This window comes from uncultured Psychroserpens sp. (genome assembly GCF_947492715.1).
Classification (GTDB): domain Bacteria; phylum Bacteroidota; class Bacteroidia; order Flavobacteriales; family Flavobacteriaceae; genus Psychroserpens.
Genome location: NZ_CANLNS010000001.1, coordinates 922742 through 1038084, shown reverse-complemented (window position 1 = coordinate 1038084; position 115343 = coordinate 922742). Strand labels below are relative to the sequence as shown.

Genomic DNA, 115343 nt, shown 5'->3' with positions numbered 1-115343 from the left:
GCATTGCATAATATATGCAAGCGATTTTAGTTATAGTATTTACAAAAAACTAAACCACTTGAATACATCTTTAAAATTCTTTATATCACTGTTTTGCGTGACGCTTATTGTTACAAGTTGTTCGCGTAAAAAAGACACGTTTATCAATAGAAATTTTCATGCTTTAGGCACGAAATATAACATTCTTTATAACGGAAATATTGCGTTAGAAAAAGGAAGAGAAACTGTTGATAATGCGGCAACTGATAACTATTGGGAACTCTTACCAATAGAACGCATGCAACTTTCAGAAGAAATCGTATTGCCAGGTCAATCTAAAAATCAAGATTTCGAGCGTGCGGAAGAAAAGGCTATTAAGGCGGTACAAAAGCATGGAATGAATATAAAAGGGAAAGAGTATAACCCTCAAATTGACGAAGCTTATCTTTTACTGGGTCAGGCACGTTATTTTGACCAGCGATTTGTTCCTGCATTGGAAGCGTTCAACTATATTTTATACAAATACCCAGCTAGTGATAAAATTAACACCGCAAAAGTTTGGAGGGAAAAGGCTAATATTAGATTAGAAAATAATCAGTTGGCTATAAAAAACCTAAAACGCCTTTTAGATCAAGAAGAACTTGAAGATCAAGATTTAGCCGATGCCACTTCAATGCTAGCTCAAGCCTATATTAATATAAAATCTAAAGATAGTGCTTTAGTTGAATTAGCTACAGCAGCAGAATTTACCAAAAAGAATAAGGAAAAAGCACGATTCAATTATATCATCGGGCAATTGTATAACGAGTTTGGTGAAAAAGACAGTGCCAATATCGCTTTTGATAAAGTGATAGACATGCATCGTAAAATTCCTAGACCATATTATATTAATGCGCATTTAGCCAAATCGTATAATTTTGATATGGAAACTGGCAACCAAACTGAGTTTTTAGACTATTTAACAGACCTCGAAGAAGACCGAGAGAATCGTCCGTTTTTAGATAAAATTTATTACCGAATTGCAGAGTTTCACAGAGCTAATAAAAGTGATTCATTGGCAGTCGCTTATTACAATAAATCATTGCGTACAAATCTTGGAGATAAAGAATTGATGTCTAGAGATTATGCAACGTTGGGTGATATGAGCTTCGATGAAGCTAAATACAAAAGGGCAGGTGCTTATTACGACAGTACTATGACCAATATGAAACTTAATTCAAGACCTTATCGCATAATTAAGCGAAAGCGAGAGAACTTAGAAGATGTTATCTACTATGAGGATATTGCACAGGCTAATGATAGCATTCTAAGATTAGTTAATATGTCTGATGATGAGCGATTGGCCTATTTTACAGATTATACGAACAAACAAAAAGCCATTGCTGAAGCTGAAAAAGAAAAGGCTGAAATAGCCGAACGTCTTAAATCGGCAAATTCAGGATTGGCAACAAATAATAATAGTGTCAATAAATCAGGAAAATCTGTAAGAGTAGACCCAACGGCCAGTAAAGGACAAAAGCAAGAGTTTTATTTTTACAATTCAACAACAGTTGCTTTTGGAAAAAATGAGTTTGTAAAAATTTGGGGAGATAGAGCGCTAAAAGACAACTGGAGACTTTCAGATTCTAAATCTCGACCTGGAGGAGCTGCTGCAGGCACTAATGATATTGTAGCAAGCGCTTCTGAAAATGAAAAATTTGACCCAGAATTTTATATTTCTAAGATTCCTACAGATCAAAAGGTTATTGATAGCTTAGCCAAAGACCGAAATTATGCCTACTATCAATTAGGTGTGATTTACAAAGAGAAATTCAAAGAGTATGAGTTAGCTATGAATAAGCTCGAAACACTTTTACAAAATAACCCAGAAGATCGACTTATATTACCTTCTAAATACAATTTACAAAAGATATATACTGAATTGGGCCTAAGCAGTAAAGCTAATGCTATGAAATCAGATATCGTTAGTAATTACCCAGATTCGCGATATGCAAAAATACTATTAAACCCGCGTTCAGAATTTGCCAAAGATGAAAATAGCCCAGAGAGTCTATATGAAGGCTTATTTAAGAAGTTTGGTGATCAGGAATATGCAGAAGTTATTTCGCAATCCGAAAAATATATTACAGAGTTTGAAGGGGATCCTATGGTGCCAAAATTTGAAATTTTAAAGGCATCCGCTAATGGAAGATTACATGGTTTCGAAGCCTATAAGAACGGCGTAAACTTTATTGCCCTAACCTATCCAAACTCCGATGAAGGAAAGCAGGCTCAGGAGATTATGAAATCTGTGATTCCTATTTTAGCGAAAAAGGAATTTGTGAGTAATGATGCCACAAAACATTTTAATGTATTATACCCTTTCAATAACGATGAGAAAGACCAAATAAAAGACTTTGTAGAACAACTAAACGATGCGATCTCTAAAGTTAACTATTTCGAACTATCTACGTCTATAGACATCTATGACGCCAATACAGTCTTTGTGGTAGTTCATGGATTAACCAGTATTCAAGGAGCAGCAGGTTTTGCCGAGATCCTAGAAGAGAGCAAAAACAAAATTGACCGAAATTTCTATTCAATTTCTTCGCCTAACTACGAAATTGTACAACGACATAAAAACTTAAACGAATACCTAGAATCTCAATAAACTTAGACCTATGTTTTCAGACAAAAAAACAGGACGTATGGCTTCAGAAACAATTTCACAACAGAACACAATTGCTAAAGGCACTGTTATTACAGGAGATATTATTAGCGAAGGCGATTTCAGAATTGAAGGCTCAATTCAAGGAAATATCAAAACACCAGGAAAGGTGGTTATTGGTAAAACAGGAATCATTAATGGAACATTAAAAAGCGCAAATGCCGATATTGAAGGAAAATTTATGGGCAAATTATTGCTTTCAGATACACTATCATTAAAATCTTCAGCGCATGTTGAAGGTGAAGTGATCGTTGGTAAATTAGCAGTAGAACCAGGAGCCACTTTTAACGCCACATGTTCTATGAAAGGCAGCCTAAAAGAAACAAGTCATGGAGCAACCGGACAACAAACCACAATCAAACCACCAACAAGACCAACAGAAAAAGGACAAACCGCTTAAACAAGCTTTAATGCTAACAGGCATAGGTCTAGAAATGGGAGCTATTATTTATGGCTTTGTCATGCTGGGTAAATGGCTTGATGCAACATACAATGATGGCGAAAAAATGTTCATTATATTTTGTACACTTGCAGGTGTTGCCATCTCACTTTTTATTGTTGTTAAACAACTTAATCGAATTCATAAATAAATGAATCAATCGCTACTAAAATTTTCCTTAAAGATTATATTAATTCTTGTCGTTGTATTTGGACTTCATGTACTAACACTTAAGTATTTAGAATATCCATTATTTGACAATAAAATTGTACTTGCTTACATTGTAAATGGCATTTTAGCTATTTTAATCTTTGCATTCTTGCAAAAAATGAAAGACAAATACAAAGAACAACTAGGCTTTTTGTTTATTGCCGGAAGTTTAGTAAAATTTGCTGTGTTTTTTATTTTATTTTATGGTGCCTATAAAGCAGATGGGACCATATCTAAATTAGAGTTTGCCGCCTTTTTTATACCTTACCTTTTGAGTTTAATTATTGAAACATCTAGCTTGGCAAAATGGTTAAATAAATTAGAATAGAACCGCCTTTTTTAACAAACAAAAACACCCTAAGAAATAAAGTTCAAAATAGTTTTTGTTTTTGATATAAAACCATACCTTTGCAGCGATTTTTAAGCCACTATTATTTAAGTGATATGCATAGAAAAATAACTGTTAAGACAATTACCTTATTATTACTTTTAGTATCCTTTACTTCGTTTGCAAGTGAAGGTGAAGGGAAAGGAGATAAAAAATCTGAAATCAAAGAGTATATTCAACACCACTTGAAAGATTCTTATGACTTTAGTTTGTTCTCATATACAACCGACGAAGGCGAACATAAATATATTGGTTTTCCGCTTCCAGTTATTCTTTGGGATGGAGGATTAAAAGTCTTTTCGTCATCAAAATTCCATCATGGAGAAGAATTAGCTGAGGTTGATGGAAACTTCTATAAACTATATCACAATCACATTTATAAAACAGATGCTAACGGAACCATCAATTATGATGAAGACCATAAGCCTACAAATGCAAAACCATTTGATATGTCAATAACAAAAAGTGTTGTGATGATTATCCTTACGGGCTTGTTAATGTTTTTCTTATTTAGAAGTTTAGGGCGTTCATATGGTAAAAATGGAGGTATTGCAAAGGGTGTTGGTCGTTTCTTTGAGCCTATTGTACTTTATATTAGAGATGACATTGCTATTCCAAATATTGGTGAGAAAAAATACATGAAATATATGCCGTTTTTACTAACCGTATTTTTCTTTATATGGTTCTTAAATATTTTTGGTTTAACGCCATTAGGGGTTAATGTTACTGGAAATCTTGCCGTAACAGCATCGTTAGCGATATTAACTTTTTTATTAACGAATTTTACAGGAACGAAAGATTACTGGAAGCATATTTTTGATCCATTAGGGAACTCTATGCCTTGGTACGCTAAAGTAGTTCTGTACATTATATTAATTCCTATTGAAGTTTTAGGAATCTTTATTAAGCCATTCTCATTATTAATACGTTTATATGCAAATATGCAAGCAGGACATATTGTATTAATGAGTTTAATTGGTTTAATGTTTATTTTCAAAAGCGTTATTGGAAGCCCATTATCATTTGGATTGGCCTTTGCAATTTCACTTATTGAAATATTAGTAGCATTGCTACAAGCATATATTTTTACAATGTTATCGGCACTTTACTTTGGTTTTGCTGCTGAAACTCACGAGCATGCCGAAGAACATGAAGGTGAGATACAGCACTTGTAAGAATACTAAATATTGAATGTTTAATTTTTAAATATATTTATTATGGAAATCCCAGTAATGGTAGGTGCAGGTTTAGTTGTAATTGGAGTTGGTATTGGTATTGGTAAAATTGGTGGTTCTGCTATGGAAGCAATCGCTCGTCAACCAGAATCTTACGGAAAGATCCAAACAGCTATGCTTATCGCAGCAGCCTTAATTGAAGGTATTGGATTTGCTGCATTATTTGCGGTATAATTAAAAACCAAAAAGTAACCTTGTAACGGTTGGTTGCAAGGTTGCTTTTATTGAAAATTAAATTGATATAACAATTATATATTATGAAGTTATTAGAAGATTTTTCTTTAGGACTATTTTTCTGGCAAACATTATTGTTTGTACTCCTTTTATTATTGCTTAAAAAATATGCTTGGAAGCCAATTTTAAATGCAGTAAATGAAAGAGAAGAAGGGATTAAAAATGCATTAGACTCTGCTGAAAATGCTAAGAGAGAAATGGAAAACCTTCAAGCAGATAACGAAAAGTTATTACAAGAAGCACGTTTAGAACGTGAAGCAATGCTTAAAGAAGCGAGAGAGCTTAAAAATAAGATGATTGAAGATGCTAAAGGTGAAGCTTCAGCACAAGCTAGCAAAATTATTGAGCAAGCTCAAGCTGCAATTGCAAGTGAAAAGCAAGCCGCAATTTCAGATCTTAAAGCACAAGTAGCTAACTTATCTGTAGAGATCGCAGAAAAAGTTGTAAAAGATGAATTATCTAACAAAGACAAGCAATTAAAATTGGTTGAGACAATGTTAGGTGAAGCAAAATTAAACTAAAGCCATGGCAGGAACAAGAGCAGCAATTCGTTATGCGAAAGCAGTTTTAGACTTAGCTCAAACTCAAAATACAGCGAAAGCCGTTAATGAGGATATGGTGCTAATCGCTAAATCTGTTGCAGACAACAAAGACTTAAACGACATGATTCAAAGTGCTGTAATTAAGTCTACTGATAAGAAAAATGCTTTATTAAAAGTGTTTCCTAAAGCAAACCCAATGTTTTCTGGCTTGTTAGATGTTTTGGTTAAAAATAAACGTATGAACATTTTAGGAGATGTTGCTTCTAAATATGTTGAATTATATGAAAAGTCTCAGAATATTGAAGTAGCAAATGTTACTACAGCTGTGCCTTTAACAGATGATTTAAAAAGCAAAGTACTTGCCAAGGTAAAAGAATTGACAAGTGCTGATAAAATTGAGATTAAAAATACAGTAGATGAAAGCATCTTAGGTGGTTTCATTTTGCGTGTGGGCGATGTCCAGTATAATGCAAGTATTGCTAATCAATTGAATACATTAAAAAGAGAATTTACATTAAATTAAACTTGCCCTAAGCAAAACGAGGGGTCAAAATAGAATAAGATGGCAGAAGTAAAACCAGCTGAGATATCAGCAATCTTAAAACAACAACTTTCAGGTTTTGAAGCGAGTGCTTCATTAGACGAAGTTGGAACAGTATTAACTGTAGGTGACGGTATTGTGCGTGCTTACGGATTAGCTAACGCTCAATACGGAGAATTAGTAGAATTCGATGGTGGATTAGAAGGTATCGTTCTTAACCTTGAAGAAGATAACGTAGGTATTGTATTATTAGGTGCTTCAGTAGGAGTAAGAGAAGGATCTACAGTAAAACGTACTGAACGTATCGCCTCTGTAAACGTAGGTGAAGGTATTGTTGGTCGTGTTGTAGACACTTTAGGTAACCCTATTGATGGTAAAGGACCAATTGCTGGCGAAACTTACCAAATGCCTTTAGAGCGTAAAGCACCAGGTGTTATTTACAGAGAACCAGTAACAGAGCCGTTACAAACAGGAATTAAAGCGATTGATGCTATGATTCCAGTGGGTAGAGGTCAACGTGAGTTGGTAATTGGTGACCGTCAAACAGGTAAAACAACTGTTTGTATCGATGCGATCTTAAATCAAAAAGAATTTTATGATGCAGGTAATCCTGTATATTGTATATATGTTGCAGTTGGACAAAAAGCTTCAACTGTAGCAAACATTGCTAAGACTTTAGAAGAAAAAGGAGCTTTAGCATATACGACAATAGTGGCTGCAAATGCATCAGATCCTGCTGCAATGCAAGTTTATGCACCAATGACAGGAGCTTCTATTGGAGAATATTTTAGAGATACTGGTCGTCCAGCATTAATTGTTTTTGATGATTTGTCAAAGCAAGCCGTTGCATATCGTGAGATATCTTTATTACTACGTCGCCCACCAGGACGTGAGGCGTATCCTGGTGATGTTTTCTACCTTCACTCAAGATTATTAGAGCGTTCTGCAAAAATCATCAATGACGATGCGATTGCAAAAGAAATGAATGATCTTCCTGAGGCATTAAAACCAATGGTAAAAGGTGGTGGTTCTTTAACGGCTTTACCAATCATTGAAACTCAAGCAGGTGACGTTTCTGCATATATTCCAACTAACGTAATTTCTATTACAGATGGACAAATCTTCTTAGATGGAGATTTATTTAACTCTGGTGTACGTCCAGCAATTAATGTAGGTATTTCGGTATCTCGTGTTGGTGGTAATGCACAAATTAAATCAATGAAAAAAGTATCAGGAACATTAAAATTAGATCAGGCTCAGTTCCGTGAACTTGAAGCATTTGCTAAGTTTGGTTCTGATTTAGATGCTGTTACTTTAAACGTAATTGAAAAAGGTAAACGTAACGTTGAAATCTTAAAGCAAGCACAAAACGATCCGTTTACAGTTGAAGATCAGGTTGCAATTATTTATGCAGGATCTAAAAACTTATTAAAAGACGTTCCTGTGAACAAGGTAAAAGAATTCGAAAGAGATTTCATTGAATTCTTAAAGGCTAAGCATTCAGATGTTTTAAGCACTTTAAAAGCAGGAAAATTAACTGATGAGGTTACAGATACATTAACAACTGTAGCGAGCGACTTATCAGCTAAATATAGAGCATAATTAATAATCCTGTGCTCAATTTGAACACAGGATATTTTCATATTTCAAAATATGGCTAATCTAAAAGAAATACGTAATAGAATATCATCAGTATCTTCAACGATGCAGATTACAAGTGCTATGAAAATGGTATCTGCTGCAAAATTGAAGAAAGCTCAAGATGCTATTACGGCAATGCGTCCTTATTCAGATAAATTGACAGAACTTTTACAGAGTTTGAGTGCTACTTTAGATGGAGATTCTGGAAGTAAGTTTGCGACACAGCGTGAAGTTAAAAAAGTACTTATAGTAGCAATTACTTCTAATAGAGGTCTTGCAGGTGCTTTTAATTCAAACATTATTAAAGAGGTTACAAATCTAACAAATGACACTTATGCAAATCAAGAGGTGTCGTATTTAGCTATTGGTAAAAAAGCTAACGATGCTTTCAAGAAAACAGATCGTGTTATCGCTAACAAGAGCGAAGTTTTTGATGAGTTAACTTTTGATAATGTAGCTGAAATTGCTGAAATGTTAATGGATAAATTTGTTGAAGGTGATTTCGATAAGATTGAAATCGTTTACAATAAATTTAAAAATGCAGCAACGCAGATTGTAATGACAGAGCAGTTTTTACCTATTGTACCAATGGAAGGAGAAACTAACACGAATACAGATTATATTTTTGAACCTTCAAAGGTTGAGATCGTAGAACAACTTATTCCTAAGTCATTAAAAACACAATTGTATAAGTCTGTTAGAGATAGTTTTGCTTCAGAACATGGTGCGCGTATGACTGCTATGCATAAAGCAACAGATAACGCTACAGAATTGAGAGATCAATTGAAATTAACTTATAATAAGGCTCGTCAAGCAGCGATTACTAATGAAATCTTAGAGATTGTTGGTGGAGCAGAAGCGCTAAACAACTAATACTTATTAAGTTGTCGTATTGATATAGTTTTGGTACGCACAAACATAAAAAACCCAACTCGTACGAGTTGGGTTTTTTATGTTTTAAATTTAATCTGTAACATTTTCATGGTTTTGTATCTAAAGAGAAAAATCAATTTAAAACAAAACAATATGAAAACATTTAAGAATATCTTATTACTCATAATTTGTACACTTAGCATCGGGCTTCAAGCTCAAACTAAAACCTTTGATGTAAAAGTTCAAGGAAAAGGTAAACCTATACTACTGTTTCCTGGATTTACATGTACAGGAGATGTTTGGAAGGAGATTGTAACAGAATTATCTAAAACAAATGAATGTCATGTGTTCACTTTTGCTGGATTTGGAGATGTACCAGCCATAGAGAAACCATGGCTTTCTAAAATTAGAGAAGGGATAGACCAATATATTACAGAAAACAAACTAGAGAAAGCAACTATAATTGGTCATAGCCTAGGAGGAACTTTAGGTTTATGGTTAGCTATAGATGAGAATGCCAGATATAATAAAATTATTGTTGTAGATGCACTTCCTTCAGCGGGCGCCTTAATGATTCCGAACTTTAATAGTGATACCATTGTTTATGATAACCCTTATAATCAAAGATTACTAGATATGGATGCCAATAACTTTGAGATTATGGCAACACAAATGGCAACAGGGATGTGCTTAAATAAAGAAAAACATGATGTAATCAAAGCATGGATATTAAAAGCAGATAGAAAAACATATGTTTATGGCTATACCGATTTGCTTAAATTAGACTTAAGAGAACCTATAACCAAAATTAGAATTCCTATAACAATTCTTGCCGCTACACAACCTTATGGAGAAGATAATGTAAAGAAAACCTATAAAGAACAGTATAAGAACCTAGAGAAATACTCGATTAAATATGCTAAAGAATCGGCTCATTTCATTATGTTCGATCAACCCAAATGGCTTTTAAAGACTATTAATGAAGAACTACAATAGTAAATGAAATCGTTAGACCACCAATTTAAACACCTTTATGAAGCCAACTATAATAAAGTTCTTCGGTTGTGCTTAGGGTATACTAGTGGAGACACGATGTTATCAAAAGATTTGACACAGGAGGTCTTTATAAAAGTTTGGCAAAACCTAGAATCGTTTAGACAGGAATCTAGTATATCTACATGGATTTATAAAATTGCCGTAAATACATGTCTTTTAGAATTAAGGAAGAAAAAAACGATAGGAATATCAGATCACCTGAATCACTTAGAGCAACCTTTAGAAAATACTTCTGCTAATATGGACATTAAGTTGAAACAGCTGTATTCATGTATAGGTTGTTTAAAACCAGAGAACAAGAGTATAATTCTACTAGAACTTGAAGGATTACCTCAAAAAGAGATTGCAGAAATAACAGGTTTATCTCACGAGGCCATTAGAGTACGAATCCATAGAATTAAAAATGAATTAACTAAATGCGTTAAAAATGACAACATTTAAGGATCTAAAATCCCAATGGGAGAAACAACCAGAACAAAATACACCTAAAGATGGACCTGAATTAATAGTTCAGAAGATGAATATTCTCAAAAGAAAACAAGGAATTGCAAATTTTGTTTTGTTAACTACAGTACTAGTTTTGATAGGCTTTTTCTTCTATATAGAAGCTCATAATAATGCAACTGTTACCCTTGCTTTATTACTAATGATAAGCGCTTTATTAATTAGAGTTATTATTGAGTTTTTTAGTATTAAAAAGCTAAAAGAAATTGATATCACTGAAAACTCATCTGTTTTCAGTTCAAATATGATAAGCTATTATAAAAAGAGAATAAGAACACATTACATTGTAACACCAATAATTATAATACTCTATTGTGCGGGTTTTATTATGTTATTACCTTCTTTTAAGGATAATTTATCAAGTGGGTTTTATATTTATATTAAATCTTCAGCCATAGTTGTCTTATTGTTAATGGTACTTTTTATTAGAAAACAAATCAAAAAAGAACTTATAATATTAAAAGGATTGAGTAATTAATACGGTTAAATCAACGTTAAGGGTAGGTCTTATTAAGTTTTAAGAAAGTGCTAAAATCTTACAAATAATTACAGATAATCGATTAAAAGAATATTTAATCGATTAAACTCAATATATTAATTATATTAACCCTCCAAATCTTAACCGAAATTGACATGAAATTATTTAAGAAGTTGACTTTTGCCATTGCTCTGGTAGCCATTATTTCGACTACTTTTCAATGTGCAAGCCCCAAAATTGCCACGACACAATTTGAAAATCAAGCTCCGTTTAAACTCAAACCTGTTTACTTTCAAGAATGGTATGCAGGAATTAAAGTTGGAACAACAGGTCTGAATGTTTTCCTTCCTTTGACTAACGTAAATCAGAATGTAACTATTGATAGTATTTATTTTAGAAACTTAAAAGGTAAACTAGTTAAGAAAGAAGGAAAGTACGTTGCAGTTCTTGAGAACGCCTTTAAAGGATACACGTTTAAAAAGACCGAACGCCCAGATGATTACCCATTTGAACTATTAGATTATGAGTGCGTAATCAGCTATATTGAAAATGGAGTTGTAAAGTATTATAAAACTAGCCAATTAAATGAAGTGGCAGGAACATATTATGAAAATGGCCCACCATCTTTATATTTAGAAACAGCTTCATCTGGAATGGCAACTCTTGATGACGATGAGAATTAATATCGCATTATAATAACTTTAAAGTCTTGCTTATTCAAGCAAGACTTTTTTTATGGCACTAATTTTGAAATTGTATATTTATAATAGTTAATTATTTTAAAATGAAATTTATAAAACAAGCGTCATTTTTACTAGTAATGTTTATACTTATGGCAAGTTTTTCTCAATGCTCTTCTTCTCAGAAATTACAAAACAAACCGCCTACAGAATTTGGGCAAGTGTATTACCAATATTGGGCAGCAGGGATTAAAGATGGAGGTTCGGGCGTAAATATTTATATTCCTGTTACCGATACCTCTATTGCTTTAGATAGTGTATATTTTAAGGGTAAAATGACTAAACTTGAATTATCATCAGGAAATAAACAACTATATATAGGCTTATTTAGAACACATGCAAACCAGGTTGAAGATGTTATTTTAAGTAGTGACTCAAAAGAAGAATACGCTAATAAAATGCCAATGAATAAGACGTCTATTTCTTTCGATTTAAATGATGATGAATGTGTTGTGAGTTATCAAAAAAGAAATAAAACGCAATACTATAAAATTTCAAATATTAAACAAAAAGCACCAATAAATTTTCCTAGCGCTCCACCAAACGAGCAATAACTATCCTTGGTTCACGTTTGCTAAAAACGTATTTTTAGCAGAACAAATTAAAACTTTTGAGCGTACTAAAAACTTTTTTAAAAGATACTGTTATCTATGGTTTGGCAATTGTGTTGCCACGACTCATTAACTTCTTATTAGTACGATTACATACAGACGTATTGCCTAATGAAGACTATTCTGAAAACACAGAGTTTTATGTAGTTGCTGCTTTTTTCAATGTCATTCTAACCTACGGCATGGAAACTTCTTTTTTTAGATTTTTTAGTAGGAACAAGGATAAAAACAAAGTGTTATCAACGGCAATGATTACGATTGTCTTGAGTACTTTGTTTTTTGGAACCCTCTTGTTTTTGTTTCGAATACCAATTTCAGAAACCTTAAGAATCAATACTGATTTTTATACTTTACTTGTTGGAATTACACTCATTGACACCTTAATTGTGATTCCGTTTGCTTACTTGAGAGTTACTGGTAGACCAATTAGGTTTGCCTTAATTAAGTTAATTAACGTGCTTATAATTGTAGCACTAAATGTGCTTTTACTATCCAAATCTTTCGGATTAAAAGGTCTAAAAAACGTATTTAATGTAAATAATGATGTAGAATATATTTTTATTGCAAACCTTATTGCTAGTGCTGTAGTTTTAATTTTAGTATCGCCTTATTTCTTTAAAACAAAGCTTCAATTTGACACTAGTATATTAAAACAATTGCTCAATTATGGTTGGCCAATAATGGTTGCAGGTCTAGCATTTGTAATCAACGAAAATTTAGATAAATGGTTGTTACCAGAATTAGAAGGAGAATTTATAAATGGGGCTTATAGTGCTTGTTATAAACTAGCCGTGTTTATGACACTCTTTATTCAGGCATTTAGAATGGGAGCTGAACCTTTTTTCTTTAATCATGCGGATAAAGAAAATGCTCAACAGACCTACGCCACAATATTGAAGTATTTTACTATTGTTGGCGCCATTGGTTTAATGATTGTAGTGGTGTATATCGACCTATTGCGACCAATTTTCATAAAAAAAGAAAGCTATTTATTAGCATTAGATATTGTGCCTATTGTATTACTCGCAAACCTTTGTTTAGGGATTTATCACAACCTTTCCATTTGGTACAAACTAACAGATAGAACCCGTTTTGGAATGTATATTTCGTTGATTGGAGCGGCGATTACTATAGCATTTAATCTAATATTTATTCCTAAAATTGGTTTTATGGCCAGTGCTTATGCAACACTTATGGCCTACGGATTGATGATGCTAATATCTTACCTATTGGGTAGAAAGTATTACCCTGTTCCATATGATATTAGCCGCATAGGTATTTACCTCATAATAAGTGCTGGATTAAGTTTTATAACTTATTACTATTTTGATAGAGATATTTTACTAGGAACTGTATTTTTGTTACTTTACTTAGCCTTAATCGTCTTTTTAGAGAGAAAGGAGTTAAAGTTATTACTTAAAAGAAGCTAGAATTTTTTACATCTGAAATATTTGAAAGCATGCACATAAAGATTATTAATAAATCTAATCACGATTTACCACATTACGAAACTATTGCATCGGCCGGAATGGACTTGCGCGCCAATCTATCTGAACCTAGGATATTAAAACCTTTAGAGCGAAGTGTCGTTGGTACAGGGTTATTTATTGAGCTCCCAATTGGTTATGAAGCTCAGGTAAGACCTAGAAGTGGTTTAGCGGCTAAAAAGGGAATAACTGTTCTTAATGCACCTGGAACAGTTGATGCAGATTATAGAGGTGAAATAGGGGTAATCTTGGTAAATTTATCTAGTGAAGATTTTGTTATAAACAATGGAGAACGTATCGCGCAACTAGTAATCGCTAAGCACGAAAGAGCAGATTGGATAGAAGTTGATGAGCTTTCAGAAACCTCTAGAGGCGAAGGCGGATTTGGAAGCACTGGAGTAAAGTAAAAAACAATCAATTAAAAAATAGATGGCCTAAAAAGGCATAATAATATGAAAATAATAGTACCAATGGCAGGTCGAGGCTCTCGACTAAGACCACATAGTTTAACAGTACCAAAACCACTTATCCCTGTTGCAGGTCAGCCAATAGTTCATCGTTTAGTTAAAGACATTGCGAAAGTTCTAAAACAACCTATTGAAGAAATTGCTTTTGTATTAGGAGACCCGGCTTGGTTTGGTGATGATGTTGTTGATAGTTTAAAAGAACTTGCAACAAGTTTGGGAGCAAGACCATCTATTTACCGCCAAGACCAACCTTTGGGAACAGGCCATGCCATTATGTGTGCAAAACCATCACTGTCTGGTCCTGCAGTAGTGGCTTACGCAGATACACTTATTCGTGCCGAATTTGACTTAGATCCAAGTGCAGATAGTGTGATTTGGACTAAAAAAGTAGCCAACCCAGAAGCATATGGGGTAGTTAAACTTAATACCAATGAAGAGATTATTGAACTCGTTGAAAAACCTGAAACTTTTGTTAGCGACCAAGCCGTTATAGGGATATACTATTTCAAAGATGTTGAAGTTTTAAAAGATAAATTACAAGAAGTTCTTGATGAAAACGTTATGAATGGAGGCGAATACCAAATAAACGATGGTATAAAGCGTATGATGGCAGATGGAAGAGTTTTTAAAACAGGAACCGTTGACGAATGGATGGATTGTGGAAATAAGACGGTAACTCTAGAAACCAATGCTAAAATGCTAGGCTTTTTAAAGACCGATGGTGAAGAACAAATGATTGCTAACTCTGTTAAAAATAATAACTCAAACATAATTGAGCCTTGTTATATTGGTGAGAATGTAGTATTAGATAATGCAACGGTTGGACCTAATGTATCTATTGGTAACAATTGCGTGATTTCTGATTCAAGCGTTAAAAATAGCTTAATTCAAAACCATACTAGTATTAAAAACGCTAATTTAGACAATGCTATGATTGGAAATCATGTTGTCTATGATGGTGGCTTTAAGGCTATTAGTATTGGAGATTATTCTATTTTGGAATAATTGTTGAACACTAGTCAACCATAGCGAATACCCTTTAAAATGAAAACTAAATTATATATCCTGCTTCTAGTCTTCGGAATGTTCCTATTTCCTAGGATTACACTTGCGCAAGTTGATTTCAACAAGCGTCCTGACGATGATTTAGGAAATGTAGAAGATAAGTTTCAAGAATATTTCTTTGAAGCTCTAAAACAAAAGGGAATTGAGAACTATCAAAAATCGGCAGATGCTCTTCTTAAATGTATCGAACTTAAAGATAGCGACCCTGTATTATATTTCGAATTAGGAAAAAACTACAAAGCCCTTAAGAATTTTGGAGCAGCAGAAGATGCCTTAAAAAAAGCAGTGTCTAAATCTCCCGATAACGAATGGTTTTTAGACGAATTATATGACGTTTATATCCAACAAAATGAAATGAACAAAGCTTTAAAAACTGTAAAGCAATTAGTGAGATTTCATCCAGATTATAAGCAAGACTTGGCGTCACTCTATATTCGCGTTAAAAAATATAAAGATGCTTTAAAATTGCTCGACGAAATGGACGAGCAATTGGGTTATAGTCAAGATAGAGATTACCTCCGAAATCAAATTTATAACATCACAGGAAATGATGAAGATCGGATTGAAAACTTAGAAGAACGAGTAAAGAGTAATCCTGAAGACGAATCAAATTACTTAAGACTCATTTTTAGATATAGCGAAACGGGTGAAACAAAAAAAGCATTTGATGCAGCAAAACGTTTGCAAAACATTAATCCTGAATCACAATTAGTGCACTTAGCCTTATATAAATTCTACTTAGATGAAGGTGATACTACTAGCGCTATAAACTCTATTAAAGTTGTTTTAACAAGTCCAGATATAAAGGCTGATGCCAAAACAAAAGTGCTTAACGATTTTGTGAAATTTGTAGGTCAAAACCCCGAATATGAATCAGATTTGGTTGAAATCACCACACTTGTAAGCGAAGATAAAAGCGTGAAAACTCTTTTAGAGCTTGGAGCATATTATCTAAAGTCTAACGATAAAGAAAAGGCGCTAGGTTATTACTTAGAAGCATTGAAACAGGAACCTAATGATTTTAAAATTATTAGAGATGTATTACTGCTTCAGGTGGATTTAAATAAAAATGCCGAAGCCGCAAAAAAAAGTATGGAAGCCCTTGATATATTTCCGGCACAACCTGTCCTATATTTAATTAATGGTGTCGCTAATAACAAAATTAACAAACCAGAAAAGGCAATTGAAAGCTTAGAAATGGGAATTGACTACGTTGTAGAAAACCCAAAAATGGAAGCCGATTTCTACAAACAATTAAGTGAAGCGTATAAACAGATTAATAATATTACCCAATCTGAGACGTTTGCTAAAAAGGCTGCAGCCTTATTGAAAGATCAATAATATATGAAGATATTAAAAATCAGTTTACTTTGTTTATTTGTAACGTTTGGAACCTCTTGTAAATCGACACGGAGTGTTGTAGCATCTGGAAAAGTAGATTCTAATCTATCTGCAAAACAACTTATTAAAGAAAATGGAAAGCGTGACGCTAGATTTAAAACGCTTCAAGCTAAGGTTAAAATTGATATTATTCAAGACCTTAAAGAGTCTTCTTATACAGTGAATCTTAGAATGGAAAAAGATAAAACCATTTGGATAAGCGCCACCTTAGGCTTAGCAAGAGCAATGATTACACCTAATAATGTGAAGTTTTATGATAAAATAAACAATCAATATTTTGATGGAGATTATGAGTTGTTAAGCAATCTTTTAGGTATAGAACTCAACTACGATAAAGTTCAAAGTTTATTGATAGGAGAACCACTGTACGATTTAAATGATGATAAGTATATCATCTCTACCAATGAAGCATCGTATATATTACAGCCAAAAAATCAAGACCTATTTTTAGAGTTGTTTTTGTTGTTTAACCCCTCTCATTTTAAAATGGATTCTCAACAACTATTGCAACCATCAAAAAAACGTTTTTTGCAAATTGACTATTTAGGGTATCAGGAAGTAGACAAAGAAATCCTGCCTCAAAATATGAAGATAATAGCTGTTGAAGATACTGAAGAATTGAATATCGTCATGGAATATAAATCGGTTTCGGTAAACGAAGAGGTGAGGTTTCCATTCAAAATCCCTTCAGGTTTTGATGAAATTGTATTAGAAAATGCGAAATAAATCATTATACATATGTGTTGTTTGTTTACTACTCAATTGTTTTTTTGTAGCAGCTCAGAGTGACAAGCAAAAAGCCTTAGAAGCTAAACGTGTTAAATTTCAGAATGAATTAAAACAACTAAATGCTTTATTGTTTTCGAACAAGAAAGAGGAAAAATCTGTGATTTCTTTAGTGGAAGATTTAAATCATAAAGTTAGTGTTAGACGAAATTTGATTAAAGTTACTAATGATCAGGCTAATTTATTAACGCGAGAAATTAATGCCAATCAGAATGAAATTTCTAGTTTAAGAGATCAATTAACAACATTGAAAAAGGAGTATGCCGATATGATTGTAAAATCATACAAAAACAAATCGGAACAGAGTAGGGTGATGTTTTTGTTGTCTTCAGAAAATTTTAGACAAGCCTACAAACGTTTACAGTATATAAAACAATATGCAGATTATCAAAAAGAACAAGGCGACCTAATAAAAGCAAAAACCCAAAAATTACAAGAATTAAATACCGATTTATTACGTCAAAAAAAGGATAAAGATCAACTCGTTGCTGAAAACAGGCTTGCTAAAAAAGAACTTGAAAAAGAGTTAAAAGAACAGGAAAAACTTATGTCGACTATTCGCAAAAGCATGAGTTCTTATACCACTAAAATTAAGAGGAAACAACAGGAAATTAATGAAATAGATAGAGAGATTAACCGCATTATTAGAGAGGAAATCGCTAAGTCGAATAGAAAAGCTGGAAAATCATCATCATCAAAAGGATTTGCTTTAACACCAGAAGCCAAGCTTATTGCTAAAAACTTTGCATCAAACAAAGGGAAATTGCCATGGCCTGTAGAAAGAGGTGTCGTGAATTTGAAATATGGAACACAACGCTCTCCCATAGATCCCACAATAGAAATTAAAAGTACTGGTGTTAGGATTGCCACTGGACGAAATGCTCAAGTAAAAGCAGTTTTTAATGGTGAGGTGTCAAGAATTATTGTGGTTAAAAACGGAAACCCTATTATTATGCTTAGACATGGTAATTACATTACTATTTATAGAAACCTATCAAAGATATATGTTAAGAAGGGAGAAAAGGTAACTACAAACCAAGTCATAGGAGAAGTATTTACAAATGCTGAAGGAGAAACAGTATTAAGTTTTGCCATTTTTAAAGACTCAAAACCTCAAAATCCAGCGCATTGGATTTACAAAATGTAGCCGCATTTTGAAACATAACTTTTAGGATTTACAAAATGTAGTAACATTTTGAAACATAACTTTAGGATTTACAAAATGTAGCCGCATTTTGAAACATAACTTTAGGATTTACAAAATGTAATTTAGAAGTCATTCTAAACGTGTTTAATGTTTCAGTAATACGATTTATACTCTTACAATAACATAACCTCTTCTCGTTTTTTTGTAGTGTTTACCATTCCAGAAGTAGTATCGTTTTCCTTTAACTCTTACTATTTTATAGTGTTTTGGCGGAGTTTTTACAACCGTTACTGTTGCAGGTTTAGCTACAACGCGTGTGGCACAAGATGATAAACTTAAAAGGCAGGCAACCGAAAAAATAAGGACTAAAGTTCTCATAGTATTTAAGATTTGATTCTACTATAAGACCTATACAAGAGTTAAAGGTTTAATTACACAAACAGAGCTTTTAGTTCTGTAGCATCACTAGGTTTCATTTTTCCGGCAACCACTAGACTTAATTGTTTACGACGCAAAGCAGCATCATAGCGTTCTTTTTCTAGCTTAGTTTCGGCAATAAGTTGAGGTACTTTTACTGGTCTGCCTGTCTCGTCAACAGCTACAAAAGTGTAAATAGCTTCATTAGCTTTAATGCATTCACCAGATTCTCTATCTTCAATCCATACATCAAGATACACTTCCATAGAGCTTGTGAATGCTCTAGAGACCTTAGCTTCAATAGTAACGACGCTCCCTAAAGGAATAGACCTGTTAAAAGCAACATGATTTACAGATGCAGTAACCACAATACGTCTACTATGACGACGAGCAGCAATACTGGCAGCACGATCCATACGTGCTAAAAGTTCACCTCCAAAAAGATTATTTATAGGATTGGTTTCACTTGGAAGTACCAAATCGGTCATGATGGTTTTAGACTGAAAAGCTGTTCTTGGCTCCATTAAAATAAACGTTTAATTTCCTGCAAAGGTAAGATGAATTTAAATCTTAACTAAGTGATTTTATGAAATTATAAGGAAATATAAAAGTGTTACCTAAAACGTTGTTTAGGTAACCAATTATAATGGGCTTTTATTGGTGAATTAGTCTAATGCTTTTACTAATAACCACGCATCACTATTGTGCGTGCGCTTAATGGTTCTCAAGGCTTTTAAGGCTTCAATTCTATCGGTAAAACTAGAATATACAACTTCATGAAGTCCGTAACGGTTTACCCCAATTTTACGAGCTTTAAACCCTTTGTCTCTAAGTTGCTGTACTTTTTTATCAGAATTGGCTTCAACCCGAAACGCTCCAGCAACAATATGATAGTTTCCAGAAGGCTTCTCTACATTAAGTGTTGCAGCAGGCAAAGGGCTATCAATGATAAACGTACCCTCTTGTACTCTAATGTCCATCTGTTGATTGGCCTCTTCCTGAGCCATTTGGTTATGTTCATCAATCTGATTTACATAATAGTTGGAAGCCGTAAAACCTCCAAAGGTTAAGGCAATTAACGCTACTGCAGCATATTTAAGATATGGTCTGGTTTTACGAGTTTCTGGAGTTATGGTTAATGGTATAGCCTCTTCAAGTTCTTCAACATGCTCTTTATAGACTTCTCTTGTAATGTCTGAAGCTGTAAATTGAGATAATCCAAAAGCGTCAGTGAGATAATTAATATGAAGTGAAGGTTCAAAATTAATTTTTCCTTCAGTGTTTAAAACGAGGTCTCCAATATTATGTAAGGCAATAGTTTCTCCCTCAACTAAATATGACTTGATTGCTTTTACCTGTTTAACTACTTTTTCTACAGCAACCGCATAAGGAATCTTTTCAATTTCAGCAATATAATTAGCCAATAGCCCATCGTTATTTTGCAACTGTTCGTTAAACGATAATGCTTTTTTAGGTGGATAAAAGGCGTTGGTTGTTTCGTGTACTTTTGCCGAAACACGATGTGTTAAAAACGCACCAAATTGTGGTACTATAACACAATCATATCTATATAATAAATCGCTGATGTAAGTCTCTAATTGCATAAAAACAAAGTTAAAAATTTTTAAATGCGAATAAAACTTCCGAATAAGTATTTATTAACAAGTAAAATTTTGTTTCTTGCATATAGAAAATATACTATACATGACAAATCAAGATTTGATATATATACTTGCCTTGCAACATGTTCCTAAAATTGGAGATGTAACTGCCAAAAAACTGATAAGTCATTGTGGTTCTGCTGAAGCCGTTTTAAAAGAGAAGAAGACCAATCTCCTTAAAATAGACGGTATCGGTCTTACGATGATTAAAAACCTTTGCGCATCCAAACATTTAAAAGCTGCTGAGACCGAATTACAATTTATTAAGGATAATGACATCACATGTCTATATTTTACTGATGACGATTATCCAACGAAATTAAAACATTGCATTGATGGTCCAATGGTATTATTTCAATCTGGAAATATCAATCTACAAAAACGACGACTTATTAGTATTGTTGGTACTCGAAAAATTACGAGTTATGGTGTGAGTTTTTGTGAAAAACTTATTGATCAACTCGCTGCTTTTGATCCTGTCATCGTATCTGGCTTTGCCTACGGAACAGATATCACAGCGCATAAATTGGCCATAAAACACAAACTCCAAACCATTGGATGTTTGGCGCATGGGCTGAATCAAATCTATCCTAAATCGCACAAAAAGTACGTGACAGATGTTAATCGAAATGGTGGATTTCTTACAGACTTTTGGAGCACATCAAGTTTTGATCGCAATAATTTTCTAAAACGAAACCGAATTATTGCTGGCATTAGCGAGGCTACTATTGTGATAGAATCTGCATCAAAAGGAGGGAGCCTCGTTACAGCAGATATTGCTAATTCTTATAATCGCGATGTCTTTGCCGTTCCTGGTCGAGCAACAGACAATCAAAGCATTGGTTGTAATAATTTGATTAAAACTCAACAAGCTCATCTATTATCTAACCCTTTAGATATTGCTTATATGCTTAATTGGCAATTAGAAGATTTTAAAAAACCAGTAATACAAAAACGACTGTTTGTAGAATTAACTTCGGAAGAAAAAGTGATCTATAATTTCCTTAAAGAAAACGATAAGCAGTTATTAGATGTCATTGCTTTAGAATGCCAAATGCCCATTTTCAAGGCTGCTAGTATTTTATTGACCATGGAATTAAAAGGCATTACGAGGCCATTACCAGGAAAGTTGTTTGAACTGGTTTAGTGGTTTTATTCGGCATCCTGAAGCCTCTTAAAAAAATGTTGAATCGACTTAATGATAAAAGAGCATATCAGAAGATCTAATAAAATGACCGTAAGAATTAGTGTCTCGTCTTTTATGTCATGCAAAAAATCGAATAGTGTTAGGAACTCAGTAATTGGGCGAATTAAAAAGAAAAATAAAACATACACCAAAACCAATCTAACATAACCTTTTAGCCATAAAAGAAAAGATCGTATCATACCTAATTAGTATGAAATAGGATTCAAATGTTACCTAGTATCCAACCTTTTCGCGTACTCGCTTTAAAACGTCATTAGCAACCGCTTTAGCTTTTTCGGCACCAACGGCTAGAGCATCATCTACTTCGTTGAGGTTGGCCATATAATGATTGTAACGTTCACGCTGTGTAGAAAACTTTTCTATGATTAATTCAAATAGCGCTTGTTTAGCATGGCCGTAACCATAACCACCATTCTCATAATTAGCTTTCATAGTTTTAATCTTGTCTTCAGAAGCTAATAAGGCATATAAAGCGAAACAGTTACACGTTTTCCAATCTTTAGGATCTTCAAGAGGAGTACTGTCGGTTTCTATCGACATAATTTGCTTGCGCAATTTTTTCTCAGGTAAGAAGATATTTATAATATTTCCTTTACTCTTACTCATTTTCGCGCCATCAGTTCCCGGAACGAGCATGGTATTTTTATGAACTTTTCCTTCTGGTAAAACAAACGTTTCACCTCCCATTTTAGCATGAAAACGAGAAGCAACATCACGTGTCATTTCTATATGTTGCAGCTGATCTTTTCCAACAGGGATAATTTCAGAATCATACAAGAGAATATCGGCAGCCATCAACATTGGGTAGGTGAATAATCCAGCATTCACATCTTCCAAGCGGTCTGATTTATCTTTAAAACTATGAGCTAAGGTTAAACGTTGGAAAGGGAAGAAACAACTTAAATACCATGATAACTCAGTAACCTGAGGAATATCACTTTGTCTATAAAAGACCGTATTATTAATGTCTAATCCAAATGCTAACCATGTTGCGGCCGTTGAATATGTGTTTTGACGAAGTGTTTCTGCATCTTTTATTTGCGTTAACGAGTGCATGTCTGCGATAAACAGAAACGAATCATTTGTATCGTCATTTGCCATCTCTATTGCAGGTATAATAGCGCCTAGTATATTACCTAAGTGTGGTGTTCCTGTACTTTGTATTCCTGTAAGTATTCTTGCCATATTTACGTTCCGCCTTTCGGCTCCGCTTAAGATAGACTCCAGCGGAAATCTGTTTTAATAAATTAAACTTATATCGTCAGCAAAGGTATTTTTTTTAATTAAATAGCTCAAAACAATTGTGTACTTTTGGCGCATATGAAGTTTTTTAAGTACATATTTTGGTTATTATACCGCATTTGGTTCTATATTTTAGTGGCTTTACCCATTGTTGTACTCTTACCAATTTTAATACTTTCTATTTTAAAAGAGTCATGGTATCCCTTCTTTTTTAAACTTGCTCGTTTTTGGGCGCGTTTCATTTTAATTGGTATGGGTTTTCGTGTTAAGATAGAGCGAGAGCAAACGCCCGAACCTGAAAAAAGCTATATGTTTATTGCCAATCATACATCTATGACTGATATCATGTTGATGCTTGTGACTGTAAAGAACCCTTTTGTATTTGTAGGGAAAAAAGAGCTAGCAAAAATCCCATTATTTGGATTCTTTTATAAACGAACAAGTATTTTAGTAGATAGAAGTAGTGCTAAAAGTAGGCAAACGGTGTTTCTAAGAGCACAGCGACGACTCAAACAAGGGATGAGCATTTGTATCTTTCCTGAAGGAGGAGTACCTGACGAAGATGTGATCTTAGATGATTTTAAAGATGGTGCTTTTAGAATGGCAATTAACCATCATATTCCTATTGTTCCAATTACTTTTGGGGATAACAAAAAGCGATTTTCATATACTTTTTTTAGTGGAAGCCCTGGAAAAATGCGTGCAAAAATTCATAAGTTTATTTCAACCGAAGGATTAACTATAGAAGACACTAAAGGTGTTAATAAAGAAGCGCGGAACTTATTGTTACAGCAATTAGACCTATATAACGGTTAAAAAAAGCTGCCCTTGGCACAGAGCAGCTTTTCGTCATCATTGCGAAGTTTGCAATAACTATCTAACCAACTAAAAAACCTAAAACTTAAAACTAAGTCCTGTATAAACACCAATGAAGAACGGTTGGAAATCACCAGACGTATCATTAAAGGTGTTAATTTGATACTTGAACGTAGGTTCAAGATTAAATCGTAATTGTTTTGAAATGTTATAGTTCACTCCAATTCCAAAATTGGCACTATAACTCATATCGTTAATATTTGTAGCTTCACCTAAAAATGCTCTATCGCCATTATTTTGAACCGAGTATATTTCATTATTACTCAAAAACAGCGTACTAAACCCTCCAATAAGGTTTAAGCCTATTTTTTTATCTATTAGGCTGTACTCAACTTCTATTGGTACTTCAATAAAACCAAGCTGTTGGTCTATTGAGCCTTGTTCTTTTGTAAATAGAATCTCAGGACCAGTTGTATAGCTTATACTATTGGCACTAATAAATGTGGTGGTAGAATCATGAAGCTTAATATTTTGCAATTGCCTCGTATTATTACCAGAGCTTGTAGGTCTTGTAAATGCCACAACATTATTTGTAGTATACCCAAGATCTACCTTATTAATACCAGCTCTAATTTTTAATTTTTTATTAATAGCATAACTTCCTTTAACACCATAACTTACATTAACATCGCCTTCTTTGGTGTTGTTAATGAATTGATCGTCAATTGGAGATCCTTTCCCTAGAGTATTAAAATAAACAGGTGCTACATTAGGAGCAACACTCCAGCGTTTTAGAAGCTCTTCTGGTTCTTCGGTTTCATCTTTATTTTTTTCGGCTTCTGCAATGGCTGTTTCAATATCATTTTCTTTTTTAATTGCGTCTTTTGATTTTGATGTATCTATAGCTAATGCCGCATTTTCTTTATCAGGAGTCGAAGAAGTTACTTGAGTTTCTTTAGATTTTTTGATGTCATTTATGAGTTTGTCAATTTCAGATTTCTCCTTGTTAACAGGGTTTAAATCATTGTCTTTGTTTAATTTAGAATCGTTTGAGGTATTGGCTACAGCTTCTTTGTTTGTGTTAACAGTGGTTGCTGTCTTTGTTTTATTTTTCTGAGGAAGTTGGTTGTTATTTTTATTTGCAACGGCATGTTCTTTCAAAGATTTGTTTTTTATTAGCGATTTATCTTTAAATGATGATGTCTTCTTTTTTTCTTTTGAAGAGACTACTGTCGTTTTGTTATTTGAATCTTCTGAATTTGTTAAATCGTTGTTTGAATTGTCGGTGATACTACTGTGGTCATCATTTTTAGAATTATGATTATCTACAATTGGCGTATCGTCTAAATCTTTAGATGTATTTAAGTCTGAAGATTTTGTGTTACCTGTATCGTTAGTATCATTGCTAGTATCGTTACTTGACTTATTTGTATCAACAACTTCTTGCTCGATAGCACTGTCATTAGGACTAAACAATTTTTGTCCTACGGTAAATAATAAAAGTAACGCAGCGGCAACACCTGCTATTTTCCACCAGATAGGAATAACACGACGCTTGCGCTTGTCTTTATGGAGCTCACGCTCTATATTTTCCCAGACAGCATCATTAGGAGCAACCTCAAAATCTTTGAGTTGCTCTTTAAAGAGTTTGTCTATGTTTTTCTTTTCACTCATTATAAACTTTGCGAATTGGGTTTCGCTTTGTATTGTTCTATTTTATCTTTTAAAATCAATCTAGCTCTAGCTAAATTTGATTTTGATGTTCCTGTCGAAATATCTAACATGTTCGCAATTTCCTTATGCGAATAATCGTCTAAGGCATATAAATTAAATACCAATCGATAACGATCAGGTAATTCTTGAATAATGTTTAGCAAAAAATCAATGCTAATATCATCATCATCTACATCAACGCTTACATCTTCAATTCGATCTTCATTAATAATGTCAAAAACACCAGCACTTCTATACCTTTGTAATGCAGTGTTAATCGTTATTCGTTTCATCCAACCTTCTAAAGAGCCTTTGTTTTTAAACTGATCTATTTTTTTAAAAACCGTAATGTATGCATCCTGCAAATTGTCTTCTGCCTCGGCATAGTTACGTGAATACTTCAAGCAAATCGAAAACAGTTTACTCGCATATAGCTTATATAGTTGACTTTGTGCTTGAGCATCATTTTTTTTACATCGCTCTATGAGTTGTTCTAAACTCAAATGGTTAGGTTTATTTAGTTTTTATTCTTCTACTGGAACTTCTACAATCAAATAGGTGTCAAGACCACTACTAGAATCTTCGCCTTGCCAAAACCTAAATGTATATATGCCTGTATTTGTTACTTTAAAATTAAAAGAAACTTCTTCCTCTTCATTAAGTTCAGTACATCCATTATCAGGAAATACTGCAGTAACTATTGCAATATCCCGTTGATTTAAATCACTTTCATAAAACAAGTTGTTGTACACGTGGCAATCTGTTGGCTTTATATAAGTCAACAAAATTTCATAGGTTTCACCAAATTGAAATGTTTCAGGCATATCCACAGATTCAACAGGCAAGGCTTCATAATAAAAATTTGGGTTGTCGTCTGAAATCTCACAAGAGAACAACGAAAACATCAAAAAGCTTAATAAAATTATCTTTTTCATATTCATTTTAAATTTAGAAATACGTATCGATTTCTATTAATAGATGCACAACATAGCAAAAGGTTGCGTCTAAAAACAAAAAAAAATCCCAAAAAGAGGGATTTTTTTATTTTATATGTGATTATTGCCTAAGAATTAATGCTTTCTCGAACTTTATCTTCTAGCTCTTCCATTAATTCTGGATTATCTTTTATTAATGCTTTTACAGCATCTCTTCCTTGACCTAACTTGGTGTCTCCATAGCTAAACCATGATCCGCTCTTTTTTATAATTTCGAGATCTACAGCAATATCTAATATTTCTCCCACTTTAGAAATTCCTTCACCATACATGATATCAAATTCACACATTTTAAAAGGAGGAGCTACTTTGTTTTTTACAACTTTTACTCTAGTCTTGTTTCCAGCAACATTTCCGTCAGATTCTTTAATTTGTGTTGATCGTCTAATATCTAAACGTACAGAAGCGTAGAACTTTAATGCATTACCACCAGTTGTTGTTTCAGGGTTTCCGAACATAACACCAATTTTTTCACGCAATTGGTTAATAAAGATTACTGTACAATTCGTTTTGCTAATAGAACCTGTTAATTTTCTTAGGGCTTGAGACATTAATCGAGCGTGCAATCCCATTTTTGAATCTCCCATTTCGCCTTCAATCTCACTTTTAGGTGTTAAGGCCGCTACAGAATCTATAACCACAATATCAATTGCACCAGAACGGATAAGATTATCTGCAATTTCTAGAGCTTGCTCTCCATTGTCAGGTTGAGAAATAATTAAATTATCAATATCTACATTCAAGTTTTCGGCATATGTTCTGTCAAAGGCGTGTTCTGCATCAATAAAAGCAGCAATACCTCCAGCTTTTTGTGCCTCAGCAATAGCGTGTAATGTTAATGTTGTTTTACCTGATGATTCTGGGCCATATATTTCTATAACGCGTCCTCGAGGATAACCACCAACACCTAAAGCAATATCTAAACCTAAAGATCCAGAAGAAATCGAATCTACATCTATGACTGCTTGGTCACTCATCTTCATAACGGTACCCTTTCCGTATGCCTTGTCTAGTTTGTCTAATGTTAGTTTTAATGCCTTTAATTTTGCTTCTTTTTCACTGCTCATTGATCTGAATATTTTTAATGAATACTATTTTGATAGCGGAAAGCTAAAATACAACATCTTTTAATTTTTTTTAGGGTTATGACGCAACCTTTTTAAAGTTTTTGCATCTACTAATTGAGATTGGGAAATCTTGCTATGATAACCAAGCCTTAAATGGCTTATCCAAAATTCAATTCTTACAGAGGAATGAGATTTTTTAGAAAAATTATTTTTAACAACGCATTAGGTGTTTCAGTTACTGTCCATGTAAACAGTAATTGTAAAGCCGATGGAGGCTAACTCGTATTAGTTTTAAGATGAACATTTTAAAATATTAATAACGAGTTAGTCCTCAAAAAAGCCCTTTAGAAAGTCTAAAGGGCTTTTTTATTACAAGCATTTGATATTCTTTGAAAAAGAATATCTTTGCATTTTAAAATAATCTTTTTAACCTTAAAATTAGTATAGCATGCAACTGTACAATAACTTAAGTGCTAAGGAAAGAGCCGAACTTATTGAAAAAGCGGGAAAAGAACGCTTAACAATCTCTTTCTACAAGTACGCCAAAATTGGCAATACCGAAATTTTCAGAAATCATTTGTTTTTAGCGTGGGACGAACAAGATGTCCTAGGTAGAATATACGTGGCTCATGAAGGAATTAATGCCCAACTTTCTGTTCCAGCAGAAAACTTTGAAACATTTAAAAATCACTTAGATACTATTACATTTTTAGAAAATGTAAGATTAAACATTGCTGTTGAGCATGATAATTTTGCATTTTTAAAACTGAAAGTTAAAGTGCGTAAAAAAATAGTGGCAGACGGATTGAACGACGATACGTTTGATGTGACAAATAAAGGGGTTCATGTAGGTGCCGAACAATTCAACAATCTTATTGAAGATCCCAATACTGTTTTGGTAGATATGCGCAACCACTATGAAAGTGAAATAGGGCATTTTAAGAACGCTATTACTCCAGATGTTGATACGTTTAGAGAGTCGTTAGATTTAATAGAAGAAGACTTAAAGGAACATAAAGAAGACAAGAATTTAGTGATGTATTGCACTGGAGGGATTCGTTGTGAGAAAGCGAGTGCATACTATAAACATAAAGGATTTAAAAATGTATTCCAGCTGGAAGGCGGAATTATTAACTACGTGAGGCAGGTTGAAGCCAATGACTTAGAGAATAAGTTTTTAGGTAAGAATTTTGTTTTCGATCAAAGACGATCTGAACGCATAAGTGAAGACGTTATTGCCAATTGTCATCAGTGCGGCCAACCTGCAGATATGCATACGAATTGTGCTAATGAAGCTTGTCATCTTTTATTTATTCAATGCGCATCTTGCAAAGAGCACATGGAGAATTGCTGTTCGACCGCATGTATGGAAGTAAATAGACTTCCTTATGATGAACAAAAAGCGCTAAGAAAGGGGCAAGGAAATAGCAATGACATATTTAAAAAAGGTAGAGCAGATCACCTGCCTTATAAAAAGGATTTGAGAAATATTTTCGATTCATTTTCGAAATAATTAATAGACCTAAGTATCCTTCTGATTTTATAAAAGTAGCAGCTAGATATGCATTTATTTTACTTAATAAATAATAGTATCTTTACATTTCAAAATAAATACTAATTGTCATTCGACAACTATTTGAGTTGCCGAATTATATATAAAATTTCATGAGTTGTAACAGTTGCTCAACTGGAAAAGACGGACAACCAAAAGGATGTAAAAACAATGGAACTTGCGGTACAGATAGCTGCAACAAACTAACTGTTTTTGATTGGTTGGCCAATATGTCATTACCACAAGGACAAGAGCCTTTTAAGGGTATAGAAGTGCGTTTTAAAAATGGACGTAAACAATACTATAAAAACACAGAAAACCTCACACTTAGTATTGGAGATATTGTAGCTACGCAAGCCAAATCTGGTCATGATATCGGGATGGTGACTCTTACAGGAGAATTGGTAAGAGTTCAAATGAAACGTAAAAAAATCAATATTGATGACGAAGAAAATGTCTTAAAAATTTACCGTAAGGCAAGTCAGAAAGATATTGATATTTGGTCTTCTGCAAGAGATAAAGAAGAACCAATGAAAGTCAAGGCAAGGCAATTTGCTATTGATTTAAAACTTCAAATGAAAATCTCCGATATTGAATATCAAGGAGATGCTAGCAAGGCAACATTTTATTATACAGCCGAAGAGCGAGTAGATTTTAGAGAATTAATTAAAGTATTTGCGCGTGAATTTAGAACGCGTATTGAGATGAAACAAGTAGGTTTTCGCCAAGAAGCCGCAAGACTTGGAGGTATTGGTTCTTGTGGTAGAGAATTATGTTGTTCTACTTGGCTTACCGATTTTAGATCTGTAAGTACATCTGCAGCGCGATACCAACAACTTTCTTTAAACCCGCTTAAACTAGCTGGACAATGTGGGAAACTGAAGTGCTGCTTAAATTATGAACTCGATGCTTATTTAGATGCTCTGAAGGCTTTCCCAAAAACCGAAACACGATTATATACCGAAAAAGGTAAAGCAGTTTGTCAAAAAACAGACATCTTTAAAGGTCATATGTGGTATGCCTATGAAGGAGAATGGATGAATTGGCATAAATTAACTACAGAACAAGCGAATGAAATAATTGAGAAGAACAAGCGTAAAGAAAAAGTGGCGAGCCTAGAAGAATACGCTTCTGAACTTATTGAAAATACTAAAACAGAGTTTGAAAACGTTGTTGGTCAAGATAGTTTAACGCGTTTTGATAATCCAAAACGTAAAAACAAACGTAGAAATAATAAAGGGAAGCAAAGACGTCGTAATAAATCGAAAAATAACAATGCAAAAAAATAAGTATTGGTTCATTGGTTTACTCATTGTAATTATTACAGTGTCTTGTGACGCTAATAGAGTGTTTGATGAGTACAAATCTGTTCCAGACCAATGGGATAAGAATAATGTTATTGAGTTCAAAGTAACTCCGCCAGATTCTACTAGTAATTACAACTTATTTGTTAACCTAAGAAATACAGAAGATTTTAAATACAGCAATTTATTTCTGATTGTAGAACTTAACTATCCTAATGGAAAGACCTTAGTCGATACATTAGAATACGCAATGACAAATCCAGATGGCACCTTTTTAGGTACGGGATTTACAGACGTAAAAGAAAATAAATTGTGGTACAAAGGACATAAAACTCCTTTTGTTTTTAATGAACAAGGAGAGTATACAATCAATATACAACAAGCCATGAGACAAAATGGTAGTGTTGATGGTATTGATAAATTGGAAGGCATCACAGATGTTGGTTTTAGAATAGAGCATGCGCAAACACCTTGATTATGGCAAAGAAAACGACAGCAAAAAAGAAATCTACAAATAATTCAACTCAAGATTTTTCAAAATATGTTCGACGATTTTGGATGATTTTTACTGGAGGTGTTATCGCTTTTTTTTCCATGTTTTTACTAGCATCATGGGGACTTTTAGGCGATATGCCAGACCATACCATTCTTGAGAACCCTAAAACATTTTTAGCAACTGAAATTATTTCATCAGATAATAAGACTTTGGGAAAATTCTATTTAGATGATAATAGAACTCCTGTAGATTATGATGAATTACCTAAAAATTTGGTTGATGCTTTAGTCGCTACAGAAGATATTAGATATTATGATCACGCCGGAATTGATGTTCGAGGAACGCTAAGAGCAATATCAAAATTAGGAAGAGGAGGAGGAGCTAGTACTGTGTCTCAACAATTGGCAAAACAACTTTTTACAAAACAAGTTTCATCTAACAAATTTCAAAGAATCTTTCAAAAAGTTAGAGAGTGGGTAATTGCCATTCGTTTAGAACGCCAGTACACCAAAGAAGAAATTATAGCGATGTATTTTAATATTTATGACTTTGGAAATAATGCAGATGGTATTAGAAGCGCTTCTCGGATTTACTTTGGAAAAGAGCCTAAAGACCTCGACTTAAAAGAATCGGCAATGCTGGTAGGAATGTTTAAAAACTCATCTTTATACAATCCAATACCATCGCGTAATCCTGTTGGAGTAAAGAATAGACGTAATGTTGTTCTAGCTCAAATGTATAAGTACGAGTACATTTCCGAAGCCTTAAAAGATAGCTTACAGGCTAGAGAATTAGACTTAAATTTTTCGCCGGAAACGCATCGTGAAGGAACAGCAACTTATTTTAGAGCTTATTTAGATAAGTTTATGAAAGAATGGATAAAAAACAATCCAAAGCCAGATGGCTCAAAGTATAATTTGTATAATGACGGACTCAAGATTTTCACAACTATTGATTCGCGAATGCAAAAGTATGCCGAAGATGCTGTAGCTCTTCATATGCCTAGACTTCAGGCCGAATTTGATAATCAAAACACACCTGATCGAAATAAAACAGCGCCTTTTTTAGAATTGGATAAAGACGAGATAGAAGATTTAATGAACCGAAGCATGTCAAGGTCAGAACGTTGGCGTGTTATGAAGGCAAATGGTAAATCGGAAAAGGAGATCAGAGATTCGTTTTATAAGCCTGCTCAAATGAGCATATTTGCATGGAAAGACGGCAAGCCTAGTGAAATAGATACCGTTATGAAACCTATCGATTCTATGCGTTATTATAAGTCATTCTTGCAACCAGGAATGATGTCTATGGATCCACAAACAGGACATGTTAAAGCATGGGTTGGAGGAATGAATTATAGACATTTTCAGTATGATCATGTGAAACAAGGTAAACGGCAAGTGGGATCTACGTTTAAACCATTTGTATATGCTACAGCCATAGATCAGTTACATTTATCGCCTTGCGATACAATTCCAAGACAACAGATTACTATTGAAGCTAATAAATATGGAAACCCAGAGCCTTGGACTGCGAAAAACTCAGATGGACGCTATGACGGTTTCTTGTCTCTAAAAGATGCTTTGGCCAATTCTGTTAATACAGCAACAGCACGCTTGATGGATAAAGTTGGACCAGAACCTGTGATTGATATGGCTCGAAATTTAGGCGTAGATTCAGATATCCCTCCTGTGCCAGCTATTGCCTTGGGGACACCAGATATTAGCGTCTATGAAATGGTAGCTGCTTACTCTACTTTTGCTAATAAAGGAGTTTATAACAAACCAGTTATGGTAACGCGTATAGAAGATAAAAATGGCACAATATTGTATCAATTTACCCCAGAAACTAAAGACGTCTTAAGTGCAGAAGTGGCATATACAACGGTAAACTTAATGGAAGGGGTTGTACAGTCTGGTTCTGGAAGCAGATTAAGAGGTAGCTGGAGAGCAAATCAAACATTATATAAAGAAATAATTACGGGATATCCTTACGAGCTTACTAATCCAATAGCAGGTAAAACAGGAACAACTCAGAACCAAAGTGACGGTTGGTTTATGGGAATGGTTCCAAATTTAGTTACAGGTGTTTGGGTTGGTGCCGAAGATAGAGCAGCACATTTTAAGACCATTGCTTATGGTCAAGGGGCTTCAATGGCACTTCCAATTTGGGGATTATACATGAAGGCGTGCTACGCAGATAAAGACCTAGGCATTTCTAAAGAGAGTTTTGAAAAGCCAGCAGACCTTTCAATAGAAGTAGATTGTAGCAAATGGAAAGGCAATGATGGTGAAGGGAAAGACCCATCAGACGAATTGGAAGATGTGCTCGATTTTTAAAGCACAATTTTATTATAAAATCACAAGCCATTCATTTTTGAATGGCTTTTTTATTTTGTAATTTTCCAATGCTAAATTAAAGACAAATGATTAGTAAAAAAGTAGCTAATGTTCAAGAAGCATTACAAGGTGTTTCAGATAATATGACCTTTATGTTTGGTGGTTTTGGGCTATCAGGAATACCAGAAAATTCTATTGCAGAATTGGTGCGTTTAGGCGTTAAAGGACTTAAATGTATCTCTAATAATGCTGGTGTTGATGATTTTGGACTGGGATTATTGTTACAAGGAAAGCAAATAGATAAAATGACCTCTTCGTATGTAGGAGAAAATGATGAGTTTGAAAGACAAATGTTGTCTGGTGAATTGGAAGTAGAGTTAATTCCTCAAGGAACGTTAGCCGAGCGTTGTAGAGCTGCACAAGCAGGCTTTCCAGCAGTATATACACCTGCTGGTTATGGAACGGAAGTTGCCGATGGAAAAGAAACCAGAGAATTTGATGGTAAAATGTATGTTTTAGAGTATGCATTTAAAGCCGATTTTGCTTTTGTAAAAGCTTGGAAAGGTGACGAAGCAGGTAACCTTATTTTTAAAGGAACTGCCAGAAATTTTAATCCAAATATGTGTGGTGCTGCAAAAATTACTGTAGCTGAGGTTGAGGAACTTGTTCCTGTTGGAACTTTAGATCCAAACCAAATACATATTCCAGGCATATTTGTAAAACGTATCTTTCAAGGAGCACGTTATGAAAAACGAATTGAACAAAGAACTGTTAGACAAAGAGATTAATTATGTTAGATAAAAACGGAATCGCAAAACGCATTGCCAAAGAAGTTCAGGATGGATACTACGTTAATCTTGGTATAGGCATCCCAACATTGGTAGCCAATTATGTTCGCGATGATATAGAAGTAGAGTTTCAAAGTGAAAACGGCGTACTAGGAATGGGACCTTTTCCTTTTGAAGGAGAGGAAGATGCCGATATTATTAATGCAGGAAAGCAAACAATTACAACATTACCTGGAGCTAGTTTTTTCGATTCAGCTACGAGTTTTTCAATGATAAGAGGGCAGCATGTAGATTTAACCATTTTAGGAGCTATGGAAGTAGCTGAAAATGGAGATATTGCTAATTGGAAAATCCCAGGGAAGATGGTAAAAGGTATGGGAGGCGCAATGGATTTAGTTGCAAGTGCCGAAAATATTATTGTTGCCATGATGCATACCAATAGAGCAGGTGCGTCAAAACTATTGAAGCGTTGCTCATTGCCATTAACGGGAGTTGGTTGTGTTAAGAAAGTGGTAACTAATCTTGCTGTTATGGAAGTAACAAATGAGGGGTTTAAACTTTTAGAGCGTGCTCCAGGTGTATCTGTTGAAGATATTGAAAGCGCCACCGAAGGCACTTTAATTATTGATGGCGATATTCCTGAGATGATATTATAAAATTAGCAATTACTAAAAAATTTAAGCCACTTATGTAAGTGGCTTTTTTGTTTTCATAAGAAATATTTGCTTTAAAAAATGTAAGATTTTTCTGCTTATCACTTTGTAAATGTTAAAAAACAATGCATTTCATCGATTTTTTATGTGTTTTAACTGATTAATTGAAAATAAGTTTCATATTAGCAAAACCAAATCGAAACAACCAAATTTACAATTAACCAATATTTATGATTTGCCCCAAATCTATCATAAATTTTAACTGAATGAACTTTTTTGCCCCAAATCTACCAAAACCTACACCTACTGAAAACAAGTTTACAGCTGGTTTTCAAAACACTCTAAGATTGCTCAAAAACATCTTAACCCTAACTAAAAAAATATTCATGCTATAATCCTTTCGGGATAGCATGAATAAGTTTTTTAGTGTATTCCTTTTTTGGATTGCTATAAATAATATCGGCATCATCCATTTCCTCAATTTCACCTTTATTCATAACCACTAGTTGATCTGACATGTATTTAACCACTGCTAAATCATGAGATATAAAAATATAGGTGAACCCATAATTTTGCTTTAACGTATTTAATAAGTTTAGTACTTGCGCCTGAACAGAAATATCTAGTGCAGAAACAGACTCGTCACAAATAATGAGCTGAGGTTCTAAGGCTATAGCTCTAGCAATACCAATACGCTGTCGTTGCCCGCCTGAAAATTCATGTGGATAGCGATTAAAATAACTATCATCTAACCCTACTTTCAAAAGTAATTCTAGAACCTTAGCTTTTCTATCGTTATCATTGCTTCCAATATCATGAACTTTCATAGGCTCCATGATAGCATTACCCACAGTAAGCCTAGGATTTAGTGATGCATAAGGATCTTGAAATATAATTTGAATATCTTTTCGAAGCTGTCGCATCTTCGACTCTGAAAGCGTCGTAATGTCGTTACCTTTATAGATAATGGATCCAGCTGTCGCTGGATTCAACTGTAAAATAGCATTTGAAAGTGTAGATTTTCCACATCCAGATTCACCAACTAGGCCTAGCGTTTCTCCTTTATATAACTTAAAAGATACTTGGTTAACTGCTTTAAATACACTTGGTTTTGAAAACCAACCTGATTTTGAAAGGAACTCTTTTTCAAGATTAATAACTTCCAAAAGAGGAGGTCTACTGTAAATCTTTTTATGATTTTGAGCTCTTTCCTCCGAAGTTATAATTTCAGAATTTTGCGAATCATTCATGAAATCATCAATTGTTGGTAGTTGTTTTAACCTGTCGTCCATAGAGGGCCTCGAATTAATCAAGGCTTTAGTATATAATTCCTTTGGAGATTTAAAAATTTGCGAGACTGTACCTTGTTCTACAATATCACCTTTATACATAACAGCAATACGATCTGCAATTTCCGAAACCAAGGACAAATCGTGAGAAATAAAAATAATACTCATTTGCTCTTCTTTCTGAAGTTGTTTGAGAAGCGTTATAATGTCTTTTTGTACCGTAACATCTAATGCTGTTGTAGGCTCATCGGCAATTAAGATCTTGGGTTTACAAGCAATAGCCATGGCTATCATAACGCGCTGTTTTTGTCCACCCGAAATTTCATGAGGATAAGCACCATAAACACGCTTAGCTAAGGGTAACTTTACTTTTTCAAAAAGCGATAATGTTTCTGCTGTGGCTTCAGATTTTGATAGGCTTGTATGTTGAAGCAGTATTTCAAGAACTTGTTTTCCACACGTCATAGAAGGGTTTAGAGAACTCATTGGTTCTTGAAAGATCATCGCAATCTCTTTTCCTCTTATGTGTTGCAGTGCCTTCTGGCTTAAGGTTGTTAAGTTACGACCATTAAATTCAATACTACCTTGAGTTATTTTTGAAATGGTCTTTGGTAGTAAACCTAAAATAGCCATGGATGATACAGATTTTCCAGAACCAGACTCTCCTACAATTCCTAAAATTTCATTTGGATATAATTGATAAGAGATATTGTGAATTATTTTGTTCTCTGTGCCTTCAGAAAAAAAAGAAACAGACAAATTCTTTATATCAAGTAATTTAGGATTCTCCATAGGTAAATGTAGTCATTTTCTGGTACTAATTTACGGAAAAACCGTAACCAAAAAATATATGGTTGCGCTTCAACGAAAACGTTATCGTTAAATTTTGATATTAACAAAATTTTAATACTTTCACGAGCGAAAATTCAAAATAAACACTAATTTTTTAAACAATTAACATGAAAAAAACAATTACTCTTACACTATTGTGCTTTCTATCAATGTGTTCCGTTTTTGCTCAAGACATTCTTGAACGAAATTGTGGAGCGATGGAAAATCTAGAACTTAGAAAACAGCAAGATCCTAGTCTTGAGGCTCGAATGCAGGAAATTGAAACCTTTACACAGAATAAAGTTCAAGAAATGCAAATGAATAGGGTTGATGGAAGCATCATTACTATTCCGGTGGTAGTACATGTTTTATATCGTAATAGCACTGAAAACATCAGCGTGGCTCAAATTCAATCTCAATTAGATGTATTAAATGAAGATTTTAGACGTACTAACCCTGATGCTGATAATACTTGGTCTCAAGCCGCAGATACGGAAATTGAGTTTTGTTTAGTGACGGTAGATCCAAATGGTAATGCAACAACAGGTATTACCAGAAAATCCACTACTAGACAAGATTGGGGAACTAGTGATGATATGAAAAGATCATCATCTGGAGGTGTTGATCCTTGGAATACAAGCGAATATTTAAATATGTGGATAGTACCAAAAATGACAAGCGGTGGACGAACAATTTTAGGTTATGCACAATTTCCAGGTGGGAATGCATCAACTGATGGGGTTGTTATGGCTTATAACTATTTTGGAAGAGTAGGAAACGTTACAGCTCCTTTTGACGGTGGACGTACAACGACGCATGAAGTTGGCCACTACTTTAATTTACGTCATATTTGGGGAGATTCTAATTGTGGAAACGATTTTGTTGCAGATACACCAACGCATCAAACATCAAATGGAGGATGTCCTGTAGGTCAAGTATCTTGTGGATCTACAGATATGGTACAAAATTATATGGATTATACTAATGATTCATGTATGAACCTATTTACGCAAGGTCAAAAAGACAGAATGCGTGCTGTTTTAGAGGCAGGAGGGGTAAGAAGAAGTTTGGCATTATCTGACAAATGTGGTGGTGGAGCACCAACACCAACATGTACAGATGGTATCCAGAATGGAGATGAAACAGGAATAGATTGTGGAGGTTCATCTTGTGCACCTTGTCAAACAGCTTGTTCTGATAATGAAGTTAATTTATCAATTACTTTCGATAACTATCCGGAAGAAACAGCTTGGACGCTTACTAATAGTGGTGGTCAAACAGTAGCATCTGGAGGAACATATGGTAGCCAAGCAGATGGTTCTACATATACTGAAGATTTATGTTTACCAGATGGATGCTATACATTTACAATTACAGATGTTTATGGTGATGGTATCTGCTGTTCTTACGGAAATGGATCTTATAGCCTTACAGGTTCGTCAGGTGTATTAGCATCAGGAGGATCATTTACAAGTTCTCAAGCCACAGATTTCTGTTTAGGAGGAGCACCTGCACCAACATGTACTGATGGAATTCAAAATGGAGACGAAACAGGAGTAGACTGTGGAGGTTCATCTTGTGCACCTTGTTCAACACCAGGAACAACTGTCTTAAGCGAAGGATACTTCGAGTCTGGATGGGATGGATGGTCTGATGGCGGAAGTGATTGCTTCAGATATAGTGGTTCAAATTCTTATGAAGGTAACTACTCAATTAGATTAAGAGACAACTCAGGAACGGCTTCAGCAATGACATCTTCAGCTTTTGATTTAACACCTTATGATCAAGTAGAAGTTGAATTCTATTTCTACGCAAACAGTATGGAAACTGGAGAAGATTTCTGGTTACGTTACTACAATGGATCGTCTTATAGTACAGTAGCATCATATGCTAGTGGAACAAACTTTAATAACAATACATTCTATACGGCTACAGTGACATTAAACGCATCTGATGTTAACTTTGCATCAAATTCTAGATTTAGATTCCAGTGTGATGCATCAGCTAACGCAGATCAGGTTTATATAGATCAAGTAACTATTAGAGGTATCAATGGTTCGGGTAGAGTAGATACTATTAGAGCACTTGGAACCGATCACAGACCAGATAATTCATTTATGTCTGAAGAAGATTTCATTATTTATCCTAACCCTGTAAAAGGAAACACATTATTTGTTAAGTTATCTAATAATGAAAATGCAACATATAGAATTTTAAATATGTTAGGACAAACGATGATGAAAGGAGATTCTGTAAAAGAAATCAACGTGTCTAGTTTGAAATCTGGAATGTACTTCATTGAAGTTAACGACGGAGAAGAAACAATGACTAAAAAATTCATTAAGCAATAAACACTAACCGTTTACTTAATGCTAAAAGTCCAGATGTAAATCTGGACTTTTTTTTATTCTATATTTTGTTTGTAGGACTAATCTGAAAAGCAATTACGGAAAAACCACAAATCTTGCATATAATTGAGAATTTTAAGGATTTTGATATGGAGATTACAGTAAATTATAATTAACTTCAATGGAGTTTATAGAAAATTTTAAGCTATTAATCATTAAAAACACTTCACAGATGAAACTTAAATTAGGGATCCTCATTTTCATAATGAGTTTTAATTTTGCGATGTCACAGAACAAGACGTTTTGGCAAAAAGAATCAATTGACAATTCAAGAACTATTAAATCAAGTAAATTAAATTTGCCAAAAACGCAAACGTTTACTTTGAATATCGAAGCCTTAAAACAGGCGTTGGTTAATGCACCTCAAAGAGAAGCACTTCATAACAATTCTTCTGGTATAATTTTATCTTTTCCAAATGATCAAGGTAAACTAGAACGCTTTAAAGTTGCTGAAGCTTCTATATTTAGCCCAGAACTACAAGCTAGATATCCAGATATTAGATCGTATGTAGGACAAGGTGTTGACGATCCAACTGCAATTATTAGATTTAGTATCTCGCCTAAAGGTTTTCAAAGTATGAGGCTATCGGCTTATATGCCTGCCACATTTATTGAAGCTTTAACAGATAATGCGTCTCACTATACTGCATTTAAAAGAGCAGATAAAATCAACTTTAATGATGATTTTGAATGTGAAGTTACAGAGAGTATGAATAAACGTTTAAATGTAGGAGATGATAGCGCCATGAGAAATGCCGATGACTCCATTTTAAGAACGTATAGATTGGCAGTATCCGCAACAGGGGAATATACCAACTATCATGGAGGAACAAAAGCATTGGCTCTTGCGGCAATTAATGCTACAATGACAAGAGTAAACGGTATTTACGAAAGTGATTTTAATGTAACGATGATACTTATAGGTAATACTGATGATGTCATTTATACAAATTCAGGATCAGATCCCTACGGAAACTCTACAGGCGGTTACAATGGTCAATTACAATCTACTTTAACTAACGTAATAGGCGAAGCTAACTATGATGTTGGTCACTTATTTGCAAACCTTCAAAATAATGGTAATGCAGGATGTATTGGTTGCGTTTGTGTTAATGGACAAAAAGGAAGTGGATGGACTTCTCATACAGTACCTGAAGGCGATCCATTCGATGTAGATTATGTAGCGCATGAATTGGGACATCAGTTTGGAGGAAATCATACATGGACGCATGGCGGAAACGAAGGAACTAACGTACAAATGGAACCTGGAAGTGGATCTACAATAATGGGGTATGCAGGTATTACAGGAGCTACTGATGTTCAATCTAATAGTGATCCTTATTTTCACGCAGCTTCTATAGAACAGATTACAGATTATATAAAAACCACGAGTTGTCAAACAAATACAAATACAGGTAACGCCGTACCAACTGTTAATGCGGGTTCAAATTATACGATTCCAAGAGGAACTGCATTTGTTTTAGATGGCTCTGCAACCGATGCGGATGCTGGTGATGTATTAACATATTGCTGGGAACAAATGGATGAGAATAATGCCTCTACAACGAACCCAAGCGTTAATGCAACGTCAGGTGTGGCATTTCGATCTTTTAACCCAACTACTGATACAAAAAGATATTTCCCAAGATTGTCAACAATCAAAACAGGAGCAACTTCTTGGCAATGGGAAGCTGTTCCGAATGTTGCTCGAAACTTAAATTTTAGATTGACAGTTAGAGACAACCAAGCTGGTGGTGGAACCAATAATAGTGACGATATGGTTGTCACTGTAAATGGTACCGCTGGCCCATTTGTTGTTAACTCTCCGAATACAAATGTTACCTGGAATGCGGGAACAACGCAAACGGTTACTTGGAATGTTGCTGGAACTACTGGAAATGGTGTTAATGCAGCAAATGTTGATATATTCCTATCTACAGACGGCGGAGACACATACCCAATAGCATTAGCATCTGGTGTTCCTAATGATGGCTCACACGATATTTTAGTTCCAAATAATCAAGGAAATCAAAATAGAGTAATGGTAAGAGGAGCAAACAATATTTTCTTTGATATTTCGAATTCTAACTTTACTATTGCTGGTCAAGTGGTTTGTAATGCAGATATTCCTACTGGTCTTGCGGCCTCTAATGTGGCTACAACGACTGCAACTTTAAGTTGGAATGCAGTGCCAGGAGCAACTTATGATTTGAGATATCGTCAAACTGGAACATCGACATGGACAACAACTGCTGTGACTGGAATCTCGTCAAATATTTCTGGGCTTACAGCGCTTACACAATATGAAGCTCAAGTAAGAAGCAAATGCTCTGGTGGAAGTAATTCTGCTTATAGTGCTTCAGTGAATTTCACAACTACAGATGTACAATTGAATTATTGTGATTCGGCAAGTACCAATGTGAATGATGAATTTATTAGTAGAGTACAATTAAATACAATTGATAATGCTTCTGGTGCCCAATTTTACTCTGATTTCACAAGTATATCAACAACACTAACGAAGGGAACTCAATATACAATTTCTATTACGCCAACATGGACAGGGACTTTATATAATGAAGGATATTCAGTATGGATTGACTATAATAGAGATGGAGATTTTTCAGATGCTGGAGAGCAAGTATTCTCTCAAGCACCTACGCAAACAACACCTGTTAGCGGAAGTTTCACAATACCAGCTGGTGCTGTAGAAAACTCTACTCGAATGAGAGTATCTATGAAGTACAACGATATCCCTGATGCATGTGAAACAACATTTACATATGGGGAAGTTGAAGATTATACAGTTATAATTCAAGGGTCTGGACCAGATACTGAAGCTCCTGTTATTACTTTAAATGGAGCGTCAACAATTAACCTAGAGTTGGGAGATTCGTATTCTGATCAAGGTGCTACGGCTTCGGATAATGTCGATGGAGATTTAACCTCTAGTATTGTCGTTGGTGGTGATACTGTAGACACTAATGCAGTAGGAACGTATGTTATAACTTATAATGTAAGTGATGCTGCAGGAAATGATGCTACAGAAGTAATACGAACAGTTACTGTAAATCCAGATTCTACAGCTCCGGTAATTACTTTAATAGGAGCCGCAACAATTAATTTAAATGTTGGCGACACCTATAACGAACAAGGTGCTACTGCGTCAGACAATATAGACGGCGATATTTCAGCAAATATTGTAATTGCAGGAGATGCCGTAGATACAAATAATGCGGGAACTTACGTTGTAACATATAATGTTAGTGATGCTGCAGGAAATGCTGCCGCTCAGGTTATAAGAACTGTTAATGTTACTGCAGATACAACAGCTCCGGTAATTACTTTAATAGGAGCTGCAACAATTAATCTAACCGTTGGTGACACTTATAACGAGCAAGGAGCTACAGCAACCGATAATATTGATGGCGATATTTCGGCAAATATTGTTATTGGAGGAGCTACCGTTGACACGAATACCGCAGGTAGTTATGTCGTGACTTATAATGTTAATGATGCTGCAGGAAATGCCGCAACTCAAGTTATTAGAACTGTGAATGTGTCCGAACCATCATCTGGATGCTCTGGCGGGATTTCAACATTCCCTTATTCTGAAGGTTTTGAAAATACGCTAGGAGGATGGACGCAATCAACGGCCGATGATATCAACTGGACTGTTGATGCCAATGGAACACCTTCAAATGGTACAGGTCCATCTAGTGCAACTCAAGGAACATACTATGTTTATGTTGAAGCATCTGGGAATGGTACAGGTTATCCTAATAAACGTGCTATTTTGAACTCGCCATGCTTTAATTTATCTGGATTGACTGAAGCTACTTTTAGTTTCAAATACCATCAGTTTGGTTCTAATGATATGGGAAGCATTGATTTAGAAATAAGTGATGATGATGGTGCGAGCTGGACATCCATTTGGAATAGTACAGGAAACCAAGGAAATTCATGGTTAACCGCAAATGTTAGTTTAAATGCCTACACAGGAGGTAGTGTACAATTGCGTTTCAATAGGCTCACAGGAAGTACATGGCAAGCAGATATAGCAATTGATGATGTTAGCCTAATCGAAGGTGAAGTTGTTGTAGAGAGTTGTTCTGGAGGAATAACGTCATTCCCATACTCCGAAGGATTTGAAAACACGTTGGGTGGATGGACGCAGTCATCGGCTGACGATTTAAACTGGACTGTTGATGCTAATGGAACACCATCGAATGGTACAGGACCATCAAGTGCAAATGAAGGAACTTATTATATCTATGTTGAGGCTTCTGGTAACAATACAGGCTACCCAACAAAGCAAGCTATATTAAACTCTCCTTGTTTTGATTTAAGCGGACAGGCTTCAGCGAGTTTTAGTTTTAATTACCATCAATTTGGTTCATCAGATATGGGAACTATTAATTTAGAGGCTAGTAATGATAATGGTGTAAGTTGGGTAAGTATCTGGAACAGCTCAGGTAACTTAGGAAATTCTTGGCAGTCGGCTAATGTTAGCTTGTCTTCATATGCTGGAGGAAGTGTTCAACTGCGTTTCAATAGAGTAACGGGTGGTACTTGGCAAGCAGATATTGCAATTGATAATGTTAGACTGATTACTGCTCAATCTAAAGGAGAGACGTCAAGACCAGATATAGCTAATGTTAAAGACATTACACTATACCCTAACCCGGTTAAAGGCGATTTATTAAACGTGAAATCTGATTACTCTAACCTTAACTATGAGATTTATAATATGGTGGGGCAACTTGTTGGAAAAGGAATCGTTAAAAACGATGCTATTAATATAAGTGAACTTGATGGAGCCATCTATCAAATTATATTTACCTTAGAAGATAAAACATTAACAAAACGATTTATAAAACAATAGAAATACCAATTAACTTTAAAAAGTCCAGATCACGTATCTGGGCTTTTTTTTTGTGACATACAACAAAAATATGAGTCTAATAAAGAGATTATCAATACCTTGTATATATTAATGCTATTACATTCCTAAAAACTATATGAATTCACAGTTTCGTTTTTTGATCGCAGTTTTGCTTATGGCTATTCAGGCAAATGCGCAAACTCCGGGCGTATCAACATTCTATGAACAATTCAATGGAGATACTAGAGAATATATAGAATATATACCTGGGAATTTGCCTATAATTATTTCTGCACCTCATGGAGGAGTGAAGTTGTCTGGACAAACAATAGGAGGAACCTTCTACCCAGATAATGATTCGACATTACCAGATAGAAGTTGTGGTACTAACGAACGTGATGATAATACGGACATTTTAATTCGTGAAATTCAAGCTGAAATATTTGCACTAACAGGATGCTATGCACATGTTATCATTAATAATTTACACAGATCAAAACTTGACCCTAACCGCGAACAAAACGAAGCCACTTGTGGTGATTCAGATGCTTTAGACCATTGGAATGCTTGGCATAGTTTTATTGATCAGGCCAGTGCTTCTGTTGAAGCAAATTGGGGTAAAGGTTTATACATTGATTTACACGGTCAAAGTCATACCATACCAAGAATAGAAATAGGATATAATATCACTGCTACACAATTAAATACAGGCAATTTAAATAGCACTACAAATATTAATAGATCTACGATTAAGAATCTAGTATCGAATAACTTAAATAGTCATACCCATGAAGAATTAATAAGAGGGGTAAATAGTTTGGGAGAGCTATTTCAAAATCAACCAGCTGTATTTTACAACGCAAATGTCAACCCAGGATGCGGTGTTACCTCTGGATATAGAGCTGTTCCTAGTAATTCAGACTATGGAAATACGAGTTGTGATGATACAAGGCCTCATTCTAATGCTTATTTTGATGGAGATTTCTACAATAATCGAAGACACGGTTCTGGAAATGGAACAGGTAGTAGCGGAGGTAATGTTGGAGGTGGCGGTCATATAGATGGTATTATGACAGAAGTTAATAGGCGGGTAAGGGATCTCGGAACATATAATGGGAATGTGTATGATACAAGACCTCAAACTTTAGTGCCTTTTGCAAAAGAATATGCTGCCGTAGTATTGGATTATATTGACATTCATTACAATGATTTCGCGAATTTTTCTTATGCTGCTAATTCTTATGATGTTAGTGATGCGAACCCCTCACCAACCATATCTGGTCTTACTGGCGGAACATTTGCAAGCACAACAGGATTATCTATTAATTCTAATACAGGTGTTATTGATTTGTCTGCATCTACAAACGGCAACTATGTCGTAACTTATTCCGTTGGAACCTGTATGTATTATCAAGAAACATTTGCAATTGAAATCACAGGAACATTACCTGATACAGAAGCTCCAACTGCTCCAACAAATTTGACAGCTAGTAATGTTACACAATCGAGCTTAGACTTAAACTGGACTGCCGCTACAGATAATATAGGAGTTACGGCATATGAAATTTACCAAGACAATAATTTAATTGCCACAGTCTCTATAACTTCCCATCAGGTGTCTGGATTAACGGATAATACAAACTATGCCTTTTATGTTATTGCTAAAGATGCTGCAAATAACAGCTCAGCCGCTAGTAATACAATTAATGTAACAACATTAGAGCTGGATACACAGGCACCAACGACACCATTAAATTTATTGGCCAGTAACACTACAACTACAACAGTAGATTTAGATTGGGAGGCTTCTACAGATAATATAGCTACTGTTGGTTATGATATTTATCAAGGCGCTAGTTTGATTGCTCAAGATGTTTTAGCCACAACTTATCAGGCTACCGGATTGTCTCCTGAAACACTCTATAGTTTTAAAGTGATTGCTAAAGATGGAGCCAACAATACCTCTATGGATAGCAATGAAGTTGGTGTACTTACTTTATCTGGCCCTGCACAAACCTATTGTGACTCTCAAAGTAATAATGTTAATGACGAGTTTATTAGCAGAGTTCAATTAAATACTATTGATAACACATCTGATGCCCAGTTCTATTCAGATTTTACAGCAATGTCAACGATTCTAAGAAAAGGTACTCAATATACAATTACTGTGACGCCAACTTGGACTGGAACAATATACAATGAGGCCTATGCTGTTTGGATTGATTTTAATAATGATGGTGATTTTGAAGATTCTGGAGAAGAAGTATTCACAATTAACCCTAATCAGAATACAAGCGTTAGCGGTAACTTTACTATCCCATCTAGTGCAACAGAAACAGACACGAGAATGCGTGTTTCTATGAAATATAATGGTGTTCCGACATCTTGTGAGGATTTTACTTGGGGTGAAGTTGAAGATTATTCGATTAAGTTAGTTGGATCTAATGATTTGATTTACACGAATAACACTTGGATACCTTACTCTCCATCACCAACAACAGGAACAGATAATGCTATTGTCTTAGATGGAACATATTCGATATCTGATGATATTCAAATTAATGATATAAGAGTTGAAGGAGGTGCAAATGTATTTGTTGAAAAATCTAAATCACTAACCGTTAACGGAAATCTAATTTCAAATGATAATGTAACTCTTGACTCAGACTCTAATGAATATGCTAGTTTAATAGTTGCTAATTTAGTGGTTGGAAAAGTGATGTACAGAAGATACGTTAATACCACAGCTAGCGTTGGTGGAAATGACCTTGTTGCACCACCCGTTTTTGGCGAGTCATTTTTCGATTTTAGAATGTCTAATGCCAATATTGTAAGTAATACGGGGAACACATTATTCTTATTTGGTCCTTTTGATAAAATAACAGATACTTACCTACTGTATAGCGATGTCGAAACCGCACCAATGTACGCAGGAACTGGATACCGAGCCGCTTCAACAGATGCAAGCACTTTTACTTTTACGGGATTAGTAAACACTAGAGATGTTAGTGTACCAATAGTAAATGACGGACCAACAAACCCAGAATGGAATTTAGTTGGAAACCCGTACCCTTCTTATATTAGATTGTTTGATTTTCTTGCAGCAAATAACTCGCAATTTGATTTTGAAAGCGCTGGGATTTATGGATATGATGGGAATGCATCTGACGGATGGACCATATGGAACATGGCCTATTCTGAAGCGAACCCGAATGCTATTATTACACCTGGTCAAGGGTTTTTAGTGGCTTCTGCAACTAATAATGGACGAATCGACTTTACATCAACTATGCGAATCACTGGTAATACAGACGATTTTATTCCAGGAAGAAACTCCAATATTGCACATTTACAATTAGAATTAAATTTAACCTCAGGAGGACGTTATAAAACAGATTTTTATGTTACAGATAATGCCTCAAACGGAATGGACTTTAATTATGATTCTAGTATTTATGGAGAACAAGCACCTTCAAGTTTTGCTTTATACTCACATTTATTAGAAGAGAGTACTGGTATTGATATGGCGATACAATCTTTAGGATTTGACGCCTTAGAAAATGCTGTCATTCCGTTAGGAGTTCATGTTGGACAAGGACAACAATTCACTATTAGTATTTCAGAAAGTACAATACCCTCAAATGTTGAAGTATATATTGAAGACACGCAATCTAATACGTTCACATTACTTAATACGACAAATTATACCATTACGCCCACCGAAAACTTAACCAGCATTGGACGTTACTTTTTACACTTTAATGAAGCGACTTTAGGTGTTAATACGCCCAACGAAAATGATTTAGAAATGTATACAACAACGCGTCCAAAAGAGTTAATTGTTAAAGGGCTTTTACTTATGGATTCTAAATTAACTATCTATGATTTACAAGGCCGTTTAATTGAGAAGGTGAGTTTAAGTAATTCTCAAACTATGCATACTATAGACATTTCTACAATGAGTTCAGGTGTTTATGTGGTGCACTTAAGTAGTGATATTCAAAGCAAAACTCAGAAAGTAATAATTAAGTAAATGGTTTAGACATGAACAATGTCATTATCATGTAATAGCTCATCACCTCTTAATCTCAAGAAAATTTGTGCCACTGCAATTGTATCTTTCTCACAGTAGGTAATGATGCGATCTATATCTTTGAGCTTATAATAGACATTATAAACTTCACTGCCATCGATATCATCTTTAGGAGATGGAATTCCCAAAACATGAGTAAGTAATTTTAATGAGGTATAAGTTTTATAGTCTCCAAATTTCCAAAGTTCCAAAGTGTCCAGATGCGGAACTTCCCAAGGTTTTTTTCCAAAGAGATTTAACTTGTTAGGTAATTCTATATTATTAATAATCATACGACGGGCGATATAAGGGAAATCAAACTCTTTTCCGTTATGTGCGCAAAGTAAAAACTTATGACCACTGAAATGCGTTAATAATAGGTTTTTAAAATCTTGAAGAATCTTAGATTCGTCACCATAGAGAGACGTGACTCTAAATCTTCTAATGTCTCCTTCATGTTTAAAATAGCCAATAGATATACAGATAATTTTTCCAAACTCGGCCCAAATGCCAGCACGTTCATAAAATTCTTCAGCTGTAAATTCATCGCGTCTTTGATACTTAGATTTGTGATCCCAAAGCTCTTGTTTGATGACGTCTAATTCTAAAAAATGCTCAGTTTCAGGAACTGTTTCTATGTCTAAAAATAGAATATTTTCTATGTTTAATTTTGTTATCATGCTCATTTCAGTTTAAAAGAAATACATCGTTAGTCTTTAATTGTTTCGTTTGTTGTAATTGACTGGTTGATGAGGTCTATAGCTTTTTCTAGCAATTCATCACGACCTTGTTTAATGCCCTCAATTGTTGGTTTTACTTCAATATCTGGAACAATCCCAATACGCTGCGTTTCTGTTCCATCTGGATAATATACGCCAATTCCAGAAATCATTGTTTGCAATCCTCCAGGAAGGTTAATTCGAGAGATATTGCCATCTGCACCAGCTGTAGTGCTTCCAATAATGGTTGTTTTATCTCCAGCTCTAAAGGCCATCGCAGTATACTCGGCTTGGCTTTGAGATATTTCATTAACTATAACAATTACTTTTTGTCCTTTGTATGACCAACCTCTTTTTAAACCTACCTTCGAACCATCTCTAAAAACAAATTCACCTGGGTTATCGATATTTCCAGATGTAAATTTAACAAAATTTGTACGATTAGAATTGAGATAATTTCCTAGTGTAAATGGTACAAAAGTGGAAGGGTAATTTCTAATATCTACAATAATACCTTTAGTATCTTTAAACGCTTCTTTGAGTAAATCAACATCTTTTTCTTTAATATTTTGTAGTGTTACATAACCAATATTGTTATTCAATTTTTTGAAGCTAGATTCAGTACGTTTTTTATACCATTTATAATGGCCTTTAATATTTCGTTTAGGATGAAGATTTATCGTAGTTTCAAAATGGTCACTTCCACGGTCAATTTTTAAATCAAGTTTTTTATTTGTAGAGCGTAAAATATCAAAACTAATATCGCGTAATCGTGTAGGCTGATTTGATGCCGGATAATAAGGGCTCATGTCTAAAACAATATCAGTAATTGGTTTTTTATTAATATGCGTAATCACATCTCCTAATTTTAAACCACAAGACCTACTCTTTTCATCATTAAAAAGTGCGTCAACAACAAGTTTGTCTTCAATAAATTTAACATGAATAGGTGCATAATAATCACCTCTTTGTTCCTGAATTTTATCATTACCACCCCAAAGATTGGCATGCGTGTCTTTAATATCTCCAATCATTTGAATGGCTGCTAACTCATATTCAAGTTCATTTTTCGCGTCAATAAACTTTGGAATATATTCGGCAAGACAACTGTCCCAATCCTTATCCATTAAATGTCGATATGGAAAGAAATAGTTGATCATATTCCAGTACCTAAATACCGAAAGCAATCTAAAACCATCATCTGGATATTTCATTCCAGAATATGATTTTTCATTCTTAAATTTTGGATTCCCTACATAGGATTCCATGCCTATGTAAAAATGCGTTCCTTGGTGTCTGTTTTCTTTTACATACTGAAGTTTTTCACTTAGTGCAACCGATATTTCGTTGCTTTTTATCCAATCTAAATCTGGTTTTAAAAAAGCATCTTTATCTACCGCTTTACATGATTTACAAGGCATTACTTTGCCTAAACTATCTATCCATGCAATTAATACATTATCGCGTTGAGTGTTGGATGTGGTTTTTAAGTATTTTGGCAGGATTCTAAACAATTCATAATCCCAATTGAAATTACCTTTCGCAATTTCTGGATGATGATATTTTAGAAAACCCCAAACACGTCCTATTAATTCTAAATTTTTAATTTGAACCTCGTTTAAATCATGAAAAGAAATATTAGAACCTGTATCAAATTCTTTATCCATCCGCGCTTTTGAAAGTGCTTTCTTAGGGGCTTGATTTAATGGTTTACCATCTACAGTGATTTCGAGGTGATCAACCCATATTTTTCCTGTTCCTACGAGTATACCTCCAATACGTATTTCTTCTGAATTATCATCTAGCTTGAGTTCTATCTCATATTTTTCCCAGTCATTCGTGCCTTGAAGTTTTTTAGCACGCATATTATCGAATGCTACATTTGGATCAATTCGCATCCATAAGCCTGCCCAACCTCCTTTAACATTTTCAGTTTTAAGATATCCAGTTAATTTTATTTTTTTACCTCCAAAAGAAGCAGGTATTTTATAAGATAATGCTCGAAAACCACTTTCGTCAGGAAGGCTTTCAATAACACCCGAAATGCGTCCGTGTTGAGCAATAACATCGCTATAACTTATTTTGTAATTGCCATCACCAAATGACGTCCAGTCTTTGGCTGAGTCGCCATCTAAAGTTTCAAAATCTAAGTTGAAATCACTCTGTGCAATACAACTGAAAACAGTACACAAGGTAAATAGAGGAAGTATTAATTTTTTCATTGTTGATTGGTTTTAAAATCAAAAAAAGAAAGAAATAGATAGACGGCTAACTAAGAATTTGTTAAATAACAAAAGATTAAGACTAATGGTTAAATGTTTTAGTCCTTAATCAGATTACTGTCAATTACCTCTAGTGCTTTATCTAATACTTCATCTCTGCCTTGCTGTATCCCTTTAATGGTTGGTCTTATTTCAATATCAGGAACGATGCCTATGCGCTGTGTTTTTCTGCCGTCGGGATAAAATATCCCTATCCCTGTAATCATTGTTGAGTAGCCTCCAACCACATTGAATTTGCTAACATTGCCATCTGCTCCAGAGGTTTGGCTTCCAATAGTTATCGCGTTTTCTGCAATTTGCAAACACATCGCAGTAAATTCTGCATGACTTTGAGTGGTTTCATTTACAAGCAAGATGACTTGCCCTCTATAAAGATCTTCTTTACTGCCTCCTCCTGCTTGATAACTGGGCTCCCAAATAAATGCTCCGGGATAAGATAAATCTGGTTTCGTGAATTTTACAAAATCAACAGATTTGGTGTTTAAGTATGGTGCAATTTCATACAAAGTACCTTGCGGATAGTTTCTAATATCAAATATGATAGCTTTAGTGTCTTTAAATGCCGTCATCATTTCAGTGACATCTCCACGCGTTAAGTTCCCCATATGAACATATCCGATGTTGTTGTCTAACATGTTCCACTTATCTTTAGATTGTTGACGGTTAAAGTTTGAATACGAATATTTCTTTATTTTTTTAGACGTCGTAGTTCCTTGCCTTTCTACAGTGACATTGCAAGATGAATTATCGCCTTTAAACAAGACAAAAAAGGCACCTCTTCGTTTTACGGATGGATTAGATGCAAATATATATTTATTATTGGTTTTCAAAATTTCTGAAACAGGAACCTCATTTACATGGGTAATAACGTCTCCAATTTTTATATCATTTTCTTCAGCTAAATTGGTATCATAAAATTTGGATACAACAGCTTTATTGTCGATAATTTGAATTTCAAAAGGGGGGAATTTTGTCCCGAAATGGGCCCAAGTTTTTGGCGTTGAGAAGACACCATGACTATCGTCTATTTTTACCACCATTTCTAAAAGAGCAAGGTGATAATCTGTTTCTGTTTCTGCCTTAATAGTTTTAGAAATCATTTCTTTTAAAACCGAATTCCAATTTTGATCGGTTTCATTTTTGTACGGAAAATAATATTGAATCATATTCCAATAACGATAAACAGCTAACAATCTGAATCCTAAATCTGAATACGGAATTTTAACATAAGACTTTTCGTTTGTGAAATTAGCTTGACCTACCTGACCACTCCCAACATAATAATGTGTTCCTTGAAACCTGTTTTTTTCAATCATATTTAATTTTTGCTCCAATGCACTCGATAAGTTAGAAGAGGTGATCCAATCTAAATCTGGGACCATTTGAGCATCTTTATCTAGGGCCTTACAAGGCTTACAAGGTTTAACATCACCTTGTTTATTTATCCATGATAAGAGTATGGCGTCTCGTTCCGAATTATTAGCGGCATTTAGATAAGAAGGTAATACTCTAAATAGCTCATAATCCCAATTAACAGCTCCAGTTCCTATGTTGGGATGGTAGTATTTTAAAAACCCCCAAATCCGTCCTAACAGATCTAAATTAGCAAGACGTGTATCGTCTAGTTCCAAAGTATTGATATTTGATCCGTTGTTGAATTCAACATCTTTTTCTGCACTAGATAATTCTCTTAAAGGTGCTTTGTCAATAGGTATTCCGTCTATTGTAAGCTCTAAATTATCGAACCACATTTTTCCTTTACCAGAAATTAAACCACCGAATACAATTGTTTCGGCGTTGGGTAAATCATCTAATTCAATTTCATATTTTTTCCAGTCTGTTGTTCCAGTTATACCTTTATCTTGCATATTATCAAATCCAATTTTTGGATCTAAACGCAACCATAAACCAGCCCAGCCATCCCTAACATTTTCTGTCTTAACATAACCTGTAAGTTTAATTTTTTTTCCACTAAAATGGGAAGGAATGCGATACGATATAGCTCTAAATCCACCTTCCTCATTAATACTTTCTATTGAAGCAGATACCTTACCATTTTGACGTATAGATGTATCATATGATATTTTATAATTATCATTTCCTAATGGAGACGCCCAACCTTTGGCAGTTTCATTTTCGAGTATTTCGAAATCTAAGTTGTATTTACTCTGGGCAAATATGTTACCGCATAAGCACAGGGCAGGTAGTATTAAGAGTAACTTTTTCATAGATGGTTAGTTTTAATTTATTAAGAAATATTACGATTTTGAGTTCAGCATTTTGTAGCCTTCTTCAATGTATAACCCAATATCATCAGTAAAAGTTTTAGTTCCAATATCTGGAGATTTTTCATGACCTAACCTTACAATAATGATGTTATCATTTGGCTCTACAAAAACGTATTGACCTAAATGACCACGCATCATAAAGAAGTGTTTATCTCCTATTTGGCGAAGCCACCAACCGTAACCATACTCTGGACTTTCAGGGAAACGAGGTTGGACTGATTTTGCAACAAATGCAGAGTCTAAAAGTTGTTTTCCATTCCATTTTCCATGGTCTTTATAGAGTTTTCCAAAGCGCGCAAAGTCTTTGGCGTTACTCGCAATACAACAGTAGGCTTTTACTAAGTCATGATCTTCACTATCTACTTGCCAAAGTGTAGCATTTTCAGAGCCTAAAGGTTTCCAAAAGCTTTCTTCAAAGTAGTCATACATTTTTTTACCTGTTGCTTTTTCTATGACCATAGCAAGCATTTGAGTATCACCACTGGCATATTTAAACCCTTGTCCAGGCTCATCAACTACTTTTAATCCATTCATTACTTTTGCAAGATCGTCATCAAAATAAGCACGTGTAGTAATCGATAATGGAGAATAGTAGGCCTCATCCCAATTGGTTCCAGATGCCATTGACGATAAATCCCCAACGGTCATTTTGGAGGCTTTTCCTTCGCAAAAAGCTGGAAGAAAATCACAAACAGGTTGATCTAAACTTTTTATATAACCTTCCATTATGGCCTTTCCTAGTAGGCCTGAAACATAACTTTTTGCCATTGAAAATGAGTTCGATTTAGAATCTTCATTAAAGCCATCATAATATTTTTCAAACCAGATACTATCATTTTTAATAATGAGGTAAGCAATGGTTCCCCAGTCTTGGTTAACTTTTTCAAGCTCAGGCGTTGTTGTTACAGTGTTATAATCTTTATGGTTTGGCCAAGGCTTAGGTGCATCTGAGGCGCTAATTGGCTGGTTGTCAAATTCTTTATAATCTTCTAAAAAGGCTGTTGTATGTCCTTTCATATAGATTGTTCTTACAGCTTTTATGAGGTAATCTGTATCTGTTATGTAGAGCACGAGAATAATTAAACCGAATAAAAGAGCTAAGACCTTGAGGAGTTTTTTTAAAAATTTCATTGTAACCAAGTTAATGTTTTGTCTGACGTTGCTTTAGTTTTTCTTTATAAAAACGTTTATCTGCGATATATAGTGTTTTCTTAAAAGTAGCAATTATATTTTGTTTGGCATCAACAAGATTCATGGTTTTAACAATGTCGATTTGATTTTTGTTAACTATGTCTTGTTTGATATTTTCAATCTCTTCTTTAGAAAAAGTAAACTCACCAAAAATCTGGCTTTTAGCGGGCTTTTTATATTGCGCTTCAACAGATTTGTCCCAAACGACATAATTTTCGCCTAGAATTTGCATCAATTGAATCATATAAATAGGGTCGGTTGCAGATAACATACTGCCACCAAAGATGGTTCCTACAAAATTTCTGTTTTTCCAACTAGGTTTCATCGAAATGACAACTTTATGTAAATCGTCACTAACTTCAACAACTTTTGCTGTGGTTCGCTTATACATTGGAGACCAATTAAAGCCATATTTATAAATCGTTGCGGGTTTAAAAAAACGTTCTAAAAATTGTGTTGCAACTTTATACATTAAAATAGAGATTGTTGTTTGTAGGGGCTTTCATGTTCTAAAAGCCATTGCTTTCTGTGTAACCCACCTGCATAGCCCGTGAGACTGCCATCACTGCCTATAACGCGATGGCATGGTACAATAATCCATAATGGATTTTTACCATTAGCGTTGGCTACAGCTCTTATGGCTTTTACATCACCAAGACGTTTTGATAACTGTAGATATGAAATGGTTTTCCCATACGGAATTTCCTCAAGAAGCGTCCATATTAACTTTTGAAATTCGGTGCCTTGAGGGTTTAATTTTAAATCGAATGTTGTACGAGAGCCTTCAAAATAGTCTCTAAGTTGAATGACACAATCTTCCAATATTGTGGGAATGATATCTGTTTCTTTTTCTTTGGAGTTTAAAACCGTTACTTGAGCTATACCATCTTCATCACCTACAATTTTAGTGAATCCTAGAGGAGAATTAATGATACAGGTTTCCATGCCTATTCATGTTCGCTTTTAGAATTAGCATCGTCTAGAATTCCTAGCTTTTTAGCTCTGGCTTCCCAACTTTTTCGTGCCATATGTTGCAAATCAGAAACATTATCACTTTCGTCCATAATCTCCAGACCAAGTAAGGTTTCAATAACATCTTCCATAGTCACCAATCCACTAACTGAACCATACTCATCAACAACTAGTGCCATGTGATTTCTACTTTCTACTAATTGTTCGAACAATTTTGGAATGGGTAAATTGCGCTCAACAACGATGATATTTCGTTTGAGTTCAGACAATTTTTTAGAACCATTATCAAGAGCCATTTCTTTAAATACTTCATCTTTTAAAACCAAACCTTTAATATTATCTGGGTTGTCTAAGTATATAGGAATTCTTGAAAAACGTAAATTCATATTTTTATTAAAGAAATCTTCAACAGTGGTCTTTTCATCCTCAGCTTTCATTACAGTTCTAGGCGTCATTACATCTTTAGCAAACACCTCCTTAAAGGTTAATAGATTTTTAATAATCTTACTTTCGTTTTCTTGAAAAACACCTTCTTCATGAGCCATATCTGCCATGACATGAAAATCTTCACGACTTAAAACACTTCCGTGATGACCTTTACCTCCAATCAATTTTGTTGTAAGTTGTAAAATCCAAAGAATCCCAGTGTATTTCAATGGAATGATTAAGAACTTTAACGCCTTTGTTGTAAAATTTGCTAATTGTTTCCAATAGGTTGCTCCAATTGTTTTTGGGATAATTTCCGAAGCAACTAGAATTAAAATAGTCATAATAGATGATACAACCCCAACCATTAACTCTTCGGTAAACTCTATACCAAAAATACGTCTTGTTTGTGAGCCGTATAATTCAACATAGGCAACCTTTGCTTGTACACCTACCAAAATAGCACCTACAGTGTGCGCAATGGTGTTTAAGGTTAGGATAGCAATTAAAGGGCGGTCAACATCTTTTTTTAAAGTTTCTAAGGCACTTGCGTAGGCTTTGCCCTCCTTTTTCTTAACGTTTATAAATGTTGGTGTTACGCTTAACAATACAGCTTCTAGTATAGAACATAAAAAGGAAAAGAAAATAGAAACAAATGCGTATAATAAAAGTAAAGCCATTAAATAAATTTATTTAATGGCTAATTTATAGAATATTATAGAATATTCGTTTGATTGATTGGTTTAATTGCCTTTTGATCGTTTTGCATTGCGTTCTGCACGTTCAAGATCTCGTTTTGCTCGATCTAAGTCTCTTTGTGCACGTTCTAAATCTCGTCGAGCACGTTCGGCTTGTCTTGCCTCGTCTTCTTTTCTACTAGTACCAGATATAAGATACTTTAATTCTTGGCCTAGTTTGGTGATTTTTTCTGTAAATGCACTTGATGCGACATCTGTATCCAATGATATTCTTAAATGACCTTTAGTGAGTTTACATTCAAAAACTTCATCACCAGTTTTACTATTGGTCCATAGATAAGTATTACCATTAACATCTAAATTGCTTTTACCTAAGGTTTTGATTAGCATCTGTTTTACAGCTTCATTCTTAGATTTGTGAAAGCTCGCTCTAAATTTATAATAGTCATCTGTTGTTTTTACTGAAATAGAACTGTTTGATTTTTCGTCATCATCATTATCTATTGAAATAGAATATGATGTTCCTGATGTTGTTGTCGTTTTTGGTGGAGTTGGTGGTTCTGGAGTTGTTTGTGCGTTTAAACCACTAACCGAGAGCAAAGCAAAACTAAATGCTAAGCATAATCCTTTTTTTAGGCCGATAATTCTAATACTGTTTTGTCTGTCTTTTGATTTTGAAAAATTCATAACTGTTCGTTTTTAATGATTGTTTGATACAAATGTAGACGACTGTAATGGCTTAAAAAAGAAAAGATTAAGCGTTAACCTAGCGTTAACCAATAACATAATCTCTATTAACTTATTTTAAACTCAAGACCAACATTTCTAATGCTCTCAATTGAAATTGAAGGATCTTGTTTGAAGTATTTGCGTAATCTGCTTATAAATACGTCCATACTCCTTCCTGAGAAAAAATCGTCATTTTCCCAAACAGCTTTAAGGATGTCTTCACGTTTAAGGAGTTGGTTTTTGTGATTGAAAAGAAAGAGAATCAATTCTGCTTCTTTTTGCGTGAGTTGTTTTTTATAATCACCAGAACTCAATTCGAGTCTATGGGTATCAAAGGTGTAGGTTCCTATAATAACAATATCTTTTTGAGGCAATTGAAGCGCTGCTTTTTCAGTACGTTTTAGAATGTTGTTAAGCCTTAATACAAGTTCATCTGCTTCAAAAGGTTTTACAATATAATCATCTGCTCCAAGCTTTAACCCTTTTATTTTATCTTCTTTAAGCTTCCTAGCCGTTAAGAAAATGAATGGTGTTTCGGGGTTGATATCAATGACTTTTTCGGCTAATGTAAAACCATCCATTTTTGGCATCATTACATCAAACACACAAATATTATAATGCCCATTTTTAAACTGTTCTAACGCCTCTTTTCCATCTTTAGCCCAAGTAATTTGGTATCCAGAAATTTCTAAGTATTGTTTTAATATATGACCGAAATCTACATCATCTTCGGCTAAAAGAATATGTTTCATAGCTTATTATTGGTTAAAAGGAATTGTTAATGTAAATGTTGAACCATGACCTTCTTTGCTAACTACAGTGATTTTTCCATCATGTGCTTTTATAATTTGATTGGTATAGTATAGGCCTAAACCTAAACCTTTAACATTATGAATTTCTTTGTTTCCAACGCGAAAGAACTTTTCAAATACTTGTTTTTTATCTTTATCCGAAATGCCAATACCATTGTCTTTTATTGAAATATTGAGCTCATGATTACTGTCAACCATACAATCAATTATAATATGATCACTGGCATATTTTACAGCATTTTCTAGAATATTTAACAAGGCTGTTGTAACATAAAATTTATCGAGATCAATAGTTGTATGCGATCCTTCAAAGGTTCGATTTATTGTGACGTCTTCGTTTTTAACCGATAATAGAAAGTCGTCCAAAACAGTATTGATATATGGCTTAATTTCAACCTTCTCTTTGAGAAGCTGTATTTCGTTATAACCCAAACTATTATTTAAAACTTGATCAATGAGTTTTTGAAGGCGTTTATTTTGACGTTTTATAGTATTTACAGTATTATCAACAAGTTGTGGTTGCTGTTTTACCTCCTCTTTTTTTAGCATTTTAGTTGCCAAAGTTAAGGTTGCTAGCGGTGTTTTTAGTTCGTGTGTGATGTTGTTTACAAAATCGGTTTTTATATCGGCAATTTTTTTCTGCGTGATTAAACTCTTAATCGAATAATACAATAACCCAATAACCACGGCAAAGATTAAAAGCGATAATAAAAGTAACCCAACCATTTGTTTGAAAACGATTTTTTTCCAACCTGCAATGTCCATTTTATCTTGAGTTAAAAACACTAAATAGAAGGTGATTTCTTTGTCTTCTCCGTTAATAACTCTGTTAGAAGTGTGATCTGTAGACCAGAGCGTGGAGCTAACACCTATGGCATCTTCATCTGAAATAGGATCGCCTAAAACAATGGACTTCGGTGTTTTATCAAAATTGAAAATGGTATCATTTTTTACCGAATCTTGTAATATAATAGCTCTAATTTTTTTATGGAATTTTATACCATAAGGGATGTTTTTTTTAACCAGCTCTTTTTGGTATTCAACACGATAGGTTTCATTTATAGAGTCTATTATAGATTGAAGACCTTCTAATATGTCTGATTTGGTGGCTGTACTGGCTTTATAATCTGCTATGGTATTTAGAAAATTGTCTTGCCAAATATCTGATAACGAATCTAAAGCAGGAGAGAAGTCATCAATTTTTGAAATAGACTGTCTAGTTTCAGTGATGAATGCTTCTTTTTTGAGTTTATAGGTGTTGTTAATTAAATAGCCTTGAATAATAGATAAGGCAATTAATCCAAGAATAGATAAACTAATTAACAGGTTGATTTTTTTCTTCATGCAATGTTTTTGTTCGCTTAAAATTAAGAATCATCTTTAATAAAAGAGAGCACAATGTCTAAAAAGACATTATGCTCATCATAGTGGTTGATTGTTTGATTGATGAATTCATGTGTTTTTACTTTATTGATCTGTAACGTCGTCTTGAATTCCAATTGTGCGATTTCGTTCCTTGATGTCGTTCTGTAATTAAATCGTTTTTTAAAGTTCTCATGATGTTTTGATTTTAATGATTGATGATGATACAAATCTAGGTTGAAGATTTTTAAAAATGATAAAAATCAAATAAGTTAACCTTGCATTAACCTATGTAAGTGTTTAAGTGTCAGTAATAATGGGCATTTTAAAGAAATCTTAGAATTCCTGTTAACATTAGAGTTTTGAAAGGGATTAGATTATTTTGTAACTTTATATTTGAAATACCTTGTATTGGGTATTGATTTTACACTCCCTATTTTAGAATTTAGTAGCATAATTAAATAGATAATTATGGCCGCTGAACAAACTTCTAATGCACCCAAGGTCTACGAGATTATTCGAGTAGAATGCCAAAAGAAAGATTGCAATGAATCTTTTGATGTTGTGATTTCTCCTGTTTTAACACCTGTAGCAGCTCCAGTTCAGGAGATAGCTATAGATCTCCTAATGCGGTCAGTAGAGAAGAAACTTATTAACGATTATATTGTTGTGAAGTGTCCTTGCTGTGATTTTATGCAACGCGTATATGTAAAAATAAAACAAGATGAGTGATTTAAAAGATTTCGATATATATTGGATGGAGAAAGGTCAGAAGTTAGTAGACGAGACCTTTACCAACCTTTTTAGACATCTCAATAATTATAATGTTTATCTCAAGGCGTTATTAGGGTTTTATGCGGCAATTGGTCTTGTAAAAGGAATGTTGGAGGATAGTACCAACGGATGGGCTTACTTTAGCTTCATTCTTCCTATTGCTGTTGTGTTTGTCGCTATATATAAAACATCGGTTGGGCAAGAATTAAATATTGAGAAATTGGATATAAGAAGCCCGTTGAAGATTAATGAGACCTACGGTAATTTCGTAATTGCTTTAGCCAAAAGTATAAAGCGTGCAAAGTTCTGGGTTGCCATGGCGACAGTGGCCGTTTTGATTGGAGGCTCGGTAAGTTTATATCTATTAAATACTGAAAAACAGAAAAAGGCTGAGGTCGAAAAAATAGAGCAAAGAGAAGATAAGATCCAAGGCTATAAGGATGATAATGAAAAAGCGTTTGCCGAAAACAAGAAGTTACATGTCACATTTAATGAAGATGCTAATAAGATCACTATCGAGGCTCAGTTTGTAGAACACAAAGTCTTAGTTATAGAAATGAAAACAATAGAAGATAAGACCGATTTGATAAAGGTTCAAATCCCAGCGCTATGTGATTATAAAGCCGAAATTTCGAATGTCAAAGCACTAATAAAAACAACTATTAAATAATATTAAGAAGAAACCCAATCAATAACAAAATATATACTATGGAAACATTTGAAACGTATGAAAATAAACAAGCCATAAATGCTAAAGTAACAATTAGTAGTTTAGCCGCTAAGGATCGAGGCCCATCATTTTTCTTCTTAGATGACAACGCTCTAGGAAATGGTGATTCTGCTACCATTTCTAAATCTGATGTCAAGAATCCCAGCGTACTAAATATTAGAGTTAATTTGGCTTTAGATCAGGTGCAAAATACAAGTCCAGACAGGCTTAGATTTATCAAGTCGACCAAAATAGAATTTAAAATATCAGATCGAGATACTAAAAAAACCTTCTATTCTAATTTTGATGACTTCCCTACAGAGTTTCATTTTGATGATGATAATACGTTCTTTATAAGAAAAGAAATTCAAATTAAGTTTTTAGAAGATTTCAGAAGTTCACATAAATCGTTTGTTCAATCACTATAAAATAATACTATGAGAAATTTATTTTTTTTACTCTGCGGATTGTTTATAAGCTTGGCTAATTATGGGCAACAAGAGAATAAACAAGAAGTCTCTATAAACGATTTTACGTTTCAAAACACGACAGCACCCGCTTTTTTATTGCTTGATCAAACACCAACAGCTATTGAGAACCCTGAAAACATAGGAAGTTTGGCTACTTATTTATACAGTGGTTTTGACTCTGGTAATATAGCTATTGAGTCTAATTTATATTGGTGGTTTGTAAATAAAGAGAACACAGGAGAATCTTACGAAGCCTATAGGGGTTTTACCGAAAATAGTTTTGATCAAAATGGAGACATTGATAAATCTACGGCCAAAATTGATCCATTTAAAGGTGTTTCTACGAATACGTCTGTATCAATTGGCTATATAGATAAAAAGTTTAATGGCTTTGCTGAAGCGAAAAAGACATTTTCTATTGGGATACGATCTAATATTTTTAGTGTCTATGGTGAGGATAGAAGAACCGAATTAATTGAGGCTATTAATGGTATAAGAGGCAAGGTGAGTGGATCAACAGAGAAAGGGATAAGCGATCAAGATGTACTTAATTTTGAAAATGCGATCAATGGTCCTAATAGTAATCTTACCATGCCAGGAATAAATGTTTTAGAAGGCGGAGCTCAAGCTCAAAAGCCCTATTATGATTTGGCAAAAAATCAAGGTATAGATAGTAAAGTGGTTGACTATTATATGAAAGAAAGACTCAAAGTAATGAAGAATTTTTATTACAATAGGAAAAATATCAAACCTACATTTAGAGCCGATTTTGGTGCTGGTTATGGACTGTTATTTAATGATAATAATTTTTCATCGTCTTTAGATCGGTTTGCTGGGTGGCTAACTTTTGATTATTCAATAGATTTGGTTAAATCTAGTAACAGAGATGACAAGAGTAAAAATTACCTGCATTTATACGGTATTGCCAAATATGTTGATGACGGTTTCAATATAGGAGAGAATCAAATCCCATTTAGTAATGATTATTGGGATGTTGGTGGGAAAATAGAATTTGAATTTAAAAAAATTAAGTTTTCATACGAATATTTGAAACGAAGTGGAGACGATGATCAATATAGATCTGTCGGAAACTTTACATTCCATTATTCGAAAAAATTGAGTATTACAGGTGGTTTTGGAAAAGATTTTCCTGTAGATGATAATCTTGTGACCTTGTTAGGAATTAACTGGGGGATTAATCTTGGTGACGAGATAAAAAAACTCAAACAGTAGTAGTAAATAGATTTAATAGTCTATAGGAATCTGGTATATGAGATAGTCATAAATAGATTTAATTTTTTGTCTATTCATCTCAGAATATACCATACACTCAATACCAAAGTTGTTAACTCGCTCTCGTTTTTCGTTTCGAATAAATTGTTGAAACTCCTTGAGATTATAATCATGAATTCTCTTTTGTAAAAGAGGAGGGTCAACTATCACGTTTAATTTATGACATACGACGCAGTTAATCTCGAATTGCCGCTTACCTTCCAACTCGTTATCGGTCATTGAAGTGATTGGGTTATCAATAATTTTAGACTCTTGAAGCTGTGTATTTGATTTTGGGTTTTTTAAAACGACATAAGTAATGAAACCTCCTAGGACTATAATGATACCAAACAGGAATAGTTGTTTTTTCATCTGGAATGATCTGTATATTTTAAGATATCTAGGATGTCTTCGTTGGTTAAATTTTTGAAAACCATGCAGTTGTTATCGTAGTCTTTATTTATTATAGCTGTCTTTTCTCCATGCAAAAATTTGATTATAGTTAACGAATCATATTTTTTACCTACACCTTTTAGCGCAGGACCAGTCATTACTCTATATAAGCTGTGACAAGCGGCGCAATTAGTATTGAAAAGTGATCGCCCTTCTAAGCCAGATTCGTTAAAACCTGAAGTGCCACACGCCCCTTTTCTAATATCTTCTGTAGCACAACCAAGATTGGTTTCTTGGTTTTTTAAAACAAAATATGTCAAAAGGCTTCCTAAAAGGATAATAAAAGACGCTATATAAAGAATACGTTTCAAAAGTTAGTACAATAACTTCACAACATCCTTAGCAAAATAACTAGCTATAATATCTGCTCCTGCACGTTTAATAGCAGTAATTTGTTCTAACATTACGGCATCGTGATCTAACCATCCTTTTTCGGCAGCCGCTTTAAGCATGGCATATTCTCCAGAAACCTGATACACAGCAACAGGAACCTCTACTTCATTTTTAATATCTCGAACAATATCTAAGTAACACAAGCCTGGTTTAACCATAACAATATCTGCACCTTCATCAATATCCATTTCGGTTTCTTTGAGTGCTTCAAAGCGGTTTGCGAAATCCATTTGATAGGTTTTTTTATCCTTAGGAATATCTTTTATATCTGCAGGTGCCGAGTCTAGTGCATCACGAAAAGGGCCGTAGAAAGCAGAAGCATATTTTGCAGAATAACTCATAATACCAGTATCTGTAAAACCATCATCTTCAAGAGCTTCTCTTATCGCTAAAATTCGACCATCCATCATATCGCTTGGCGCCACAAAATCTGCTCCAGCTTGAGCATGAGACAGGCTCATTTCGGCTAAGACATCAACAGTATCATCATTAATAATTTGACCATTAGCAATAATACCGTCATGACCATAAGACGAATAAGGATCTAAAGCAACGTCTGTCATAACTAACATTTCAGGGCATACGTTTTTAACAGTTTTGATGGCACGTTGCATAAGTCCGTTTGGATTTAAAGCCTCTGTTCCTTTATTATCTTTTAAGTTGTCAGGAACTTTTACAAACAAAAGCACAGATTTTAGGCCTAGTGCCCAAAGCTCTTTTACTTCATGTTCTAATAAATCTAAACTATAGCGATAATAATTTGGCATAGAAGCAATTTCTTGCTTAATCCCTTTTCCTTCTACAACAAATAGAGGGACCAAAAAGTCGTTTGGTGAAATAATGGTCTCGCGAACTAAACTTCTAATTGCATTGTTAGTTCTTAATCTTCGGTTTCGTCTTAATGGATACATAGTTTTAATCTAAATTTCTTATAAATTTTTCCTCGTTGATATAAACATCATCTTCACCTTGTTGATCAAATGGGTTTTCTAAATGTGATTGGATATTATCTAAAGCCACCAAAATAACACTAAACATGATAGGTACAGCATATTGTAGACCGAAACTGTAGCTCGTTACATTATGCGCAAAGTGAGGGCCATAAATTATAGGTAAAATAACAATGAATATATCACTATAGGTTCTGAGTGTTCTTGGAGTTCTATACTGATAAATGTGCTTGATGCGTTCAAAAGAAATCATCATTTTACTTAAAAATTGGTTAGAACGTGATGCTTCACCAGATGGTAAACCATGAGATCGCATGCTTTTGATAAACTTTGATAAACCTTCAAAACTCGCATAAACGGCTTTTTCGTTTTCTTCGAGTTCATTTATTGGATTATTAAATACATGTTTACAAGAGTTTAAAAGGTTTTTAAGATGGGTCTTTAATTCATCTTTTAACTCCTGAGGTGGGTTTTCTAGCCAATCGGAAACAGCAAAATACAGTGCACGACCATGCGCTTTTATAGAGCCGTATTCATCTAATGCAACTTCACGACGTTTATAGGCGCCGCCAATAGAGAATACAATTGGAAATACGATAGCAGTACCAATAAGTGTTAATGGAAAATCGGCTTTGATTTCAAAATGCAAACAAAATGCTGTTGAAGCTATGGCCAAGCCTGTGATAACAAATGTTTTCCAATTGATAATTAAAAATACGCGACTTAATAGTTTCATTTATACCCAGTTTTTAGGTTGTTTTAATACGTTAATTAATTCTTCTTCATTGCTGCCTGGTTCTGGGTGGTGATCATATACCCATTGAACGTGAGGAGGTAAACTCATTAAGATACTTTCAATTCTTCCATTCGTTTTTAAGCCAAACAAAGTACCTTTATCATGTACCAAATTGAACTCAACATAACGCCCACGACGAATTTCTTGCCAATCGCGTTGTGCTTTGTTGTAGTCTAAATCTTTACGTTTTTCAACGATAGGCACATAAGCCTCTAGGAAACTATCACCAACTTCCGTGACAAAATCATACCAGTTTTGCATTGACATGTCGCTGGTGGCTTTGCAATAATCAAAAAACAAACCACCAATACCGCGACCTTCATTACGATGCGAATTATAGAAATACTCATCACATCTGGCTTTATAAGTTTCGTAGAAATTGTTATTGTGATGATCACAAGCCGTTTTACAAATTTGATGAAAATGAATGGCATCTTCTTCAAATAAATAATAAGGAGTGAGATCTTGCCCACCACCAAACCATTGATCTACAATATTACCGTCTTGATCATACATTTCAAAATAGCGCCAATTGGCATGAACAGTTGGGACCATTGGGTTTTTAGGATGAAGCACTAAACTTAACCCACAGGCAAAAAAATTGGCATCTTCTACACCAAAATAGGTTTGCATAGAATCAGGCAACTTACCATGAACACCAGAAATATTAACACCTCCTTTTTCAAAAACATTTCCATGTTCTATAACGCGAGTTCTTCCGCCACCACCTTCAGGGCGTTTCCAAATATCTTCTTGAAATTTAGCCTTTCCATCAATAGCTTCCAACTTTGAAGTAATCGTATCTTGTAGCTCGTGAATGTAATTGAAGAATGTATCTTTCATATTAAACCATTGTTTTGTTAAAGTAGGTTGATTTTTCAAAATCTCTAATATTAACAGCTATAAAATCGATAGTTGGAAATATGACTTTAAGCTCTTTTATGATGAGTTTAGACAGTTGATTTTTTTGATCTGTTGTTCTTCCTTCCATAATGTTAGAAAAGACATGAATAAAATCTTGTTGTTTTCCTCCAACGATATAGTTTTCCTTAAAAGGATTTAATCTCACTTTGATATCACTTTCATCAAATAATCCAGATTTAGTCGCACATTGATGTACTGTCAGAAGTGTTTTTTCTGGGCTATTTAATTTTAAAACATTTTCAGAACAATCTATCACAAAATGCGGCATAGTTAATTATTTATACAATTCATAAAGCTCCATATCTAAAGGTTGTTCACCAGGTGGAGTAAATTCGTTTTCAAGCGTTTTTTGCCATTTAAAATCATTTCTTTCAGCTACTTTTACACTAGGGATGTTGTTCTTATTAACAATGATTTGAAGTGTGTTTAATTTTAAAGTATCAAAAGCGTAGGTTGATAATAACTTTATGGCTTTAGACATAAGTTGTTGCCCAGTAAAAGGATATCCAACACAGTAAGCAAACTCACCTTGTTTTTTCTCCCAATCTAACTCTTTAATATATATAACAGCTGCCAATTCTCGAGTTTCGGTATGTTTAACAGTGAATAAAAACTCTTCTCTGCTTTGAAATAATTTGGTCTTTTTGTCAACAAAAAGTTGAGATAAGGTAGGGTTTAGATTTTGCTCTAATGTCTTAGGGAAATAGCGTTTTAAACGATCGGCATTGGCCACCATAAAGTTGCAAATTTTCCAAACATCACCTTGATGTATTGGGTTGATTTCAAAACCGTCAAATCCCCCAATCATCATACAATCGTTTTGTGTTCGGGAAGCAAATTATCTTGTTGAATGAGTTTTACAGTTTTCAACGATGCTGCTGTAACACTCATAGGTAACACCAAAATAATACCTACAACAGGAATCAATAAGAAGAGCATAAAAACAATGCCATTACCAATAGCAACTCCTCTATGTTTTCTAACAAAACTAATGCTCTCCCTATATTTATAATGTCGTTCTAAAGTATAGTCCATATTACCAAAACCAGCATAATATGCTTGCAGTAAGAATAAAAGAACGGTTGAAAAAATATTAATTACAGGTATGAATTTTAGCAACAAGAGAGGGATGGTAAATAACAACTCCTTTCCTAAGTTTCGTAAATTTATTCTAATACCTCTCCATAGCTGTTCGCGAGATGAAGTATTTCTATGGTTGTGTTTTTCTATACCAGTTAAATGTGCTTCTATTTTTTCTGAAACCGGACTCATAAATGGCGCAGATAGTGCCATTATGATATGCTTATAGAGAATTAATCCTACCACTAAAATCACAATACCACCAATAAATGTGGAAATAGAAGTGAAGGTTTCTTTACCAAAATCCCAAGGCCAAATTTTAGCAATAAAGTCTCCTATATTATCTGATAGTCCATATGCCGATAACCCAATAACTGCTGCGGTAATTACACTAATAGCAATTGGAATGAAAAAGAATTTCCAAAGATTTAACTTAGAGATTAATGCTAGAGAACCAGCATATGCTTGTATACCTTGTGAAATATTCTTTATCATTTTTTAGTTAAATGAAATTAAGGTTGATATTCTTTTACAGCATCAATAAATGCTTTGGCATTATCTAACGGGATGTTAGGTAAAATTCCATGACCTAAATTTACAATATATTTATCCTTACCAAACTCATTAATCATTTGGTGAACCATTTTTTTAATTTCTGAAGGCGGAGAGAACAATCTCGTAGGGTCGAAATTTCCTTGTAAGGTAATATTTCCACCTGTTAAATAACGTGCATTTCTTGCAGAACAAGTCCAGTCTACACCTAAAGCAGACGCCCCAGACTTTGCCATTTCACCGAGTGCAAACCAACACCCTTTACCAAAAGCAATAACAGGTGCATCATCTTTTAACGCATCGATAATTTGTTGAATGTATTGCCAAGAAAACTCCTGATAATCAACAGGAGATAGCATACCACCCCAAGAATCGAACACTTGTACAGCATTACAACCTGCTTTTACTTTTTCTTTCAAATAAGCAATAGTAGTATCTGTAATTTTTTGTAATAATTGATGAGCAGCTATAGGATTAGTAAAGCAAAACTCTTTGGCTTTATCGAAATTTTTACTGCCTTGTCCTTGGACACAGTAGCATAAAATAGTCCAAGGTGATCCAGCGAAGCCAATTAATGGAATTTCATCATTAAGTTTTTCCTTGGTAGCTTTTATAGCGTCATAGACATAATTTAAGGCTTCCTTTACATCTGGAACAATAACATTATCAACATCTTTTTGAGAACGCACAGGATTTGGTAAATAGGGCCCAAAATTAGGTTTCATTTGTACCTCGATATTCATAGCTTGTGGGATAACTAAAATATCACTAAACAGAATGGCGGCATCCATACCATATCGTCTAATAGGCTGAACGGTTATTTCACTAGCTAACTCAGGTGTTTGACAACGTGTAAAGAAATCGTATTTAGCTTTGATTTCCATAAATTCAGGAAGATATCGACCTGCTTGACGCATCATCCATACTGGTGGGCGTTCTACGGTTTCTCCTTTTAATGCTCTTAAAAATAAGTCGTTTTTTATCATAGTTTTTTTCCTAGTTAGTACTGAAGTAGGTGTAATGAACAATGCATTTTAGAAGGCTTACAAATTAACACCACAACCTTCCTACTTTATATAATTCTCATTTACAAGCTCAATAACACTTTCAACGGTAGGTACTCTTGCGATTCTAACATCGTCAAAATGTTTACTGGCTTCTTTAGCTGTGGTTTCGCCAATACAGAATGCTATGGTGTTACCGCTAAGATTTTCTTGCTTATAACTTTGAACGGTAGATGGGCTATAAAACATGACACCTTGTACTGATTCATTAATTTTTACCGGATCGTATTTGGTTTCATATGCGGTTACCTCATTAACTGTAATATTGTTTTCTTCTAATATGGTTGGTAATTCATCTAAACGAATATCACTACAAAAATAAGTGGCTTCGGTACCATTAATGTGTTCAACTAAATATTTGGCCAGGTTTTTCGAGTTGTTTTCGGTGTGTGTCACCTTTCCTATTTTACGTTCTGTTAAACGTTTTGTACGCCTTCCAACACAGTAGATATTCTCAAATTGTAATTCTTGTGACGCAAAATTCATTAGCAATGCTTCTACCGCATTTTTACTGGTAATAATGACGTTTTTAGGCATTGGTTTTAAGACCTTAGGCGTCATACGATTCAAACTTATTTTTATAAAATCTGAGCTTTCCGAAACAACGTTATTGTGAAACAACTGCCTTTGGTCATCGGTTAAGGATTTGGTAGAGTAGATATTAACATCTTTAGATGATTTTTTTAAATCATCCATTAAACGTTTTCCACCGCGTTCAATTATAAAGTCGGCACCAAATTGCGCTAATTCGTCATGTTTTCCTAGTGGGACAGTACGTTGAACTTCTATTTTTTTGCTTCCATCAAGACTTAGTAAAACCCCTTGGAAGTGTACTTCTTCATTTTTAATAAATGCGAGAGCTCCAATTGGGGCTGAGCATCCTCCTTCTAAAAGATTTAGGAATTTGCGCTCTATTGTTGTACAGATTTCGGTCTCTTCATGATTAATTTCGGCGCAAATGGCTCTAATGTCTTCGTCATTTTCAGGAGCAGTAATCATAATAGCACCTTGAGCAGGAGCAGGAAGCATCCAATCGAGATTAAACGATTGTTCTGGTTTTAAGCCAATACGTCCAAGACCAGCAGCAGCAAAAATAGCGGCGTTCCAATTATTGTCTTCTAGCTTTTGTAATCGAGAATTTACATTTCCGCGTAAATCTACCAAAGTATGCGTTGGATAACGATTTAACCACTGTGCTCTTCTGCGCAAACTACCTGTTGCAATAACTGCATCACGTTGCGATAAAAACTCTTCGTTGTTTTTATAAACAAGACAGTCTTTAACGTTGCCGCGCTTTAAAACAGCCGCTTGTACGATACCTTTTGGTAGTAGAGTAGGGACGTCTTTAAGTGAATGAACGGCAATATCAATATCTTCATTTAGCATAGCGATATCTAGGGTTTTGGTGAATACACCAGTAATTCCTAGTTCATAGATAGGCTTGTTAAGGACTAAATCTCCTGTAGATTTTACAGGAACCAACTCTGTTTTATGACCTAAATGTTCAAGTTGACTTTGTACTGTTTTGGCTTGCCATAGTGCAAGTTCACTATCGCGCGTTCCAATTCTAATTGTTTTAGGCATTGTTTGTAGTTGTTTCGAGTTGAAACACTTTTTTTATGAGTTCAAGGCTGTCATCTGTTGAGACGTCATCACCTTTTAAATGATGTGCAAAATGATTGGTTATTTTTTGAATGATATTGTTACTTATTAACTCGGCTTGCGCTTCATTGAAGTCATTCATTTTTTTGCGTTGTGTATCCAATTCGGCGGTAGCAAAATCGGTTAACTTATGTTTTAACGCCTTAATAGTTGGTGCAAATTTTCGAGTAGCTAACCAAGCGTTGAAATCGGTTTTAATATCTTCAATAATGTTTTCGGCAACAGGAATATGTGCTTTTCTACGCTCTAAAGTTTCATCTGTAATTTGAGATAAATCATCTAAGTGTACCAGTGTGACATTTCCTAAGTCTGTAACGTTGTTATTTACGTTCTTCGGGATGGACAAATCTAAAATCAATAAAGGTCTAGATGTTTGTATACAATGCTTGTCGACTGTTGGATTTTGAGCTCCAGTGGCGACAATTAGAATGTCAGAATTATTAATTTCTTCCTGTAGATTTGCATAATCTCTAACAAGAACATTAAATTTCCCTGCAATAGCTTCGGCTTTATCCTTTGTTCTATTGATTAAGGTGATATGTTCGTTCTTCGTATGTTTTACTAAATTTTCACAAGTATTTCGGCCAATTTTACCAGTTCCAAAGAGTAAAATATTCTTTTCTGAAACCTGATTAATCGATTTCATGATGTATTGAACCGAAGCAAATGATACAGAGGTTGCACCCGAAGAAATATCGGTTTCGGTCTTAATGCGTTTTGAAGCCTGAATAACAGCATTCACCAAACGTTCAAGAAATGGATTAAACAATTGATGTTTTTTTGACAGTCTGGCACTAACTTTCAACTGACTAATAATTTCGAAATCACCAAGAATTTGACTGTCTAAACCACAACCAACTCTAAAAATATGAGAAATTGCATCACGGTTTTTATAGACATAAGCCACATTTTGAAATTCTTCAACAGTACCTTTAGTGTTGTCACATAATAATTGAATAAGTTGGAAAGGGTGTTGTGCAAAACCATAGATTTCGGTTCTGTTACATGTAGAGGTCACAATTAAACTTTCAATACCATTTTGTTTGGCTTGTTCTAAAACATTAACCTTAGACGTTTCATCCAAACTAAAATGACCCCGTATTTCGGCATCAGCTTTTTTATAGCTGAGACCAATTGCATAAAATGTTGTGCCTTTAGACATATTGTAGTGCTCCATACCTGATTTGGAAAATTACGTTAGCAAAAATAAAAAGGTCAGGCGAAAAAAAACAACGCTAGAAGAACTTTAAGTATCGTTTGTGGTTTTTTAAAGTCATTTCTTAATATTATATGATAAATATCATACTTTTGTAGTCATATCAAGCCTTTAAAACTTATTAGTTTAGAATGAATCTAAATAACAATAAAAATAATACCGATTTTTCAGGTTCAAAAAACATCGCTAGAGGTTCATTTAATGAAACAAGATTAGATGATGGGTTTTTCATACTTACTCATCAAAATGAGGAGCATCATATTCAAACTCTTGAACGTGAGATTGATAGCAGCTTTATTCAATTTCATTTTTGTATTAAGGGCTCTAGTGAGTTTATTTTCAACCAAGGTAATTACCGATTGAAAATGGAAGAAGAAAACTCGTTGTTGCTTTATAATCCACAACGTGATTTGCCAATTCATTTAGAAGTGCATCCTAATTCTTGGCTTGTTTCTGTTATTGTATCTATCAAAAAGTTTCATGGTTTGTTTTCACAGGAGGCCGATTATATTACGTTTTTGAGTGAAGACAATAAGGATAAAAAGTATTATAAGGATGGGAAAATTTCGCCTTCCATGGCGATTGCGCTTAATCAGCTTGTTAATTATAATTTAAACTCGTCTATTAAAACTCTTTATTTTAAAGGCAAGGCTTTAGAATTGTTGAGTCTATATTTTAATAGAAGCGAGGATGCAGATATAGAGCAATGCCCATTTCTTGTTGATGAGGCCAATGTTATCAAAATACGACAAGCCAAAGACATAATTATTGCGCGTATGGCTGAACCTCCCACACTTCAAGAACTTTCTGAAGAAATAGGGTTGAGTCTTAAAAAACTAAAAGAAGGGTTTAAACAAATTTATGGAGATTCTGTATTTAGTTTTTTATTTGATTATAAAATGGAAGTTGCAAGAAAACTTTTAGAGGCTGGAGATAACAATGTAAATGAGGTGGGCTTAAAAGTTGGATATAGCACGTCTAGTCATTTCATTTCTGCATTTAAAAAGAAGTATGGCACAACTCCTAAAAAGTATCTCATGGCTCTGGGTTAAAAATCTAAATCCATTCCTCCTAAATAATCCTCGTTATTAATGCTAACACGTTTTCGAGTTTTATGTTTAATTAGAAGCATCACGTCATCTATGATATCCTCTTCGGAAGTTCCGTTATTAATAAAGCGTCCACTGTTTCGTGAGGTGTAGTATGGCTCTACATTATAGCGTTCACCTTTAGGGGTTTCAAAAGCTATAAAATGTAAATAAGAAGATTCTCTTGATTCATTAACTCTAGTTCTTTTATAAATATAAACAATTAGTGCTTTTTTGGTGTCTGTGTTTAACTGCCTTTTTTCCAACAATACAATAGAATCTTTCGTTTTGATACTATTATTGTTGGTTATTAATCCAGATTTGGCATAAGTGTCTAAGTCAATTTCTTTAAGAATATTGGTCGTTAATAGCTTTAGAAAGTGCAATTTAGCAACTAACATGGCCTGTGCTTTTTCGTTATCAATGGTTTCTGCTTTCAGGGCATTTGGAATCACCTCTCGCTCTTTCTTTAGAAGTGCATAGTAGGTTGTTAAAGCATGTACATTTTTACTAAGGATAAGTTTGTCATAGAAAGCAGCAACAGATTTTTCCTTTCTAAAAGGAAACAGAAGTTTCGTGTAGCCTTCAAGCATATCATTTTCATCAAACCTAGAGTACTTGCTTTTATTTAAACTTCGTTTAATCTCAATTTTAGCATCGTTAATAAGTTGCTTTTTTGCAGATTTATAGATTTTTGGTTTTACTATATTACTGTCTAAAAGTTTTACTAATAATCCATAAACAGGCTTTTTATATTCTTCAATAGATGCGTATTGTAAGATATCAGGATATAACTGTTTCATAACTTTTAACGAATCGGAACTGATATTGTAAATACTGAAACCAGAATATCTACTTCCTAATGGAATATCTATTTGCATGAGTTCTTTTATTAAGTCATTAGAAGACTTTGAACTTCTAGATAACAACCCGTTTATAATCCTGTTTTGAATAGAAGGCTTAGCATAAGAATCTTCATATAAACGCTTTATAAGACCTATGGTTGATTGGCTTTTATCTATTTTAATAAGTTGTCCAACCAAATAGGTTTTTATATTTTCTTTATCTTCAGGAAACTCATGAGTTTCTAAGATATTCTTAATTGTTGAAGCATGAGTTTTATTGAATTTTAATTTAGTATACCCTTTAAAAACGATACTATCATTGGCCTTAAGTGCTTCAAAAAATGTAGCTGTTTTATCGGCAAAAATGTCTTTCCCAAGTAAAGAATCCATTGGTGTAAATGAATCATAGAATTCAGTTATAAATTTTGAAGGTTCTCCAATACTATCTTTGAGCGTGGATAATCTAAAAAGTGTGCCTTTTTTTTGAATGTACTTAACAAGAATTTCTTTACTGCTCAGAGAATCGCGATATTTAAAGGTATAAATGTTGTTACCATTTTCGGTATAACGTTTTTCATCATGAACCGAAAAAGAACTTCGGTTTCTGTAGTAATTGTTTCTTCGTTTTTTGGAAAGGCTATTCCATAAGCTATCAACATTTTCATACATTTTTAGGTCATGAAATTTGGTTCTAGATACGGCAATTTCTTCATTAGATTTTGAAACGAAAGTATTACGCTTTATTACCTGATCATAAGGCTTATTATTTCGCATTCTATAGCCCATAAACACCAAAGGAGCCTTTGTGGTTGAGTTTGCCTTAAACAGAAGTGTGGTGTCTGTAATTGTTTTGAAATTTTCATACGTTGCTGTATTAACTTTAAACGAATCAAAATATGACTTGGCTTTATCTTCTGTAGAACCAGCATAACCAAGGAGATAATAACTCCCATCTTTAACAACAGATTTTAACCATATTTTTTTATGATGTACTGAGTCAATTTCTGCAGAAGACACATAACTACTATAGGTTCCTTTTTGAAAAGCCCCTTCAATTTCTTCAATTTCTAGTTCTTTATAAAAATTGGTATGAATAAACTGGGCTTCAAAATCGTCCTCCTCAATGTAACTAGTATCATGATTGGGAGATTCTTGAAAAAAGTAATAATCAGTACCTACATACCCTTGTATTGATTTTTTACCTGGATTTTTTAAGTTATCTGTAATGTAATATTTCGGAAAATTAAAAGTGTATTTTTTAAATGGATCTTTAAAATTGGCGTATTCTAAAGATTCTGACTTAAACTTTATGGAGTTAAAAATTTCTTCATGATAATTAAGTACAAAGTCCTTTTTTCCTCCAAATTTCACTACAATAATTTCTAAAGGTGTTTTGTATATATGATACTTTTGATAATCGCCTTTCTTTGTTTTGTTTAAGATGCTAATACCAGGAAAAGGGAGATCAAACTCTTTTTTTTCAATGATATCACCAGGGATATCTTCATATAGTAGGTTTTTAATATAGTCAAGACTTACTTTTTCTTTTTCGCTCGGCAAATATTCAAAAGTGCTTAACCTATTAATTGTTAGATAAGCACCATTAGTCATGTCTGGGGCTATATAATATTTTACGCCATTAAAAGTAAACTCTCTTAGTTTGTCAAAACTTTTGATTTCAATAAATTGATCTGGAGTAGAATGGTAAGAAAGTTCTGGTTTGGTAAATAAATTTTCGAGTTTTTCTTTTTCATTTTTCGCAAAATCGGTTTGTTTTGAGGTTAATGCCTTTACTGTATACCCTCTATCTCTTAGCATTTGAAGCATTCCTTTTTCACCTGCTAAGTGGGCTGCACCAACACCAGAAAAGACAGATTTTTTATGCATTAATGAATCCAAAACAACAACCATATTTTCATTACGCTTAAAAAGCATATGTTCTCTATAAAAAGGTGTATTGGTAGCCGATCCTATAGAGTCTAGCAAAGCAATATTACGCTCGCGATATACATTTTCTTGAAGTAAATAAGGGTTTTCGGTTTTTAAAAGCTTGCTAAACCAAGCATCTGGTTTCTCTTTAATAGGGTTATAAGCGGCTTTAGTAGTTAAAAATCTAGATTCATTTATGTCTTCTAAACCAACAATTGGTTTGCTATTTTTCTTTCCAGCCTGAAAAATAAACATATCAAGATAAGTCTCTTCTTCGAAATTATCGGAAAAGGAGTTTTTTCTATATAAGTAACCATTAATCAAGTTATTGTCAAAACGTATGATGTTTCTCACCATGAGCTCATCGACAGGCTTAAGCCCAAATAGCCTCGAATAGAAATTACTAGAGTAAGACCCATCGAGATCATTATATCTCATGCTTAAATCTTCATAAGAGTTTTCTAACCATTGTGTTGGGTCAGATTCTAAAGCAACACATTCGCTTTTTTCTAGAGCTTCGTAAAAGACATCGTCTAGTCTAAAGGCAACCTTTTTACTTACATGCATTGTACCGTAGATATAGGAGTTTTTAGTCAAACCATTACCAGAAATCTCCCAAAGCAAACTATTATCTTGAGCGAAACCTAATACAGTAAAAAAGGTGATTAAAGCGGAAAGTATTATTTTTTTCATAAAGATTAATTAGAAACGTAAATATAAAATAAGATAGGAAGTACTAAAAATTAAAATGAGTAAACCCATCTTTTTATATAGTGAACGTCCAAATATTCTGTCTATTATGAAATACTGTCGTATTTTTGCAAAAACAAATTAAAATATATTATGAAATTATTTTCAACAGTAGTACTAGTCGTTTTGTTTACACTTTCTGGCTTTGCTCAATCGCACAAAGAAGAGATTACTAAGAATGCAGAGACCTATTACGAGTATATGACAAATCAAAACTTTGATGGCGTATTAGATTATATGTATCCAAAAGTGTTTGATAAGTTATCTAGAGAACAAATGAAATTAGGAATGGAGCAAATGTTTAATTCTCCTGAAATGAAAATAGAATTTGTATCGAATAAAGTCACGGATGTCTCAGATAAGATGGACGTTGAAGACATTACTTATGCAGCTGTATTTTATAATAGCAAAATGAGGATGACATTTATTTCTGAAAAAGATAAACCAGAAGAAGAACAAAAAAGCTTCTTAGAATTTATGTCTGGTATTATGAAAACTCAATTTGGAGAAACAAATGTAACTTCCGATTTAAAAACGTTGTCATTGCTTGTTAATATGGATGCCAATATGTTCGCTATAAAAGACCCAAAATATAAAGGATGGAAATTTATTGGTAATGATGATGCCATGAAAGAATTAGTAGATTCTATCATCCCAGAAAGTATAAGAACAAAACTTTTAAAGACTAAAGACTAAAGAATTCATGAAAGGAGTCTTACTCGTTAATTTAGGTTCTCCTGATAGCCCAGAACCTAAAGATGTAAAAAAGTATCTAGGTGAATTTTTAATGGATGAACGCGTTATTGATGTACCACTTTGGGCAAGAACCTTACTTGTTAAAGGTATTATTCTAAATACAAGGCCTAAAGCATCAGCAGCAGCCTATCAAAAAATTTGGTGGGAAGAAGGATCGCCTTTAATTGTCATTTCAGAACGACTTCAAGATGCTATCCAAAAACAAACAAATGTACCTGTTGGTTTAGCAATGAGGTATGGTAGTTTGACTATTAAAAAAGGACTCCAAGAATTGGTGGACAAAGGTGTGGATGAGGTGTTTTTAATTCCGCTATATCCACAATTCGCCATGGCAACAACAGAAACCATATTGGTGCTAGCCGAAGAGGTTAGGAAAGCTCATTTTCCGAAGTTAACGATTAGCGACTTACCTGCATTTTATAATAATACAGATTATATTGATGTGCTTTCCAATTCTATTTCAAAGCATTTAAATGGGCAAGACTACGAGCATCTTTTGTTTTCATATCATGGTGTTCCAGAACGTCATATTAGAAAAAGTGATGTTACAAAATCACATTGTAAAATTGACGGAAGCTGTTGTGCAACACCATCTCCTGCTCATCAATTTTGCTATAGGCATCAATGTCTTGAAGTTACACGCTTAATAGCTGAAAAGTTAAACTTAAAAGAGGGAACTTACTCCACGTCATTTCAATCGCGTCTAGGGTTTGATCCATGGCTACAGCCTTATACAGACAGAACCATAGAACGCTTAGGTAAAGAAGGGATTAAGAAGATGGCCATAGTCACTCCCGCGTTTGTAAGTGATTGCCTTGAAACCCTTGAAGAGATTGCGATGGAAGGTGAAGAGATTTTTCATGAAATGGGAGGGAAAGAGTTTACTACAGTTCCTTGTTTAAACGATGATCAAGAATTTGTTGACTTATTATCTAAATGGATTAACGCTTGGGTGTCGCTTGAAACGACTACTGCTTAATGGCTAAAGTATCATCACAAGATTTAGGGACTCAGCCCATTGGCAAATTGTTAATTAAGCAAGCCGTCCCAGCATCAATAGGAATCTTAGTGATGTCCCTTAATATTTTGGTTGACACCATTTTTGTAGGGCAATGGATTGGTTCTACTGCTATAGCTGCTATTAATGTTGTACTTCCAGTATCCTTTTTTATTGCTGCTCTCGGGATGGCAATAGGTGTTGGTGGCTCGTCTATTATTTCTAGAGCTTTAGGTGCAAATAATAAGATCAAAGCCCTAAAAACCTTTGGGAATCAACTTACGTTAACCTTTATTTTTACAGTGTCTTTTGCCATATTCGGCTTATATTTTGTAGATACGCTTATTCCTGCCTTTGGAGGAAAAGGAACCATTTTTGATCCGGCAAAAATCTATTACGAAATCATACTTTATGGTGTTCCTGTTTTAGGGTTTGTTATGATGGGTAATAACGTCATTAGAGCTGAAGGTAAACCAAAATTCGCCATGTATGCCATGTTAATTCCGTCTATCGGAAACTTAGTATTTGATTACATTTTTATTAATGTATTAGAATTAGGAATGGCTGGTGCGGCATGGGCTACTACAGGATCTTATATTGTATCTTTTATATTTATACTATGGTATTTTCTGTCACGTAATTCTGAATTAAAAATTAATATCTCGCATTTTAAATTAGAAAAAACAATAGTTTCAGAAATAGGCTCCTTGGGCTTCGTTACGCTTGCTAGACAAGCGGTAGTGAGCGTTACGTTTTTACTTGTTAATAACGCATTATTTAATTTTGGAGGAGAAACTTCGGTAACAGCGTACGCCATAGTAGGGCGTATGAGCATGTTTGCATTATTTCCTGTTTTTGGCATTACTCAAGGGTTTATTCCTATAGCTGGTTATAACTATGGTGCCCAGCAATATCAACGTGTTAAAGAGGTTATTTATACAGCAATTAAATATGCAACGGTTCTGGCAGCCATCGTTTTTGTTAGTTTAATGGTCTTTCCTGAGATTATTACGAAATGGTTTACAACAGATTTAGATGTCATCAAGGTGGCCCCTAATAATATGCGCTGGACATTCGCTGCAGTTCCTATTTTGGCTTTACAGCTTATTGGAGCAGCATATTTTCAAGCCATTGGAAAGGCCTTGCCAGCCTTAATTCTCACACTCACAAGGCAAGCGATTTTCTTCATTCCTCTAATGTATATACTGCCAAATTTTTTCGGTGAATTAGGAATTTGGATAGCATTTCCAATTTCAGATGTACTATCAACTATCGTAACGGCTTTCTTCTTAAGACGCGAGGTGAAGTTAAAATTGGATAAGACGACGGCTTAATATTTTTTTATGCTTATTTTTAAAGCTACTAACAAAACCACCAACAAAATGAGATTAATTACTACGTTGTTGTGTCTTTTTATCTTCGGAAATACGACACAACTAGAAGCTCAATCTTTTAACGAATCACAATACGACGCATTAGAATATAGACTTTTAGGCCCATTTAGAGGCGGAAGAAGTGCTGCGGTAACTGGTGTCCCAAATAAGCCAAACCTTTATTACTTTGGAGCAACAGGAGGTGGTATTTGGAAAACGCTTGATGGCGGACGAACTTGGGACAATATTTCTGATGGTTTTTTTGGAGGAAGTATTGGCGCTATTGCAGTTTCAAAAAGTGATCCCAATGTAATGTATGTTGGAGGTGGAGAAAAAACAGTTCGTGGTAATGTGTCTTCAGGTTATGGAATATGGAAAAGTGTTGACGCAGGAAAAACATGGGCAGCCTCTGGACTAGAAAATTCACGTCATGTTCCTAGAATAGTTGTAGACCCTACAAACCATAATATCGTATATGCAGGTGTTCTAGGGAATATCTATAAACCAACTGAAGAACGTGGTGTTTATAAAAGTGAAGATGGTGGAAAAACTTGGCGAAAAACATTATTTTCTAATGAGCACGCTGGTGTTGTCGATTTAATAATTGATCCAACCAACCCAAGAATTATATATGCTTCAACATGGAGAGTGCAACGCACACCATATAGTTTAAGTTCTGGTGGCGAAGGTTCGGCATTATGGAAAAGTACAGATAATGGTGAAACTTGGACTGAGATTTCAGTAAAAGATGGGTTTCCAGAAGGCACTTTAGGGATTATTGGTGTTACTGTGTCACCTGTAAATAATCAACGTGTTTGGGCTATTGTAGAACACAAAGATAATGGTGGTTTATATCGAAGTGAAGATGGAGGTGAGACTTGGAAGCAAGTAAATAGTGAACGAAAATTGCGTCAACGGGCTTGGTATTATACCAGAGTCTATGCAGATACTAAAGATGTTGATGTGGTCTATGTGTTAAATGTACGTTACCATAAAAGTACCGATGGAGGAAAATCGTTTAGCACACATAATGCACCTCATGGTGATCATCATGATTTATGGATAGCTCCCGAAGATCCTAGTCGAATGATTATTGGAGATGATGGTGGCGCTCAAGTGACTTATGATGGTGGCGAAACATGGAGCACTTATAGAAATCAGCCAACATCGCAGTTTTATCGTGTGACTACAGATAATCATTTTCCATATAGAATTTATGCCGCACAACAAGATAACTCAACCATTAGAATTCCTCATAGAACAGATGGAAGATCAATTTCTGAAGACGATTGGGAAAGTACAGCAGGTGGAGAATCGGCACATATAGCTATAGACCCAGAAGATAACGACATAGTTTACGGAGGGAGTTATGACGGCTTTTTAACTAGGGTGAATCATAAAACAGGGACTGTTAGAGCTATTAATGTTTGGCCAGATAATCCTATGGGTCATGGTGCCGAAGGAATGAAATATCGCTTTCAGTGGAATTTTCCAATTATATTTTCGAAGCATAATCCTAATCGTTTATATACCTTTTCTCAACATGTTCATATGACTGAAAATGAAGGTCAATCTTGGAAAATTATTAGTCCAGATCTTACAAGAAATGATCCAGAAAAGTTAAAGTCTTCGGGAGGTCCAATTACTCAAGATAATACCTCTGTAGAGTATTACTGCACTATTTTTGCAGCTCAAGAATCGCCAATTACAGAAGGCTTACTTTGGGTTGGAAGTGATGACGGATTAATTCATGTTACGAAAGATGGCGGACAAAATTGGGAAAACGTAACCCCTAAAGGAATGCCAGAATGGATGATGATTAATAGTATTGAGCCTAGTGCTTTTGACGCAGGAACATGTTATGTGGCTGGAACAAAATATAAAACAGGAGACTTTGAACCTTACTTATATAAAACTACAGATTACGGGAAAACATGGAAAAAGATTACAAAAGGGATTAATGCAGAGCATTTTACAAGAGTACTGCGCGAAGATCCAAAGCAAAAAGGCTTACTCTATGCTGGGACTGAAACAGGAATGTATATTTCATTTGACGACGGAAACAACTGGAAGCCATTTCAATTAAACCTTCCAATTGTTCCTATTACCGACATTGCAATAAAAGACAATAATTTGATTGTTGCTACTCAAGGAAGAAGCCTTTGGATTATTGATGATTTAACAGTTTTACATCAACTTTATAATACGAATTCTGAAGCTAATCAACTGTTAAAGCCTAAAGATACTTATCGTATGCGTGGAGGAAGTCGTAAAGGAAGCAAAACAGTAGGGACAAATCATCCTAATGGTGTGATGACCTATTTCAATTTAAAAAACTATGATAAGGCAAATGATGAAGTATCACTAACCTATTTCGATACTAAAGGGGATACAATTAAAACATATTCGACTAAAAATAAGAAGAAAGATAAACTTGAAGTAAAACAAGGAATGAATCAATTTGTTTGGAATATGACCTATGATGGTGCCGAAAAACTAGATGGTATGATTTTATGGTGGGCAAGTTTAAATGGGCCCAAAGCAATTCCTGGAACGTATAAAGTTCATCTAAATATGAATGGGAATGTACTATCTCAATCGTTCAATATTATTGCAGATCCAAGATCGGAAAGCTCTCAAGCTGATATGCAAAAGCAGTTTGATTTTATAAAAGATGTAAACAAAACAATGGACGATGCGCATAAGTCCATTAAGAAAATTAGAAAAATTAAAAAGCAGCTCTCGGCTTTTGAAAAGCAATACAAGGGCAATGATGATGTGAAAGCGCTTTTAGAGAAGTCTAAAGAATTAAAAGAAGCGTTTACAAACATTGAAGAAGCTTTGTATCAAACTCAGAATCGTAGTGGTCAAGATCCTTTGAATTTTCCAATTAGACTAACAAATAAATTAGGTCATCTAAATTCACTGGTAAGTATGGGAGATTTTCCACCAACAGATCAAGATATCGCAGTTAAAAATGAACTGTCTACTAAAATTAAAACAGAGTTAGATGCATTTAATGCATTAATTAGCAAGGAAATAAAAGCGTTTAACGAAGCATTTAATAGCAAACAATTAAATTATTTATTTATTGAAGATTAATGGAATATTACAATTATATAAAGGCGCTTCATCTTATTTTTATTGTGACTTGGTTTGCAGGTTTGTTCTATATTCCAAGGCTTTTTGTATATCAAATAGAAGCATTTCATAAGCCATCTCCTGAAAAAGAAATTTTAGGAAAGCAATTAAAGTTAATGGCTAAACGCCTCTGGACAATTATTACTTGGCCATCAGCGATTTTAGCAACTATATTTGCCATATGGTTAATTGTGCTTCAGCCTATTTGGTTAGAGCAACCATGGATGCATGTTAAGTTAGTTTTTGTTGGTTTGTTGATACTTTATCAACTAAAAACTCATCAATTTTATAAGCAATTACAACGAGATGAGGTTAAGAAAACATCTAACTTTATGAGGCTTTGGAATGAAGGGGCTACATTTATTCTATTTGCCGTGGTATTTTTAGTAATTCTGAAAAGTGCAATCAATTGGGTATTTGGAGTGATAGGGATCATGGTCTTGGCTATTTTGCTCATGTTAGGTTTTAAAATTTATAAAAATATAAGAAGCAAAAATCCTGATGCATAACATTGGCTTAATTATTGCTACATTTAGAGCACTACAAAAATTGAAATGAGGTTAAACAAACTGTCTTTACGAGTCCGCATTTTTTTTGCAATGATAGTACTGGTGCTAATTGCATCCATACTTATCGCAGGTGTTACTATTTATCAATATAATGAAGAAGCTAGAGATTATCATAAAGACCGTTTAGAACGTAAAGAAAAAGCCATTATTAGTGATATTCATTATGTAATTCGTAAAACATCTTATGAGGTTGTTACTGAAAAAATTCCACTCATTTTTAAAGATGAAATTTATAGAATAGCAGATATTCATAGCCTAAGAATCTATATGTATGATTTAGATGGAACGCTTTTAAAATCATCAAAGGATAGCTTTGCAAAAGATCCTAAAACGCAATGTATAGATACTAATATTTTAAATGAAATTTCCAATTCTGCAGACCATCGTTATGTTGAAAAGAATCAAAAAAATGGAGAAACATTTCAATCTGCTTATACCTATATCTACGATTCAAAGTCTAAACCTTTAGCAATACTTAATTTACCGTATTTAGAAAATGATGATTTTCTTAATAAAGAGCTCAATGAGTTTTTGGAACGACTGGGTTATGCCTATTTATTTATGATGCTCATTGCCGTGATTTTGGCACTATTGCTTTCAAAATACATTACAAGGACTTTAAAAACTATTGCAGACAAAATCAATGAGACACGCTTAGAGAAACGCAATAAAAAAATTGATATAGCATCTTCTAGTGAAGAAATTTCAACACTTATTAATTCCTATAACAGTATGATTGATGAGCTAGAAGAAAGTGCGGTTAAATTGGCAACAAGTGAACGAGAACAAGCATGGAGAGAAATGGCAAAACAAGTAGCGCACGAGATTAAAAACCCATTAACACCAATGCGATTAAGTGTTCAAAGTTTTCAACGCAAATTTAATCCTGAAGATGAAAATATACATCAAAAAGTTGATGAATACAGTCAAACGCTCATTCAGCAAATCGATACAATGAGTTCTATCGCATCTGCATTTTCGAATTTCGCGAAAATGCCTGCTCAACAAAATGAAACCTTAAATGTCACCAATATTGTAAAGCTAGGACTAGATATTTTTAGTGAAGATTATATTGTGTTTTCTTCGGAAGATGAAGAGATTATGGCAAATTTTGATCGTACTCAACTAATACGTGTCGTCACCAATTTGGTGAAAAATGGTATTCAGGCTATCCCTGAAGAAAAGGAAAACCCACGAATTGAAGTAAAGGTTACATCTGAAAATGATATGGTAAATATTACTGTAGAAGATAATGGTTTAGGAATTTCCGAAGAGAATAAACCAATGATTTTTGAACCTAAATTTACAACCAAAACGAGTGGAATGGGATTAGGTTTAGCCATGGTAAAAAATATTGTTGAAACTTATAAAGGAAATATTACCTTTACATCACAGCAAGGAATTGGAACAACATTTTCAGTGACATTTCCGAAGTTATAACAATACAATACTACTATGAATTATCAAAATATCTTATCCAATACTCATAATGGGATTACTACTATTACGATCAATAGACCCAACAAGTTAAATGCCTTAAACAAAGACACTATACAAGAGCTGCATGATGCACTTAAGGTGGCCAATAAAAGTAGGGAGGCTAAAGTTATTATTATTACAGGAAGTGGAGAAAAGGCCTTTGTCGCTGGTGCAGATATTAGTGAGTTTGCTGATTTCGATGTAAAAAATGGAGAAAAATTAGCTGCCAAAGGCCAAGAACTATTATTTGATTATATCGAAAACCTATCAACTCCTGTCATTGCTGCTGTAAATGGTTTTGCTTTGGGAGGCGGTTTAGAATTGGCAATGGCATGTCATTTTAGAGTAGCAAGCAGTAATGCAAAAATGGGACTGCCCGAAGTCTCTTTAGGCGTTATTCCTGGTTACGGTGGAACGCAGCGCTTACCGCAATTAGTAGGTAAGGGGCGTGCAATGGAAATGGTTATGACTGCTGGAATGATTGATGCCAATAAAGCGCTAGAGTATGGCTTAGTAAATCATGTCACCGACGAAGGTGAACTTATAGCCTTAGCTGAAAAAATTGCAGGTAAAATTATGCGAAATTCTTCGGTGGCTATTAAGGCAGCCATTAAGTCTATTAATGCCAACTTTAAGGATGGTGTTAATGGTTATAAAACTGAGGTTAAACAATTTGGTAAGTGCTTTGGAACAGAAGACTTTACTGAAGGTACTACGGCGTTTTTGGAAAAACGCAAGGCCGATTTTCTAGGAAAATAATTGTCCTTTTGTTATTTGTTTATAAGTTAATATTTGACGACTCATTTTGATTTGATTTTTTGTAATTTTACAAAAAACCAATAATATGTTTAAAAAATCAATCATTAAAGGTCGAGGAGCACAACATAATGTACCAAACCGTTTTTTTGAATTAAGCCATGAACAACGCGACGATTTTTTAGAATATTGTGCTAAAGAAGGAGAGCAGGCCGATAAAAACAAAACGCTTTATCTTCCCGTTTTTCCTAAAACCATAGTTAATAAGGTTAAGAGTCCTGATGTTGGAATGGCATATTCTATGAATATGTATCAAGGATGCGAACATGGCTGTGTGTATTGCTATGCCAGAAATAGTCATGAGTATTGGGGTTTTAGCGCAGGATTGGATTTTGAGCGTCGCATTTTGATTAAAAAAGATGCACCTAAATTATTGGAAACGTTTATAAAGCGTAAAAGCTGGAAGGCCCATCCAATTGTAATGTCGGGAAATACAGATTGTTATCAGCCCGCTGAGCATCAATTTAAAATCACAAGAAAGTGTTTAGAAGTGTTTTTAAAATACAAGCATCCCGTTGGGATTATCACTAAGAACGCTTTGATTCTTAGAGATTTAGATGTTTTAAAAGCATTGGCTAAAGATAATTTGATAGGTGTTAATATATCAATTACATCACAATCTGAAAGTACTAGACGGATTCTAGAACCAAGAACAGCAACGATTAAAAAACGATTAGAAACCGTTAAGGTACTGAGTGATAATGGTATTCCTGTTAATGTGATGCTAGCTCCAATTATCCCCTCAATTAATAGTCATGAAATTTTACCATTGGCCAAAATGGCTGCGGAAGCAGGGGCATTAAGCATTGCCCACACCATTGTGCGCTTAAATGGTGCAATAGGAGATATTTTCACAGATTGGATCGAAAAAACAATGCCAGATCGTGCAAACAAGGTACTGCATCAAATTGAAAATTGTCATGGCGGAACCTTAAATGAATCCCGATTTGGAAAGCGAATGCGAGGCGAAGGTCAAATTGCAAAACATATTAATGATATGGTAAGACTAGCACGATTGAAATATTTTAAAGATAAAGCAATGCCAAGATTAAATACGCAATTGCATGAATATCATAAAGATGGACAAATGAGGTTGTTTTAAAATCATCTAAAAAAACCTATCTTTACAATACTCCCTATATAAATATTTAGACTTTTTAAAGGCCTAATGGCTTCTCGCAACCGCAGTTATTAAGGTGATATACTGTTTTTATCATAAAAAACAGGGCATTAACTTGAGTACTTAGGGGCTTTTCCCCTATAGCTGTATTGTTTAAACAAACTAACTTTAAAACATTAAAAATCCACTATTATGAAAACTATTTATCGCATATCAATTATGGCTTTATCATTAGCACTTTTTATTGTTTCTTGTGACCGAAAAAAGGACAAAAGATCGTTTGACAATATCTTTAAAAACCACATCATATCTAAAGAACAAGGTGTAAATATGTTTAGAGAATTTCAAAGAAATAGAACCAAGATTATTGAGCCCATCTTACAAAAAAAGTATGGTGACCCTTCTTTTGAGGATACAAAATTTGTTTGGTTATCACTAGAAGATATGAAAGAATACATGGCCTTTTTAGAGGCAATCCAAGAAGAAAACCCTAAAAAAGAGGTTTCTGGACTTCGTGTTTATTTTGCCGCATACCCCAATGAACGACAATATAATGGAAAGACCATAAAGCATCCTAAGCAGCAAACCTTTTTTATGATTCCTACTGTGAATTCTGGGTGGGCAGACGGTAATAATGTGAATGTAAGTCACCTACCATTTGTGATTGAACCTGACGGCAAAAATCGCCTAAAAGGAAAATTTAAAATTGTTAAAGAGTTAATGTTAGACTATAAAAAAGATGGTCGATATGATTTTTATAATAAAAGAAATGGAATTCAAGAAGGGAGCTTCAATATGTTTAAAACCTTAGTTCCAAAGTACAAAGAAACTACAAATACTTTGTTTAATGAGGGCGAAATGTCGCCACCACCTAACGGAAGAGGATAAAAAATGTTTATGTTATTAGAAATTCCATCTATTCCAATAAGAAGTTCGGTAAAATATATCGAGCTCATATCTGCTATTGTAGGTACGATTTATTTTTACAAATACAAGCACACTTTTTTAAAATACTTTTTGGTGATTTTATGGTATACCGCCGTAAATGAATTCACGTGCTACTTTTTAAGAAAATATGGTATTGTAGCTAATAACCTTATCATTTATAATATTTTTCATCTTATTAATTTTTCATTTTTGTTTCTATTATTTAATAGATTCCTAAAAGTGGAAAAACATAAACGTTTAACTAGTGTTTTCTTATTGATCTATGTGTCTAGTTTTTTTATAAATATGATTTTTGAAAATTACCTAGAACGTGTTCAAACAATTCCATTTTTTATAGCTGCTATTTTGTTAATCGTCAGTATCGTATTTTACTTTTCGAAACTATTAAAATCTAATGAGGTGTTATCTGTTAAAACAAACTTACTGTTTTGGATTAGCGTTGGGTACTTATTATATCTCTCTGGAAATCTTCCAATTAGAGTGATACGAAATTATTATTTAGAAGAGGTGAGATTGGAATACATTTTAGAATTTAGCAGTATATTAAGTATAATATTAAATATTTGTTTTATTATAGGGTTTATATGTGGGAAAAAGGACAAGCAACAGCAATACTAGTAGCAGTTTTTACGCTAGTATTTCTATGTTTAATATTAGTTGTACTGTTTGTGATTTTTCAAAAGAGAAAAAACACACTGGTATTAAAACAAAAAGAGATTGAAAAGCATTTTGAGCAAGAAATTGCCAAGACGCAAATCGAAATAAGAGAAGAAACTTTTAGAAATATTAGTTGGGAATTACATGATAATATCGGTCAATTACTAACACTTGCAAAGATTCAACTCCAAAATGCTGCAGATATTGAAGACGTCAAAGCAACATTAAATAAAGGGCTGACTGAGTTAAGATCCTTATCAAGACTCATAAACCCTGAGGCCTTGAAAAGTATGAAATTAACAGAGGCTATTACGCAAGAAATAGAACGATTTAATAGACTCAATTTTATAGAGGCATCTATACAAGTTAAGGGAGAGGAAAAAAGAATAGATGAAAAAACCGAAATCGTATTCTTTAGAATAATGCAGGAGTTTTTTTCCAATACGATAAAACATGCTAAGGCTAGTCACTTAGATGTCATTGTAGATTATAAACATGATGAACTTGTAATTGTTGCCAAAGATAACGGGCAAGGTTTCGATGCTGAAAATAAAAACAAAATTGTTGGTATCGGACTAGAGAACATTAAAAATAGAGCCGAATTAGTAAATGCCGAAGTTTCTATTTTTTCCAAACCAGATCAAGGAACACAATTAACCATAACCTATAAATATTAACCCATGAAAACGCATAAAGTTGTAGTCGTAGAAGATCATATTTTATTGTCTCAGGCAATTGCAGGGTTAGTGAATTCTTTTGATAATTTTAAGGTGCCCTATCTCTGCAAAAATGGAAAAGAACTCTTAACCTATCTCAAAACACCTCAAAATGTTCCCGAAATTGTATTAATGGATGTAAATATGCCAATTTTGAATGGTATCGAAACTACAGAAATTATTAAAAAAGAATACCCTCAGATCAATGTTATTGCCCTGTCGGTAGAAGGAAATGACGAAACCATCATTAAAATGCTCAAAGCTGGAGCTAAAGGATATCTTTTAAAAGATGTAGAAAAAGAAGTTCTAGAAACCGCACTAAAAGAAGTTATTCATACAGGGTATTACCACACAAAAAATGTTGCGAACATTTTAATCAATTCTTTAAATGATGATACACCATCCGAAGGTCGATTAAAAGACCGAGAAATAGAATTTATAAAACTTGTTTGTTCTGAATTAACCTACAAAGAAATTGCCGAAAAGATGTTTTTGAGCCCAAAAACTATTGATGGTTATCGAGATACCTTATTTCAAAAATTGAATATTAAAAATAAAATAGGGCTGGTGCTTTACGCTATTAAAAATAAAATTGTCAATCTCTAACAATATTTTACCAATCACATATATTTTACTTTTCTAGTTAGAGCTGAAATACACAAAGGTATTCTCTATTTTTAGCCTTTAACTTAAATCTAAAAAAACCCTAATTTCTAGGGTTTTATTTTTTTCCACTACAGGAAATCCCCTTATACCTTAAAGGGGGTTTTGTTTTTTTAAAAACAGGATATAACCGACTGTAAAACAGTTGTTTGTGTTCTCATTATAACTTGTTCTATTACTATTTTTATAGTCTAATATAAGTGCGGTTAAAACGCATTTATATTCACTAGAAAAGTTAACAATAAAACAATAAATGTAATGTCAACATTAACAAGTTATCCAGCAAAAATTAGCCACTATTCAATACGAATTTCTAATTCAAACGCTAACATCAGGCTTTTTGGTTTTGAGAACAATAAAAAAGCGATAGGGAATATTGACTTTTCAATGTCAGAGTCTAATGAGGCAATATCAAAAGCTTTTATCAATAGAGGAGGTTTTTTAACCGTAAGATATCCACTTTCATTATTGCCTTCGATTTTATCTCTATTGAATCAAGAAGCGGATTTGTTTTTTGATGAAAGCGGAAGCTTTAGTAATAACGACATTTAAAAATAAATATCATGAGCTCATTAATACATATTGCTTCAAGAGAAATAGGAACTAGAGAAATTCCCGGGCCTCAGCATAATCAAAAAATTGTAAACTATGCTAAAGAAGCGGGTTTCAGTTACGTGAACGATGACGAAACACCTTGGTGCAGTTTTTTTATGAATTGGGTTGCAAAAAAAGCTAAGGTAGAATCTTCAGACCTTGGTAACGCTAGATCATGGTTAAACGTTGGTATTCCAGTAGTGAATCCAGAGCCAGGAGATGTTGTTATTTTTTGGAGAGAAAGCCCAGAGTCTTATAAGGGCCATGTTGGAGTTTTTATGGGGTATTCTCAAGATCATACCCGAATTTATACACTAGGAGGAAACCAAAACAATCAAGTTGGAGAAACAGCATATGCTTCAAGCCAATTGCTAGGTTTTAGACGACTTAGACCGCTGAAAAATAAAAAAATAAGCACAAAAGTTTTAAGAAGAGGAGATACAGGAATTGAAGTAGTAGAACTTCAGGATGCCTTAAAACTTTGTGGATGTCAACCAGGAACATCTGACGGCATTTTTGGACCAAAAACTGAAGCTGCTCTTAAAATATTTCAGTCTACAGTTGGTGTTGCTATAAACGGTGTTTTCAATAAGGCCACGCAAAAAGAAATGATTAAACAATTATCTAAAATTTAAGATATGTCAGCACAAACTTTTAGAATATCAGACGCCGTTTTAAGAAGGGCTTTCGAATTTAATAATATATCCTTAGAGAACAGAGAAGATGAAATGATCCTTTTTGGAATAAGAGGAGCTTTGCCTGCTGCGCCAAACGAATCGTTATTAGATTACTCTGGGCACATGCAGTTTGAAGAAAGTCATTTATTACAACGGGTTAATATTAATTATTACTACCCAAGATGTCTTATAGGGCAATGGTTGCCTTCGCAAAGAAAAGTGGCCGTGTTTTTATCTAGTACAGTACCAAATCTCAAACTTGTAGAACGCAACAGAAAACGCATGCATCAATTTAATTGTATGCAACCAGGTTTCTATGATTATATAAAAGGACAACATCCAAGAAGTAGTTCGGGCTTTCAACAACACAGAGCTTTGCGCTTAAATAGTTCAATAACGCTTAGACGTGCCAACTATACAATGAGCGCTGGGCAACCTGTTATCAATTATGGTGCATCGGCTGCTATTTCAATAGGAAACCCAGGAGATAATATCCATTGTGCCAGAAATAATCCAAGTACAACACGTGTTAGATCCATAAGAGGAAACAGTTATTCGACATCTTTTTGCTTGTCTGATTACTACAGCAGTTACGGTTGTCAAGTTATTACAGGTTGTCCTCCTCAATATATTCCTAGTGGTCAATCTAACGGAAATTGGAATGCTTGGGACAAATTCATTAGCAATGTTTATGACGATATAGCCGAAAATCAAAACACCTTCAAGTACCTTCTTTTAAATAGTATAGATGTCTATAACGCTGCTAAGGCAAATGCATCAGAATCATCATTAATTAAAGTGAGATATGGATCAACCGGAAGCATGGTAGAGCGCCTTCAACGTGGTTTGGCAGCTACCCGAAGCGCAAGTACCGGAAACCCATATTATTCGGGCTCAATTGATGGCGATTTTGGTCGAGGAACTGGGCAAGCACTCATCAAATTTCAAAAAGACAATTTTAATGGAAATGCCTATGGATGTGCTGGAGAGAACACCTTCAGAAGTTTAGGTGTGCCAATATAGGACCATATATAAATGTATAAAAAATAAGAATTATGTTAAGTACAGAAAAACAAGAAGTCATTCAAGGATGTATTATCTATCAAGATTATACAGATCCAAATAATTTTTACTGCCTCCCAGAAGAAAAAGCAAAAATTGCAGATAATGGACGAGCGGTTCAATATGTGGTTTATACAGACGATGAAATTATTGAAGGCGACGACCCCAATTTTGATAACGATGAATCTCGTGTAGGTGGGTTTTTAACGCTTCAAGTTGAATTAGGACCTACAGAAGAAAAGTTTGAATCTATAAAAGATGAACTTAAATCCAAATATGGAGATGGTGTAAATCTGTCAATGGTGCCATTTAAAGATGGTGATGTCAAACTTGTAGTTTTCAGTTCAGACGGAAGTCAAGAAGCCAATACAGAAGACTTTAAAGTTACTATTGCTGGTTCAACAAAGCCATCTTTGGGACTTAGGCAAACAGCAGTGTTTTCTACACGATTGAGTAATAAACCAGCTCAGATTATGTGGAATTTACTCAAGCAAGAAGGACAAACACAGGTGGCTGTCGTTTATGACCTTAGCTATTTAGGTGTAATGAAGGCCTATAACTTAGAAATTACGGTGGATTTTAAAGCCACCGAAGATTTCTGGAACCATTCATTTAACTTAAGAGCAGGAGTTAAAAATGATAATATCAATATTGCTGCAAGTGCAGATATTGATGTTATGATTAGAGAATTAATGAGTGATGGAGCGATTACAGTGAAGCAAGTTGTTTATGCCGAAGGAGAGTCTGAAACCAATCTTTTAGGAAATGACCCAACTGGAATTGAGTTGGTGAAAAAATTAATGGGACCAACACTATTTCAAGCTACAGCAATCCCTACTGAGGACTATAGTTCTGCAATCAATGAGACTATAGCAAATAGAGTTAGAGATGAAGAGGAGGATGCCGATGGTGAAGATGAAGATCATGACGATCCACCATTACATAATGAGGAAGAAGATGAAGATGGAGGAAATGGAGAAGAATCAGGAGAAGAGGAAGAAGACATGGAAGATGATGAGACCGATGAAGAAGCAGGAGAAGAAACAGACGAAGAAGGTTCTGGGGAAGACGATGATACCACAGAAGGTAATGGAGAAGAAAGCGTAGATGGAACAAACTCTGATAATGATCGTCCAGAAGGAGAAGCTGAAACAGGAGAGGGAGAAGACTCTGGAGGTGACAATGAAACGGGTGGAGACACTGATCCGCCTGACAATAGCGTTACGGTACCTTCAGAAGATGAGACTCCCAATGGAGGTGAGTCTGGAGGAGAATCTGGAGAAGATGAAAACCCGGAAGAAGAAGAAACATCTTCAGCGTTAGATGTCGATATTAATGTTGGATATACACTGAGAAGACGTGAAATTTCACAACAAATAAAAAGAAAGTTCACATTTGATAAGGCCGAAGCCAAAGTGATTAAATATCATCCTAACGGAGCATTAACATTGGCAGGTACTGCTTTTGATGCAGATAAACAATTAATGATAACTCGTCTAAATGAAGGACCATTTAAAGAAATAGAATTAGAAGTTAGAGCAAGTTTTGATTTTGAAGAATATGATGTTCGAGAAGCCATTGTACATATTTCTTACGGATATAAAGGCAATAAAGGAGACAAGTCACAACGTGTGCACGAACACAGTATTACTCTAGATCAAAATAACTTGAGTGATAAAATAAAATTCTTTGTTGATGACCATGGAACATTGTCTTATGATTATCAAGTAGAATTTATTCATAATACAGGATCTATTATTGGAAGTCCAGAAACTAAAATCACATCTCAGCTTTTTGAAGACGAAACAGATCGTGCCTTAAGTATCAATATGGATACACATTCTCCATTAATTCCCGTTGAGATTCAAGCTGGTGAATTACAGTTTAGTGATGATGGTATTCGTTCGGTTCAAGTCTTTTTAGCGCCTTCCAAATCAGCAAATGGAAGAACCACAATATTAAATAGCGCAAATGCCGAAATGAAACGCTATTTAATTCACCCTCCAGAGGAGAATCAATACGATTATTACTTAAAACAAGAGTTTTTCTTTAAAGATGAAAAACTGGTTTTTGAAGAAGAGAATATAAAAGACTCTCAAGTTGTGGTTGATAGACCATTTGCAAGAATATTCAATATCACACCAAACTTAGCTAGTAGTAATAACTTAGTGAGACAAACATTGGTAGATATTAAATATACTACAGCCGATTCTGAAGAGAAAGAAACAACGCTTAGTCTTACACCAGAAATTCCAACCAAGTCCTTTGCTGTTTTAGTAGAAGAATCAGATCCGAGACAATGGAGAGGACGAAGCCGATTTATACTTAATGATGGTAGATTACTTGAAGGTAACTGGATTAATTACGATACAGAACAACCCTTCATTAATTTAGATAATAGCGGATTTAGGACTTTAAAAGTTGCTACTTTATTAGGTCAAGCCACTTTTGCTGGACGTCTAGCTGCAATAGAAATTAACTTAAGTAGTACAGATCCATCTCACCCAGGTAATACAGTGTTGTTTTTAAACTCGAGTAAGGTAGAAGATATTGCTATTATACCAGATTTACCAGTTACAGTAGCACTTACAGCAGCCGTTCGCATTTTTGCCAAAGATGGATCACAAGAAGAGCAAAGCTATGCTATACCTCCAAATACACCACAACTCATGTTGCCAATAACAACTGTGAATTAAATAAAACGAATAACAAATAAACACACAATATCATGCTTTCATTATTAGATAAAATTGGAGTTCCAGGACTCCCAGACGTAGAAATATTTAGAGATCATAAAAAAGACAATATATTTTATGCTTTAAGATCCACACCAGTTGTGGCAAGAGATCAAGATGGAAAACCTGCTTTGAGTTATAACTTTTTCTCAAGAAATGCAGATATAGCCTACGCAAGTAGCTCCAATAAAGAACTCGTTGAAACCCAATTAGGACAGTTACTGGTTACAGTCGATTTATCCTTGTCTAAAGAGGAGCATAAAATTGCAACGACTTACTTAAAAAAGATATTAAATCAAAAATCGCATGCGTTCGTTCGTCGCTATCATAAACGTTACAAAAGAGCAGTGCCAACAAGGAAAATTGAACCTATTTTAACCTATCCAGGAACTTGGAAAGACGGAACAGTAAGATTAGAAATATTGGAAGGGCTTGGTGATACATTCAAAAAAAGTTCTAGCTCTGAAGTTAAACCATCCTTAACAGCCTCTAACTCGGCTGCAGTGTATGCCACATTTGGTGTGGAAGGTGCCCAACTCATGTTTGATGCGCTTTCAAAAGGATTTAAAACAAAAAAAGGAACTGATGAAAAAACACCCATTCAGGCAATTGTTAGATACGATTTAAAGGGGTATGCTCATATTCCAAATCTTGAAGTAAAAGTTAGGGCTAAAGGAACTCAAATATATGAGTTTTTACAAACCCAAAAAGAAACTTATAAAAAACACATTCAACAAGGAAAAAGAACAAAAACTAAGAAGTTTTTAGGTGTGACGTACTCTAAAAAAACAACAACCTATGATCATAAGGTTGATGTTGATAAAGAAGATATCAATTCGTTAGTAGAGCAAATGATTGATAGAAAAGTTGTTAGAATTGAAATAACCGATTATGGAGATATGGCATCTAATAGTGCCGAGAAAAAAGAAGTAGAAGATAACTTAAGAAAGTCTTTAATGGAACTCATCTTTGGGACCATAATTAAATCATTTTTTGAAACCGCATTTATAGGAGATAGTAAGGATGAAGATGAAGGAGAAGAGGGTGCATCAACTGGTACGAGCATACAACCAGATTCTGATTTAAAGCTAACTCATAGAGATAAAAGAGTTAAGAATCAAGACCATTACTACTATTTTAGAAATGATATTAAAAAAACTAGTGTATCTGATATCAATTTTCATTTTAAGAAAAATGGAGTTGTTGAGTTTTTAAGATACCCTAATGGAACATTGTCTGTTCAGCTTACAGAAAGTGAACGTAAAGCAGCTGTTCGATATATCGATGTAAGTAGTCCAGAAGTACAAATGCTTGAGGTTCAGGTAAAAGTGAATGCCGATTTCGTTCTAGATAATATAGACTCTGTTATTGTAAATGTGAACTACAAACAAAAGGATCATAAATCTGGGATTGTACGCCAAAATGCAAAGTCATTCTTGTTCGAAACAGGGGAAGAAGTTTTCACTTTTAGAGTAAGTATGGCTAGAAATGCAAAGGGAGAATTAGTTGATTTTTACAATGCTGAAGCCAAAATATCATATAAAGGAACTGCCGATGCACCACCACCAATACAGCTTAATAATATTAGTGATCGTGTTCTTAATGTGTCTTACGATAAGTTAGGGTTTATAACAACTCAGGTGACTGCCGGTGATATCGATTGGACAATGGTTAAAGAAGTTGTTGTTGACATGGAATACAAAGCTGAGCCTAACAAGCCAGATTCAAAGAAGCAAATTCGTTTAAACCAAGAGTCTCTTTCAGATACGTGGAAATGTTTTATGTATGGTCATGAAGATAAATCATATCGCTACAAGAAAAAATGGATCTATTTAGATGGTACGCAAAGCGAATCAGATTACATAGAAGACACGAGAGAAGTATTATCAATTGATGATGATCTCGTGGGAAGAGCAAAAGCCTCTTTTGATGTGTTAATGGATACTAATTCTGTAACTACGGCAAAAGTTGAAATCATCTATGAAGATAAAGCAAATGTCATTACAGAAGAATTTTCAAAATGGTTTACAGGTTCAGAAACTTGGGATTGGAGTATGCGACTTCGTGAAGGCGCTACAAATTCTTTTAAGTATCGTCACTTTGTACAATATGTAGATGGTTTGGTCGTGACATCAGATTGGGAAGTAGCCAAAAGTGATGAGGATATTCCGCCAATAGATCTTAAACGTCACAGACAAGCACTAACTATTGATGGAGGCTTGTTAGATTGGACCAAATGGAAAATGGTTTACGCTACAGTAAGCTATAAGGATACCAACAATAACTACGAAAAGCAGGATACCATCCGCTTAGATCAAAGCGACTTTCTAAAAACATTTGAGATTCTGTCTTTTCATCCTGGAGGAAATGAATTCGAATGTACGTTAAAGTATGCTGGAGATGGAAAGGTAGTGGATATACCTATGGAAAAAACAAAAGGAGGCATTCTCATTTTAGAAGACCCAGAAGGCAGCGATGAGCCTATTGAAGATCCATTGCCACCAGTTGAGCCAGGTACAGAAGATCCAATTGTAACACCTCAATAGGTCTTTGCTTAATTATAAGAGATCATCGCCTAATAATCATATAAAAATTTAATTCATGTCAATTCAGAGGAAACCAAGAGATATAAGATCAAGAGTAGCAGCTAAAAGTTCACAGAACCCAGCTACGCTGAAAGGATTAACGCAAATTAATCCTGTAAAGATGCAGTTTCAGGCCTATAACGCAAAGTTATTTACTCAAGTGCATGCTGTGCTCATTCAGCCTATAACAAATACTTTAAATTCAGCTCCCTCTGGTGATGGTGTATATGAATATAATAGGAAGAAATACGGAAGGCCGAAATTTAGGTTTAAACTTCAAACTACTGAAGAAAAAATACCAGGAGAACAGGCATTACGATTTTCTGAAGGCGATAACGAAGATATACATCTCAAAATAATTATAGAGGCTTATCGGGATGAACCTAATGTTATTCCGTTGGCTTATAGAGAACTTAAAATTAAATTTCATTATGAACATAATGGAGCAACTAAAACAATTCCGTTAACGATTACCAAAACCAATCCAATTCAAGCATTAAATGTTTCAAATCACATTTACGCACATGCTTTAATTAAAGCAGACGTTAAAGACGCCATTTATAAGGCATTTACAAGCCCAAATATTTTGGCCAAGTTTGAAGTTCTTGCAGACGTATGGTGGCAAAAGCCTCCATTCACAATAAGAAAAGCGAGAAGAGCAATTGACCCAAGAACACGTAAACCGATACATGTTGCAGCGAAAAAGGTTAAAAACAAAGATGTAAAGCCTCGAAAAGTTGTTGTAAAAACGGAGTTGTTTAAGCATGTCGAACCAAATGATCCTGAGGTGTTTGGAGGAATCTTCTCCAATCTTGAAATTCAAGACTATAAATGGACACTTGCTAATAAAGCTAGTAATAATGAAGATCATTCATTTTATTATAGATTAACAAATGATCCTAATAAGGTACTCTTCTTGCCTCAAGTTTATAGAATAGCCGTTGATAGACTCGGTCAACCAATGGTGGATATTAATCTATATAAAATAAAAAATGAAACTGAAGCCTATGTGTATCGTATTAAGGTGATCTTTCATATGATCCCTTATTTTCATCCGAAAGCTAAAAAAGATCTAATGCGCGAATTAAGCGATAGATTTGGAGGTAAAATTAAATATGCTCAAGACCTTCGACTTGAAGGTTATAAAGAAGTAAGTTTTGTAATAGAAGATAGATTTTTAGACGATGATCCTTTATCTGGTAAATTTAAAAAAGAACTCATAAATATAGATCCTGTTAAAGGGTTTGCCATTACAGGAGATTTTAGTCTAGAGTCTTTTGAGGTTTTTAAAAGAGAACTTTTACGAGGAGCTGTTAATATTGGTAAAATATTCTTTGAACTTCAAGAAAAAGAAGAAGGCGAAGATATTATCACAAAAAGTAAACCGATTAATGTTGAATTAAACTTAGAGAAGTTACAAAATATTCACCTTGATACTGAAATGCTTATTTCTAGCAACGGACAAACTTCTTGGCCATCAGGTTTTAAACTCATTAATAAAACAGATATACCATTAAAACTCGAAGGTGTTGAACTTACCTTACTTTCAGTAGATGAAGAAAAAAAAGAAGTGCACCATGTTGATAATGACCTAAAAACAACCATAAGAGAAAAAAATTGGCCTTTAATTGAACCACAACAAGAGGTGGATATTAATCTTGACGGCACATCTGTTGATTCTATTCCTGATAAAAATATGGTTTGGACAGCTCTGGTCTGTGAACCTTACGGAGTGCGAGCAGATATTAATTCAGAAGTTATAATGAATTCTGTTATAGATCGTGCTTCAGGAGATTCAGAAATTTGGAATTTAAAGGTGCTCTGTCCACCATTTAAAAATTGGAGCACACTTTCGGAGGACGAACGCTTACTATATATGAACGTGATTAGCTTACTTATCGAAACAAGATTAAAAGATGATCCCAATAATACATTTTCTATCGTATTAAATAAAGACCAACCCGAAGGTGTAATAAAAATGTCAAAAACAGCAAGACAATTATTACAATCCATAGACTTTGATAATAGAAAATATGACTACAGGATCAATACTGTAACTACTTCTTCAGTGAATGAAGGAGAGTGGCAAGAAGCAGGAAGTATGTATACAGACTTTCTCTATGTATTTCCTCCTAAACCATAAACGATAAACAAAAAACATTAGATATGACAACTTTACCACAAATAACAGTACTCGACGATATCATTGCATATCCAGACGATGAGAACCCAAATATGTTTTACCTAGCGCGTTCAACACCACAGATTAGAATGGATGGTGATATGCCTATTTTTAATGGCCTGTTTTGGACAGATAAAGCAGATGGTGCAGATAATTCTACAGCAGGCTTAGCTGGAGGATATATCAATTTTGATATTAACCTAGGGATTTCCGAAGAGGAAAAAAGAAAAGCGGCAGCAAAGTTGAAAAGTATGAAAATACAACAACAACGCCGACGTGAAATTGTAAAATTAGAAAAAGAACGTTTGGGCTTAATTGCTCGGGCCAGAGGCGAGGATAGAGTCCCTGAGCCAGATGTGCCTCGAGTAGGAGAAATTACGTTTGGGGCTTTAGAGTATACCGATGGTACTGTGACACTTCTTGAAGAGAAAGAAGGTGGTTTGGTGTCTTGGTCATCTGCAGGAGGACCAGCAAGTTTAATTGGCGATAATAATGCTGCCTTTGCCATTCGTTTAAGTCCAGACGGAGCAGCTGTTTGGTATAAAGCATTGCAGCAAGGCGATAAGGCTATAAGTACGCGATACGATTTAAAGTTTAGACTACGCTTACCAAGTTTAGAAATAAGAGCTTGGGCAGGATCTACGCAAACATCACAAATTGATAGAAAAGTAGACCGCGTTTGGAAAAATCAAGATCAAGGTTGTTCAGATGCAGATGTAGAACGTATAGATGTTTCAAGTGTTGTAGAAACAATGACAGAAGAAGGGCTTTTGAATATTGAAATTAAAAAAGGTTCTACCGAAATATCAGACGAGCATGTAAGTGAGTTGAGAGATATGGCCATTAAACTAATCGAAGAAAAAGTAAAAGAAATTATTAAATCTCGAATTCATGGTATGACTCAGGAGGAACGCAAAACCTCTATGATTGAACTGATGAAGGAAGAGGTAAAATCGTTTGTTGAACTTCGTTTTACTCAGCGTGATGTGGTGGAATGGAAAATGGCACCTCAAGCAACGATTATGAACTTTTTAGAAGGTGTTTCTGAAGCTAACAAAAAGAATATTACTAAGGTGGTTGATTTGGCAGATGATATTGTTGGAACCGTTGAAATCCCATTACAAGTAAATGCGCCATGGGAAGAAGCACCATTCGTATCGTCAGTAAAAGTAATATCGGAGTATCCTTCGGCTGAAGAATCAAAATCGTGGTTGTTTGATAAAAATACCACTAAAAATAAATGGCTGTTTAGACGACCTAAAAAAGACGATGCCGTCGTAAAATACACCTCAGAGGTGTATTTTAAAGGGGTTTCAGAGCCACTAGTTATACCAGTAAAAGAGACCAACGGATTAATAAATATTGAAGTTGGAAAAGTAGGATTGATGGTTGCTAATTTTAAGCCACATTCAACGTTAAACTCACTATCTGGAGATAATAAAGTAATTAATATTCAAGTGGATATTAATTATAAAAATGAAAGCGATTCAGATCATTTTAAAACAACGTTGTTGTTTACACCAGAAGAGGTTGATGGCAAAAAACTAGAGCGTGCTATCTATAAGCATATTGATGCGCCTATAGAATATACCGTAACCTATTTCAGTAAAAATGGGAAAGTCATAGAAATGCCATCTCAAAAATACTATTTCACCCAAAACCAACCTGGAGATATATTTACACCAAATCCATACGAAGACACCCTAGAAGTAGATGTCGAGTTAGGAATGTCGCCAGATCAGAGCTTGAAAAAAATCATTGTAGAGTTTCAGTATAAAGATGAAAACAATCAATTTACAAGTGAAGATAAAGTGGAGCTTGCTGCCGAGGATGATTGGGAACCAGTAACGGCTAAATTAGTTCAATTAGATAGAGATATGCAAGAATTTAGATATCGCTATAAACTTGTAGGAGATAATTTATTTTCGAAAAGTGGTTGGGTTGATAGTTCAGGAGATCAAACATTAATACTTCCTATTTTACAAGTTGGGATTGATGTGAGTCGATTAAAAATTGGTGAAAAGTACCAGAATGTTGTCCTTGAAATGGCTTACAAAAATGGGACTCAAGATATAAGACATCAATTTTTTCTTAACTCAGAAAGCGCTCAAAAGCCACTAAATTGGTTTATTCCTAGAATTGATGAAGGACATGATTCGTACAATTATTCATTGACTTTATATCCAGAACAAGGAGATCAAATAGAAGTTGAAAACCTTGAAGGGAAAGGCAAATTTTTAATCATTAAAGACGTAAATCCATAGTATCATGTTAAGTTATCAGCCACCATTTATGGACGTGGGGAATCTCACAATTTTTAGAGATGATAGAGACTCTGAAACATTCTATTATGTTAATATACAGCCTTGTATCGTTGAAAAAGCAGAAGGACCAGCAATTTCGGCATATACAATTTTGCCAGAAAGTAGTACAGACCAAGAGATTAATCAGGTCATGGATACGAGCTTATCTTTAGAAGTTTCCTTAAAAGCCTCAGAGCAAATTTTAGAAACCGCAAAACTCCAAATTAAAGAAAAGTGGGGAATGGATGCTAAACGCCTTATTCCAGCAACAGTAACAGATGGGAAAGTTTATATGGTTTTGGCATCGGCTGGAGAAGAACCTGACCCAAAAGACTGGTATGTGAGTTCTGGAATTTCGCCATCAATATTTGGTGACAATAGAGCAGCATTAGTTGTTAAAACATCTGGAGAAGAGGCTAAGCGACTCGTCTCTGCTTTGAATGAAGATGTGGTAGCAGGACACGTGTATTATGAACTGAATATGCTCGGAATAGCTCCTACATTTAAAGCGCGAATGCGTATTAAATGGGAACGTATTTACAAGCACTTTGAAGATATGAAAGTCAAGAACCTCATATTCTTTAGAGAAGAAATTAGCAATACTCTAGACGATTTGAAAGAAACCAGTTTGGTTGAAATGGAAATTGAAGAACTCGATCCAGACGTTACAGAATATGCTTCAAAAACATTATTAAATGAATTAAAAACAGAAGCAATTAAACGCTTGTTTAAACCTTCGGTGCCACCATTGAGTGCGAGTAAAAAAATAGAAAACCGATTAGCTCATGCTGTGGGTATGATTCATTCTTCAATCATTCCTGGGTCACACTACATTTTAAGAAACAACGATGAGGTTCAAACTAATGAACTCATTGTAGATCTTAGAGAACGCAAGGTTAAAAAGTATCCATTTTACCCTCAAGCTTTGCTATCTAGTATGATTGAAAACGTTGGAGGATTAGGAGATAGACTTAAATGGATTAAGTTAGATAAGATGCCATTTAGAACTGAAACTGTAACAGTAGATATTGCAGTGGACACGTTTAAAATTGATAATATCAAAACCGTTAAAATAGATTGTGTTGTTTGGGATGAAACCAATAATGAAAAAGAAAATGAGCACACCTTTATATTTAATAAATCCGAACTAGTAAAAGGAACTTTTAAGTATACAAGGCAGCATGCAAATACCTATAAATACAGTTATAAAACTACAATTTACTTAGATAATGAAGGAACAGGTTTGCCTGCTCAGATGGAAGTAGATTGGAAGGAAACAACATCAGAGTTTATATATTTTAATCCTACCGAATATTTCGAAAATATAAAACTTCAAATAGGAATAGATGATACATCCATCTTTAAAAACACACACCTTATTGAAAGTACAATACATGTTAAAGAACGTGATACTGACAAAAAGATTTTGAGCCAGTCGTTTTTACTAAAGGAAGATGATAAAGACCAAAAACTATTATCACTCCTTTATAGTAAGTTGCATCCCGTTAAAATAGATCTGCAAATTATCTATTACATCGAAGGATCTCAAGAATATGTTTTAGACTTAGATGATCATCAGGACTTTAATTTCTTTATTCCTAACCCCTTTGAAAATAAGTGGTCTGTAGAATTAATGAGCAAAGTTGATTGGGAAAAAACTTCAAAGATAATTACCGAAATCCGTATTTGGGAGCATACTAGAAAAACTTGGATTCAAGAGAAGTTTAATTTCACTAAAGACCTTAATACACATAGCTTGGCGGTTGTCACAAGTCTTGATACTCCAAAAGAGGTTTTAGAATATAAGGCTACAGAAATTACAGTTGATGGTACAATTAGGAGAGGTGCTTGGAAAGCACATAACGGACCAATTTTAATGATAAAGGATAACGTTAAACCTGAGCGTACAATAAAAGCAAAGCTCATTGAGGCGCCCAGCTTTGAAGACTATGAGATTAAAGAAGTTCGTCTTACAATAATGTACGAAGACGAGGAGAACAACATTAAAATGAGTTCAGACGATTCTAAGAAGTTAGAATTTAATGCTGTTGGAGATATCATCACATTTACTCATGACATGATTGACGCTTCTGCAACTGATTACAAGTATAGATTAAAGGTAAAAAGTGAAAGCGGAGACCGTTACAAATCAAACTGGAAGACCTCTAGTTCTGAGCAAATAGAAATAACCATTCCTGAAAACATCTGGTAATTATGTTAGATTTATCAAAACCATATGGTACATATAAAAACATCTTGTTCTATGGAGATCATGAGCAAGAAAATATTATATACTTTTTACCTAGCGAAGTAGGGTTAGCCCCAATCATCTCAGATAATCCAGATCAGGAACGAGCCTACGACTTTTTTCTGCAAATATTTAAAGAAGGTAGAGCAATTAAAGGCGGACTTGAAGAACTAGAAGATTCTGCAGGAGCAATAATGTCGTTAGGTGTACAGTGTATTGCTAATGATAGACATTTACAAGAGGCTAGGCAAATACTGATAGATGAATATAAAGTACAAGAAGATTTTATTTTCACACCACCAGAATGGTATGATGGCTCAATAGATTTAATTGTTTTAGATGCCTCTACTGAAAATGAAGATTTAATTAACGAAGAGTCCTTTGTTGAGAGTGTTATTGGATCTAAAAAACCTTCATTATCTAGTAGTGATCTAAAGGCTGTATTTAATGTGAGATTAGATAGAAAAGGAGCGAGCTTAATTGCAGCAACCTTAAAGGGAGACCGAAGCTCTGTAGCTGGCGTGCTGTACGATTTAAAACTTAAAGCTATGCGTCCTGCTTTAGACATGACTATAGAAGCAGATTTAGATCGATGTCATACGAAAGTATCTCATATGGTAGCGGCAGGCGCGGCCATAAAATATGGAGAACTTACGGTTTCGGCAAAGGCCGAATTTGAATTCATTAAAGAAAAACTGATAGAAGATGGAGATATAAAAGTAAATATCATATCTCAAGTTGTAGATGCCGATATGAAAAAAATGGTAGATGACATGGTAAAGGAATTTACAGATAAAGTAATGCGAGAACTTTTCAGGCCTTACGTGTCTCCAGAAATTCCAGACCTCCCAGATGGAGCACCAAACCCAACTCCAGGTGATGGCATTTTGATTGGAGTAGCTTATAAATTTCAAAGAAAAAAACTATTTCATAACAAGAAAATATTTGTGGATTACCGTCAAAGATCTGCCACTATAAAAACGCATAATCCGCAATCACATCTTTGGTTAATGGGAAATCAGATTAAAGATGATTTAGAAAATTATACACAAACCGTCACCTTTGGGGATTTATGGAGAGAGCAACATTTAGAAACAAAAATGCTTCATGATTTTGAAAACGATACCAATGATTTATTAAGTGCCGAGGTTCTTATTTGGAGAAAGAAAGATGGAAAAAATGCAGTATCTCAAACGGAAGGATTTGCTATTCCAAACGATGCTGTTCCATTAATAAGTTACACGACAACGAAAGACGATCAAGAAAAACACAATATTGCCTGGATTACCGAACCAGATGAACCAGCAGGATATTATTATCAGGTGAAATTTACGTATCGTGATGACTTAGATAATATGAGCTCACCAGTAAGTATTTTTAGTAAGGTGATTTTTAGCACATCACAAGACTTAATTATTATTCCTCAAGTGCTAGCTCCTTTAAAGGCATTCACTTTTAAATACGGAAACATAGACAGTACCAAAGTTGGTGGTGTAGATATTTATATAAAAACGAAAGATCAAAACGGAAAACAAATTAATCAAGAGATACTTACGCTTTCAGATGCAAATAAGGAAGAAGTTTGGAGAATTAGAACCCATCCGCATGATGAAGCTACTATAGAAGAAGAACGTCATTTTCATTTTTTAGATGGACGTCCTACGCTTAAACAGAACCCAGCTGCACTCATTGATGAAGAAGCCATAGTGGCTGACCCTTTCGAATTTAAAAACGCACATATCATTCCTGTAATTACAGGAAACACAGAGGACTATTTAGAAATATTGTTACAAATAAATTATAAAGCTCCTAATGATGATTTTGAATTTAGTCAATTATTTAGAGCAAAACAACCAGAATTCACACTTGAAGAAATTACAATTCCTGTTCTTAATAAAGGCGACGAGGTTGACTATAAATTCACTGCGATTACCAAAGAGGGAGATTTAACCCATTTAGAAGAAGGTAAAACAAAAGGAGGTCCGCTCTTATTGAAGCCTAAAGTGAAAAAACAAGATAATACTTTAACCGTGACTTGGGAAGGGCCAGGTTTAGAAAACGAAGATCTAGATTATGTTAGAATGGAGTTTAAGTTAGAAAAGGAGGATGGTACTATAATAGTCTTAGATGATGTCGAATTCACAAATGAAGAAGAACCAAGTCCAATAGATTTTGTTGTAGAAGACGAAGGAACCTTATTTATGAGAGTTATTAAACGCTATATAAATGGAAACAAAGAAAAAGGAAAATTTAAAGAAGTGATAACAAAAGAAATAACAATAAAACCTTAAAAAAATGGAAAATGTAGTAGATATGTTAGGCGGCAAACTTTTAAGTTATGGTGTGTCGGGATTTGCATTGTTGATGATAGGATTTACCTATTATTTAATGAAAACAGAGTTAAAAAGAGAAGAGCCAAGACAGATTGCCGTTAAGACAATTTGGATGTTTATGGGTTTAGTGATACTATCCACTCTTGTGGTTGGATTTTTTAGTTTGCCTCTTGCAAATAAAAATGAAGAACTCAATGATGAAGTAAATAACCTAACTGTAGATATGTCTAAGTTAATGGCGATGCTCACTAAATATGAGTATGCGTTAAATGATCTTGCTTATAAGTTAGATAATGCTAAAGATCCAAGTCCAGTAGGACCTCCCAGACCGCCTAGATTTAATGGCCCTATAACACTAGACACGTCACTTATTGCTAAATATGTAGACTATTCTAAATTGACAATGCCTAAGACTTACAAAGTTCAGGAAGTAAATGCTTCAGTTAAAGATAAACTTAAACAAGATGTGGGAAAAAAAGTAAATCTATCTGAACTACAGCCCGTTATTGATCAATAAGTATATAATGAAAAAGTATGTGATTTTAGTTGCCGGATATGAATACCACAATGGGAGAACTAATATTGCGACCATTGCAAAAAGAAGAGCGGCGTTTTTAATAAGACAACATCGTGCTTGGCGCACAGATCCTAACGTGAATTTTATTTTATTTGATGTTCGTCATGGACGTGTAGATAAAGGTACAGTAAATAATGGCGCTATACATTGGACTCTGGAAAATGACAGTTTTGATGCCATAGATGATGCGACACATTATTCGGAAGAACGAAAGTTTATTCAGGCCAACACCAACGTGATATCTATTACTGATGCTTATTCATATATTCAAAACATAGGAAAAAACGAACCAGGAACGGTTTATGAATTTTCTGTTTTAGGTCATGGCTGGAGGGGAGGCCCCGTACTTGTCAATACATTTGAAAGAGACGAGTTTAAGACCAATGGGTCACAATCTAGAACACGTGATCCATGGGATAAAGACGGGCGAAGAAAAGATACCAATGTGATTAATATGGATTTCACAAGATGGTTATATTATAAAAATGCTTTTGCAAATAATGCTTATGTATGGGTTTGGGGTTGTGCGGCAAGTAGACTTTATAAAAAAGTTATTCAGAAGGTATTGCGTTCACCACAATTTAGAGCAAAACGCTATGGAAGACATTTAGATACTGATACGTTTGACCTATCCTTTACCCAAGAATTTGCAGATAGGAATTTTGCCTACGACCCCTTATTTTTCTTTAGATCAAGAACACCAAGTACTACTAATACCAGACGATTTTCTAGAACACTATTGGAAGTGAAGGGCTTCTTAATTAGAGGTATGGTACATACCTATTCTGGTCAAATGGCTCACAATACTAAAGTTAAAACTTATGCAGCTTTACCCGGAACTGGCTCAGATTATGAGCGTGGTGGAGCAAGCGGTAGAAGGGTTATGGTAGTCCCAAGAAATAGTAGTGTTTATGGATATAGTTTTAATCAAATAGTACGATTCTATAAAACGTATTTAAATGTTACCGAAGACCCAGATCGAAGAGGATATGCACTATACGACCCAGAAATCATTAAAAGCTGGAAAGGGAGGTGAGTTAATTTTTAGATTAATTCAAGGCATTTAATAAACGAATAGCTTTTTCATGATTAAAATATCCTTCGTTTTTTGTGAGTATCTTTAAGTTGAAAATTGCTTTACCTTTTTCATCTTGCTTTAAGTGTAACAAAGCCTTAAACCAATAGGCTTTGTGAAAATCTATAGCATTACTTTTTTCTAACTTATCTAAGTGTTTTAAAGCAGTATCGTACTGCTGAAGATTTAAATTAGATACTGCTTTATAGATTAAAATATTTGGATTACCTGAATCATCGGTAATGGCATCGAAAAGCTGTAAAGCTTCAGTATATTTTTCTTCTTTAAATAATGTTTCGGCTTCAATTAGAGTATTAATATTGCTACTTTTTGTTGCAAATGATGGTAAATCTTGAGTGCTGTAGTATTCATTAAAAAGCTCATTTGCAGAGGTGTTTGAGTTAAAAAAATAGTTAATACAAAGAGCTAGCAATAGAACGGCTGCAATGCTTGACACGAATTTTAACGGCTTTTTAATTGTTTTAGGCGCTTTGTTCTTAAACTTAGTTTCCGATGATTTTACTTTCTTAGAAAATGATTGTACATCGTCATTACTAAAAAGTAGACGCGCTTCTTTTAGTTTTTCTGTGTCACTTCCTAGCATAGGCCAGTTACTGTCATCATAAATAACATTCATGTTTTCCAGTATCGAAACCATATCATCTAACTCAGCATTATCTTCCCGGTCTTGCTCAAAATCTGCAATTTCCTTTGCTGTCATTAGACCATCAAGATATTTCATAATTCTATCATCGATATCTTTGTTTAAGCTCATTATTTATAATTTAAGATTAGAATATCTAGAATCCTCTTTAATTAATTGGGTTAATCTTTTTTTACATTTAAAAACTCTTTGTCTTGCCACCGTTTGAGATGAATAAGAAAACCGTTTAACAATACTTTCGTAAGAGTTTTTTTCAAATATCATTTTTAATATCACCTTGCATTGTTTTGAAAGTAACTCGAACTTTTCTTTGTACAATTCCCATTGACTGTGCTCTAAATAAAAAGAGGCTAAATTTAGTTCTTCACTTACTAGAGGAAAAACATCTGTATTTGTTACCTTCTTTTTAGAGTTTTCTCTTTTCCATAGATTTTTACAAACTGTAAATAGATAGTTGTCAAATGATTGTATGTTTATTTTTTTCTCTTTGAGTTTTACATATAGAATTAGTAACGCATTGTGAAACACATCTTCAGCATCTTTTATACTGCCGCTTCTACTTGTAATATAATGCGAGACATACGTAAAATTCGTAGTATAAATATGATCAAGGGCTTTTGGGTTTCCTTCTAAAAACTGACGAATAAAATCATCATTTTTCATATAACAACAATAGGTTGATAATTAATTAGGTGTAAGTTAATTAAAAATGTTGGGTAACAAAAAACCCAAAACCCCTCTTACTTATGAATCGATTCAATTTAGCTTGAAGGCGAAATCTGAAAAGCCTTATTTCAATAGAGTAAGAACTAATTTATAAACCAATTTAATTATGAAAAAAAATTATTTGATAGCCGTATTAGGCTTTTTATGTTGCTTTTACTCATTTGGTTTCTCTAATCTAGAGTCATTAAATGATGCGGCAATTCCAAATATTAAAGTTGATCTCGTTGAGGTTGAAGCTGTTTGTAATGACACTAATGATTATACATATAATTTTAGAATTGATTTATGTTCTATACATACACCAGATGGAAACCCAGTAGATTTTCATGGTTATATCAGACCAAATTCAGATAACACTTGGGTGTATTTAGGCGTGCCAAATTTGGTAGATAGTAACGCATTAATTTATGAACTTACATTTAATACTAATACACCTTTTAGTGTAGAAACATGGATTATGCAAGGGTTTTATGATTATACAGATCCAGGAACAATTGAACCTTGGTTTGGATATGATTTTTGTGCAAGTCATCGTTTATTTGAAATGCCAGAACCTATTGGAGATTGCTCATCTAGCGCATGTGACTGCATTAATGGAGGAGAAATCTATTACTCTGTTGATGCATGTGATGCTTCGTTTCATTTTAGTGGGTTTGGTATAGATGGTTGCGCGACCTTAATTCAGGAATTTACATGGAATTTTGGGGACGACTCATTAGAAGAAACAACTACGGGGTTACCTGTTTCTACAAGTCATTCTTATACTGAAAATGGAAGTTATACTGTAACAGTTTCTTTTAATCTACAAGATAATGTTACAGGAGAATTATGTGAGGTCACTTATGACGTAGATATTGAAATCACAGATTGCGACAAAGTATGTACAGACGAGCCATATGTGGAGCCACATTGGGAGTTATGTGAGACGAATAATGTATGTGAGTTAGACTCTTGGCCAATCCGCGTTTTAGATGGTAATACGCCATTGTTATTACTAGATGGATATACGTTTTCATGGACATTAAATGGTGTAGAGATTAGTACATCAGATATTTTATATGGTGCCGTAGAGGATCAAACTTATGAGGTAACGGTAACATATCCAAATGGTTGTGAATATACCATTAGTTATTTGGAAGTATGTTGTGTTCCAGAAGCTGTAACGATTACAGCCAATGGAGAAGACATAACCGATACGTTAACTTATACGATTCCATGTGGAGAAAACTGTGTTACAATTAATGCGACCAATGTAGAGAACGCAGTGTACAATACCTCAGATCCAGTATTAACGGATTTAAATGGGTTATTCTGTGTACCACCAGGGAGTTCTTTAACGAGTTTTACGGCTAACATCACAGGTTTCGATACGTGTGGAGATCCTTATAGTGAAAGTGTAACGGTGTTGATAGAGCAGGATTGTTGTTTGGATGATATTTCCGTAGTATTTGATGAATGTCCAGATGAAGAAGTAGCAACATTAGCTTCAGTTAATGGATTAGAATCACGAGCTACAAATACGATAGTTAGTAAGTCGGATGCAGAACGTGCATTTACGATATTAGAACGTTCAAAGGAAGCGTTAAAGGATTGTGATCCATGTGAGTCAGGAGTTGTATCTACTACAGTGGTTGATAGTAATGGAGATCCTATTACAAATTTTGAAACGATTAATGTGTCATGGGCAGGAAACCCATCAGGTGTTGACGTGAATACGAATCAATTTTTGGTATATGTTGATGTGTTGTATACAGTTACAGTAACTGTAATAGATCCAGCAGGACATGAATGTGTTTACACCTTTGATTTTATTTATGAATGTGAAGACGATTGTTTATGTGACGACCAAAACATAATCGATTTTGGAGTGACATATATTACCGATTGTTTGTATTTCATAGGAGCATCTACCGATGTTGGTTGCGCCTCAAGCGATATTATTGAAGAAGAATTTTCATTTACAATAAATGGAGGAACTCCAATAGTGACGACTGGAAATGGAATTTACCAAACACTAAGTAATGGAACCTATAATATTACAATGACTTGGACTATTACTGATGCCAATGGATGTGTTAATACGGTAACAGAATCTGGAACTTTTCAATTAGATAGGGACGGTTGTGAAGGCGTGAGTGATGGGCCTGTTAAATCTAGACAACGCTCTGAGGTTACAATACATCCTAATCCAAATAAAGGGCAAATGGATATTAACGTTGATGTGGGAGACAGTTCATTTATGGAGTTAGAAATCTATAGATATGACGGCTTATTAGTTAAAACCATCAATAAAGAGGTAAGCAATAAAGATGCTTTAAATTTTAGCTTAAACTTAAATTTACCATCAGGTTTGTATCTGTTCAACTTTAAAACGGCTAATGGAATAATAACGAAAAGAGTTGTTATAGAATAAGCCCTTTTTAAAGTTTAAAAAGCGTGATATTAAAATCCGATTTATTTTACATAAATCGGATTTTTTTTTAAACGTTCCAATTCTTTGGGTAACAAAATAATCTATTTGCCTCTTAACTATAAATAGTTTAAGGGCAGTATCCGAAAAGCCTAATTCAATAGAGTAGGAATCAACCAAAAATTACTTTTATTATGAAAAAAACAACGATGCACTTCTTGCTAGTGTGTATGCTATTTCTTTTTAGCAATATGCTACATGCTCAAGATTTTGAAAGCTGTTTCGAAACTGCACAATCAATGTTTGATTTAACAGGAGCTGATGGAGAGGCCGATATTGGACATTGCTTTGATGGTGATCCACCATTTGATGATGTGTCTTCAGATGGAACTTTAGACAATGGTGTTGATTGCTACTTAGATTTACTGTATGATTGCGAAGGTGAATTTACGCATCAAGAAATTGTAGATTATAGTTATGGATGTGATAATGGAGACATAGAACCAGATATATGGCAAGTGTGCGATGGATCTGGAGGAGGAGGTCCATATACGCCTGCCGATCAGGTGGCTATGTTAGAAACAACCATAGCTTTTGCAAATGAGCATGCTCCAATTTGCCCAGATACTGGAGAGCCGAAGGTCGTGGAAGATATCGAATTTTATATTGGATGGACAAGTGATGTTAACAGCTGCTATTGGGTACAAATAGCATTAAAATATGCTTGCCTCAACTGTTGTCCTCCAAGTATTTCTTCTCAATTTACAATCGATGAATACGAGTGTTTAGAGGATACGTATAATGTCACAGTTACTGCAAACGATCCTGTGCCTTCCCAATGGTGGAGAGTTTATGAAACGAGTGTCGAAGGACAAACGAGTGACGCAGTGACCATTGGTTCTGCATCAAATATTCAAGGAGGAACAAGTACTACTTTTACAGGGCTCGACCCAAACAAGTTTTACTATATTAAACATGGTGTGTGGATACCCAATTGCTTTACATGGCAGGAAACACGAAAACCACTGGATAGTGGGTGTTGTACTCCAAAACCGATAACCATTACTGCCAATGGTGTCGATATTACAAATACATTAACCTATACTATTCCCTGTGGGGAGAGTTGTGTCACCATAAATGCTACAAATGTAGAGAATGCAATTTATAATTCGTCAGATCCTGTATTAACCGATTTAAATGGTCTTTTCTGTGTGCCTGGAAGTTCATTAACAAGTTTCACTGCTAATATTACTGGGGTAGATTCTTGTGGGAATCCATATAGTCAAAATATAGCCGTTAATCTAGAACAAGACTGCTGTCTAGACGAGCCATATGTGGAGCCACATTGGGAGTTATGTGAGACGAATAATGTATGTGAGTTAGACTCTTGGCCAATCCGCGTTTTAGATGGTAATACGCCATTGTTATTACTAGATGGATATACGTTTTCATGGACATTAAATGGTGTAGAGATCAGTACATCAGATATTTTATATGGTGCCGTAGAGGATCAAACTTATGAGGTAACGATAACATATCCAAATGGTTGTGAATATACCATTAGTTATTTGGAAGTATGTTGTGTTCCAGAAGCTGTAACGATTACAGCCAATGGAGAAGACATAACCGATACGTTAACTTATACGATTCCGTGTGGAGAAAACTGTGTTACAATTAATGCGACCAATGTAGAGAACGCAGTGTACAATACCTCAGATCCAGTATTAACGGATTTAAATGGGTTATTCTGTGTACCACCAGGGAGTTCTTTAACGAGTTTTACGGCTAACATCACAGGTTTCGATACGTGTGGAGATCCTTATAGTGAAAGTGTAACGGTGTTGATAGAGCAGGATTGTTGTTTGGATGATATTTCCGTAGTATTTGATGAATGTCCAGATGAAGAAGTAGCAACATTAGCTTCAGTTAATGGATTAGAATCACGAGCTACAAATACGATAGTTAGTAAGTCGGATGCAGAACGTGCATTTACGATATTAGAACGTTCAAAGGAAGCGTTAAAGGATTGTGATCCATGCGAGTCAGGAGTTGTATCTACTACAGTGGTTGATAGTAATGGAGATCCTATTACAAATTTTGAAACGATTAATGTGTCATGGGCAGGAAACCCATCAGGTGTTGACGTGAATACGAATCAATTTTTGGTATATGTTGATGTGTTGTATACAGTTACAGTAACTGTAATAGATCCAGCAGGACATGAATGTGTTTACACCTTTGATTTTATTTATGAATGTGAGACCAAAGAATGTGATGGATTAACAGCACCTAGTAATTTACAAGCTATTGGAAGTGATTTAACATGGGATCCTGTGCCTGGAGCAGTGTCTTATATTATTAGTTCGCCAAGTGTAATCAAGATAGAGTGTTGTAGATTAGGAGTTTCTATTGCGCCAATTACAACCACATTTACAACGCATACATTGCCTTTAAGTTTGCAGAGCAAGTGTTTTGTATGGCAAGTAACGGCAATATGTGCAGATGGAACAACCTCACCAGTGTCAACTCAGGCTTGTCATTTGCCAACACTAAGGTTAGCAGATGATACAACGTCTAATGACAAGGTTTCAATATATCCAAATCCAAATAAAGGACAAATGGATGTAAGAGTTGAGATAGAAGGGATTTCATTTGTTGAATTGAAGATTTATAGATATGATGGTTTATTGGTTAAGACCATCAACAAGGAGAAGTCGGGCAAAGGGGTTATCGAATTTGGTTTAGATTTAAATCTGCCAACTGGCCTGTACCTATTTAATTTTAAAACCCTTAACGGGGTAATAACCAAAAGAGTTGTTATTGAATAACATACTTGTAAGAGAGTTTCGGTTTGATACATATCAAGCCGAAACTTTTATTTTACCTAAACAATATTAATTTAAACAATAAAATTATGAAAAGCATATTAAGATTTTTATCAGTATTAGCGCTGATAGTTATATGGAGTTGTGAAAAAGAAACAATAAGTGAAGAAAATATCCATAGTGAAAAAAACAGAGTGTCAAACCATAGAAATGGAAACAGTACTGGAGGTAATGAATTAATCATTTTGTATCCTGAGGGAACAACAAATTTTGAAAAACAACAAAAACGAATAGAATATGGTGTGACTGAATATAAGCAATGCAAATGCGCAGATGAAAATCTTGAGTTGTGGATTTTTGATGAAAGTAATACGAACAATATAAATATTGAGGAGAAAAAGGAAACAGCGAAAGTAGATGAAGAAATTGAAGGAACAGAT

The 115343-nt window shown here is 34.4% G+C and carries 96 protein-coding genes (1 of these 96 cut by a window edge); 63 read left to right on the top strand and 33 right to left on the bottom strand.

The features are described from left to right. Positions 1-58 precede the first annotated feature (58 nt). The 21 genes from Q0787_RS04610 to Q0787_RS04510 all read left to right on the top strand — a co-directional run bounded on the left by Q0787_RS04610 (position 59) and on the right by Q0787_RS04510 (position 18531). Positions 59-2629, top strand: a complete 2571-nt coding sequence (locus Q0787_RS04610) for a tetratricopeptide repeat protein (protein ID WP_298901076.1) — start codon at positions 59-61, stop codon at positions 2627-2629. A 10-nt stretch (positions 2630-2639) separates the two neighbouring features. Further along, positions 2640-3086 (top strand): polymer-forming cytoskeletal protein, encoded by a 447-nt coding sequence (locus tag Q0787_RS04605; protein WP_298901074.1) that lies wholly within the window; start codon positions 2640-2642, stop codon positions 3084-3086. A gap of 10 nt (positions 3087-3096) precedes the next feature. Continuing rightward, entirely contained in the window at positions 3097-3276 is a 180-nt protein-coding gene (locus Q0787_RS04600; RefSeq protein ID WP_298901073.1) for an AtpZ/AtpI family protein, read from the top strand. Beyond that, a complete protein-coding gene (locus Q0787_RS04595; RefSeq protein ID WP_298901072.1) occupies positions 3277-3663 on the top strand; it encodes a DUF6168 family protein in 387 nt (128 codons plus the stop codon). A 116-nt stretch (positions 3664-3779) separates the two neighbouring features. Continuing rightward, the gene (gene atpB / locus Q0787_RS04590) at positions 3780-4898 is read left to right on the top strand and encodes a F0F1 ATP synthase subunit A (RefSeq protein ID WP_298901071.1); all 1119 of its coding nucleotides are present in this window, start codon (positions 3780-3782) and stop codon (positions 4896-4898) included. A gap of 42 nt (positions 4899-4940) precedes the next feature. After that, positions 4941-5132: an ATP synthase F0 subunit C gene (atpE, locus tag Q0787_RS04585; RefSeq protein WP_033959615.1), complete on the top strand. Its 192-nt coding sequence runs from the start codon at positions 4941-4943 to the stop codon at positions 5130-5132. 80 nt (positions 5133-5212) lie between these two features. Further along, entirely contained in the window at positions 5213-5713 is a 501-nt protein-coding gene (locus Q0787_RS04580) for a F0F1 ATP synthase subunit B (protein WP_298901523.1), read from the top strand. A 4-nt stretch (positions 5714-5717) separates the two neighbouring features. Next, a complete protein-coding gene (gene atpH / locus Q0787_RS04575; RefSeq protein WP_298901068.1) occupies positions 5718-6257 on the top strand; it encodes an ATP synthase F1 subunit delta in 540 nt (179 codons plus the stop codon). A gap of 39 nt (positions 6258-6296) precedes the next feature. Continuing rightward, entirely contained in the window at positions 6297-7877 is a 1581-nt protein-coding gene (atpA, locus tag Q0787_RS04570) for a F0F1 ATP synthase subunit alpha (protein ID WP_298901067.1), read from the top strand. Between the two features lie 51 nt (positions 7878-7928). Next, a complete protein-coding gene (gene atpG / locus Q0787_RS04565; RefSeq protein WP_298901066.1) occupies positions 7929-8789 on the top strand; it encodes an ATP synthase F1 subunit gamma in 861 nt (286 codons plus the stop codon). Positions 8790-8942: 153 nt separating this feature from the next. Beyond that, positions 8943-9785, top strand: a complete 843-nt coding sequence (locus Q0787_RS04560; protein WP_298901065.1) for an alpha/beta hydrolase — start codon at positions 8943-8945, stop codon at positions 9783-9785. A 3-nt stretch (positions 9786-9788) separates the two neighbouring features. Further along, the gene (locus Q0787_RS04555) at positions 9789-10286 is read left to right on the top strand and encodes an RNA polymerase sigma factor (RefSeq protein WP_298901064.1); all 498 of its coding nucleotides are present in this window, start codon (positions 9789-9791) and stop codon (positions 10284-10286) included. Further along, a complete protein-coding gene (locus tag Q0787_RS04550) occupies positions 10273-10827 on the top strand; it encodes a hypothetical protein (RefSeq protein WP_298901063.1) in 555 nt (184 codons plus the stop codon). Before Q0787_RS04555 ends, Q0787_RS04550 begins: the two co-directional genes overlap by 14 nt. A 155-nt stretch (positions 10828-10982) precedes the next feature. Further along, positions 10983-11510, top strand: a complete 528-nt coding sequence (locus tag Q0787_RS04545; RefSeq protein WP_298901062.1) for a hypothetical protein — start codon at positions 10983-10985, stop codon at positions 11508-11510. A gap of 101 nt (positions 11511-11611) precedes the next feature. Further along, a complete protein-coding gene (locus Q0787_RS04540) occupies positions 11612-12121 on the top strand; it encodes a hypothetical protein (protein WP_298901061.1) in 510 nt (169 codons plus the stop codon). Positions 12122-12177: 56 nt separating this feature from the next. Continuing rightward, the gene (locus Q0787_RS04535; protein WP_298901060.1) at positions 12178-13608 is read left to right on the top strand and encodes an oligosaccharide flippase family protein; all 1431 of its coding nucleotides are present in this window, start codon (positions 12178-12180) and stop codon (positions 13606-13608) included. 29 nt (positions 13609-13637) lie between these two features. Beyond that, entirely contained in the window at positions 13638-14072 is a 435-nt protein-coding gene (gene dut, locus Q0787_RS04530; RefSeq protein WP_298901059.1) for a dUTP diphosphatase, read from the top strand. Positions 14073-14117: 45 nt separating this feature from the next. Further along, entirely contained in the window at positions 14118-15137 is a 1020-nt protein-coding gene (locus Q0787_RS04525; protein WP_298901058.1) for a sugar phosphate nucleotidyltransferase, read from the top strand. Between the two features lie 39 nt (positions 15138-15176). Continuing rightward, a complete protein-coding gene (locus Q0787_RS04520) occupies positions 15177-16538 on the top strand; it encodes a tetratricopeptide repeat protein (RefSeq protein WP_298901057.1) in 1362 nt (453 codons plus the stop codon). A 3-nt stretch (positions 16539-16541) separates the two neighbouring features. Next, complete coding sequence (locus tag Q0787_RS04515) at positions 16542-17324, top strand: DUF4292 domain-containing protein (RefSeq protein ID WP_298901056.1); 783 nt, start codon at positions 16542-16544, stop codon at positions 17322-17324. Further along, a complete protein-coding gene (locus Q0787_RS04510) occupies positions 17314-18531 on the top strand; it encodes a peptidoglycan DD-metalloendopeptidase family protein (protein WP_298901055.1) in 1218 nt (405 codons plus the stop codon). Before Q0787_RS04515 ends, Q0787_RS04510 begins: the two co-directional genes overlap by 11 nt. 165 nt (positions 18532-18696) lie before the next feature. Here the strand turns inward: Q0787_RS04510 and Q0787_RS04505 are convergent, their stop codons facing one another. The 3 genes from Q0787_RS04505 to Q0787_RS04495 form a co-directional block, all read right to left on the bottom strand. Further along, positions 18697-18909, bottom strand: a complete 213-nt coding sequence (locus tag Q0787_RS04505) for a DUF6515 family protein (RefSeq protein WP_298901054.1) — start codon at positions 18907-18909, stop codon at positions 18697-18699. A gap of 53 nt (positions 18910-18962) precedes the next feature. Continuing rightward, positions 18963-19472, bottom strand: a complete 510-nt coding sequence (locus Q0787_RS04500; protein WP_298901053.1) for an acyl-CoA thioesterase — start codon at positions 19470-19472, stop codon at positions 18963-18965. Between the two features lie 141 nt (positions 19473-19613). After that, a complete protein-coding gene (locus tag Q0787_RS04495) occupies positions 19614-20552 on the bottom strand; it encodes an SPOR domain-containing protein (protein WP_298901052.1) in 939 nt (312 codons plus the stop codon). A gap of 100 nt (positions 20553-20652) precedes the next feature. Between Q0787_RS04495 and dprA the strand changes: the two genes are divergently transcribed. After that, positions 20653-21756, top strand: coding sequence for a DNA-processing protein DprA (gene dprA / locus Q0787_RS04490; RefSeq protein ID WP_298901050.1), 1104 nt, complete (start codon positions 20653-20655; stop codon positions 21754-21756). 273 nt (positions 21757-22029) lie between these two features. Here dprA and trpS read toward each other — a convergent pair whose 3' ends face one another. Then, on the bottom strand, positions 22030-23001 hold the full coding sequence (trpS, locus tag Q0787_RS04485) for a tryptophan--tRNA ligase (RefSeq protein ID WP_298901049.1): 972 nt from the start codon (positions 22999-23001) through the stop codon (positions 22030-22032). A 135-nt stretch (positions 23002-23136) separates the two neighbouring features. On the opposite strand from trpS, the gene Q0787_RS04480 reads away from it, so the two are divergent. Then, positions 23137-23874 carry a 1-acyl-sn-glycerol-3-phosphate acyltransferase gene (locus tag Q0787_RS04480; protein WP_298901048.1) on the top strand — a complete coding sequence of 246 codons (738 nt, stop codon included), beginning with the start codon at positions 23137-23139 and terminating at the stop codon, positions 23872-23874. Between the two features lie 78 nt (positions 23875-23952). Here Q0787_RS04480 and Q0787_RS04475 read toward each other — a convergent pair whose 3' ends face one another. From Q0787_RS04475 to recA, 4 genes are all read right to left on the bottom strand, one after another. Next, on the bottom strand, positions 23953-25548 hold the full coding sequence (locus tag Q0787_RS04475; protein ID WP_298901047.1) for a hypothetical protein: 1596 nt from the start codon (positions 25546-25548) through the stop codon (positions 23953-23955). Then, the gene (locus Q0787_RS04470; protein WP_298901046.1) at positions 25548-26090 is read right to left on the bottom strand and encodes an RNA polymerase sigma factor; all 543 of its coding nucleotides are present in this window, start codon (positions 26088-26090) and stop codon (positions 25548-25550) included. The genes Q0787_RS04475 and Q0787_RS04470 overlap by 1 nt, the downstream gene beginning before the upstream one ends. Before the next feature lie 21 nt (positions 26091-26111). Next, positions 26112-26522 carry a hypothetical protein gene (locus tag Q0787_RS04465; protein WP_298901045.1) on the bottom strand — a complete coding sequence of 137 codons (411 nt, stop codon included), beginning with the start codon at positions 26520-26522 and terminating at the stop codon, positions 26112-26114. Between the two features lie 128 nt (positions 26523-26650). Next, a complete protein-coding gene (gene recA, locus Q0787_RS04460; protein WP_298901044.1) occupies positions 26651-27649 on the bottom strand; it encodes a recombinase RecA in 999 nt (332 codons plus the stop codon). Positions 27650-28097: 448 nt separating this feature from the next. On the opposite strand from recA, the gene Q0787_RS04455 reads away from it, so the two are divergent. The 6 genes from Q0787_RS04455 to Q0787_RS04430 all read left to right on the top strand — a co-directional run bounded on the left by Q0787_RS04455 (position 28098) and on the right by Q0787_RS04430 (position 34784). Further along, positions 28098-29162 (top strand): rhodanese-related sulfurtransferase, encoded by a 1065-nt coding sequence (locus Q0787_RS04455; protein WP_298901043.1) that lies wholly within the window; start codon positions 28098-28100, stop codon positions 29160-29162. Positions 29163-29314: 152 nt separating this feature from the next. Beyond that, positions 29315-30490, top strand: coding sequence for a regulatory iron-sulfur-containing complex subunit RicT (gene ricT, locus Q0787_RS04450; RefSeq protein ID WP_298901042.1), 1176 nt, complete (start codon positions 29315-29317; stop codon positions 30488-30490). Next, a complete protein-coding gene (locus Q0787_RS04445) occupies positions 30477-30980 on the top strand; it encodes a gliding motility lipoprotein GldH (RefSeq protein ID WP_298901041.1) in 504 nt (167 codons plus the stop codon). The genes ricT and Q0787_RS04445 overlap by 14 nt, the downstream gene beginning before the upstream one ends. Positions 30981-30982: 2 nt before the next feature. Beyond that, positions 30983-33340, top strand: coding sequence for a transglycosylase domain-containing protein (locus Q0787_RS04440; RefSeq protein WP_298901040.1), 2358 nt, complete (start codon positions 30983-30985; stop codon positions 33338-33340). Positions 33341-33426: 86 nt separating this feature from the next. Then, positions 33427-34128 carry a CoA transferase subunit A gene (locus Q0787_RS04435; RefSeq protein WP_298901039.1) on the top strand — a complete coding sequence of 234 codons (702 nt, stop codon included), beginning with the start codon at positions 33427-33429 and terminating at the stop codon, positions 34126-34128. Positions 34129-34130: 2 nt separating this feature from the next. Continuing rightward, positions 34131-34784: a CoA transferase subunit B gene (locus tag Q0787_RS04430; protein ID WP_298901038.1), complete on the top strand. Its 654-nt coding sequence runs from the start codon at positions 34131-34133 to the stop codon at positions 34782-34784. A 386-nt stretch (positions 34785-35170) separates the two neighbouring features. Here Q0787_RS04430 and Q0787_RS04425 read toward each other — a convergent pair whose 3' ends face one another. After that, complete coding sequence (locus Q0787_RS04425; protein ID WP_298901037.1) at positions 35171-36862, bottom strand: ABC transporter ATP-binding protein; 1692 nt, start codon at positions 36860-36862, stop codon at positions 35171-35173. 167 nt (positions 36863-37029) lie between these two features. Here Q0787_RS04425 and Q0787_RS04420 point away from each other — a divergent pair, with 167 nt between their 5' ends. The 3 genes from Q0787_RS04420 to Q0787_RS04410 all read left to right on the top strand — a co-directional run bounded on the left by Q0787_RS04420 (position 37030) and on the right by Q0787_RS04410 (position 48227). Beyond that, positions 37030-39252, top strand: a complete 2223-nt coding sequence (locus Q0787_RS04420) for a M43 family zinc metalloprotease (RefSeq protein WP_298901036.1) — start codon at positions 37030-37032, stop codon at positions 39250-39252. 229 nt (positions 39253-39481) lie between these two features. Further along, positions 39482-44194: an immunoglobulin-like domain-containing protein gene (locus tag Q0787_RS04415; RefSeq protein WP_298901035.1), complete on the top strand. Its 4713-nt coding sequence runs from the start codon at positions 39482-39484 to the stop codon at positions 44192-44194. Positions 44195-44330: 136 nt separating this feature from the next. Next, positions 44331-48227: a GEVED domain-containing protein gene (locus Q0787_RS04410; protein WP_298901034.1), complete on the top strand. Its 3897-nt coding sequence runs from the start codon at positions 44331-44333 to the stop codon at positions 48225-48227. A gap of 5 nt (positions 48228-48232) precedes the next feature. Here Q0787_RS04410 and Q0787_RS04405 read toward each other — a convergent pair whose 3' ends face one another. The 10 genes from Q0787_RS04405 to Q0787_RS04360 all read right to left on the bottom strand — a co-directional run bounded on the left by Q0787_RS04405 (position 48233) and on the right by Q0787_RS04360 (position 59727). Continuing rightward, positions 48233-48946: a 3'-5' exonuclease gene (locus Q0787_RS04405; RefSeq protein WP_298901033.1), complete on the bottom strand. Its 714-nt coding sequence runs from the start codon at positions 48944-48946 to the stop codon at positions 48233-48235. Between the two features lie 29 nt (positions 48947-48975). Next, complete coding sequence (locus Q0787_RS04400) at positions 48976-51207, bottom strand: S41 family peptidase (protein WP_298901032.1); 2232 nt, start codon at positions 51205-51207, stop codon at positions 48976-48978. 98 nt (positions 51208-51305) lie between these two features. Then, entirely contained in the window at positions 51306-53495 is a 2190-nt protein-coding gene (locus Q0787_RS04395) for a S41 family peptidase (RefSeq protein ID WP_298901031.1), read from the bottom strand. Between the two features lie 30 nt (positions 53496-53525). Further along, positions 53526-54686, bottom strand: a complete 1161-nt coding sequence (locus Q0787_RS04390) for a serine hydrolase (protein ID WP_298901030.1) — start codon at positions 54684-54686, stop codon at positions 53526-53528. Between the two features lie 10 nt (positions 54687-54696). Further along, positions 54697-55218: a DUF4442 domain-containing protein gene (locus tag Q0787_RS04385; RefSeq protein ID WP_298901029.1), complete on the bottom strand. Its 522-nt coding sequence runs from the start codon at positions 55216-55218 to the stop codon at positions 54697-54699. Next, positions 55218-55691 (bottom strand): methylated-DNA--[protein]-cysteine S-methyltransferase, encoded by a 474-nt coding sequence (locus Q0787_RS04380; protein WP_298901028.1) that lies wholly within the window; start codon positions 55689-55691, stop codon positions 55218-55220. The genes Q0787_RS04385 and Q0787_RS04380 overlap by 1 nt, the downstream gene beginning before the upstream one ends. Before the next feature lie 2 nt (positions 55692-55693). After that, positions 55694-56824, bottom strand: coding sequence for a CNNM domain-containing protein (locus Q0787_RS04375; RefSeq protein WP_298901027.1), 1131 nt, complete (start codon positions 56822-56824; stop codon positions 55694-55696). A 63-nt stretch (positions 56825-56887) separates the two neighbouring features. Next, a complete protein-coding gene (locus Q0787_RS04370; protein WP_298901026.1) occupies positions 56888-57529 on the bottom strand; it encodes a hypothetical protein in 642 nt (213 codons plus the stop codon). Positions 57530-57636: 107 nt separating this feature from the next. Beyond that, complete coding sequence (locus Q0787_RS04365; RefSeq protein WP_298901024.1) at positions 57637-58323, bottom strand: response regulator transcription factor; 687 nt, start codon at positions 58321-58323, stop codon at positions 57637-57639. Between the two features lie 6 nt (positions 58324-58329). Continuing rightward, a complete protein-coding gene (locus tag Q0787_RS04360) occupies positions 58330-59727 on the bottom strand; it encodes a sensor histidine kinase KdpD (RefSeq protein WP_298901022.1) in 1398 nt (465 codons plus the stop codon). Positions 59728-60216: 489 nt separating this feature from the next. Here Q0787_RS04360 and Q0787_RS04355 point away from each other — a divergent pair, with 489 nt between their 5' ends. The 4 genes from Q0787_RS04355 to Q0787_RS04340 are packed head-to-tail and all read left to right on the top strand — an operon-like array spanning position 60217 to position 62931. Next, a complete protein-coding gene (locus tag Q0787_RS04355; RefSeq protein ID WP_298901021.1) occupies positions 60217-60477 on the top strand; it encodes a hypothetical protein in 261 nt (86 codons plus the stop codon). After that, positions 60470-61189, top strand: coding sequence for a hypothetical protein (locus tag Q0787_RS04350; protein WP_298901020.1), 720 nt, complete (start codon positions 60470-60472; stop codon positions 61187-61189). Before Q0787_RS04355 ends, Q0787_RS04350 begins: the two co-directional genes overlap by 8 nt. A 38-nt stretch (positions 61190-61227) precedes the next feature. Continuing rightward, positions 61228-61656 carry a hypothetical protein gene (locus Q0787_RS04345; RefSeq protein WP_298901018.1) on the top strand — a complete coding sequence of 143 codons (429 nt, stop codon included), beginning with the start codon at positions 61228-61230 and terminating at the stop codon, positions 61654-61656. A gap of 9 nt (positions 61657-61665) precedes the next feature. Next, positions 61666-62931 carry a hypothetical protein gene (locus Q0787_RS04340; RefSeq protein WP_298901016.1) on the top strand — a complete coding sequence of 422 codons (1266 nt, stop codon included), beginning with the start codon at positions 61666-61668 and terminating at the stop codon, positions 62929-62931. A gap of 12 nt (positions 62932-62943) precedes the next feature. On the opposite strand, the gene Q0787_RS04335 is transcribed toward Q0787_RS04340, so the two are convergent. The 11 genes from Q0787_RS04335 to hemA form a co-directional block, all read right to left on the bottom strand. After that, positions 62944-63342 carry a hypothetical protein gene (locus Q0787_RS04335; protein WP_298901014.1) on the bottom strand — a complete coding sequence of 133 codons (399 nt, stop codon included), beginning with the start codon at positions 63340-63342 and terminating at the stop codon, positions 62944-62946. Next, positions 63339-63734 (bottom strand): cytochrome c, encoded by a 396-nt coding sequence (locus tag Q0787_RS04330; RefSeq protein WP_298901013.1) that lies wholly within the window; start codon positions 63732-63734, stop codon positions 63339-63341. Before Q0787_RS04330 ends, Q0787_RS04335 begins: the two co-directional genes overlap by 4 nt. Positions 63735-63737: 3 nt before the next feature. Next, entirely contained in the window at positions 63738-64727 is a 990-nt protein-coding gene (gene hemB / locus Q0787_RS04325; RefSeq protein ID WP_298901012.1) for a porphobilinogen synthase, read from the bottom strand. Positions 64728-64731: 4 nt separating this feature from the next. Further along, complete coding sequence (locus Q0787_RS04320) at positions 64732-65502, bottom strand: hypothetical protein (RefSeq protein WP_298901011.1); 771 nt, start codon at positions 65500-65502, stop codon at positions 64732-64734. Further along, positions 65503-66405 carry an oxygen-dependent coproporphyrinogen oxidase gene (gene hemF, locus Q0787_RS04315; protein ID WP_298901010.1) on the bottom strand — a complete coding sequence of 301 codons (903 nt, stop codon included), beginning with the start codon at positions 66403-66405 and terminating at the stop codon, positions 65503-65505. A 1-nt stretch (position 66406) separates the two neighbouring features. After that, positions 66407-66754: a 5-carboxymethyl-2-hydroxymuconate Delta-isomerase gene (locus tag Q0787_RS04310; protein WP_298901009.1), complete on the bottom strand. Its 348-nt coding sequence runs from the start codon at positions 66752-66754 to the stop codon at positions 66407-66409. 6 nt (positions 66755-66760) lie between these two features. Further along, positions 66761-67297: a GNAT family protein gene (locus tag Q0787_RS04305; protein ID WP_298901008.1), complete on the bottom strand. Its 537-nt coding sequence runs from the start codon at positions 67295-67297 to the stop codon at positions 66761-66763. Then, complete coding sequence (locus tag Q0787_RS04300; protein WP_298901007.1) at positions 67294-68061, bottom strand: EI24 domain-containing protein; 768 nt, start codon at positions 68059-68061, stop codon at positions 67294-67296. The genes Q0787_RS04305 and Q0787_RS04300 overlap by 4 nt, the downstream gene beginning before the upstream one ends. Before the next feature lie 17 nt (positions 68062-68078). Further along, entirely contained in the window at positions 68079-69104 is a 1026-nt protein-coding gene (gene hemE / locus Q0787_RS04295; RefSeq protein WP_298901006.1) for a uroporphyrinogen decarboxylase, read from the bottom strand. A gap of 81 nt (positions 69105-69185) precedes the next feature. After that, positions 69186-70766 (bottom strand): hydroxymethylbilane synthase, encoded by a 1581-nt coding sequence (gene hemC, locus Q0787_RS04290; protein WP_298901005.1) that lies wholly within the window; start codon positions 70764-70766, stop codon positions 69186-69188. Then, on the bottom strand, positions 70759-72021 hold the full coding sequence (hemA, locus tag Q0787_RS04285; RefSeq protein ID WP_298901004.1) for a glutamyl-tRNA reductase: 1263 nt from the start codon (positions 72019-72021) through the stop codon (positions 70759-70761). Before hemA ends, hemC begins: the two co-directional genes overlap by 8 nt. A 170-nt stretch (positions 72022-72191) precedes the next feature. Here hemA and Q0787_RS04280 point away from each other — a divergent pair, with 170 nt between their 5' ends. After that, on the top strand, positions 72192-73112 hold the full coding sequence (locus Q0787_RS04280; protein WP_298901003.1) for a helix-turn-helix transcriptional regulator: 921 nt from the start codon (positions 72192-72194) through the stop codon (positions 73110-73112). Here the strand turns inward: Q0787_RS04280 and Q0787_RS04275 are convergent. Next, positions 73109-76615: a TraB/GumN family protein gene (locus tag Q0787_RS04275; protein ID WP_298901002.1), complete on the bottom strand. Its 3507-nt coding sequence runs from the start codon at positions 76613-76615 to the stop codon at positions 73109-73111. The two genes, Q0787_RS04280 and Q0787_RS04275, sit on opposite strands and share 4 nt — an antisense overlap. A 150-nt stretch (positions 76616-76765) precedes the next feature. Here Q0787_RS04275 and Q0787_RS04270 point away from each other — a divergent pair, with 150 nt between their 5' ends. From Q0787_RS04270 to Q0787_RS04160, 23 genes are all read left to right on the top strand, one after another. Continuing rightward, entirely contained in the window at positions 76766-77368 is a 603-nt protein-coding gene (locus Q0787_RS04270) for a hypothetical protein (protein ID WP_298901001.1), read from the top strand. A 7-nt stretch (positions 77369-77375) separates the two neighbouring features. Further along, positions 77376-78407 carry a ferrochelatase gene (gene hemH, locus Q0787_RS04265; protein WP_298901000.1) on the top strand — a complete coding sequence of 344 codons (1032 nt, stop codon included), beginning with the start codon at positions 77376-77378 and terminating at the stop codon, positions 78405-78407. Continuing rightward, on the top strand, positions 78407-79759 hold the full coding sequence (locus Q0787_RS04260) for an MATE family efflux transporter (RefSeq protein WP_298900999.1): 1353 nt from the start codon (positions 78407-78409) through the stop codon (positions 79757-79759). Before hemH ends, Q0787_RS04260 begins: the two co-directional genes overlap by 1 nt. Positions 79760-79807: 48 nt before the next feature. After that, positions 79808-82900 (top strand): glycosyl hydrolase, encoded by a 3093-nt coding sequence (locus Q0787_RS04255; RefSeq protein ID WP_298900997.1) that lies wholly within the window; start codon positions 79808-79810, stop codon positions 82898-82900. Continuing rightward, positions 82900-83448, top strand: coding sequence for a CopD family protein (locus Q0787_RS04250; protein WP_298900996.1), 549 nt, complete (start codon positions 82900-82902; stop codon positions 83446-83448). Before Q0787_RS04255 ends, Q0787_RS04250 begins: the two co-directional genes overlap by 1 nt. Positions 83449-83538: 90 nt before the next feature. Beyond that, complete coding sequence (locus Q0787_RS04245; protein WP_298900995.1) at positions 83539-84948, top strand: ATP-binding protein; 1410 nt, start codon at positions 83539-83541, stop codon at positions 84946-84948. Between the two features lie 15 nt (positions 84949-84963). Beyond that, positions 84964-85746, top strand: a complete 783-nt coding sequence (locus Q0787_RS04240) for an enoyl-CoA hydratase-related protein (protein ID WP_298900994.1) — start codon at positions 84964-84966, stop codon at positions 85744-85746. 85 nt (positions 85747-85831) lie between these two features. Next, positions 85832-86905, top strand: coding sequence for a PA0069 family radical SAM protein (locus tag Q0787_RS04235; RefSeq protein WP_298900993.1), 1074 nt, complete (start codon positions 85832-85834; stop codon positions 86903-86905). Between the two features lie 210 nt (positions 86906-87115). Beyond that, positions 87116-87811, top strand: a complete 696-nt coding sequence (locus tag Q0787_RS04230) for a hypothetical protein (protein ID WP_298900992.1) — start codon at positions 87116-87118, stop codon at positions 87809-87811. A gap of 9 nt (positions 87812-87820) precedes the next feature. After that, positions 87821-88489 carry a hypothetical protein gene (locus Q0787_RS04225; protein ID WP_298900991.1) on the top strand — a complete coding sequence of 223 codons (669 nt, stop codon included), beginning with the start codon at positions 87821-87823 and terminating at the stop codon, positions 88487-88489. Further along, complete coding sequence (locus Q0787_RS04220) at positions 88456-89205, top strand: ATP-binding protein (protein WP_298900990.1); 750 nt, start codon at positions 88456-88458, stop codon at positions 89203-89205. The genes Q0787_RS04225 and Q0787_RS04220 overlap by 34 nt, the downstream gene beginning before the upstream one ends. Before the next feature lie 3 nt (positions 89206-89208). Next, on the top strand, positions 89209-89850 hold the full coding sequence (locus Q0787_RS04215) for a response regulator transcription factor (protein ID WP_298900989.1): 642 nt from the start codon (positions 89209-89211) through the stop codon (positions 89848-89850). A 315-nt stretch (positions 89851-90165) separates the two neighbouring features. Next, positions 90166-90459 carry a hypothetical protein gene (locus tag Q0787_RS04210; RefSeq protein WP_298900988.1) on the top strand — a complete coding sequence of 98 codons (294 nt, stop codon included), beginning with the start codon at positions 90166-90168 and terminating at the stop codon, positions 90457-90459. Between the two features lie 11 nt (positions 90460-90470). Beyond that, positions 90471-91136, top strand: a complete 666-nt coding sequence (locus Q0787_RS04205; RefSeq protein ID WP_298900987.1) for a TIGR02594 family protein — start codon at positions 90471-90473, stop codon at positions 91134-91136. A gap of 3 nt (positions 91137-91139) precedes the next feature. Continuing rightward, a complete protein-coding gene (locus Q0787_RS04200; protein WP_298900986.1) occupies positions 91140-92201 on the top strand; it encodes a peptidoglycan-binding domain-containing protein in 1062 nt (353 codons plus the stop codon). Positions 92202-92233: 32 nt separating this feature from the next. Next, positions 92234-94936, top strand: coding sequence for a hypothetical protein (locus tag Q0787_RS04195; RefSeq protein WP_298900985.1), 2703 nt, complete (start codon positions 92234-92236; stop codon positions 94934-94936). A gap of 32 nt (positions 94937-94968) precedes the next feature. Beyond that, positions 94969-97521 (top strand): hypothetical protein, encoded by a 2553-nt coding sequence (locus tag Q0787_RS04190; RefSeq protein WP_298900984.1) that lies wholly within the window; start codon positions 94969-94971, stop codon positions 97519-97521. 55 nt (positions 97522-97576) lie between these two features. Then, complete coding sequence (locus Q0787_RS04185; protein ID WP_298900983.1) at positions 97577-99703, top strand: hypothetical protein; 2127 nt, start codon at positions 97577-97579, stop codon at positions 99701-99703. 23 nt (positions 99704-99726) lie between these two features. Then, the gene (locus Q0787_RS04180) at positions 99727-102006 is read left to right on the top strand and encodes a hypothetical protein (RefSeq protein WP_298900982.1); all 2280 of its coding nucleotides are present in this window, start codon (positions 99727-99729) and stop codon (positions 102004-102006) included. Between the two features lie 4 nt (positions 102007-102010). Continuing rightward, positions 102011-104257: a hypothetical protein gene (locus tag Q0787_RS04175; protein ID WP_298900981.1), complete on the top strand. Its 2247-nt coding sequence runs from the start codon at positions 102011-102013 to the stop codon at positions 104255-104257. A 2-nt stretch (positions 104258-104259) separates the two neighbouring features. Continuing rightward, positions 104260-106584, top strand: a complete 2325-nt coding sequence (locus tag Q0787_RS04170; protein ID WP_298900980.1) for a hypothetical protein — start codon at positions 104260-104262, stop codon at positions 106582-106584. A gap of 22 nt (positions 106585-106606) precedes the next feature. Beyond that, entirely contained in the window at positions 106607-107143 is a 537-nt protein-coding gene (locus Q0787_RS04165) for a hypothetical protein (RefSeq protein ID WP_298900979.1), read from the top strand. A gap of 7 nt (positions 107144-107150) precedes the next feature. Then, positions 107151-108239: a hypothetical protein gene (locus Q0787_RS04160; RefSeq protein WP_298900978.1), complete on the top strand. Its 1089-nt coding sequence runs from the start codon at positions 107151-107153 to the stop codon at positions 108237-108239. A gap of 13 nt (positions 108240-108252) precedes the next feature. On the opposite strand, the gene Q0787_RS04155 is transcribed toward Q0787_RS04160, so the two are convergent. After that, entirely contained in the window at positions 108253-109053 is an 801-nt protein-coding gene (locus Q0787_RS04155; RefSeq protein ID WP_298900977.1) for a M48 family metallopeptidase, read from the bottom strand. Between the two features lie 3 nt (positions 109054-109056). Then, entirely contained in the window at positions 109057-109605 is a 549-nt protein-coding gene (locus Q0787_RS04150) for a sigma-70 family RNA polymerase sigma factor (protein ID WP_298900976.1), read from the bottom strand. 169 nt (positions 109606-109774) lie between these two features. Here Q0787_RS04150 and Q0787_RS04145 point away from each other — a divergent pair, with 169 nt between their 5' ends. The 3 genes from Q0787_RS04145 to Q0787_RS04135 form a co-directional block, all read left to right on the top strand. Then, positions 109775-112081, top strand: a complete 2307-nt coding sequence (locus Q0787_RS04145) for a PKD domain-containing protein (protein ID WP_298900975.1) — start codon at positions 109775-109777, stop codon at positions 112079-112081. 191 nt (positions 112082-112272) lie between these two features. Then, positions 112273-114906: a T9SS type A sorting domain-containing protein gene (locus tag Q0787_RS04140; protein WP_298900974.1), complete on the top strand. Its 2634-nt coding sequence runs from the start codon at positions 112273-112275 to the stop codon at positions 114904-114906. Between the two features lie 86 nt (positions 114907-114992). Further along, positions 114993-115343, top strand: partial view of a S8 family serine peptidase gene (locus tag Q0787_RS04135; RefSeq protein ID WP_298900973.1) — the start only. Its footprint extends 927 nt past the window's final position; 351 of the gene's 1278 nt are visible here — the first part of the coding sequence; its start codon is at positions 114993-114995; its stop codon lies off the right edge, out of view.

Excerpts from the sequence above, each read along its gene's own strand:
- recA (WP_298901044.1), bottom strand. The coding sequence starts at position 27,649 with ATGAGCAGTGAAAAAGAAGCAAAATTAAAGGCATTAAAACTAACATTA.
- Q0787_RS04465 (WP_298901045.1), bottom strand. The coding sequence starts at position 26,522 with ATGAAAAAGATAATTTTATTAAGCTTTTTGATGTTTTCGTTGTTCTCT.
- Q0787_RS04165 (WP_298900979.1), top strand. The coding sequence starts at position 106,607 with ATGTTAGGCGGCAAACTTTTAAGTTATGGTGTGTCGGGATTTGCATTG.
- Q0787_RS04380 (WP_298901028.1), bottom strand. The coding sequence starts at position 55,691 with ATGGAAACCTGTATCATTAATTCTCCTCTAGGATTCACTAAAATTGTA.
- atpE (WP_033959615.1), top strand. The coding sequence starts at position 4,941 with ATGGAAATCCCAGTAATGGTAGGTGCAGGTTTAGTTGTAATTGGAGTT.
- Q0787_RS04480 (WP_298901048.1), top strand. The coding sequence starts at position 23,137 with ATGAAGTTTTTTAAGTACATATTTTGGTTATTATACCGCATTTGGTTC.
- hemH (WP_298901000.1), top strand. The coding sequence starts at position 77,376 with ATGAAAGGAGTCTTACTCGTTAATTTAGGTTCTCCTGATAGCCCAGAA.
- Q0787_RS04240 (WP_298900994.1), top strand. The coding sequence starts at position 84,964 with ATGAATTATCAAAATATCTTATCCAATACTCATAATGGGATTACTACT.
- Q0787_RS04305 (WP_298901008.1), bottom strand. The coding sequence starts at position 67,297 with ATGATGATTGGGGGATTTGACGGTTTTGAAATCAACCCAATACATCAA.
- Q0787_RS04365 (WP_298901024.1), bottom strand. The coding sequence starts at position 58,323 with ATGAAACATATTCTTTTAGCCGAAGATGATGTAGATTTCGGTCATATA.
- Q0787_RS04275 (WP_298901002.1), bottom strand. The coding sequence starts at position 76,615 with ATGAAAAAAATAATACTTTCCGCTTTAATCACCTTTTTTACTGTATTA.
- Q0787_RS04180 (WP_298900982.1), top strand. The coding sequence starts at position 99,727 with ATGACAACTTTACCACAAATAACAGTACTCGACGATATCATTGCATAT.
- Q0787_RS04370 (WP_298901026.1), bottom strand. The coding sequence starts at position 57,529 with ATGAATTTTTCAAAATCAAAAGACAGACAAAACAGTATTAGAATTATC.
- Q0787_RS04235 (WP_298900993.1), top strand. The coding sequence starts at position 85,832 with ATGTTTAAAAAATCAATCATTAAAGGTCGAGGAGCACAACATAATGTA.
- Q0787_RS04190 (WP_298900984.1), top strand. The coding sequence starts at position 94,969 with ATGCTTTCATTATTAGATAAAATTGGAGTTCCAGGACTCCCAGACGTA.
- Q0787_RS04225 (WP_298900991.1), top strand. The coding sequence starts at position 87,821 with ATGTTATTAGAAATTCCATCTATTCCAATAAGAAGTTCGGTAAAATAT.
- Q0787_RS04345 (WP_298901018.1), top strand. The coding sequence starts at position 61,228 with ATGGAAACATTTGAAACGTATGAAAATAAACAAGCCATAAATGCTAAA.
- hemC (WP_298901005.1), bottom strand. The coding sequence starts at position 70,766 with ATGCCTAAAACAATTAGAATTGGAACGCGCGATAGTGAACTTGCACTA.
- Q0787_RS04395 (WP_298901031.1), bottom strand. The coding sequence starts at position 53,495 with ATGAAAAAGTTACTCTTAATACTACCTGCCCTGTGCTTATGCGGTAAC.
- hemE (WP_298901006.1), bottom strand. The coding sequence starts at position 69,104 with ATGATAAAAAACGACTTATTTTTAAGAGCATTAAAAGGAGAAACCGTA.
- atpH (WP_298901068.1), top strand. The coding sequence starts at position 5,718 with ATGGCAGGAACAAGAGCAGCAATTCGTTATGCGAAAGCAGTTTTAGAC.
- Q0787_RS04350 (WP_298901020.1), top strand. The coding sequence starts at position 60,470 with ATGAGTGATTTAAAAGATTTCGATATATATTGGATGGAGAAAGGTCAG.
- Q0787_RS04445 (WP_298901041.1), top strand. The coding sequence starts at position 30,477 with ATGCAAAAAAATAAGTATTGGTTCATTGGTTTACTCATTGTAATTATT.
- Q0787_RS04415 (WP_298901035.1), top strand. The coding sequence starts at position 39,482 with ATGAAACTTAAATTAGGGATCCTCATTTTCATAATGAGTTTTAATTTT.
- Q0787_RS04505 (WP_298901054.1), bottom strand. The coding sequence starts at position 18,909 with ATGAGAACTTTAGTCCTTATTTTTTCGGTTGCCTGCCTTTTAAGTTTA.
- Q0787_RS04385 (WP_298901029.1), bottom strand. The coding sequence starts at position 55,218 with ATGTATAAAGTTGCAACACAATTTTTAGAACGTTTTTTTAAACCCGCA.
- Q0787_RS04555 (WP_298901064.1), top strand. The coding sequence starts at position 9,789 with ATGAAATCGTTAGACCACCAATTTAAACACCTTTATGAAGCCAACTAT.
- Q0787_RS04595 (WP_298901072.1), top strand. The coding sequence starts at position 3,277 with ATGAATCAATCGCTACTAAAATTTTCCTTAAAGATTATATTAATTCTT.
- Q0787_RS04360 (WP_298901022.1), bottom strand. The coding sequence starts at position 59,727 with ATGAAGAAAAAAATCAACCTGTTAATTAGTTTATCTATTCTTGGATTA.
- Q0787_RS04440 (WP_298901040.1), top strand. The coding sequence starts at position 30,983 with ATGGCAAAGAAAACGACAGCAAAAAAGAAATCTACAAATAATTCAACT.
- Q0787_RS04510 (WP_298901055.1), top strand. The coding sequence starts at position 17,314 with ATGCGAAATAAATCATTATACATATGTGTTGTTTGTTTACTACTCAAT.
- Q0787_RS04210 (WP_298900988.1), top strand. The coding sequence starts at position 90,166 with ATGTCAACATTAACAAGTTATCCAGCAAAAATTAGCCACTATTCAATA.
- Q0787_RS04160 (WP_298900978.1), top strand. The coding sequence starts at position 107,151 with ATGAAAAAGTATGTGATTTTAGTTGCCGGATATGAATACCACAATGGG.
- Q0787_RS04255 (WP_298900997.1), top strand. The coding sequence starts at position 79,808 with ATGAGATTAATTACTACGTTGTTGTGTCTTTTTATCTTCGGAAATACG.
- Q0787_RS04335 (WP_298901014.1), bottom strand. The coding sequence starts at position 63,342 with ATGAAAAAACAACTATTCCTGTTTGGTATCATTATAGTCCTAGGAGGT.
- Q0787_RS04220 (WP_298900990.1), top strand. The coding sequence starts at position 88,456 with ATGTGGGAAAAAGGACAAGCAACAGCAATACTAGTAGCAGTTTTTACG.
- Q0787_RS04145 (WP_298900975.1), top strand. The coding sequence starts at position 109,775 with ATGAAAAAAAATTATTTGATAGCCGTATTAGGCTTTTTATGTTGCTTT.
- Q0787_RS04320 (WP_298901011.1), bottom strand. The coding sequence starts at position 65,502 with ATGAAACTATTAAGTCGCGTATTTTTAATTATCAATTGGAAAACATTT.
- Q0787_RS04375 (WP_298901027.1), bottom strand. The coding sequence starts at position 56,824 with ATGGCTTTACTTTTATTATACGCATTTGTTTCTATTTTCTTTTCCTTT.
- Q0787_RS04605 (WP_298901074.1), top strand. The coding sequence starts at position 2,640 with ATGTTTTCAGACAAAAAAACAGGACGTATGGCTTCAGAAACAATTTCA.
- Q0787_RS04410 (WP_298901034.1), top strand. The coding sequence starts at position 44,331 with ATGAATTCACAGTTTCGTTTTTTGATCGCAGTTTTGCTTATGGCTATT.
- Q0787_RS04175 (WP_298900981.1), top strand. The coding sequence starts at position 102,011 with ATGTTAAGTTATCAGCCACCATTTATGGACGTGGGGAATCTCACAATT.
- Q0787_RS04260 (WP_298900999.1), top strand. The coding sequence starts at position 78,407 with ATGGCTAAAGTATCATCACAAGATTTAGGGACTCAGCCCATTGGCAAA.
- Q0787_RS04230 (WP_298900992.1), top strand. The coding sequence starts at position 87,116 with ATGAAAACTATTTATCGCATATCAATTATGGCTTTATCATTAGCACTT.
- hemB (WP_298901012.1), bottom strand. The coding sequence starts at position 64,727 with ATGTATCCATTAAGACGAAACCGAAGATTAAGAACTAACAATGCAATT.
- Q0787_RS04355 (WP_298901021.1), top strand. The coding sequence starts at position 60,217 with ATGGCCGCTGAACAAACTTCTAATGCACCCAAGGTCTACGAGATTATT.
- ricT (WP_298901042.1), top strand. The coding sequence starts at position 29,315 with ATGAGTTGTAACAGTTGCTCAACTGGAAAAGACGGACAACCAAAAGGA.
- Q0787_RS04390 (WP_298901030.1), bottom strand. The coding sequence starts at position 54,686 with ATGAAATTTTTAAAAAAACTCCTCAAGGTCTTAGCTCTTTTATTCGGT.
- Q0787_RS04300 (WP_298901007.1), bottom strand. The coding sequence starts at position 68,061 with ATGATAAAGAATATTTCACAAGGTATACAAGCATATGCTGGTTCTCTA.
- Q0787_RS04525 (WP_298901058.1), top strand. The coding sequence starts at position 14,118 with ATGAAAATAATAGTACCAATGGCAGGTCGAGGCTCTCGACTAAGACCA.
- Q0787_RS04435 (WP_298901039.1), top strand. The coding sequence starts at position 33,427 with ATGATTAGTAAAAAAGTAGCTAATGTTCAAGAAGCATTACAAGGTGTT.
- Q0787_RS04270 (WP_298901001.1), top strand. The coding sequence starts at position 76,766 with ATGAAATTATTTTCAACAGTAGTACTAGTCGTTTTGTTTACACTTTCT.
- Q0787_RS04280 (WP_298901003.1), top strand. The coding sequence starts at position 72,192 with ATGAATCTAAATAACAATAAAAATAATACCGATTTTTCAGGTTCAAAA.
- Q0787_RS04455 (WP_298901043.1), top strand. The coding sequence starts at position 28,098 with ATGCAACTGTACAATAACTTAAGTGCTAAGGAAAGAGCCGAACTTATT.
- hemF (WP_298901010.1), bottom strand. The coding sequence starts at position 66,405 with ATGAAAGATACATTCTTCAATTACATTCACGAGCTACAAGATACGATT.
- Q0787_RS04515 (WP_298901056.1), top strand. The coding sequence starts at position 16,542 with ATGAAGATATTAAAAATCAGTTTACTTTGTTTATTTGTAACGTTTGGA.
- Q0787_RS04170 (WP_298900980.1), top strand. The coding sequence starts at position 104,260 with ATGTTAGATTTATCAAAACCATATGGTACATATAAAAACATCTTGTTC.
- Q0787_RS04550 (WP_298901063.1), top strand. The coding sequence starts at position 10,273 with ATGACAACATTTAAGGATCTAAAATCCCAATGGGAGAAACAACCAGAA.
- Q0787_RS04205 (WP_298900987.1), top strand. The coding sequence starts at position 90,471 with ATGAGCTCATTAATACATATTGCTTCAAGAGAAATAGGAACTAGAGAA.
- Q0787_RS04185 (WP_298900983.1), top strand. The coding sequence starts at position 97,577 with ATGTCAATTCAGAGGAAACCAAGAGATATAAGATCAAGAGTAGCAGCT.
- Q0787_RS04600 (WP_298901073.1), top strand. The coding sequence starts at position 3,097 with ATGCTAACAGGCATAGGTCTAGAAATGGGAGCTATTATTTATGGCTTT.
- Q0787_RS04560 (WP_298901065.1), top strand. The coding sequence starts at position 8,943 with ATGAAAACATTTAAGAATATCTTATTACTCATAATTTGTACACTTAGC.
- Q0787_RS04140 (WP_298900974.1), top strand. The coding sequence starts at position 112,273 with ATGAAAAAAACAACGATGCACTTCTTGCTAGTGTGTATGCTATTTCTT.
- dut (WP_298901059.1), top strand. The coding sequence starts at position 13,638 with ATGCACATAAAGATTATTAATAAATCTAATCACGATTTACCACATTAC.
- Q0787_RS04215 (WP_298900989.1), top strand. The coding sequence starts at position 89,209 with ATGAAAACGCATAAAGTTGTAGTCGTAGAAGATCATATTTTATTGTCT.
- Q0787_RS04245 (WP_298900995.1), top strand. The coding sequence starts at position 83,539 with ATGATAGTACTGGTGCTAATTGCATCCATACTTATCGCAGGTGTTACT.
- Q0787_RS04475 (WP_298901047.1), bottom strand. The coding sequence starts at position 25,548 with ATGAGTGAAAAGAAAAACATAGACAAACTCTTTAAAGAGCAACTCAAA.
- dprA (WP_298901050.1), top strand. The coding sequence starts at position 20,653 with ATGACAAATCAAGATTTGATATATATACTTGCCTTGCAACATGTTCCT.
- atpG (WP_298901066.1), top strand. The coding sequence starts at position 7,929 with ATGGCTAATCTAAAAGAAATACGTAATAGAATATCATCAGTATCTTCA.
- atpA (WP_298901067.1), top strand. The coding sequence starts at position 6,297 with ATGGCAGAAGTAAAACCAGCTGAGATATCAGCAATCTTAAAACAACAA.
- Q0787_RS04250 (WP_298900996.1), top strand. The coding sequence starts at position 82,900 with ATGGAATATTACAATTATATAAAGGCGCTTCATCTTATTTTTATTGTG.
- Q0787_RS04155 (WP_298900977.1), bottom strand. The coding sequence starts at position 109,053 with ATGAGCTTAAACAAAGATATCGATGATAGAATTATGAAATATCTTGAT.
- Q0787_RS04430 (WP_298901038.1), top strand. The coding sequence starts at position 34,131 with ATGTTAGATAAAAACGGAATCGCAAAACGCATTGCCAAAGAAGTTCAG.
- Q0787_RS04420 (WP_298901036.1), top strand. The coding sequence starts at position 37,030 with ATGAAAAAAACAATTACTCTTACACTATTGTGCTTTCTATCAATGTGT.
- Q0787_RS04425 (WP_298901037.1), bottom strand. The coding sequence starts at position 36,862 with ATGGAGAATCCTAAATTACTTGATATAAAGAATTTGTCTGTTTCTTTT.
- Q0787_RS04500 (WP_298901053.1), bottom strand. The coding sequence starts at position 19,472 with ATGGAGCCAAGAACAGCTTTTCAGTCTAAAACCATCATGACCGATTTG.
- trpS (WP_298901049.1), bottom strand. The coding sequence starts at position 23,001 with ATGGCAAGAATACTTACAGGAATACAAAGTACAGGAACACCACACTTA.
- Q0787_RS04405 (WP_298901033.1), bottom strand. The coding sequence starts at position 48,946 with ATGATAACAAAATTAAACATAGAAAATATTCTATTTTTAGACATAGAA.
- Q0787_RS04200 (WP_298900986.1), top strand. The coding sequence starts at position 91,140 with ATGTCAGCACAAACTTTTAGAATATCAGACGCCGTTTTAAGAAGGGCT.
- Q0787_RS04520 (WP_298901057.1), top strand. The coding sequence starts at position 15,177 with ATGAAAACTAAATTATATATCCTGCTTCTAGTCTTCGGAATGTTCCTA.
- Q0787_RS04540 (WP_298901061.1), top strand. The coding sequence starts at position 11,612 with ATGAAATTTATAAAACAAGCGTCATTTTTACTAGTAATGTTTATACTT.
- Q0787_RS04495 (WP_298901052.1), bottom strand. The coding sequence starts at position 20,552 with ATGCAATTAGAGACTTACATCAGCGATTTATTATATAGATATGATTGT.
- Q0787_RS04310 (WP_298901009.1), bottom strand. The coding sequence starts at position 66,754 with ATGCCGCATTTTGTGATAGATTGTTCTGAAAATGTTTTAAAATTAAAT.
- Q0787_RS04150 (WP_298900976.1), bottom strand. The coding sequence starts at position 109,605 with ATGAAAAATGATGATTTTATTCGTCAGTTTTTAGAAGGAAACCCAAAA.
- Q0787_RS04195 (WP_298900985.1), top strand. The coding sequence starts at position 92,234 with ATGTTAAGTACAGAAAAACAAGAAGTCATTCAAGGATGTATTATCTAT.
- Q0787_RS04400 (WP_298901032.1), bottom strand. The coding sequence starts at position 51,207 with ATGAAAAAATTAATACTTCCTCTATTTACCTTGTGTACTGTTTTCAGT.
- atpB (WP_298901071.1), top strand. The coding sequence starts at position 3,780 with ATGCATAGAAAAATAACTGTTAAGACAATTACCTTATTATTACTTTTA.
- hemA (WP_298901004.1), bottom strand. The coding sequence starts at position 72,021 with ATGGAGCACTACAATATGTCTAAAGGCACAACATTTTATGCAATTGGT.
- Q0787_RS04340 (WP_298901016.1), top strand. The coding sequence starts at position 61,666 with ATGAGAAATTTATTTTTTTTACTCTGCGGATTGTTTATAAGCTTGGCT.
- Q0787_RS04545 (WP_298901062.1), top strand. The coding sequence starts at position 10,983 with ATGAAATTATTTAAGAAGTTGACTTTTGCCATTGCTCTGGTAGCCATT.